Origin of the sequence: Pseudomonas brassicacearum (assembly GCF_000585995.1) — a bacterium.
GTDB lineage: Bacteria > Pseudomonadota > Gammaproteobacteria > Pseudomonadales > Pseudomonadaceae > Aquipseudomonas > Aquipseudomonas brassicacearum_A.
Genome location: NZ_CP007410.1, coordinates 5,151,657 through 5,264,712 on the forward strand (window position 1 = coordinate 5,151,657; position 113,056 = coordinate 5,264,712).

Genomic DNA, 113,056 nt, shown 5'->3' on the forward strand with positions numbered 1-113,056 from the left:
CGTGGCATGAACATCAAGGGCGCCACGCCGGACCCGATGGAGCGGCCAGACTACGCCATGATCGAATGATCGATACGTCGGGGGTCAGGCCATGTCGGGCTGGTCCTGATAAGCCGAGGGCTCCACGTCCAGCCACCAGGCCCGGCCACGTTGTGGCTGCGTCAGGGTGAATGTTTCGCCCATTTGCGGCGTGGCGATGCTGACGTTGCGCTCCCAGGCCAGGGCCAGGATGCGATCGAAGGGTTCGTACCAGGCATGCATCGCCAGGTCGAACGTGCCGTTGTGAATCGGCAGCAGCCAGCGGCCCTTTAGATCGATATGGGCCTGCAGGGTTTGCTCAGGTTGCATGTGCACATGGGGCCAATCGACGTTATAGGCGCCGGTCTCCATCAACGTCAGGTCGAAGGGGCCGTAATGCTCGCCGATGCGTTTGAAACCGTCGAAGTAACCGGTGTCGCCACTGAAGAAAATCCGGGTGGCGCCATCGATCATCACCCACGACGCCCACAAGGTGCTGTTGCTGTCGAACAAGCCGCGGCCGGAAAAGTGCTGGGATGGCGTGGCAATGAACTCGATACCGTCGACCTCGGTGCCTTGCCACCAGTCCAGTTGACGGACCTTGCTGGCGTCGACGCCCCATTTGACCAGGGTGTCGCCCACGCCAAGGGGGGCCAGGAAATGGCGAGTCTTGGCTGCAAGCTTGAGGATAGCCTGATGATCGAGATGGTCGTAATGATCATGGGAAAGGATCACCGCTTCAATCGGCGGCAGCTCTTCCAGGCTGATGGGCGGCTGATGAAAACGCTTCGGCCCGACCCATTGCACGGGTGAGGCGCGCTCGGAGAAAACTGGATCGGTCAGCCAAAACTTGTCCCGCAGCTTGAGCAGCACGGTGGAATGACCAAGGCGCCAGACACTGCTGTTCGGCGCAGCCAGCAAAGCAGCGCGCGTCAACGGTTGGACCTCAATGGCGCCCGCAGGCCGTGTGGCGCGCGGCTTGTGGAAGGTCATGTTCCAGATGATGCGCAAGGTGGTGCCGAACCCTTGCCGCGGAGTGAAGGTGTGATTGCGATACTTGCCCTGTTCATGCCGGGATGAAGGCTGGGCAGACGGGCTGTCGGTCGAAATAGAGGGAGTGGTCATGGTGCGATAACTCCAAGGACGTCGTCGCAATTGCGCTTCGCCTTTGTGGGACGCTGGATGGCCGTTGCATGCACGCTCAGCCGCTTGACGCATAAACTACACCGCTCGGTGTAGTTTCTAGATTGCATGAATCTTGTGAGCAAGTAAACTGCTGAGTGTAAGTCCTCCCCTCTCCACCCGACGAATGCACATGACCGTACCGCAGCGCCTTACCGAGCGAAAACGCGAAGCCATCCTTCAAGCCGCGATTGCCGAATTTCGCAGCAGCGGGTTCGAGATCACCAGCATGGACAAGATCGCGGCGACCGCCGGCGTATCAAAGCGCACGGTGTATAACCACTTCCCCAGCAAGGAAGCGCTGTTTGCCGAGATTTTGAATCGGTTATGGCACAGCATTACGGCAGAACAGGACGTGTCCTACAGCTGCGAAAAACCTCTGCGAGAGCAACTGCAGGCTTTGCTGCAAGCCAAGTTGCGCATGCTGGCGGACGAGAATTTCCTCGACCTGGCGCGCATCGCCATTGCCGCAACGATTCATTCCCCCGAGCGAGCCCAGGACATGGTTGGGCGCATGGGCGAGCGCGAAGAAGGCTTGACCGTCTGGATTCGCCTGGCCCAGGCCGATGGCCAGTTGAAGCCCGTGGAACCGGCCTTTGCAGCCCAGCAAATGCACGGACTGCTCAAGACGTTCGCCTTCTGGCCACAGATTTCCATGGGTCAGCCGAGCCTGACCGAGGATGAACAGATACACGTGATCGAATCGACCCTCGACATGTTTCTGAGCCGCTACCAGGCCTGAACCTCAGTCCCTCCTGAACAAAGCGCTCCCGCAGAATGAAGGTCTATTGCGCCGGCGGACTGCTCACGAATTTCTGGTGCATTTCGGTGGTCAGGCTATCGATACGCTCGGTCAAGGCCTTGGTCATTTCCGTCAGACGGGTGTTCTGTTCCAACAATTCAAGTAACTGCGCCGTGTTCTGCGCAGCCTGGGCCTGGCGTTCGCTGTTGGCGATGGCCAAGGCTTCGCGATGTTGAGCATCGGCTTCCGCTTGGGCCTTGTCCCGCGCAGCCTGGCGGGTTTGCGCCAGCAGGATCAGGGGGGCGGCATAAGCCGACTGCAGGCTGAACGCCAGGTTAAGCAAAATGAACGGGTAGGCATCGAAATGAAAGACCCCCATCAGGTTCAGGCTGATCCATAGCAGCACGATCAGGGTTTGCGCACCAAGGAACATCGGCGTCCCGAAAAAACGCGCGAAGGCCTCCGCCCGCAGCGCAAAGCGGTCATTGCCGAAAGTCGGTGCCAAATGCGCGTGAGGGCGATGAAAACGTAAGTGATCAACGGGAGCGGTGGCGGTGGGTTGGGATTTCGTCATCGTGATGTTCTCTGCCAGGACCGGGGCTTAAAGCACTATACGCGCTGCTGGTTAAGGTCAGCGTAAACGCAAGTTGCGCCCCAACTCATCGAACAATGTCACCACAGAACGCAGGGCGCGGCAGTCCGGGCGGGTCAGGAGCCAAAGCGCCGTATCATAGCCTGCCAGCGGCTCGCCCAAAGGCATCAGGCCCTGGTTCTCATCGATCAGAAAGTCCGGCAGCGCCGCTACCCCCAAGCCGGCCCGCACCAGCTCGGAGACCGAGAGCATGCTGTTACAGCGATAGGCAGGCACCACGCCAGGTAAATGTTGGCGGCGCCAGGCCACGGTGGGGTGATCAGGGAGGAAATCGTCCGGCGCAATCCAGGCCATGGCGGCCAAATCATCTGGATTCGTCGAGCGCAAATAGGTGGTGCCGGCACATACCCGGTAAGCCACATCGCCCAGGTTGCGACCGACCAGATGCTCCGGCGGTGTGCGGGTCAAGCGCAACGCGATGTCGGCATCACGACGACTCAGGTTGGCGAAATCGTTCGAGGTGCTCAACTCTAGGGTCAACGCCGGGTACGCGGGCATGAACCGCGCCAGCGCGGGCAGCAACAAGGCTTGCAGGACCGCGTCAGTGCACGTCAGGCGTACCGTGCCGCTGACGACCTCGCCACCCTGCTCCACACCGATACGCGCCGCCTCCAAGGCCTGCTCGGCGCGCTCGGCCTGTTCGGCCAGCGCCTGGGCCAGGCTCGTGGGCAAGTACCCGGCACGACTTTTTTCGAACAAGGGTTGGCCTAGCGCCGCCTCGAGCCGGCGTACCGAGCGGAATACCGTGGACACGTCCACATGCAGCAATCGCGCTGCCCGGGCCAGCGAGCCGCCACGGACCAGCGCCAGGATCAGGGAAAGATCGGGGTAATCCAGACGATAGTGCGTCGATGCATTGATCAATTGGGTAAACGCCAATATTGATTGCGTGAACGCCAATCTATAGTGGCAACCAGGAATCAACAAGCGGCGAGCCTCCCATGGAAAACCAACGTCCTTTGCACATCGCCCTGGTCGGCGATCACGACCCACACATCACCGCCCACCGAGCGATCCCCATCGCCCTGGAACTGACCGAAAAACAAACCGGCCAAGAGATTCGCTTCCAATGGCTGGCAACCGAGCTCATCACAGACAGCACGGTGCTGAAGGATTTCGATGGCGTCTGGTGCGTGCCCGGCAGTCCTTACCGAAACGAAGACGGCGCCTTGCAAGCCATTCGTTTTGCCCGCGAACAACGCCGCCCTTTCCTCGGCACCTGCGGCGGTTTTCAGCACGCGGTGTTGGAATATGCCCGCAATGTGATGGGCTGGGCCGACGCCGCCCATGGCGAAACCGCCCCTGAAGCGGAACGGGTATTGTTGACGCCGCTGAGCTGCGCCTTGGTCGAAACCATCGACAGCCTCCAACTCGAGGCGGATTCCTTGATTGCCAGGGCCTATGGTCGCCAGACGGTATTCGAGGGCTACCATTGCCGCTTCGGGGTCAATCCAGAATTTGAACACGACTTGCTGGGCGAACGCTTGCACGCCGTGGCCCGGGATTCAGCCGGTGACCTGCGAGCCGTGGAACTGCGCGATCATCCGTTCTTTGTCGCGACGCTGTTCCAGCCTGAGCGTGCAGCGCTGGAGGGTCGCGTGCCGCCGCTGGTCAGGGCGTTTGTCGAAGCCTGTGCCAGGACAATGCCATGAACCCCCATTATTACGCGGTGATCTTCACATCCCTGCGCACGGAGGGGGACCAAGGCTACGCCGAAGCCGCCGAGCGCATGCTGACCCTGGCCCGAGAGCAGCCGGGGTTTCTCGGCGTGGAATCGGCCCGTGGCGAAGAGGGTCTGGGGATTACGGTGTCATATTGGAGCGATGAAGCTGCGATCCTGGCCTGGAAACAGCATCCCGAACACAGCGCGATCCGCGAGCGCGGTCGTTCCACCTGGTATGCCCATTGCCATACGCGGGTGTGCAAGGTCGAACGGGAGTATGCCTTCCAACGCCCAATCTAATGCCAGGACACAAATCCTTGTGGGAGCTTACTCGCGATGGCGGTATGAGCAGTCACGGTGATATTGGCTGATCCACCGCTATCGCGAGCAAGCTCGCTCCCACAGGATTTTTATTCAACTCAAGATCGGGGGCTCAGCCTGCCACCAACTGTCGCACCGCCACGATCTCCGGCAAATCACTGCGGGCCATGTACACGCGCAAGGGTTCGGTGAGGTTGATCCGGTCGTCGATGTTCTGATCCAGCAACAACTGGATCCGCTCGCGCTTGAGGGCCATGGTGCCGTCTGTCACGGGAGTCCAGACAAATTCGCTGGTGGGGATGATGCCGTCGTCGGCCACGTCCATGCCGAAGGCGTCTTCGCTGAACCGCACGATGTATTGGCCGGTCTTGCGGTTCAGGCCGACAAAACCCTTGAGCTGGTCGGCGGCCTGGCAGATGAATGTCGAAGTGGTGCGCATGGTAAACCTCATGGATGCGTCCCTCAGGACGTCTGATCGATGGTTTACACACAAGGCAAGTGAACGCTGGCTTCAGGTTTCCCTCTGCCGGGGAAACTGGTGCGGCCAAGGGTACTGCAAAGCATCCTGAAAAGGCGTGGGAAAAATCTGCTTTGCACAAATTTATGTCGGTATAGCGATAGCGCCGGTAGCGTTCAGTTGTTAAAAGAGAGGTCTTTGCAAACCTACGAAAGGATCTCGAGCATGCCTGTCACCTTCACTCGCGGCGCCTTGATGCTGAGCCTGTTGCTCGGCTTCGGTCAGACCCAGGCCGCCGAGGCCCCGAGCCCCAAGGCCCTGGCGGCCCTTCAAGGCATTCCTCATCCAGCGGTCATCGCCCACCGCGGCGCCTCGTTCGACGCGCCGGAATCCACCGCCGCGGCCTACAAACTGGCTCGCGACCTGGGCGCCGATTACCTGGAGCTGGACCTGCAACGCAGCAAGGACGGCGTGCTGTTCGTCTTGCATGACGACAGCCTGCTGCGCACCACGGATGTCGCGACGAAATTCCCCGAGCGCAAGGACAGCACCGCCAACGCGTTCACCATGGCGGAACTCAAGACCCTTGATGCCGGCAGCTGGTTCAACGCCGCCTACCCGGACCGCGCCCGCCCGTCGTTCGTGGGCCTGAAAATCCTCACCCTTGATGAAGTGATCAACATCGCCGAGGGCAACCCGCAGCAAAAACCGGGGCTGTACATTGAAACCAAGGAGCCGAAGCTGTTCCCCGGCATCGAGCGCGACCTGAAGGATAAATTGCAGGACCGCGGCTGGCTGAGCCCGTCCGGATCCAAACTGGCCAAGCGCGCCACCGGGGTCGGCCAAGGCAAGGGCAAGGTGGTCTTGCAGACCTTCGAAAAGAGCAGCCTCGAACTGCTGCACAAGGAGATGCCGAAAGTGCCGAAGATCCTGCTGTTATGGGTCGGCGAAGGCAACATCGAGCCCAAGTCCAAGGTGCCGTTTGCCCAATCCGGTGAAACGGACAAAGCGGTTTATTACGCCAAGCAGGAACCCAAGGACAAGGCCGAATTCGAAAAGTGGATCCAGTACGCCAAGGCCCAGGGCGCCATCGGCACCGGACCGTCCGCAGCGTTGACCCATGGCGGTAGCCAGAGTTACTCGGACCTGGTGCAACCCTGGATGAACCGGTACACCCATGACCAGGGTCTGCTGGTGCATGTCTACACCGTGGATGAAGCCGTGGACTTCAAGAAAGTCATGGATGCCGGCGTCGATGGCATCTTCACCAACCGCGCCAGTGAACTGCTCAAATACTTCAAGCGTCCCGACACGGGCAGCGTGGCGCAGTTGTTGGAGAAGAACGGTTACTGACCCGAACACGCCCATGGAACAACGACGTTAGTCCCATGGGCTTTATCCTGCTTTTCAAAAGTTTTCCGAATTAAGGGTGAATTAAGTTGCCAGAGATAATCTGAACGCACTTAAACGACTCACCCCTTAATGACACCAAGGAAAGAACTTATGAAAACGTTGACTGCCCTGTTCACCGCTGCTGCATTGACCCTCACCGCTGGCCTGGCCCAGGCTGACGTTCGAATCGACCAGATCCCTGACCTGGTCAAAAGCGGCAAGATCAAGTCCCTGGAATCGATGAACGCAGAAGCCCTGAAGTTGCACCCAGGTGCCACCATCACCGACACCGACCTGGATAACCACTTCAACGGTTATGAGTATGAAGTCGAATTGAAAACCGCCGACGGCAAAGAGTTTGACGTTGACTTCGATGCGACCACTGGCAAAGTGCTGAGCAACAAGCAAGACACTTGATTCATCTGCAAAAAAGAGCCGCGCAACCTGAGGGTTGCGCGGCTCTTTTGCGTTTAGCGATAACTACCGCGAACTATCGTCAGGCACTCAATCGCGCGGTCACCTCATTCAACTGCCCCGACAAGCCGTGCAAATCCCGACTGGCGGCTTCGGTGCGCTGCACATTGTCCAGGTTAGTACTGGCAATGCAGGTGATCTCGGTAAGATTGCGCGAAATGTCTTCGGCCACGGACGTCTGCTCTTCCGCTGCGGTGGCGATCTGGCGGTTCATGTCGCGAATGGCTTCGACAGCCTGAGTGATGCGCTCGAGCATCACACCAGCCTGGGTCACCTGTTCCACACTTTCCTCACTACGGGACTGCCCACTCTCAATGGCGTGGGCCGCGTCCACCGCGCCGGTTTGTACCGTCTGGATGATCTGGTTGATCTCGATGATAGATGACGCCGTGCGCTGAGCCAGGCTGCGGACCTCATCGGCGACCACTGCGAAACCGCGCCCCGCCTCACCGGCCCGCGCAGCTTCAATAGCGGCGTTGAGGGCCAGCAGATTGGTCTGCTCAGCGATCCCGCGGATTACCTCCAGCACCTTGCCGATGCGCCCACTGTCGGTTTCCAACTGACGGATGACCGTGGCCGTGTTGGCGATCTCGCCGCGCATACGAGTAATGGTGTGAATGGTCCCTTGCATGACCTTCTCGCCCTGTTGCGCCGATTGATCGGCATCATCGGCCGCCCTTGCAGCGTCAGCGGCATGGCGGGCCACTTCCTGGGCCGTGGCGGACATTTCGTTCATCGCCGTCGCCACCTGATCGGTACGTTCGAATTGCTCGCTGGTGCCCTGGCTCATCAGGCTGGCGATGGCGCTGAGTTCACCGCTGGCACTGTCCAGCTCCGTGGCACTGCGTTGCAGGCGAGTAAAGGTTTCGGCAAGGAAATCACGCAGGGTGTTGGCCGCCACTGCCAAATTGCCCAGCTCGTCCTGACGGTTGCTCGTCACACGCTCGGCGAAACGCCCATGACTCAGTCGGGTCACGTATTCGATCAGGTGACGGATCGGCTGAACCAAGTTGCGATTGACCAGCCACAGGCTGAACAACCCAATCAGCACGCCCGACACCAGCATGACCAAGGTGCCCAGCATAATCGTGCGATCGGCACTGGCACTGATCAGCACCGATTGCTCGGTACCCAGCTTGCGCAACTCCACCACCAGCGCGCTCATTTGCTCACTGGCCGCACGGTCCACGCCCTTGACCGCCGCATCGCCCGCCGCGGAATCACCACCAGAGGCGACAAATGCATCACGGCCCTTTTGATAGGCCACGCCCAGTTGACGATGCTCCTCCCGCAGGACCTCAATACGCGTCTTGATTGCCGTCGGCACCCCTTCATGCCCGATCAAGTCGCCAAGGATGCCCTGGACATCATGCTGACGCGCCTCGAACTGCTTCCAGTATTTATCCAGTTCCGCTGGCTGCTTACCGCGTAGCAGGACATTTTTCCATTCCTGTACCTGCACCTTGAATTGCAGATTGGCTTCATCGATCAGTTGCGAGGCACGCAATGGGCCATCGATCAGGTTGCGATAATTCTGAACACCATCAGAAAGGAACTGAAAGGACGCCAGGGCGATCAACAGCATCGCCAGCAGGCTGCCGCTCAACAGAGCAAGAATCTGGGCTCTTAGGGATTTTTGTAGAAACATGAGGAAGGAATCTCTAGGCAAAAAACAACGGGAACAGCGCCCAGACCTCCATGTCCGCAAACGCACGACCTCGCAACCCGAATGCGGGGATATGACATGTCATCGACTCGCCAGTAGCCTTCTTGAACCTTGGCGACCGTCGGTAACGTCAGCATGGACGGCGCTACACACCTGTCACAAAACCATCAAGAAAGCTTGCGATGATGCCCCTCAAGTGAACCTGTAGCCGTCACAGGCACTTCCCGCCAGCGAGCCTTCATGAACCACAGCATCGATCAAAGCCACCGCGACCCGGACCTGTTCGGCCTGCTTTACGGGTTTCGTTTCCAACCCGGCGAACGTGGACAAGAAATCGATTCGGCCCAGGCCCTGCAAAGCCTGCAACACCCCCAAGGCACAGACGAGTTTCTCTGGCTGCACCTGAACCTGGCGCATGCCGCGTGCGAGCGCTGGATGAAAAGTCATCTGGCCTTGCCCCAGGAGTTTTTCGAAGCCTTGCACGAAGGTTCGCGCTCGACCCGCATCGAGCACGTCGACTCGGCGTTGCTGGCCGTGGTGAACGATGTCGTGTTCAACCTCAGCAACATGGTGTCCTCGGATGTCTCCACCTTGTGGGTTTGCGTCCACAGTCGATTGATTATCAGCGCGCGGTTGCAACCCCTGCACTCGGTCGACAAGCTGCGCTCATCGGTCAAGGCCGGCGAGCGCTTTCGCTCGCCGCTGGAGCTGCTCGTGCATTTGCTGCGCGACCAAGGTGAAGTGCTGACCCAGATCGTGCGCAAGACCAGCCTCAGCGTCGATCAGATCGAAGATCAGTTGCTGTCCTCGCGGCTGTCCACCAACCGCGCCGAGCTGGGCAGCAACCGCCGGGTGCTGGTGCGCCTGCAACGCCTGCTGGCCCTGGAACCGGGTTCGTTGCTGCGCCTGCTCAACCGCCCGCCGCAATGGCTGCAGAAAGAAGACGTCAAGGAGCTGCGCAAATCCACCGAGGAGTTCGCCCTGATCATCAACGACCTCACCGCGCTGGGCGAACGGATCAAGCTGCTGCAGGAAGAAATCGCCGCCAACCTCAACGAACAAAGCAACCGCACTTTGTTCACCCTGACAGTGGTCACGGTGTTGGCGTTGCCCATCAACATCATTGCCGGTTTCTTTGGCATGAACGTCGGCGGCGTGCCGCTTGCCAGCGATCCCGAGGGTTTCTGGATCCTGGTGGCGCTGGTAGCAACCTTCACGCTGATCGCTGGCCGCTGGGCGTTTCGCAAGCGCCGCGACTATTGAACATGACCTGTCCAGACAACCCCTTTTGTCGGCGCAGCAGGATTTAAAAGTCTTTTTGTCATTTCTCCTGGGGTATCCTGCCCACGCTTTGTAAAAGCGCGGATCTACCAGATCTATCCACAGACTTTGCGAGGAGCGCGATATGCACGAGATCCCTAATCTCCCCTTCCCAAGCCTGCACGACACTGAGCAGACGACCACGCTACAAGCCGGGGGGCAACCAGACGCCCAGCAACCCGAGCCGAAAGAAGCCACTGAACGCCGCCAGGCCGACAGCGAAGACTGATTCACCCGCACCACCAGACCGTGTGGAAAGCGCTAAGATGCGCTTTCCACACTGCCTGAATCCTGAGCCCGCACCATGACCGACAACACCCCGACCTTCAGCGAAACCCAGGCCAGCGTGCTGATCGGCACCGCCGAGAAAATGGTCGAAATCTGGACCCGTCTTTCTCCCGAGAAACAAGCTGCCCTGCTGGCGCGTTTTGGCACTGAAGAAAATGCCCTCGCCGCACTGGTCACCACGCACCTGGTCGCTGGGAAAGACGACCACTGAGTCACCATTCGGCAAATAGTTTTACTTTTCCACGCGCTGTCGCCACGCTCGCCGTTATCATAAGCAGCCTATCTATCCTGCTGCTCCGTGGACCTTTTCCCCATGTCAGATTCCCAGCGCCCCCTGGCGGTCACGCTGCAAGTCGTTTCCATCGTCCTGTTCACTTTCATTGGCTACCTGAATATCGGTATTCCCCTGGCCGTGTTGCCTGGGTACGTCCATGGCGAGCTGGGTTTCGGCGCGGTGATCGCCGGACTGGTGATCAGCGTGCAATACCTGGCCACCCTGCTCAGCCGTCCTTACTCCGGAAGGATCATCGACAACCTGGGGAGCAAGCGCGCGGTCATGTTCGGCCTCGCCGGCTGCGGGCTGAGCGGTGTGTTCATGCTGGTGTCTGCCTGGACGCCACACCTGCCGACTCTCAGCCTGATCAGCCTGTTGATCGGCCGCCTGGTGCTGGGCAGCGCGGAAAGCCTGGTGGGCTCGGGTTCAATTGGCTGGGGCATTGGCCGGGTCGGCGCGGCCAATACCGCCAAGGTGATTTCCTGGAACGGTATCGCCAGTTACGGCGCGCTGGCGATTGGTGCACCGCTGGGGGTGTGGCTGGTCAATCGCCTGGGGCTGTGGAGCATGGGCGTCAGCATTATCTTGCTGGGTTTGTTGGGGTTGGCACTGGCCTGGCGCAAGACCGCTGCGCCCATCGTCGTCGGCGAGCGCCTGCCGTTCATGCACGTGCTGGGGCGCGTCCTGCCGCACGGCTGTGGCCTGGCCCTGGGCTCCATTGGTTTCGGCACCATCGCTACGTTCATCACGCTGTATTACGCAACGCAGCATTGGGACAACGCGGTGCTGTGCCTGAGCCTGTTCGGCGCCAGCTTCATCGGCGCGCGTTTGCTGTTCGGCAACCTGATCAACCGCCTGGGCGGCTTCCGCGTGGCGATCGCCTGCCTGTCGGTAGAAACCCTCGGCCTGTTGCTGCTGTGGCTCGCACCGGATGCCCATTGGGCCTTGGCCGGCGCGGCGTTGAGCGGTTTCGGCTTTTCCCTGGTGTTTCCGGCGCTGGGCGTGGAGGCGGTCAATCTGGTGCCAGCCTCCAGCCGTGGCGCGGCGGTGGGCGCCTATTCGCTGTTCATCGACTTGTCGCTGGGGATCACCGGGCCACTGGCCGGTGCAGTAGCCGCAGGCTTCGGCTTTGCCTCGATCTTTTTGTTCGCCGCACTGGCGGCCCTCGGCGGATTGGCACTGAGCGTCTATCTGTACCGGCAGGCGCCGAGGTATCGCGAGGAACGGGAGAGAAGCTAAAAGTCTACCTTGCCGCGCCCGGCCTTGATCGAGCCGCGCTTGGTCTTGGATTCCAGGCGACGCTTTTTCGAGCCCAGGGTTGGTTTGGTCGGACGGCGCTTCTTTTCGACCTTGGTGGCGCTGAGGATCAGTTCGACCAGGCGCTCCAGGGCATCGGCTCGATTCTGTTCCTGGGTGCGGTATTGCTGGGCCTTGATGATCAATACGCCGTCGCTGGTAATGCGACTGTCGCGCAGGGCCAGCAAGCGCTCCTTATAGAACTCGGGCAAGGATGAGGCAGGAATGTCGAAGCGCAGGTGCACCGCGCTGGACACCTTGTTGACGTTCTGCCCTCCGGCACCCTGGGCGCGGATGGCCGTCAGCTCGATCTCGGCGTCCGGGATGTGCACAGTGTTGGAAATCGCCAGCATGGGAAAAGGGTCCGCTATCAGGACCCACAGAATACCCCGAATCTCCCAGACAACGCCTACTCCTGTGGGAGCGAGCTTGCTCGCGATTGCAGTGTGTCAGTCACCCTTGATATTGCTGACCCATCGCCATCGCGAGCAAGCTCGCTCCCACAGGGTTTCTTTCGTGTTTACTTGGCAGCCGCAGCCACAGCCAATTCCTGCCGGGCAGTGCGCTTGTTCTTGATCACGTAGCACACCCACATGAACACCAGCCACACCGGGATCGCATACACCGAGACCTGGATGCCGGGGATCAACAGCATCACGCCCAGGATGAACACCACGAACGCCAGGCAGACGTAGTTGCCGTACGGATACCAAAGCGCCTTGAACAGCGGCGTCTGGCGAGTCTGGTTCATGTGTTGGCGGAACTTGAAGTGCGAGTAGCTGATCATCGCCCAGTTGATCACCAGGGTCGCCACCACCAGCGACATCAGCAGTTCCAGCGCATGCTGCGGGATCAGGTAGTTCAGCAGCACCGCCACCAGAGTGACCGCAGCCGAAGCGAGGATCGAACGCACCGGCACGCCGCGCTTGTCGATCTTGGCCAGGACCTTGGGCGCATCGCCCTGCTCGGCCATGCCCAGCAGCATGCGGCTGTTGCAGTAGGTGCCGCTGTTGTACACCGACAATGCCGCGGTCAGCACCACGAAGTTGAGGATGTGCGCCGCCGTATTGCTGCCCAGCATCGAGAACACCTGCACGAACGGGCTACCGCTGTAGGCATCGCCGGAAGCATTGAGAGTGGCCAGCAGGCTGTCCCAAGGGGTCAGGGACAACAGCACCACGAGGGCGCCGATGTAGAAAATCAGGATCCGGTAGATCACCTGGTTAATGGCCTTGGGGATCACGGTTTTCGGTTTGTCCGCTTCAGCGGCGGTGAAGCCGAGCATCTCCAGGCCACCGAAGGAGAACATGATGATCGCCATGGCCATCACCAGGCCGCTGACGCCATTGGGGAAGAACCCACCGTGGGCCCACAGGTTGGTCACCGAGGCTTGTGGCCCGCCATGACCGCTGACCAGCAGGTAGCTGCCCAAGGCAATCATGCCGACAATCGCCACGACCTTGATGATCGCGAACCAGAACTCGGCCTCGCCGAAGACTTTGACGTTGGCCAGGTTGATGGCGTTGATCAGGATGAAAAACGCTGCCGCCGAGGCCCAGGTCGGAATCTCCGGCGCCCAGTAGTGGATGTACTTGCCCACTGCAGTCAGCTCGGACATGCCCACCAGGATGTAGAGAATCCAGCAGTTCCAACCGGACAGGAACCCGGCGAAACCGCCCCAGTACTTGTGGGCAAAGTGACTGAAGGAACCGGCCACCGGCTCTTCGACGATCATCTCGCCCAACTGGCGCATGATCATGAAGGCGATGAAGCCGCAAATGGCGTAGCCGAGGATCATCGACGGGCCGGCGGATTTCAGCACCCCCGCCGAACCGAGGAACAGGCCAGTGCCGATGGCGCCACCGAGGGCGATCAATTGAATATGGCGATTTTTCAGGCCGCGTTTCAGCTCGCCTGAATGCGAGTTTTGTCCACTCATGAAAAGGGTCTCACGCAAGGTTTGATGATGGTCGTTGGACGTTGCCGCTCGAATCGGATCTCAAGCAGCGCCGATCAAACCCCAGCGCAGGCACCAGGAGTTCAGCGTTTTTACAACGGTCATGCGTCACCTATTTGTTTTTATCTGTGACGAAATTGAACCCGACACGCTTGTGGCGTGGCGGAGTGAACAAGGCGGATAACCTTGAAAGTGCGTGGGTACGCGAAGGGTCACAGTAAAACGCGGCGCATTGTACACCGCCGTCCCCTTGCTGCCAGACACATGGGACGCATCTCACCCTTCCCGCAGCGTTGAAACAATCGGGCCAAAGCCTCGGTAAGCCCCTTGCGACGGGCGCGGCGGAAGCTTTTTCTTACAAGTTCTGAAATCGCGATTTCCAGCCAACTCAACTGGGGGAAATCGTCAGCATTTCTTTACAACCTGTAACGCATCATTTCCAAGTAGGAATTTTCCGTAAGCTGCCTGCAAATTGACGGTAGGTAGCTACCTAATAAAAAAAATCGCCAGACAGCTGTTTTTGAATGAGTAATTTCCTCACTGAAAATGGAATAAAAAATTCAAAAGAAAAAAATGAAATTATTTTTTTGCATTCCAAAATACCCTGGTCTAGGTTTCAGCGACTTGCCAACGCATCGTGTCGGCAAGTTTGGCGGTGTCGCTTCCGGTCAGTTTTCGCTCGCCGAACCGCTCCGCACTTTCCGTAAAAGTCATCTAGGAGATTCACTATGCAAGCACTGGACAAAGACTTGGAAACCGAACTGCAACTGGACGAATGGTTTGAAGCACCGACCCATGAAGCCGCCGTTGAAATGATGCAAGCCGACGCCGTCGTTCCGTTCGGCACGGCGATGTGGCCTCTGTAGACATGGCCCGGCGGAGGCGATCCGGCCGGTCGACTCCGCCGCTTTTTGCCGGTTGTCAGGAAAGCCCAATCTACTTGTCAGGGAAGAATAAGCATGGACACACAACGAGCCATCTCACATTTCCTTTACTACCTCGAACACCATCCCGCCCTGGCCGGCATCCAGCCCGCCAAGGTGCTGCTCGGCCATACCGCTGACTACGAAGCACTGACCGGCGCCATCGCCGAACAGGCTGGCAGCGGCTCCCCCTTCCGGTTCAGCGCCATGCGCCTGGACCTTGAGTCCACCGAGCGCCTGTCCAAGGCCATTGCCGACAGCGATCTCTATATTTTTTTCTACGACTCCTCCACCCTGCCCAACCCGCGCCCCGACGGCCCGGACTTTGTCCGCGCGCTGCAAGGCGTAATGGCAGACAACTGGAAGAAATCGCTGCTGTTCAAAGACTATGGCGATTATTTCTATGACACCTTCAGCGTCATTCCCCAGCGTATCGCGGGGCTCAACAGCCACCTGATCCAGCGGATGTCCCAAGCGACGACCTTGAGCTTCCAGGATGACCTGGGCTCGTATTTCGACACCGACCTCAACAGCGTCAAGAAATGGACCGACATCAACGGCCTGGGCAACTATGACCTGGCCCCCGGCGAAATCGCCACCCACAGCGACACCATCAATGGCCAGGTGAAATTCGTCGGTACGTTCCTGAGCACCATCCCGTTCGCCCGCAAGTACGGTGTGCTGCAATCGCCGCTGGAGTTGTGGATCGAAGACTCCACCATCCAGAAAATCGCCACAGACGTGCCAGGCCTGGAGCACGACTTCAACAAGTACCTGGACGCCAACCCATCCAACCGCCGTATCGAGGAGTTGGGGATCGGCACCAACGAGGGGGTCAAGAGTCTTTATGCCCGCAATGCCGGTTTCGAGGAGCGCCATTGCGGCCTGCACCTGGGGCTGGGTGGTGGGGCCAAGGGCAGCCATCACCTGGACCTGATTTTCGAGAGTGGCGTGTTGGCGCTGGATAATGAGCGGATGTTTGATGGGCGGTTTGTGCTTTAGGGGCAGCTTCAAGTTGCGAGCTTCAAGCGGCAAGAAGAGCAAGTAGCCTCTGGATGGTGGTGGAGCTGCTGGCCTCTTCGCGAGCAAGCCCGCTCCCACAATGAAGCGGCGCCGACCCAAATCTTCTATTCACTGGAGATCAAGTGTGGGAGCGGGCTTGCTCGCGAAGACGACTGCACCGGCACCGTATCAATAACGCCAGACACAAAAACGGCAACCCAGTGGTTGCCGTTTTTTCTTGCCGCTTGCAGCTAGAAACTCAAAGCTGCCTCACTCCGGCTTACGACGCCCAAACCCCGGACGCTGCCCGGAACCCGCCGGTGCACCACGGCGTTTACCCGATGGGGTGTCGCGATCGACCAACACAATACCCGGGCGCTTTTTCGGTGCCGGCTTGGCTGGGCGCTTGGTATCGGCCGGGCGATCGGCGACTGGCGTACCACGGCCAGCCGGGGCACCGCGACCTTCACCGCGCTCAGTCCGACCGTTGGCCGGGCGTGGCGTGCGTGGGCCGCGTTCGCCGTCCTGGCGTGGCGCCGGTTTACGGGCCGGGCGTTCGCCTTCGATCTGCGGTTCGCGCGAAGGACGTGGGCCGGTCGGCGCACCTTCAGCCGCCGGACGCAGCGTACGCACGCGCTCGGTCTTGCCCATCGGCCGCGAAGACTTACGCTGCATCCGCTCCAGCTTGTCCTTGCTCTTGGCGGTCATCTGCGGCATCGCCACAGGCTGCAGGCCGACTTCGGCCGCCAGGATGTCGACCTCGTACTGGCTCATTTCGCGCCAGCGGCCCATCGGCAGGTCGGAATTGAGGAACACCGGGCCGAAACGCACGCGCTTCAGGCGGCTGACCACCAACCCCTGGGATTCCCACAGCCGCCGCACTTCACGGTTACGGCCTTCCATCACCACGCAGTGGTACCAATGGTTGAAGCCTTCGCCACCCGGCGCCTGCTTGATGTCGGTGAACCGCGCCGGGCCGTCTTCCAGCACCACGCCGGCCTTCAGGCGCTCGATCATTTCGTCGTCGACTTCACCCCGTACGCGCACGGCGTATTCGCGGTCCATCTCGTAGGACGGGTGCATCAAACGGTTGGCCAGTTCACCGTCGGTGGTGAACATCAGCAGACCGGTGGTGTTGATGTCCAGGCGACCGATGTTGATCCAACGGCCTTCTTTAGGACGCGGCATCTTGTCGAACACGGTCGGACGGCCTTCCGGGTCGTCACGGGTGCAGATCTCGCCGTCGGGTTTGTTGTACATGATCACGCGGCGCACCGCTTCGGCGGCTTCTTCGCGCTTGATCACCTTGCCATCGATGGTGATGGCGTCATGCATGTCGACACGCAGGCCCAAGGTGGCATCTTTACCGTTGACCTTGATCCGGCCTTGGGTGATCCAGGCTTCCACGTCGCGGCGCGAGCCGACGCCGATCCGGGCGAGGACTTTTTGCAGCTTCTCGCCTGCTGGGCCGATTTCCTGGCTGTCGTTCTGGTCTTGGTCTTTCATTCTGGGCACCTCCCGGTGTGGTCGGGTCAGGCGCTTGGCCTGACGCTTTGAAAACGGGGTCTTCGGCGAAGGCTTCGCCAAAGGGTCGCGAATCATACGCCTGTTGAGGCGTTTGCGCATCAGAGACTAGCTGATCAGCACAGGCTCAGCGCTTTTTCCGCCGATCGGTGGCGTAATGCAGGCTCCTGGCGGAGTTCATGATGCACCGCATTCCCCCTGTGGGAGCGGGCTTGCTCGCGAAGAGGGAGTGTCAGACCAAACAATGTTATTGACCCACCGCTTTCGCGAGCAAGCCCGCTCCCACAGGGGACGGTGGTGTGTCAGACAGGTTTGCGCACAAGTTGGATCAGTCGTCGAGCTGGCGCCGTTCGTTTTCAATGGCTTCGGCCAAGGCCCGGGCTTCGCTTTCTTCGTCGCTGAGTTCGGGTTCGGGTTCGTGTGGCCCAAGGGCGGCGACAGCGGCCAGCAATTTTTCCCGGGCTTCGGCCACGCCGAGGATGTCTTCTTCGGGTTCAGGCTCGGCCTGACGTTCAACGTCGCGGTCGGCCTCGGGCGGTTCATCCGTCTCGTTTTCCGGGCCAGCACCTTCACGCAGCAAGTCGTCGAAGTCGGTCTTCAGGCCTTCTTCCATGGTGTCCAGCTCCAGCAACAACGAGTGGAAGCTGGTCTCCTCCTTGGGCTCCTCCGGTTCGGCGCTGGCGTCGGCCAGTTCCTGCAAGCCCTGGGGCACCGGCACGTCGTCGAACTCCAGCATCGGCTCAGGCTCCAGTTCCCGCAGCTCGGCCAGTGGCGGCAGGTCGTCCAGGTTCTTCAGGTTGAAGTGATCGAGGAAACCCTTGGTGGTGGCGAACATCGCCGGCTTGCCGGGCACGTCGCGATAGCCGACGACACGGATCCACTCGCGCTCCAGCAGCGTCTTGACGATATGGCTGTTGACCGCCACGCCACGCACGTCTTCGATCTCGCCCCGGGTGATCGGTTGGCGATAAGCAATCAGTGCCATGGTTTCGAGCATCGCGCGGGAATAGCGCTGCGGCCGCTCCTCCCAGAGGCGGCCGACCCAAGGCGCGAACTTTTCGCGGATCTGCAGGCGGTAACCGGAGGCCACTTCCTTGAGTTCGAAAGCCCGCCCCTCGCAGGATTTACCCAAGAGCGTCAGGGCTTTCTTGAACACGGCCGGCTCAGGCCGTTCGCCTTCTTCAAAGAGTTCGAACAGCCGTTCCATCGATTGCGGCTTTCCCGAGGCCAACAGGAAAGCTTCAAGCAAGGGCGCCAGCTCGCGGGGTTCAGTCAGATTCATTGATTTGCTCGTTATTCGGCTCGTGCCCGCACGTGGATCGCTGCGAACGGCTCATTCTGCACCAGCTCGACCAAGGATTCCTTGACCAATTCCAGGACCGCCATAAACGTCACCACCACCCCCAGGCGCCCCTCCTCGGCGGTGAACAGCTCGACGAAGGGTACAAAACCGCCGCCCTTGAGCCGCTCCAGCACATCACTCATGCGCTCGCGGGTGGACAGCGCTTCGCGGCTGACCTGGTGACTTTCAAACATATCGCCGCGGCGCAGGACCTCGGCCATGGACATCAGCAACTCTTCCAGGCTGACATCCGGCAGCAACTTGCGTGCCCGCGCCTCCGGCGCATCGAGCTTGGGCACCACCACATCGCGTCCGACCCGGTTCAAGCCATCGAGGCCTTCGGCGGCGACCTTGAAGCGCTCGTACTCCTGCAAGCGGCGGATCAACTCGGCACGCGGGTCGTCTTCTTCCGCTTCGACCTCCGCCGAGCGCGGCAGCAGCATCCGCGACTTGATCTCGGCCAGCATGGCCGCCATCACCAGGTATTCGGCCGCCAACTCCAGGCGCACCGACTGCATCAGCTCGACGTAGCCCATGTATTGGCGGGTGATTTCCGCCACCGGGATGTCGAGGATGTTGATGTTCTGTTTACGGATCAGGTACAGCAGCAGGTCGAGCGGGCCCTCGAAGGCCTCGAGGAACACTTCCAGCGCATCCGGCGGAATGTACAGGTCCAGGGGCATTTCCATGACCGCCTGGCCATAGACCATGGCAAACGGCAGCTCCTGTTGCGCGCCGGCCTGGCTGTCTGCGCCTTCCACGGCGGTTTCCACAGCGGACATTCAGGCCTCGACCAGGAACGGCGCCGGATCGCCACACCCGACCCGCACCACTTGCGGCTCGCCGTCGGCCAGGTTGATCACCGTGGACGCTGCCATGCCGCCGAAACCGCCGTCGATGATCAGGTCCACTTGATGTTCGAGCAACTGGCGCATTTCGTAAGGATCGGTCATCGGCTCGATCTCGCCAGGCATGATCAGCGTCACACTCATCAGCGGCTCACCCAGCTCCGCCAGCAGTGCAAGAGCAATGGGATGGCTCGGCACCCGCAGGCCGATGGTGCGTTTTTTCGGGTGCAGCAACAGCCGCGGGACTTCCCGGGTGGCGTTGAGAATAAAGGTGTACGGCCCCGGCAAATGCGCCTTGAGCAGGCGGAAGGTGCCGGTGTCGATCTTGGCGAACAGGCCCAGCTGCGACAAGTCGCTGCAGATCAAGGCGAAGTTGTGCTTGTCATCCAGCTGACGCAGGCGTCTCACCCGCTCCACGGCATTCTTGTCGCCGATCTGGCAGCCAATGGCGTAGGCGGAGTCGGTGGGATAAATCACCACACCACCGCCACGGATGATTTCAACCGCCTGTTTGATCAGGCGCGCTTGCGGGTTCTCCGGATGAATCTGGAAAAATTGACTCACATGTTCTACCTGTTCAGACGGCGGCGGTAACGGGATCATGTTTGAATCTACACCAAAGCGGTGGCAGATCTTCCGGCAACGGGCGGTATTCGCCAATCTCGGACCAGCCTCCAGGGCCATGGAAATCACTGCCGGCGGTGACCAGCAGGCCGAACTCTCGGGCCAGAATCGCCAGGCTGCCGACCTGCTCGGCCGGCTGATGGCCGTTAACTACCTCGATGGCATGGCCCCCTGCTTGAATATAGTCGGCGACGAGGCGGCGGCGTTTGCTACGGGTGAAATCATAGTGCCATGGATGCGCCAGGCTGACCCAGGCGCCGGCGGCCCGCAGGGTCTCGACGGTTTCCTCGAGCGTCGGCCAGTGCTGCTTGACGTCCCCCAGCTTGCCGGCGCCCAACCACTTGCGAAACGCTTCGGCGCGGTCCTTGACGAACCCTTCGCGCACCATCCAGTCGGCAAAGTGTGGCCGGGCCGGTGCGTTGCCGCTGTCCCCCAGTTCCTGCTGGATCTGCCGGGCGCCTTCCAGCGCCCCGGGCATGCCCTTGAGGGCCAGCTTGCGGCTGATCTCTTCGGAACGCAGCCAGCGGCCGTCGCGTAATTGGGCGATAGCCTGGACCAGCGCCGGTGCATTCACATCAAAACCGTAGCCCAGCACATGGATGGTCGCCCCGCCCCAGGTGCAGGACAACTCGACCCCATTGACCAGCTGCATGCCCAGCGCCGTGGCGGCGCTGCGGGCCTCGTCGAGGCCTTCGAGGGTGTCGTGATCGGTCAGGGCCAGGACTCGCACGCCGTGCTCGAACGCCCGCGCCACCAGAACCGCGGGCGCCAGGGCGCCATCGGAGGCCGTGCTATGGCAGTGCAAATCAACATTCACGAGAGTTTGTTACCTCAAATCAGCTGGCCCTATCGCGGCCAAGGATGTTTGTTATTATGCCGCCACATCCTGCTTCTGGCTGCCACTGTGAAACAATTCATCGACTTCATCCCGCTCCTGCTGTTTTTCATCGTCTACAAACTTGATCCACGGGCCGTCGATATCGCCGGTCATTCCTTGACTGTAGGCGGTATTTACAGCGCCACCGCGGTGCTGATCATCAGTTCCCTGGTGGTCTACGGCGCGCTGTTCGTGTCCCAGCGCAAGCTGGAGAAGAGCCAGTGGCTGACCCTGATCGCCTGCCTCGTGTTCGGCAGCCTGACCCTGGCGTTCCACAGCGAAACCTTCCTTAAATGGAAAGCCCCGGTGGTCAACTGGCTGTTCGCCCTGGCCTTTATCGGCAGCCACTTCATCGGTGATCGCCTGCTGATCAAGCGCATCATGGGCCACGCCCTGAACCTGCCCGATCTGATCTGGACCCGGCTGAACATCGCCTGGATCGCTTTCTTCCTGTTCTGTGGCGCCGCCAACCTGTTCGTCGCGTTCACGTTCCAGGAGTACTGGGTCGACTTCAAGGTCTTCGGCAGCCTGGGCATGACCCTGTTGTTCCTGATTGGCCAGGGCATCTACCTGTCCCGTCATCTGCATGATGCCGACCCCACCACGCCAAACACCGAGGACTGACATGCTCTACGCAATCATTGCCACCGACGTCGCCAACTCACTGGAAAAACGCCTGGCCAACCGCCCCGCGCACCTGGAGCGCCTGCAACAGCTCAAGGCCGAAGGCCGCATCGTGCTGGCCGGTCCACTCCCGGCGGTAGACAGCAATGACCCGGGCGCCGCAGGTTTTACCGGCAGCCTGATCGTGGCCGAGTTCGATTCCCTGGTCGCCGCCCAGGCGTGGGCCGAGGCCGACCCGTTCGTGGCCTGCGGCGTCTATGCCAATGTCGTGGTCAAGCCGTTCAAGCAAGTCCTGCCCTGAATCCCCAGGTGCAATGAGTCTTGATGGCTCATTGCACACGATTGCTCATTGTTCTCGTTGGCCTGCCGACAACCTGTCTAATCTCGATTGGAATTCAGGAGTTGCAATGCGCAAAGGTCCGTTGTGCCTGTTGTTGGTCACGTTGGCGATCGGGGCTCCCGCCCATGGTGAAGAGAGTACCGAGGGCAGTCATTCGGCGCCCTTGTCCCTGAGTGCCGGCAGCCATATCGCCGAACTGCAGCAACGCTTGAAAGACAGCGAACGCCAGCGCGAAGAGCTGAGCAAACAATTGCAAAACGCCGATGGCGAACGTGAGAGCGCTTTGCTGGCCCGGTTGCGCCAGGAGAACCAGCGCCTGAAGCTGCAACTCAAGGAAGCCCAGGCCAGCCCCCTGCCACGCCTGTTGACCGATCAACAGCAGTGGTTCGTCATTGGCGGCGGGGTAGCGCTATTGGCCCTGCTCTGCGGTATCTTTGCCAGCGGTGGACGTAGACAACGTCGGCAATGGCTAAATTGAGTGAGTCATGAGCGAGCTGTTACTGATTGATGATGACCAGGAGCTGTGTGAGCTCCTCGGCAGCTGGCTGGGCCAGGAAGGTTTCCAGGTCCGCGCCTGCCACGACGGCCAGAGTGCTCGCAAAGCCCTGGCCGAAACCGCCCCGGCGGCGGTCGTACTGGATGTGATGCTGCCCGACGGCAGCGGCCTGGAACTGCTCAAGCAGTTGCGCAACGATCACCCGGAACTGCCGGTGCTGATGCTCTCGGCACGTGGCGAACCGCTGGACCGCATCCTTGGCCTGGAACTGGGGGCCGACGATTACCTGGCCAAGCCCTGCGACCCACGGGAACTGACCGCCCGCCTGCGCGCCGTCTTGCGCCGCAGTCACCCGGCGGCGGTGTCCAGCCAGATCGAGTTGGGGGACCTGACCTTCAGCCCGGTGCGTGGCGTGGTCAGCATCGATGAACAGGAACAGACCCTCACCGTTTCCGAAAGCCGCTTGCTCGAAGCGCTGCTCAAGCAACCGGGCGAGCCGCTGGACAAGCAGGAGCTGGCGCAGATCGCCCTGGGCCGCAAACTCACCCTGTACGACCGCAGCCTGGATATGCACGTGAGCAACCTGCGCAAGAAAATCGGCCCCCACCCCGACGGCCGTCCACGCATCGTGGCCCTGCGCAGCCGGGGTTATTACTACAGTCTCTAGGGCCCACCAGTCCCCTGTGGCGAGGGAGCTTGCTCCCGCTCGGTTGCGCAGCGACCGCAAAATCATGGGGCCGCTTCGCAGCCCAGCGGGAGCAAGCTCCCTCGCCACCAGGTCACCCTATCTTCGGTACAACCGTTGTGCAGGCCTACTGGTTTGTAAGCACTCCACCAAACCGTCTTTACCCAAGCTTTACGCCCCGCTGACCGCCGCTGACCTTGATCTCCGTAATCTGCACACATCCGGAACTGACCGGGAATGAGACAAGGAGAGACCCCATGCGCAAGACCCTTATCGCTCTGATGTTCGCTGCCGCCCTGCCTACCGTCGCCATGGCCATGCCCGAAGGCCCCGGCCCGATGGGCCCGATGGACGGCCCGCGCCACGGTGGGATGATGCACGACAAAGGCCCCTTCAGCGAACTGGACCTGAGCCGCGAACAACGCCAGCAGATCCGCAAGATCATGGGCGAACAGCGCCACGAGCGCCGCGAACTGGTGGAGAAGTACCTGGCCAAATTGTCGCCAGCCGATCAGAAAGCCATGAAAGACGAAATGGAAGCCCGGCATGAGAAAGTCGATGCCCAGATCCGTGGCTTGCTGAAGCCTGAACAGCAAAAAGAGTTCGACGCGATCCAGAAGAAGCAGGCCGAGCGTCGGGCCGAATGGGCTGAGTTCAAGGCCTGGAAAGCGCAACAACCGCAAAAAGCGCAATAATGCATTGAAGGTACCCAGCCCAACGGCAAATCGCCGTTGGGCTTTCTTTGTTCTCGAGGATTCAACGTGCGTTCATTGTTCTGGCGCATCCTGGCCAGTTTCTGGCTGGCCATCGCCCTCGTCGGAGGGCTTTCGATTCTTATGGGCCACATGCTGAACCAGGACGCCTGGATCCTCAGTCGCCATCCGGGTCTCAACACCTTGCCCGAAGAGTGGACGCAAATCTATGAAAGCCAGGGCGAAGACGCGGCCCAGGACATCCTGCAGCAACGCAAGCACCAGTATCACATCGACGTCCAGGTGCTCAACGAAAGCGGCGACCCGGTGGTCCGCGGCACCTTCCCGCGTCGCGCCGCCGCCTTCGAGGCCCGGCAGAACAACGACGACCGGCGCCTGCCCTGGCGGCGACTGACCGACGAGTTCACCAGCGCCAAAACGGGTGACACTTACCTGTTCATCTACCGTATCCCCCATCCCGAACTGGACGCCTGGCACCGCGAAAGCTTGCTCTGGCCCCTCAGTGCATTGGGGATCGCCCTGGTGGTGCTGACCTTGTTCAGCCTGTTGGTGACCCTCTCCATTACCCGCCCGCTAAGTCGCCTGCGCGGTGCGGTGCATGATTTGGGACAGACCACGTACCAGCAGAACAGCCTCGCCAAACTGGCCAACCGTCGGGATGAATTCGGTGTGCTCGCCACCGATTTCAACCGCATGGGCGCGCGCCTGCAAAGCCTGATTGGCAGTCAACGACAGCTGTTGCGCGACGTGTCCCACGAACTGCGCTCGCCCTTGGCCCGCCTGCGCATCGCCCTGGCATTGGCTGAACGGGCCAGCCCCGAAGAGCGTGAAAAGCTCTGGCCGCGCCTGACCCGCGAATGTGATCGCCTGGAAGCGCTGATCAGCGAAATCCTGGTCTTGGCCCGGGTCGATGCCGACAACGCCAGCGCCGAGGAGGTGGACCTCAACGCTCTGCTCATCACCCTGCAAAAAGATGCGCAGTTGGCTTCACCTGAACAAAACGTGCGACTGGAAACGGAGCCGAACCTGACCCTCAAGGGCTGGCCGACCATGATCGAGCGAGCTGTGGACAATTTGCTGCGCAACGCCCAGCGCTTCAATCCCGCCGGGCAACCGATCGAAATGCGCGCGGTGCATCAGGGGGAACGGATCCTGATCAGTGTGCGTGACCATGGGCCGGGAGTGGAGCCCGAACATCTGGGTCAGTTGAGCGAGCCGTTTTACCGCGCCCCCGGCCAGACCGCCGCCGGCCACGGCCTGGGCCTGGCCATTGCGCGCCGTGCCGCCGAACGCCATGGTGGCGCGCTGGTGCTGGCCAACCATCCTGATGGTGGGTTCATCGCGACTCTGGAGTTGCCATTGGTGCCGGGGGCTGTTGTCCAGCCGTAACCTGCAAAGCACCGTTGATCTGTTGACTCCAGGGCAACGCTGCACCCTGTGGCGAGGGAGCTTGCTCCCGCTGGGCTGCGAAGCGGCCCCAAGATTTTGCGGTTGCTGCGCAACGAGCGGGAGCAAGCTCCCTCGCCACAGGGAATCGAGCAAGCCTAAGTGAGCGGTGTTGCCGAACCCAATAGCAAGAGCGCCCCCCTCAAACCAAACGATAATTCCTCTTATTCAAACTGCCCTGCCCTGTTAGACTTTGCGCCCTCGTTTCACTCGTCTTCCAGGAAGCCCGATGCCGTCGTTGCCTCTTCGTTTATGCGCTCTGCTCATGGCCCTGGGCCTGAGTGCCTGCGATGATGCCCCGCGTTTTACCCAGGCCGAACCCGGCGAAGCCCGGTCCGGTGGCGCCGCGACGGTACGCAAGACCGATCAGAATGCCTTCTCCCTGCCTTCGGCCAACCTGCCGCCCTCGCGGCGCGTGGACTTCAGCGTCGGCAACAGTTTCTTCCGCAGCCCCTGGGTGATCGCCCCCTCGACCACCACCGCCCGGGACGGCCTCGGACCATTGTTCAACACCAATGCCTGCCAGAACTGCCACATCAAGGACGGTCGCGGTCATCCGCCAGCGCCGGACGCTGCCAGCGCGGTGTCGATGCTGGTGCGCCTGTCGATTCCCGATGCGCCGCCCTACGCCAAGGTCATCGAACAACTGGGGGTCGTGCCGGAGCCGGTCTACGGCGGGCAGTTGCAGGACATGTCCGTCCCCGGTGTCGCTCCCGAAGGCAAGGTCCGGGTCGATTACAGCCCCGTCCCGGTGCGCTTCAAGGACGGCACCGTCGTGGAACTGCGCAAGCCAAACCTGCAAATCACCCAACTGGCCTATGGGCCGATGCATCCAGACACGCGTTTTTCCGCTCGCGTCGCCCCGCCGATGATCGGCCTGGGGTTGCTGGAGGCGATTCCCGACGAAGCCATCCTGGCCAACGCCGAGGCCCAGGCGCGGGAAAACAACGGCATTGCCGGTCGTCCCAACCAGGTCTGGGACGACGTTCAGCAAAAAACCGTGCTGGGGCGTTTTGGCTGGAAAGCCGGGCAGCCCAACCTCAACCAACAGAACGTCCATGCGTTCTCCGGCGACATGGGCCTGACCACCAGCCTGCGGCCGTTCGACGATTGCACCGAGACCCAGGTCGATTGCAAGCGCGCCCCCAGCGGCAACGGCCCGGACGGCGAGCCGGAAGTCAGCGACAACATCCTGCGATTGGTGCTGTTCTATAGCCGCAACCTCGCCGTACCGGCCCGTCGCGAGGTGAATTCACCCCAAGTGCTGGCCGGCAAGAATCTGTTTTTCGAGGCCGGTTGCCAGTCCTGCCACACACCGAAATACACCACGTCCGCCAACGCTGCCGAGCCGGAGCTGGCGAACCAGGTCATCCGCCCTTACACCGACCTGCTGCTGCACGATATGGGCGAAGGCCTGGCCGACAACCGCAGCGAATTCAAGGCCAGCGGCCGTGACTGGCGCACCCCGCCGCTGTGGGGCATCGGCCTGACCGAAACCGTCAACGGCCACACCCAGTTCCTGCACGACGGTCGCGCCCGCAACCTGCTCGAAGCCGTGCTGTGGCATGGCGGCGAAGCACAAGCGGCGCAGCGACAGGTTTTATCGTTCAATGCCGAGCAGCGTGCTGCGTTGCTGGCGTTCCTGAATTCCCTTTAAACGCATTTTCCGAAAAACGGGAGCCCGATATGTTCCGTCCCAAGCTGTTATTCACCAGCCTCGCCGCCCTTGCCCTCGGTGCCTGTTCGCCCCAGGACCCGCAAGCGGTCACCTCGGCCGCCATCGCCAAGCAAGTGATCCTGCCGACCTACAGTCGCTGGGTCGACGCCGACCGGCAGCTGGCGACCAGCGCCCTGGCGTTCTGCCAAGGCAAGGAGAACCTGGAAACCGCCCGCGCCGACTTCCTCAAGGCACAAAAAGCCTGGGCCGAGTTGCAGCCGCTGCTGATCGGTCCGCTGGCCGAGGGCAACCGCGCCTGGCAGGTGCAGTTCTGGCCGGACAAGAAAAACCTCGTGGGCCGTCAGGTCGAGCAATTGGTCAACAGCCAGCCGCAGATCGACGCCGCCGGCCTGGCCAAGTCCAGCGTCGTGGTCCAGGGCCTTTCGGCCTATGAGTACCTGCTGTTCGACGCCAAGATCGACATGGCCGACAGTGCGCAGAAAGCCAAGTACTGCCCACTGCTGAGCGCCATCGGTGAACGCCAGAAACAACTGGCCGAAGAGATCCTGGCGGGCTGGAACGCCAACGACGGCATGCTCGCCCAGATGAGCAAGTTCCCCAACCAGCGCTACGCCGATTCCCACGAAGCCATCGCCGATCTGCTGCGGGTCCAGGTCACCGCCCTCGACACCCTGAAGAAAAAACTCGGCACGCCGATGGGACGCCAGAGCAAGGGCGTGCCGCAACCGTTCCAGGCCGATGCCTGGCGCAGCCAGTCGTCCCTGCAAGGCCTGGAAGCGAGTCTGAGCGCGGCCAGGACCGTCTGGGCAGGCGTCGACAACAAGGGCCTGCGCGGCCTGCTGCCCGACGATCAGAAACCTCTGGCCGACAAGATCGACGCCGCCTACGACGCATCATTGAAACTTTTCGCCAGCAGCCAGCGCTCGCTGAGCGAGATGCTCAACGACGACGCCGGGCGCCAGCAACTCAACGATTTGTACGACAGCCTCAACGTCGTCCATCGCCTGCACGAAGGCGAACTGGCCAAGGCGCTGGGCATTCAACTGGGCTTCAACGCCAACGACGGTGACTGATCATGTTTCGACGTCAGGCCCTGGCACTGGGCAGTTTGCTGCTCGGCGCCGTTACCCTGGGCGGCTGGACGCTGTTCAAGCAACAGGACAAGCGTCCGCTATTGCTTTCGGCACGGGACGATGGCGACGGCAAGCATTACGCCGTCGGTTATCGGCTGGACGGCACCCGGGTGTTCGCCACCCAGGTCGGCCAGCGCTGCCATGACATCATCAACCATCCGACATCGCCCATTGCGCTGTTCGTCGCCCGTCGTCCCGGCACCGAAAGCTACCTGATCGACCTTCGCGACGGCGCGTTGCTGCAAACCATCACTTCGTTGCCGAACCGGCATTTCTACGGCCACGCGGTGATCCACAACAGCGGCGAATGGCTGTACGCCACCGAGAACGACACCACGGACCCGGGACGCGGCCTGCTCGGCGTGTACCGTTTCGAAGGCGAGCGGCTGGTGCACAGCGGGGAGATGTCCACCCATGGCATCGGCCCTCACCAGGTGTCCTGGATGCCCGATGGCGAGACGCTGGTGGTGGCCAACGGCGGCATTCGCACTGAGGCCGAAAGCCGGGTCGAAATGAACCTCGATGCCATGGAGCCGAGCCTGGTGCTGATGCAGCGCGATGGCACGCTGCTGAGCAAGGAAACCCTCGCCCAATCGATGAACAGCGTGCGCCACCTCGGCATCGCCAGTGACGGCACCATCGTCTCCGGCCAGCAGTTCATGGGCGCTGCCCACGAGTCTTCGCAGCTGTTGGCGATCAAACGGCCGGGCCAGCCGTTCCAGGCGTTCCCAGTGCCTGAAGAGCAATTGCAGGCCATGGGGCACTACACCGCCAGCGTCGCCGTACACAGCGACCTGCGCCTGGTGGCCCTGACCGCCCCTCGTGGCAACCGCTTCTTCATCTGGGACCTGGACAATGGCGAAGTACGTCTGGATGCGCCGCTGCCGGACTGTGCCGGCGTGGGCGCGGTGGCCGACGGTTTTGTCGTGACCTCGGGTCAAGGGCGTTGCCGTTATTACGATTGCCGGCAGACACAACTGGTTGCAAAACCACTGGATCTGCCGGCAGGGCTCTGGGACAACCATTTGCATCTGGCCTGAGCCAGGGAGCGAAGCCCATCGGCGCCGAGCTCCCTGATTTTTCGGAAAAATCCCACGCACCTCCAACCCGCCAGCATCTGGAATAGCCCGCGCACTCAGAGTAATGTGCCCGCCTATCTGTATTTTCTCTCAGCTCTTTTCCAAGGAAGTGGAACATGCTGCGACGCCGCATGCTGATCATGTTGGGTATTGTCCTGCTGGTGGTGCTGTTGCTCGCCGGCTACAAGGCCTTCTCCGTCTATCAGCAGATCCAGATGTTCTCTGCGCCGAAACCACCGATCAGCGTGGCCGTGGCCAAGGCCGTCGAGCAGCCCTGGCAGGCGCGCCTGCCCACCGTCGGTAGCCTCAAGGCCCTGCAAGGCGTGGACCTGAGCCTGGAAATCGCCGGGACCGTGCAGAAGGTGCAATTCCAGTCCGGGCAGAAGGTCAAGGCCGGCCAACCGCTCCTGCAACTGGACAGTGAAGTCGAAAGCGCCCTGCTGGAAACCGCCGAGGCCGACCTTGGCCTGGCGCAACTGGATTTCGGTCGCGGCCGACAACTGGTGGGCAGCCAGGCGATCTCCAAGGGCGAGTTCGACCGACTCTCGGCGCAGTTGAAAAAGAACCAGGCCACGGTCAATCAGCTCAGGGCATCGCTGGCCAAGAAACACATCCTGGCACCGTTCAGCGGCACCATCGGCATTCGCCAGGTGGACGTCGGCGACTACCTGGCCAGCGGCACGGTGATCGCCACCCTGCAGGACCTCAGCAGCCTTTATGTGGACTTCTACGTACCTGAGCAAACCGTGCCCAAGCTCGCGGTCGCCCAACCGGTCAACGTCAGTGTCTCAGCCTATCCCGGGCAGACTTTCGTCGGCACCATCAGCGCGATCAACCCCAAGGTCGAGGACAGCACCCGCAACGTGCTGGTGCGCGCCACCCTGGCCAACCCGGACGGCAAACTGTTGCCCGGTATGTTCGCCAACCTGCAGGTGATCCTGCCGGATGTGGCCGCCGGAATCGTCGTGCCGGAAAGCGCGGTGACCTACACCCTCTACGGCAACTCCATGTACGTGGTCACGCAGAAGAAAGGCGCCGACGGCACTGTCGAGAAAGACGACAAGGGCCAGCCGGTCCTGATCGCCGAGCGGCGTTTTGTCGAAACCGGCGAGCGACGCGACGGGCAAGTCCTGGTTTCCAAGGGCGTACAGAGCGGCGAACAAGTCGTGATTGGCGGCCAGATCAAGCTCGATAACGGTACGCCCATCGCCATCAGCGACGACAAGACCCTGACCGAACAGAACAGCCCGCCACGCGCGGACTGATCAAGGAACCCCCATGGCTTTTACCGATCCGTTCATCCGCCGCCCGGTGCTCGCCACCGTGGTCAGTCTGTTGATCGTACTCCTGGGCTTCCAGGCCTGGAGCAAGTTGCCCCTGCGTCAGTACCCGCAGATGGAGAACGCCCTGATCACGGTGACCACCGCCTACCCCGGGGCCAACGCCGAGACCATCCAGGGCTACATCACCCAACCGATGCAACAGAGCCTAGCCAGTGCCGAGGGCATCGACTACATGACCTCGGTCAGCCGCCAGAACTTCTCGGTGATATCGGTCTATGCCCGCATCGGCTCCAACAGCGACCGGCTTTTTACCGAACTGCTGGCCAAGGCCAACGAGGTCAAGAACCAACTGCCCCAGGATGCCGAAGACCCAGTGCTCAGCCGCGAGGCCGCCGATGCCTCGGCACTGATGTACATCAGCTTTTTCAGCAAGGAATTGAACAACCCGCAGATCACCGACTACCTGTCACGGGTGATCCAGCCCAAGCTGGCGACACTGCCGGGCATGGCCGAAGCGGAGATTCTCGGCAACCAGGTCTTCGCCATGCGCCTGTGGCTGGACCCGGTGAAACTCGCCGGTTTCGGCCTCACCGCCGCCGACGTGACCGACGCCGTGCGCCAGCACAACTTCCTCTCCGCCGCCGGTGAAGTGAAAGGCGAATATGTGGTCACCAGCATCAACGCCAACACCGAACTCAAGTCCGCCGAGGCCTTCGCCGCCATCCCGCTCAAGACCGAGGGCGACAGCCGCGTGTTGCTGCGGGACGTGGCCCGCGTGGAGATGGGCGCCGAGAACTACGACACCATCAGTTCCTTCGGCGGCACGCCCTCGGTGTACATCGGGATCAAGGCCACGCCCGGCGCGAACCCGCTGGATGTGATCAAGGAAGTGCGCAAGATCATGCCGGAGATGGAGGCCCAGCTGCCGACCAACCTCAAGGCCGAAATCGCCTACGACGCCACCCTGTTCATCCAGGCGTCCATCGACGAGGTGGTGAAAACCCTGTTCGAGGCGGTGCTGATCGTCATCGTCGTGGTGTTCCTGTTCCTCGGCGCCCTGCGCTCGGTGGTCATCCCGGTGGTGACCATCCCGCTGTCGATGATCGGCGTAATGTTCTTCATGCAGTTGATGGGCTACTCGATGAACCTCCTGACGCTGCTGGCCATGGTGCTTGCCATCGGCCTGGTGGTGGACGATGCCATCGTGGTGGTGGAGAACATTCACCGGCACATCGAGGAAGGCAAGACCCCCTTCGATGCCGCGATAGAAGGTGCCCGGGAAATCGCCATCCCGGTCGTCTCGATGACCATCACCCTGGCGGCGGTGTACGCGCCGATCGGCCTGCTCGAAGGCCTGACGGGGGCCTTGTTCAAGGAGTTCGCCTTGACCCTGGCCGGGGCGGTGGTGATTTCCGGGATCGTCGCCCTGACCCTGTCGCCCATGATGTGCGCCATGCTGCTGCGCCACGACGAGAACCCCTCGGGGCTGGCCCATCGGCTGGACATGGTCTTCGAACGCTTGAAGAGCCGTTACCAGCGCCTGCTTCACGGCACACTCAATGCCCGGCCGGTGGTGCTGGTGTTCGCCGGAATCATCCTGCTCCTGATTCCGGTGCTGATCATGTTCAGCAAGTCCGAGCTGGCGCCCGACGAGGACCAGGGCATCATCTTCATGATGGCCAATGCCCCGAAGACGACCAACCTCGACTACCTGAACGCCTACACCGATCACTTCATCACCATCTTCAAGGAGTTCCCCGAGTACTACTCCTCGTTCCAGATCAACGGCTACAACGGTGTGCAGTCCGGCATCGGCGGCTTCCTGCTCAAGCCGTGGAACGAGCGCAGCCGCACCCAGATGGAAATCCTGCCGGAGGTCCAGGCCAAGCTGGAGAGTATTCCCGGCTTGCAGATCTTCGGTTTCAACCTGCCTTCATTGCCAGGCACTGGCGAAGGTCTGCCATTTGCCTTTGTCATCAACTCGCCGAAGGATTACGCCACTCTGCTTGAAATCGCCGAACGCGTTAAAAAACACGCGTTGGAATCAGGCAAGTTCGCCTTCATGGACATTGACCTGGCGTTCGACAAACCCGAAGTGGTGGTCGACATCGACCGCGCCAAGGCGGCCCAGATGGGGGTTTCGATGCAGGACCTGGGCGGCACCCTGGCGACCATGCTGGGTGAGGCCGAGATCAATCGCTTCACCATTGAAGGACGCAGCTACAAGGTCATTGCCCAGGTCGAACGGTCGTTTCGGGACAACCCGGACTGGCTGAACAATTACTACGTGAAAAATACCCAGGGTGAGTTGCTGCCGCTGTCGACCCTGATCAAGGTCAGCGACCAGGCGCGGCCACGGCAATTGAACCAGTTCCAGCAGCTCAATGCGGTCACGATTTCCGGCTTTCCCATCGTGAGCATGGGCGAAGCCATCGAGACTGTCCGCCAGATCGCCCGGGAGGAAGCGCCGGTAGGCTTCGCCTTCGATTACGCAGGGGCTTCGCGGCAGTTCGTACAGGAAGGCAGCGCCCTGTGGGTCACCTTTGCCCTGGCCCTGGCGATTATCTTCCTGGTGCTGGCGGCCCAATTCGAAAGCTTCCGGGATCCGCTGGTGATTCTGGTGACGGTGCCACTGTCCATCTGCGGAGCGTTGATCCCACTGTTCCTCGGCTGGTCGAGCATGAACATCTACACCCAGGTGGGACTGGTGACGCTGATCGGCCTGATCAGCAAGCACGGGATCCTGATCGTCGAATTCGCCAACCAGTTGCGCAAGGATCAGGGGCTGACGCCAAGGGACGCCGTGGAGCAAGCGGCCTCGATTCGTCTGCGACCGGTGCTGATGACCACTGCGGCGATGGTGTTTGGCATGGTGCCGCTGATCCTCGCCACCGGTGCCGGTGCGGTGAGTCGCTTCGACATCGGCATGGTGATCGCTACCGGGATGTCGATTGGTACGTTGTTCACGCTGTTCGTGCTGCCCTGCGTCTACACATTGCTGGCCAAGCCCGACAAAGCCTGAGGCATTGGACCTTGACCACAGATTTAGTGGTTGGCTGGAGACTTGTGGCAGGTGGTAGAGAACCCAAAAATAAAAGCCCCGCGCATGCGAGGCTTTTATCTGGGCTTCATGATGTTCAACTCTGCGGCCTCATCCCTTGAGAAAGACTGAACATGAACAGCAACAGATCGTCATCCGGTCGGATCGCCTCGCTGGCCTTGGCCACCCTTGGTAAAGGGCAGTGGGCGCCAGTGTTGGAGGCACTGAGGATCTGCGAGCGTGGCTGTTCCCAGACAGCCACCGCCATCGATGCAACTGCCAGAGCTCCTACTAAAAACACACCTCTAGCAATTTCTAGTTTCATCGCTATAAACCTTTGATGGCGCTGCCAAACGCCGCCTCATAAAAGTAGACGAGTTTTTTCCAGTCAGCGCCGCTGAACGACGAATGGCGCCGCAGCTGCTTCATGTCATGGGAGGCCGCTTGCCGGGCAGTCAGGCGCTGGCGACACTTCTCGAAATCGAGCAAAGCCACTTCGACCTTGGCCGCCTCGCCCTCCCCGGTCACGCGCACAAAGACATGCTTGATATAGAGACAGCCATGCTGCCACCGCCCCTTGTGCATGCGAACCAGATTTTCAGCCAGCCCCAGGAGAATTTGATCATGCACGGCTTCGCCATGACGCTCGCGCCCACCACCGGCATACCAGTGCTCGATCTCTTCAAAACCTTCCAGCGCCTGGGTCACCAACAGCGCACGCCACTTATGAACCGGGTCCCGCTGGGCGCCACAGAAAATCAACTCGGGGACGCGAACATCAAGCCGAGTCAACGCCAGCAGTGCATCCTGCTCACGCAGTACGGTCGGCCGACCGAACGGGTGCAGCCAACTGCGATAAATGTGTCCGGTCTGACGCTTGGCATAAAGCAGCTTGCCGTCCTTGCTCCTGATCCGTTGCACACCGCTTTCACCGCCGCGACGCACATTGGGCTCTTCCACCCACTCACCCTGCTGACGCCAGAAATGCTCGAAGTCGTCGAGGAGAATCGTTGATGTCTCTGCTGCCTGTACACCCATGCCCTTACCTCTTGCGTAATACATAAACTCGCCACATGGCATAGAGCGGTAGAAAATCCAGTCGTTCCTGAATGCGAAACCCGGCCTGCCGAAACTCGTCTTCTACTGTAGCGACCGGTAACACAAATCGATTCTGGTAGTCTTTTCGCCCACGAGTGCGCTCCTGGCGCTTGCGTTTCCAGGCCTTGAAATTGCCATCGACCCACAGTGAAACGATTACGCTGTCACGGCTGACACGCTCGAATTCCTTCAAGATCGCCAGTCGATGCGCGGGTTCGCCGATGTGGTGCAGCAGGCGCATGCAAAAAATGCTGTCGACGGCGTTATCAGGCAAGGCAATGTCGAACGCAGAAGTGTGCAAGGGTTGTACCCGTTTCACGACATTGGCCGGTTGGGCATCAACGGCAGTCTTGATCATGGCCTCGGAATTGTCGGCGCCGATGATCACCCGGTTCGGTTTTTCGGCCAACAGCGGCCAGAAGCGCCCAGCCCCGCACGGCAGATCCAAGACCAGGCTAGGGTCGCTCGCAAGCGTCAATGCGCGCCGGGCCAGTTGTTGGTCTCGCAAGTTGGACAGACGGCGACTCAAGCTGCCCCGATGCTTATGAAAATATCTTTGGGCATGCTGCTCGTCATATTTCTCGGAAAAGTCGAGCTTGATGGGATCGGGCATTGATGGGGCGCCTCCATGATTGAATAGCCCCACCTTATGAATCGTCATGTCAGGGTCAGGTCATCTCTTTGTGAAAACTTTGTCATGTAAACGACCCAATGTTTACAAGATTTTTCCAAGCTACGGGATCAGACTGTCGGGTTCAACTCCACTTCGAAGTGACAACCGCTGGGTTCCATCGTACTGAGGCTCACCGTCCAGCCCTGGTTCTCGCAGATCCGCTGGACCAGCGACAACCCAAGCCCCAACCCCTCGCCGCGTTTTTCATTACCGCGTACGAACGGTTCGAACATCGCCTCACGCTTCTCCTCCGGGATGCCCACGCCACTGTCCTCGACCACAAATCCGGTGGCGGTCAATGAGAGACGAATGAATCCCTGGTCGGTGTAGTGCAAGGCGTTGCGCAGCAGGTTGCCCATGACGGCGGTCAGGAACGTGGCGTTATACAGCGTATCGGCGGTTTGCCCCGGTTCGAAGATCAGCGTCAGGCCTTTGGATTCGATTGGGCCGCGCCACACCCCGAGGAGGTTTTCAGCCACCGATGAGAGGGCCAGCCGCGGTGACATACCGTTGTCTTCACGCTGGGCCCTGGCGAGCATCAAGAAGGTTTGCACCAGCTCGCGCATCTCTTCACTGGCCCGGTTGATGCGCTCGACCTGGGTGCGACCGCGCTGATCCAGTGCCGTGTTTTCCAGCAGCAGTTCGCAGGAGGTCGCCAGAACCATCAACGGCGTGCGCAGCTCGTGGCTCACGTCGCTGGTAAACAACCGCTCGCGAGTCAGGGCCTGACGCAACCGCCCCAGTGTGGCGTCGAACGCCACGGCCAGTTCACCCACCTCATCGGCGGCATAATCCGGGGCCAGCGGTGGGGCGAGCCCGAGAAGCTGGTCGCGATGGCGCACTTGCCGGGCCAGGCGAACCACGGGAGCCATCACTCGGCGTGCCAGGACCCAGCCCAGGAATACCGCCAGCGCCAGGCTGAGCACGAAGCCCACCAGCACCACGGCGAACAACACCCGTTCGCGCTCTTCGAAGTCGCTCTGGTCTTGCAGCAACACGTAATGCCGACCATCAACGATCTCGACCATGGCGTGATACGACAATTGCTCGCGAAACACCTCGTGGAAACCACGCTCCAGATGGCGCAGGTCCTTGGGCAATTCAAAGTCGCCCGGGCCGCCGCTGAAATAAAACAGCTGGTCGGGTTCCGGCCGGTGATTCCAGTCCGAGACGCTGTCCATCAACAGCAAGCGTTGCAGGTCGCCCCCAAGCCCGGCGGAAATCAGCTTCTCTTCTACCAGATGGACCGTCGCCACGATGCCCATGGCAAATGCCCCAGCCACCAATGCACTCATCAGCGCAAAGGCGATAATGATCCGTTGGGCAAGGCTCTGCTTAAACTCCATCACGGCCCTCGGCCAGGCGATAACCCACGCCGTGCACGGTGTGCAACAGCGGCTTGTCGAACGGTTTGTCGATCACCTGGCGCAGTTGATGGACGTGGCTGCGCAGACTGTCGCTGTCCGGGCAATCATCGCCCCACAGCGCTTCTTCGAGGATTTCCCGGCGTAACACATGGGGGCTTTTCTGCATCAGGACCGCCAGCAGTTTCAGGCCTACGGGGTTGAGCTTGAGCAGCTTGCCTTCACGGGTCACTTCCAGGGTGTCGAGGTCGTAACTCAGGTCGCCCACCTGCAAGGCGCGGCGGCCACCACCCTGGGCGCGACGCATGACGGCCTCGATCCGCGCCGCCAGTTCCGACAGGGCAAAGGGTTTGATCAAGTAATCATCGGCCCCGGACTTGAAGCCCTGCAGACGATCGTCCAACTGATCCCGCGCGGTCAGCATGATCACCGGCGTATCGCGCCGGGCGTCTTCGCGCAGACGCTTGCACAAGGTGTAGCCGTCGATGCCCGGCAACATGATGTCGAGCACGATCAAGTCGTAGTGTTCGGTAGCGGCCAGGTGCAACCCCGACAAACCGTCCTGGGCACAATCGACGGTGTAGCCCTTGAGCCCCAGGTAATCGGCCAGATTGGCCAGGATGTCGCGGTTGTCTTCAACCAACAGAATTCGCATGGGCATCTCCTCTGCGCACGTAGACAGTCGTCGTGGCCCGCGCAGCTTAAGGCCAAGTGTGGCCCACGGCTAGGGTTGTATCTGCTCATGTCGTGCCGAGCAGGTGGACCAGACCGATGGAAAGCCCGACAGGCATTGACGAGTTTTTCACCCAACATTCACACCTCTCCAACGCCGTACAGACCAGACTGCGCGCAACGCGCTGCTTACGAAAATCCCATCAAAGGTATTGTCATGGTTTTCACCGCCATCCGCCCTGCCTCCAGGCCGTTGAACTTGCGAGTCGCCCTGGGTCTGCCCATCGTCGTCGCGGCCATCCTGGTGCTGTTGGAACTGACCACACTGGACATGGACGTGGCCAAGCTGTTTTACGACTCGGCCGCCAGGGACTTCATAGGCCGGCACAGTTTTTTTCTGGAAGACATCCTGCATGACCGCGCCAAAGAGGTGGTCATCGTATTTTCCGTGCTGGCGGTGCTCGAGTTTATCGGCACGTTTTTCATCGCCCGGCTCAAGCCATTCAAACGGGAACTGGGTTGCCTGGTGCTGTCCCTGGCACTGGCGACATCCTTCGTCACGCCGATGAAAGCGGTGACGGCCGTGCAATGCCCCTGGAGCCTGAAGGAATTCGGCGGCAAGGAGACCTACAGTGAACTGCTGAGCCCGCGCCCGGCCACCGACAAACCCGGCCGCTGCTGGCCCGGCGGACACGCCGCCACCGGGTTCACGCTGTTTGCGCTGTTCTTTGTGCTGCGCGACCGCCGCCCACGCCTGGCTCGTCGGGCCCTCATCTTCGCCTTCACGTTGGGCACCGTGTTCTCCGTGGGGCGGATGATGCAAGGAGCGCACTTCTTTTCCCACAATGTGTGGACGGCGGTGTTCTGTTGGCTGATCTGCCTGGGGTGTTACTACTACATCCTGTACCGACCGGCCGGCGTTGCTGAGCGTGTCGGTGCAACCAGTCCCGCCAATGCCTGAACTGAACCACATCCCAATGTGGGAGCGAGCTTGCTCGCGATAGCGGTGGGTCAGTGCCGGATATATGAACTGACACACCGTAATCGCGAGCAAGCTCGCTCCCACAGGGGTGTTGGCTGATTTGCCTAGGGTGTTACTACTACATCCTGTACCGACCGGCCGGCATTGCTGAGCGTGTCGCTGTAACCAGTCCCGCCAATGCCTGAACTGAAGCACATCCCAATGTGGGAGCGAGCTTGCTCGCGATAGCGGTGGCTCAGTGCCGGATATATGAGCTGACACACCGTAATCGCGAGCAAGCTCGCTCCCACAGGGGATTGGCGCCGTGTCATGAATCCAAGGCAATAAAAAACCCCGCCTGCTTGCGCAGACGGGGTTTTTCGCTACAGGGGTAAGGCTGGCTTACATCATGCCGCCCATGCCACCCATGCCGCCCATGTCTGGCATACCGCCGCCAGCTGGAGCGTCTTCCTTGATTTCAGCGATCATCGCCTCGGTGGTGATCATCAGGCTGGCAATCGACGAAGCCGCTTGCAGAGCCGAACGAGTCACTTTGGCCGGGTCAAGGATACCCATTTCGATCATGTCGCCGTATTCGCCGGTAGCAGCGTTGTAACCGTAGTTACCCGAACCCTGCTTGACCTTGTCGACCACAACGCTTGGCTCGTCGCCGGAGTTGGCAACGATCTGGCGCAGCGGTGCTTCTACAGCGCGACGCAGCAACTGGATGCCCACGTTCTGGTCATCGTTGTCGCCTTTGAGTTCGCTGATGGCTTGCAGGGCACGAACCAGTGCCACGCCGCCGCCAGGTACCACGCCTTCTTCAACAGCGGCACGGGTTGCGTGCAGCGCGTCTTCAACGCGGGCTTTCTTCTCTTTCATTTCAACTTCGGAACCGGCGCCAACCTTGATCACTGCAACGCCGCCGGACAGCTTGGCCAGGCGCTCTTGCAATTTTTCACGGTCGTAGTCGGACGAGGTCTCGGCCACTTGTGCACGGATCTGAGTGACGCGAGCCTGGATGTCAGTCTCAACGCCAGCACCGTCGATCACGGTGGTGTTTTCCTTGGACAGGATCACGCGCTTGGCGTTACCCAGGTGCTCCAGGGTGGTGCTTTCCAGGCTCAGGCCGATCTCTTCGGAGATAACGGTACCGCCGGTCAGTACGGCGATGTCCTGCAGCATGGCTTTGCGACGGTCGCCGAAGCCTGGTGCCTTGACGGCAGCCACTTTGACGATACCGCGCATGTTGTTCACAACCAAGGTCGCCAGGGCTTCGCCTTCAACGTCTTCAGCCACGATCAGCAGTGGGCGGCCGGCTTTGGCAACGGCTTCCAGCACTGGCAGCATTTCGCGGATGTTCGAGATCTTTTTGTCGACCAGCAGGATCAGCGGGCCGTCGAGCTCGGCGGTCATGGTGTCTGGCTTGTTGACGAAGTACGGGGACAGGTAGCCACGGTCGAACTGCATGCCTTCAACAACCGACAGTTCGTTTTCCAGGCCCGAGCCTTCTTCAACGGTGATCACGCCTTCTTTACCGACTTTTTCCATGGCTTCGGCAATGATGTCGCCGATGGAGTTGTCGGAGTTGGCCGAGATGGTACCGACCTGAGCGATCGCCTTGGTGTCGGCGCATGGCTTGGACAGGGCTTTGAGCTCTTTGACAATGGCGATGGTCGCCTTGTCGATGCCGCGCTTGAGGTCCATTGGGTTCATGCCGGCAGCGACGGCTTTCAGGCCTTCGTTGACGATCGATTGAGCCAGAACGGTAGCGGTGGTGGTGCCGTCACCGGCGTCATCGTTGGCACGGGAGGCAACGTCTTTGACCAGTTGCGCGCCCATGTTTTCGAAGCGGTCTTTCAGCTCGATTTCTTTGGCGACGGAAACGCCGTCCTTGGTGATGGTCGGAGCGCCGAAGCTCTTCTCGATGATCACGTTACGGCCTTTCGGGCCCAGGGTTGCTTTTACTGCGTCAGCCAGGACGTTGACACCGGCGAGCATTTTCTTACGGGCGGAATCGCCGAATTTAACTTCTTTAGCAGCCATGATCGATATTCCTTAAATACTTTGTAGTCGCGGGAAAATGAACGGGAAAATCAGCCTTCGACAACAGCGAGGATTTCGCTCTCGCCGATGACCAGCAGGTCTTCGCCATCGACTTTCACAGTGTTGCTACCGGAGTAAGGGCCGAATACAACCTTGTCACCCACTTTCACGGACAGCGCACGTACTTCACCGTTGTCCAGTGCTTTGCCTGGGCCTACAGCGAGGACTTCACCCTGGTTTGGCTTCTCGGCAGCCGAACCTGGCAGGACGATACCGCCAGCGGTTTTCTTTTCTTCTTCGCTGCGACGGACGACGACGCGGTCATGCAGAGGACGAAGCTTCATTGTCGATCTCTCCTAATTGTGGTTTTCATCGGCCGGTGTAGTCCCGGCGGGTTTAACGAATCCGGCTGTGCCGGGTGCGGTTCGTCAAGCGAACCGCGGAAGTCTGTCCAGTGTTGCCACCGGAAACCTTGCGGTGACCCATACATAAGGGCGCACAAGCCGATTACAAGGGCCGGGGATGAAATTTTTTACTTCTCGGAGCCAAAAACGAACACGGCACCTTAAGGTGCCGTGCCGCTGTTTTTTACTTAGGGTCGCGATGTTCGAATTCGCCTTCGATCACGTTGGGCTCGCGGCCCAGGGGCTCTCGCGGAGCCGGCCCGCCACGGGGCTGCAGGTCATCGGCGAAGGCCCGCTGGCGGATCGCCTGTTCTTCGGCGCGCTGGCGCATTTTATTGGCCAGCAACCGCCGGGTGAATGGCAACAGCATGACCAGGCCCAGCACGTCGCTGATAAAGCCAGGCAGGATCAGCAGACCGCCACCCAGGGCCAGCATCAGGCCTTCAAGCATGGTCTGGGCAGGCAGCTCGCCACGGTTCAGGCTTTCACGGGCACGCAATGCCGTGGCGAGGCCGGCAATGCGCAGCACGAACACGCCGAGCATCGTGCCGAGAATGACCAGCAGCAGCGCCGGGAAAAACCCGATCGCACCGCTGACCTTGACGAATACGAACAGCTCCAACACCGGGAACAGCAGAAAGAGCAATAAAAAAGGGCGCATCAAATGGTTCCTCAACGCAAGAATGCCTTGCTATGAAACCCTAAATGACGTCGTCCTTTCGTGAATTCAAGCGTTGGCCTCTGCATTTTTTGGCCATTGCTCGGCGTGAGCCAGATAAACCAGGGCTTCGCGCACTTGTGTCGGCGTGTTGCAAGCCCCCTGAAACGCCAGCCAATGCAGGCCCTGGCCAATCCGCAGGTGCATGCCTTCGCTGTCGATGCCCACCAGCTGTGCCGGTTCGGTTTTCGGCAGGCCGGCCAGTTCCACGTAATGGGCGATGGCCTTGGCGTGATCGCTGTTCATGTGCTCGATCATGCTCGCCTCAGCCTTGCCGGCGAAGGGGTTGGCCAGGGTGATCTGGTCGATCCAGTGAATGGCACCAAAACCGCCGATGTAGCGATGGCGCACCGGATTGAGCACCCAGAAATCAAAATCATGGGCCTTGTGATAGTTCTGCGAGTCTGGGAAATAGCGGTAATAACGCTCAGCCGCGGCGTCGATGGCGGCGCCGTCCTCCAGTTTCCGCGCCTCGGCCAGGTAAGTCAGGCGCCCGACCGCCTGCACGTCTTCAGCGCCCCGCTCGCCCACGAGCATCGAGCACTTCGGGTCTTTTTGCAGGTTGTGGGTGTGTTGAGCAATGCGACTGATCAAGATCAATGGCCGGCCCTGCTCGTCCAGGCAATAAGGCACCACGGAGCCGAACGGGAAACCGGGCATGGACTTGGAATGGGTGGAGAGCATTCCACGGTATTCCTTGAGCAGTAATTCTCGGGCATGCTTGGCAGCTTCAACGCTCAATTTATGACTCCTTTGATGAAAGCCGTTTTAAAAACGGTCAGGCAGCTGGGCTATGTCCCAGTGCACCGTCGGGCAGTTCTCGTGCAGCCGGGCTATGGCGGCGCAGATCGAGAGGCCTTCAAAAAGGACATCCTTCACCGCTCTGCCATCGGGACATGAGAATGCAACTCACCGACAAAGTAATCATTATCACCGGCGGTTGCCAGGGTTTGGGCCGCTCCATGGCCGAGTATTTTGCGGGTAAAGGCGCAAAGCTGGCGCTGGTCGATCTCAACCAGGAAAAACTCGATCAAACGGTTGCCGCGTGCGTGGCCAAGGGTGTCGAGGCCCGGGCTTACCTGTGCAACGTGGCCAATGAAGAACAGGTGAGCGACATGGTCGCTCGGGTAGCCGAGGATTTCGGCGCGATCCATGGCTTGATCAACAATGCCGGGATCCTGCGCGACGGCCTGCTGCTCAAGGTCAAGGACGGCGAAATGACCAAGATGAGCCTGGCCCAGTGGCAGGCGGTGATCGACGTCAACCTGACCGGTGTATTCCTGTGCACCCGTGAAGTGGCGGCAAAAATGGTCGAGCTGAAGAACAGCGGCGCGATCATCAACATTTCGTCGATCTCCCGGGCCGGCAACGTCGGCCAGACCAACTATTCGGCCGCCAAGGCCGGCGTGGCGGCCGCCACCGTAACCTGGGCCAAGGAACTGGCGCGCTATGGCATCCGGGTCGCCGGCATCGCCCCCGGCTTCATCGAAACCGAGATGACCCTGGGCATGAAGCCCGAAGCCCTGGAAAAAATGACCTCGGGAATTCCGCTCAAGCGCATGGGCAAACCCGAGGAGATTGCCCACTCGGCGGCGTACATCTTCGAGAACGACTATTACACCGGTCGGATCCTGGAGATGGATGGCGGGTTGCGGATCTGAAGTCACCCTGAACAAATGTGGGAGCGGGCTTGCTCGCGAATGCGGTGTGTCATTCAACAGATAAGTTGACTGATCTACCGCATTCGCGAGCAAGCCCGCTCCCACAGGGCCTGCGTGCGATCAATCGTCACTGACGGTGATGTTCGGCATCACCGGTGATGCAGCCTCTTGCAACACAATCCGCGCGCCCACGTGACGGGCCAATTCCTGATAGACCATGGCGATCGGGCTGTCCGGCTCGGCGATGACCGTGGGTTTGCCACCGTCGGCCTGCTCGCGGATGTCCATCGACAGCGGCAGCGATGCCAGCAGTTCGACGCCGTACTGGGTCGCCAGTTTTTCCCCGCCTCCCTCGCCGAACAAGTGCTCGGCATGTCCGCAGTTCGAGCAGATGTGCACGGCCATGTTTTCCACCACGCCCAGCACCGGAATGTTCACCTTGCGGAACATTTCCACGCCCTTGCGTGCGTCCAACAGGGCCAGGTCCTGGGGCGTGGTGACGATCACCGCGCCGGCCACCGGGACTTTCTGCGCCAGGGTCAGCTGGATATCGCCAGTGCCGGGTGGCATGTCGATTACCAGGTAATCCAGGTCGCCCCAGGCGGTTTGCGTCACCAGCTGCAGCAAGGCACCGGAAACCATCGGGCCGCGCCAGACCATCGGTGTGTTGTCGTCGGTAAGGAAGGCCATGGACATGACTTCCACACCATGGGACTGGATGGGCACGAACCACTTCTGGTCCTTGATCTGCGGCCGAGTACCCTCGGCAACGCCGAACATGATGCCCTGGCTCGGACCGTAGATGTCCGCGTCGAGAATCCCGACCTTCGCCCCTTCACGGGCCAGGGCCAGGGCCAGGTTGGCGGCGGTGGTGGACTTGCCCACCCCACCCTTGCCCGAGGCCACGGCAATGACGTTCTTGACGTTCGCCAACCCCGGCACCTGTGCCTGGGCCTTGTGGGCGGCGATCACACTGGTGATTTCGACCTTGGCGCCCGCTACACCTTCCAGGGACTCGATGGCCATCTGGAGCATCTGCGCCCAACCGCTCTTGAACAGATCGGCGGCATAGCCGATTTCCAGCTGGACGCTGACGCGATCGCCCTGGATGTCGATGGCGCGCACGCATCCGGCGCTGACCGGATCCTGGTTCAGATAGGGGTCGGTGTACTGGCGAAGGACGGCTTCCACCGCTGCGCGATTGACGGCGCTCATGGGCAACTCCGATAACAAGACTTGAAAACAGGCCGCTATCCTACGCCCCACCTGCCTGTGTGGCGAGGGAGCTTGCTCCCGCTCGACTGCGCAGCAGTCGCAATGAGGCCATGAGAGGTCGGGTTGAGCGTTTGTGGGCGGCCTCGCCACCCAGCGGGAGCAAGCTCCCTCGCCACAGAAGTCCTGCCAGCATCCGGAAACAGGCTCACAGGGTGAAAAAAAGCCGCCAGCGCTTTATAGTGGCCGACCTCCGTTTCATCAAGTAGCCGAGCCCCATGTCCGAGCCACGCAAGATCCTCGTCACCAGCGCCCTGCCCTATGCCAATGGTTCGATTCACCTCGGCCATATGCTGGAATACATCCAGACCGATATGTGGACGCGCTTCCAGAAACATCGCGGCAACCAGTGCATCTATGTCTGCGCCGACGACGCCCACGGTTCGGCCATCATGCTGCGCGCGGAAAAGGAAGGCATCACCCCGGAACAACTGATCGCCAACGTCCAGGCTGAACACAGCGCCGACTTTGCCGATTTCCTGGTGGACTTCGACAACTTCCACTCCACCCACTCCGAAGAAAACCGTGAGCTGTCGAGCCAGATCTACCTGAAGCTGCGTGACGCCGGGCACATCGCCACCCGTTCGGTCACCCAGTATTTCGACCCGGAAAAGAACATGTTCCTGGCCGACCGTTTCATCAAGGGCACCTGCCCGAAATGCGGCACCGAAGACCAGTACGGCGACAACTGCGAAAAATGCGGTGCCACCTACGCACCGACCGACCTGAAAGACCCGAAATCGGCGATTTCCGGCGCCACCCCGGTGCTCAGGGACTCCCAGCACTTCTTCTTCAAGCTGCCGGATTTCCAGGAGATGCTGCAAACCTGGACCCGCAGCGGCACGTTGCACGACGCGGTGGCCAACAAGCTCGCCGAATGGCTCGACTCCGGCCTGCAAGAGTGGGACATTTCCCGCGATGCGCCGTACTTCGGCTTCGAAATCCCGGGCGAGCCCGGCAAGTATTTCTATGTGTGGCTGGACGCGCCCATCGGCTACATGGCGAGCTTCAAGAACCTTTGCGACCGCACGCCTGAGCTGGACTTCGACGCGTTCTGGGGCAAGGATTCCACGGCCGAGGTGTATCACTTCATCGGCAAGGACATCGTCAACTTCCACGCGCTGTTCTGGCCCGCCATGCTCGAAGGCGCCGGTTTCCGCAAGCCGACCGGCATCAACGTCCACGGCTACCTGACCGTCAACGGCCAGAAGATGTCCAAGTCCCGCGGCACCTTCATCAAGGCCCGGACCTACCTGGACCACCTGTCGCCGGAATACCTGCGGTACTACTACGCGGCCAAACTCGGCCGTGGCGTCGACGACCTGGACCTGAACCTCGAAGACTTCGTGCAAAAGGTCAACTCCGACCTGGTGGGCAAGGTGGTCAACATCGCCAGCCGTTGCGCCGGTTTCATCCACAAAGGCAATGCCGGTGTGCTGGTCGCCGGCAATGCCGCGCCGGAACTGACCGACGCCTTCCTGGCGGCGGCGCCCAGCATCGCCGAAGCCTACGAAGCCCGCGACTTTGCCCGGGCCATGCGCGAAATCATGGCCCTGGCCGACCGCGCCAATGCCTGGATCGCCGACAAGGCACCCTGGTCGCTGAACAAACAGGAAGGCAAGCAGGACGAAGTCCAGGCGATCTGCGCCCTGGGCATCAACCTGTTCCGCCAATTGGTGATTTTCCTCAAGCCGGTGCTGCCGCTGCTGGCCGCCGATGCCGAGGCATTCCTCAACGTCGCACCGCTGACCTGGAACGATCACCAGACCCTGCTGAGCAACCATCAGTTGAACGAGTTCAAACCGTTGATGACCCGTATCGACGCCGTCAAGGTGCAAGCGATGACCGACGCCTCCAAGGAAGACCTGACCGCCAGCCAGACCGATACCGGCGGCCCGACCGGCAACGGTGAGTTGGCCAAGGATCCGCTGTCGCCGGAAATCGACTTCGACGCGTTTGCCGCCGTTGACCTGCGCGTGGCGCTGATCGTCAAGGCCGAGGCCGTCGAGGGTGCCGACAAGCTGCTGCGCCTGACCCTGGACATCGGCGATGAGCAACGCAACGTGTTCTCCGGGATCAAGAGTGCTTATCCGGACCCGGCCAAGCTCGAAGGCCGGCTGACGATGATGATCGCCAACCTCAAGCCACGCAAAATGCGCTTCGGTGTGTCTGAAGGCATGGTGATGGCGGCGGGCCCCGGCGGTGAAGAAATCTACCTGCTGAGCCCCGACAGCGGCGCCAAGCCGGGTCAGCGGATCAAGTAACGCGACCGAACGCTGCACCGATCCCACAGTCGCTTGGCAAAGCGGCTGTGGGATTTTCATATCTGGCCCACCCTCCCCGCGTGCCGGATAATGCCTAATCTTGTAACAGGCCCTTTATTGCCGGCACGCCCATGACCGAAATTGCTTTCACACTGTTCAGCGCCGCCCTGATCAACAACCTCGTGTTGCATTGGCCGCTGGGTGTCGATCCGCTGCTGGCGGCTGAGGGTAGAAGGCAAGTTCACGCCCTGGGCCTGGCGACGGTGTGTCTGATGTTGATTGTCGGCACCCTGGGTTACTTGATGGACCATTGGCTGCTGGCCCCGGCCAACCTGACATCGCTGCGCCTGTTTGCCTGGCTGCCCTTGAGCGTGCTGCTGATCGGGCCATTGCTGCGCCTGCTGGCGCGCTGGCTGCCGGCATGGCCATTCGAAGGGTTGTGGCCGCTGTTGCTCGGCAATGCCGGCATACTGGGCGTCACGCTGCTCAACAGCCAGGATGACCGGAGCCTGGGCCACGCCGTCGCCTTGAGCCTGGGGGCCGGGCTGGGATTCTGGCTGGTGCTGAGCCTGTTCGAGGATCTGCGCCAGCGCACCTTCAATAACGATATTCCCGTGCCCTTTCGGGGCCTGCCGATTCAGTTGATCAGCGCCGGACTGATGGCGGTGGCCTTTCTCGGATTGCGCGGGCTGGTCAAAACATGAGCCTGATTCAACGTATCGACGCCCTGTTGCCGCAGACCCAATGCGGCAAGTGCGGCCATCCCGGGTGCAAACCCTACGCCGAAGGCATCTCCCAGGGCGAGCCGATCAACAAATGCCCGCCCGGTGGGCACGAAACCATCGCAGCCCTGGCCGAGCTGATGAAAGTGCCGGTGCTGGAGCTCGATGACAGTCGCGGCTCAGCCCCAGCGCAAATTGCCTTTATCCGCGAAGCCGAATGCATCGGTTGCACCAAGTGCATCCAGGCCTGTCCGGTGGACGCGATTGTCGGCGCGGCCAAGCTGATGCACACCGTCCTCGTCGACGAATGCACAGGCTGCGACCTTTGCGTGGCACCCTGCCCGGTCGACTGCATCGAGATGCGGCCACTGCCCATGGCGACCGTACTGCCGATCGTTGGCGGCCTGGCCTTCAGCGTTGAAGAACAGCAGGCACGAACCGCCAAGCGCAATCACGCCCGGCGGCGTTTCGAACAGCGCAACGCGCGTCTGCATCGTGAGGAAGAGCAGCGCCAGGCCGAACGTCTGGCCCGTACCCAGCGCGCTGCCCAGCCTCAGATCCAAACCCTCGATCCGGTACAAGCCGCGCTGGAACGCGTGCGCGCGCAAAAAGCCGCCAACGCCGATGCGGCGCTGAAGAAAGCCAAGGTCGACCTGGCCATGAGCCGGGCACAGTTGAACAAATCCTTGAAAGCCTTCGGCCATCCACCCACCTTTGAGCAGCAGTTGCAATTGATCCTGCTGCAGCGCCAGTTCGAAGCGGCGGAGCAGGCCTTGGCCCAACTGGAAAACGCCGCGCCGCCGGTCGCGCCAGCCCCGGCTTCGTCACCGGCACCGGCACCGGCACAAAACGCCGAGCTGAAGCGGGCCAAGATTCAACTGGCGATGCGCCGCGCCGAACTCAGCAAGGCCCGGATCGCCGGGGCACCGGATGAACACCTGCAAGCGCTGGTGCAAGCGGTGAACGACGCCGAACGCCAGGTGGACGCCCATGGCGCTTCCTGAACCCGTGGACGAACGGCTGCGCCTGGCGATGAGGCGGGTGCTGCTGGCGACGCTGCCCGGCGCGCTGACGCTGCTGTGGTTCTATGGCTGGGGCGCGGCGCTCAACCTGCTGTTGTCCGGCCTCACCGCCCTGGCGGTCGAGGCACTGGTGTTGCGGGTGCGTCGTAGGCCTCTCACACCCGACTTGAACGATGGCAGCGCGCTGGTCAGCGCCACCCTGTTGGCCCTGGCCTTGCCGGCGTATTGCCCTTGGTGGCTGACCGTCACGGCGGCGGCCAGCGCCCTGTTGTTCGGCAAGCACCTGTGGGGGGGCGTCGGCACTAACCCGTTCAACCCGGCGATGCTCGGATACGCGGTGGTGCTGGTGGCGTTTCCTTCACAGATGAGTCAATGGCCGGCGCTCCACGGCATGGGGTTGCTCGACGGCCTGCAACAAGTGTTCGGCATGCACCCGGCGCCCGACGCGTGGACTGGCGCGACGGCGCTGGACAGTTTGCGAATCAACCGAAGCCTGACCGTCGATGAGCTGTTCGCCAACGACCCAGCGTTCGGGCGTATTGGTGGCCGCGGTGTCGAATGGGTCAACCTGGCGTTCCTGGCGGGGGCCTGTTTCTCCTGCAACAACGGGTGTTCAGTTGGCATGCGCCGGTGGGCATGCTATCCAGCCTGTTCCTTATCAGCCTGTTGTGCTGGAACGGTTCGGGCTCCGACTCCAATGGCTCGCCGCTGTTTCATCTGTTCACTGGCGCGACCATGCTTGGCGCGTTTTTCATCGTGACCGAGCCGGTCTCGGGCGCCAAAACCGCGCTCGCTCGGTGGCTGTTTGGCGCGGGCGTGGGACTGTTGGTTTACCTGATCCGTACCTGGGGTGGTTACCCGGATGGCGTGGCGTTTGCGGTGCTGCTGATGAACCTCGGGGTACCGGCGCTGGATCGCTGTGTCGAGGCACGACAAAGGCGACAGCTGACATGAACAATCCCGGCGGCATTGCGATCCTGGTTATTCTGGCCTGCCTCGGCGTTGGCGCCACTTACATCACGCAAACCGGCACTGCCGGACGCATCGAAGCCCAGCAACGGGCCATCGCGAACAGAACCTTGCTCGACGTGCTGCCAGCCGACCACTATGACAACCAGCCGTTGGCACGGCCTGTCGTGGCGACTCCAGTGGCTCTGCCCCACAGCACGCTGCTGAGCGGTTACCTCGCGACCCGCAGCGACCAGCCCAGCGCCGTGTTGTTGCGCAGCCAGGCGTTGGGCTATGAAGGCAGCATCGAACTGTTGGTCGCCATCGACCCGCAGGGCCGGTTGCTGGGCGTGAAAACCCTGCGTCAGTCCGAAACGCCCGGCCTGGGCGCGGCGATTGCCGGTTGGCCGAATGCCTGGATGCAAACCTTCAACGGTAAATCGCGCCAAGCCCCTGACGATAACGGTTGGGCCTTGAAAAAGGATCAGGGGCAGTTCGATCAACTGGCAGGCGCAACGGTCACGTCCCGGGCGGTTATCCAGGCGGTTCACGATGCCCTGCGTTATTTCGACGAGCACAAGGCTCACCTGATCGGAGGGGCTACCGATGAATAAGCCATGGGGACTGGCCCGAGGTCTGCTGCTCGTGCCTCTGGTCGGCGCCAGTGACTCGCTGATCAACGCCCTGGGGTTGTGGCTGGCCTGGGCTTTGATCAGCCTCGGCCATGGCTTGGCCATGGGCCTTTTACGGCTGCGCCTGACAGCGCCTCAGCGGCTGCTCGCCTCGATCATGCTGGCCGCCACCCTGACCGCATGCGCAGGCCTCGCCGCGCAGGCCTGGGCGCTGGAACTGTATCGGCCGCTGAGTCTTTACATCGGCTGGATCGCCTTGAGCTGCGTGGTATTGGCACACGACGCTGACCTCATCGAGTCCCGCTGGCCTGGACACCTCAGGCTGGTTGGGCTGTTCGGCCTCTGGATGATTGGCCTGGGCGCCCTGCGCGAGCTGATCGGCAGCGGCATCCCCTTGGCCCAGCTCGCCCCCGGCGGGTTCATACTGCTCGGACTGCTGCTCGCGGTCTACCAGGCCTGGACGGTCGCCAAGCCCCATTCATCCCTTGAGGAAACGCCGCGCCCATGAACGCCGCAAAACGCCTGGAAATATTTCGTCGCTTTCACGAAGACAATCCCGAACCGAAAACAGAACTGGCCTATACGTCGCCGTTCGAGTTGTTGATCGCGGTGATCTTGTCGGCCCAGTCCACCGACGTCGGTGTCAACAAAGCCACCGCCAAGCTCTTTCCGGTGGCCAATACACCGGAGGCGATCTACGCCCTGGGCGTCGAAGGGTTGTCCGAATACATCAAGACCATCGGCCTGTTCAACAGCAAGGCAAAAAACGTGATCGAAACCTGCCGCCTGCTGATCGAGCGCCACGGCAGTGAAATCCCGCAGACTCGCGAAGCGCTGGAAGCCCTTCCAGGCGTGGGCCGCAAAACCGCCAACGTCGTACTCAATACCGCTTTTCGTCAGCTGACCATGGCGGTCGACACCCATATTTTCCGCGTCAGCAACCGGACAGGGCTGGCTCCCGGTAAAAACGTGGTGGAAGTGGAAAAGAAACTGATGAAGTTCGTGCCCAAGGAATTTCTCCTGGACTCCCATCATTGGCTCATCCTTCACGGGCGCTACGTTTGCCTGGCGCGCAAGCCCCGCTGTGGCAGCTGCCGGATCGAAGATTTATGCGAATACAAGCACAAGACCTCTGACGATTGAGGCGCTATTGCTTTTATTGATCCATCGATTGAAAAAATCTTTTTTACCCGCCCGTGGTTTATCGATATAAGGAGCGCCAATGGCAGTCTTAGCCTGGAGTCGAACCCATGAGTGCTGGCAAAGAACAACTGGATGTAGAAGACGAATTCATCGCCGTTGAGGCCGACGACGCAGAACCTGTGGTCGTGGAGGTGGCGAAAACCAATCTGAGCAAACGCCGCACCATTGACAACCTGCTGGAAGAGCGTCGCTTGCAGAAGCAGCTGGCCGATTACGACTTTGACCTCTGACACGTAAAAGCCTCCCTAGTGGAGGCTTTTTACTGAGTACGCGTGACAAAAAGCTCACACCAACCCATTGCGCTGCGCCAACTCGATCAGATCCACCAGCGAGCGGGCATTGAGCTTCAACAACAAGCGCGTCTTGTAAGTACTGACCGTCTTGTTGCTCAAAAACATCCCATCGGCAATTTCCTTGTTGGTCTTTCCGCGAGCCAGTTGCTGCAAGACCATCATCTCCCGCCCAGACAAACGATCCACCATATCGGATTCGCTGGCATTACCAAGACTCGAACGCACCGTATGCAGCGCCTGGTTGGGGAAGTAGCTATAACCGGACAGTACCGCCTTTATCGCACTCAATAACTCCGTGAGGTCCTGTTGCTTGCATACATAACCGGCCGCCCCCGTTTGCATGCAGCGCATTGAGAAATGTCCAGGTGCCTGGGAGGTCAGCACCAATACCTTCATTGACGAAGGAATTGCAGTCAGACGGGCGATAACCTCCAAGCCGTCCAATTTCGGAATACCGATATCAAGGATGACAATATCGGGCGTAAGTTCTCGGGCCAATTGCAGCGCATCGACACCATTATCTGTTTCGGCAACAACTTCATAACCATGACGCTCCATCAGCAAACGTACAGCAAGACGAATGACGGGATGATCATCCACGATCAGCACTTTATTCATGGGCAAATCCAACTTCGCTGTTCGAATTTTTAGAGCACGCACAATAGCCTAGTCATTTCTACCTTGGCATGCCGCCCCCCCCTGAGTGCTCGCACCGAGAGACGCAACCTACAAGCAATACAGAAAAATCCTACAAATTCCCCGGGAAATAATGTGCCATAAATTTTTTAACAGGGACCGACCACTCCTCCTTAACGACCTGTTCCCCCTCGGATAACGCGATTTTATCCGGCTGCGCGCCTCGCCGCAGAGAGATAAAAGTCATTCCTTTCATAAAAAGTAACTGAATTATCTGCCGATAAAACAGCCACAGTTTCGCCATTCAAGCTAAACCTTATATAAAAAGCGGCATTCAACCCGACAATTAAAACAGGTTATTATCAGCCCTTAGCATAATACCCACACCCCATTAACAGTCACTGCCCCATTCAATCACGAGTCCAAATAACCATGAGCATTCACCATGAACAAACCTTTGAAAACCATCACCAACCCCATGACCCTTATTGCTATATTTGCAACTTTATCCGAAACATCCGCGGCTATTTCCCTGCCTTTTCTGGATGACGATGATCGCGAATATTATCTCTGGTTCCTGATCAGCTTCCCGTTCTATTTACTGCTGCTTTTTTTCATCACGCTCAACTTCAACTATCGCTCATTATATTCACCGTCCGATTTTCGCAAGAGCAAACACTTTATAAAGACCATGGATGAGTCGTCCTCCCGGCGTCGACGAGTATTACGGCGAGCGGGCAAGGCAAAAAGATTATTAATGCACCATCATCGGCACAAACAGGAGGGTCCGCAACGGGTCATTTTTCTTGTGTACAGCCAACCGGAAGACCTGGTTGAGGCCTATCGGGCAGACCATTTAAAACAGGCCACTGGACTCACTGAAATCGTCCTGTACGTCATCTACAGCCGCGACAGCACTGATGTGATACCAGACAGGCAGGAGGGATGAGCGATCAAGCATTAGCGCTGAAGGGTAGGAAGAGCCGCAAAAAAAAACGGCCTGCTCAAGGCAGGCCGTTTTCATATCACCAGGATCAGAACAGCTTGCGACCCTTGTTCGCCGCGATACGCATGCGCAGGGCGTTGAGCTTGATGAAACCGGCTGCGTCGGCCTGGTTGTAAGCGCCACCGTCTTCTTCGAAGGTTGCGATGTTGGCATCGAACAGTGACTCGTCAGACTTGCGCCCGGTGACGATCACGTTGCCTTTATACAGTTTCAGGCGTACGACGCCGTTCACGTGGGCTTGGGATGCGTCGATCATCTGCTGCAACATCAGGCGCTCAGGGCTCCACCAGTAGCCGGTGTAGATCAGGCTGGCGTACTTGGGCATCAGCTCGTCCTTGAGGTGAGCCACTTCGCGGTCCAGGGTGATCGATTCGATCGCCCGGTGAGCGCGCAGCATGATGGTGCCGCCGGGGGTTTCGTAGCAACCACGGGACTTCATGCCGACATAGCGGTTCTCGACGATGTCCAGGCGACCGATGCCGTGTTCGCCACCGATGCGGTTCAGGGTCGCCAGCACGGTGGCCGGACTCATTTCCACGCCGTCCAGTGCGACGATATCGCCGTTGCGATAGGTCAGCTCCAGGTATTGCGGGGTGTCAGGAGCCTTCTCCGGGGAGACGGTCCAGCGCCACATGTCTTCTTCGTGCTCGGTCCAGGTGTCTTCCAGCACGCCGCCTTCATAGGAGATGTGCAGCAGGTTGGCATCCATCGAGTACGGGGATTTCTTCTTGCCGTGACGCTCGATCGGGATCGCGTGTTTCTCGGCGTAGTCCATCAGTTTTTCACGGGACAGCAAGTCCCATTCACGCCACGGAGCGATGACTTTCACGCCCGGCTTGAGGGCATAGGCACCCAGTTCGAAACGCACCTGGTCGTTGCCTTTGCCGGTGGCGCCGTGGGAAATGGCGTCGGCGCCGGTTTCGTTGGCGATTTCAATCAGGCGCTTGGCGATCAACGGACGGGCAATGGACGTACCCAGCAGGTACTCGCCTTCGTAAACGGTGTTGGCACGGAACATCGGGAACACGAAGTCGCGGACGAACTCTTCGCGCAGGTCATCGATGTAGATCTCTTTGACGCCCATGGCCTGAGCCTTGGCGCGTGCAGGCTCGACTTCTTCGCCCTGCCCCAGGTCAGCGGTGAAGGTCACCACTTCGCAGTTATAAGTGTCCTGCAGCCACTTGAGGATCACCGAAGTGTCCAGGCCGCCGGAATACGCCAGAACGACCTTGTTTACGTCCGCCATGCCATCACTCCACGGGTTGTACGGAAAGCCGGGAAGTCTAACGTCCAATGCGGATAATTTACAGAGGCGCGACAGCTTATGACGACGAAGCGACAGATTATGTCGAGTGAGCGACGGTCATCGCCGAATCAGGACGTGCGCGCAGTCGCCGGGGCGGGAGTCGGTGCCGAGGTCTTGGCCGGGGCAGCGGCCGGCGCCGGAACCTTGGCCGGGGCCGCAGTAGGTGCTGGCTGCGGCGCTGGCGCTTCGGTTGGCGCCACGCGCTCCAAGAGCACGACCACGCGGCGGTTCTTGGCCCGGTTGGCGGCGTTGGTATTGGGTGCCAGGGGATAACGCTCACCATGGAAACGCAGGGTAATCTGCGACTCCTGGAAGCCATTGGCCTTGAAGAAGTCCTGGACCGCCAGGGCCCGGCGACGCGACAGCTCACGGTTGGTCAAGCGGTTGCCACTGTTATCGGAGTGACCATCGAGTTCGACATGATTGACGCTCGGGTCGGCCTTGATGAAATCGAGCATCACCTGCAACTGAGCCTTGGCCCGCGCATCAAGCTCGACTTCCTCACCGGGGAAACTGATTTGGGTTTGCTTAATCTGTTCGAAATTCTTCGGCAGCAATTTCGCTACACAGCCCTGATAGTCGCTAAAGGCTTTGTTGAAGCGCACGGGCAGCAAACGAACTTCCGATACCCGCCCGTCCTCGGTGTTGCGCCGCACCACTGGGCTGCGACCGTCCATCAGCCCACTGATCAAGCGACCAGCCTGGAGCTGGGAGCTGTTGAACAATACATCGCCACTGCCGATCCTGACCGAGCCCAGGTTGATGTCGCCCCTCCCCGGCTGCCACGGCGCCGCAGCCGCCAACAAGGTCGCGGAGCCGCCACCGAGCATCGGGTTGTAGGCCTTGAGCCGAAAGATGGCCTGCTCACCCGCCCGACGCACGAACTCGCCGCTGCCGAAGTCGGTGATCGGCTGGCTCAACCGGCACTCGAACTTGTCGCCTTCGACCGTCCACTCAATGCTCTCCAGACGGGTCTGGAAAGTGAGCGCCATGGCGGGAAGGCTGGCAAACACACTGAGCAAGGCTAGATAACGCTGGCGCACGGGAGGCTCCACTGGCTTTTATACAAAGATCGACACACGCTGAAGGCATGACACCTGTCCGGGGCACTGCACGGATTCGTGGCACACCTGTAGGAGCTATCGGTAAGTTGCGGCAGAACTTGATAGCGGGTGCCTGAATCGGTCTTTTCCGGTAGCATTCCCCAGAGTTTGACCCGCCTGGAAGCCCCCCAATGTCCGACCGCCTGACCCTGCTGCGTCCCGACGACTGGCATATTCATCTTCGCGATGGTGCTGTGTTGACCCATACCGTCGCCGATGTCGCGCGCACCTTTGGGCGCGCAATCATCATGCCTAACCTGGTTCCGCCAGTGCGCAACGCCGCCGAGGCCGAGGGCTATCGCCAGCGCATCCTGGCCGCACGCCCAGTCGGCAGCCGCTTCGAACCGCTGATGGTGCTTTACCTCACCGACCGCACCCAACCCGAAGAAATACGCGACGCCAAGGCCAGCGGTTTTGTCCATGCCGCCAAGCTGTACCCCGCCGGCGCGACCACCAACTCCGACTCCGGCGTCACCAGCATCGACAAGATCTTCCCCGCACTGGAGGCCATGGCCGAAGTCGGGATGCCTTTGTTGATCCATGGTGAAGTCACCCGGGGTGACGTCGACGTGTTCGACCGCGAGAAAATCTTCATCGACGAGCACATGCGTCGCGTCGTGGAGCGGTTCCCAACGCTCAAGGTGGTGTTCGAACACATCACCACCGGCGATGCCGTGCAGTTCGTCAACGAGGCCCCGGCCAACGTTGGCGCGACCATCACCGCGCATCACCTGCTGTACAACCGCAACCACATGCTGGTGGGTGGGATCCGGCCACATTTCTATTGCCTGCCGATCCTCAAGCGCAACACCCATCAGGAAGCCTTGCTCGACGCCGCCACCAGTGGCAGCGCCAAGTTTTTCCTCGGCACGGACTCGGCGCCCCACGCCCGTCACGCCAAGGAAGCGGCCTGCGGTTGCGCCGGCTGCTACACCGCCTATGCCGCCATCGAGATGTATGCCGAAGCGTTCGAACAGCGCAACGCGCTGGACAAGCTCGAAGGCTTCGCCAGCCTGCACGGCCCGCGTTTCTATGGCCTGCCGACGAACACCGATCGTATTACCCTGGTCCGCGACGAGTGGACCGCCCCCGCCAGCCTGCCCTTCGGCGAGCTGACTGTCATCCCGCTGCGCGCCGGTGAAAAACTGCGCTGGCGCCTGCTGGAGGAAAACGCGTGAGTGAAGATCATTTCGACGATGAACAGGACGGCAATGGCGGTTCGGGCGGCGCCCGTCACCCCATGGCAGCCCGGTTTCGCGGCTACCTGCCGGTCGTCGTCGACGTAGAAACCGGCGGTTTCAACTCGGCCACCGATGCGCTGCTGGAAATCGCCGCGACCACCATCGGCATGGACGAAAAAGGCTTTGTGTTCCCCGACCACACCTATTTTTTCCGCGTCGAACCGTTCGAAGGCGCCAACATCGAAGCGGCGGCCCTGGAATTCACCGGGATCAAGCTCGATCACCCACTGCGCATGGCGGTGAGTGAAGAGACGGCCCTGACCGACATTTTCCGTGGCGTGCGCAAGGCGCTGAAGGCCAACGGTTGCAAGCGCGCGATCCTGGTCGGCCATAACAGCAGCTTCGACTTGGGCTTCCTCAACGCCGCCGTCGCGCGCCTGGACATGAAGCGCAACCCGTTTCACCCGTTCTCCAGCTTCGACACGGCAACCCTGGCTGGCCTGGCGTATGGCCAGACTGTCCTGGCCAAGGCCTGCCAGGCGGCCGACATCGATTTTGATGGCCGTGAAGCCCACTCGGCCCGCTATGACACCGAGAAAACCGCCGAGCTGTTCTGCGGCATCGTCAATCGGTGGAAGCAGATGGGTGGCTGGCAGGATTTCGACGACTGACATCGGCCTGGCTCTTTGTGTGGCGAGGGAGCTTGCTCCCGCTTGAGTGCGCAGCGCTCACAAGATCTTGGGGCGGCTGCGCCACCCAGCGGGAGCAAGCTCCCTCGCCACAGGACTGTGTTGTGCTTTAACACCCCATAAAAAAACCGGCCTGTCGAGGGCCGGTTTTTTTATGCCTGGATGCGCTTACAGCTTGCCACCGTGCTCGGTCAGGTAAGCGGCCACGCCTTCAGGCGATGCGTCCATGCCCTTGTCGCCTTTTTTCCAGTTGGCCGGGCAAACTTCGCCGTGCTCTTCGTGGAATTGCAGAGCGTCGACCAGACGGATCAGCTCTTCCATGTTACGGCCCAGCGGCAGGTCGTTGATGATCTGCGAACGGACAACGCCTTTATCGTCGATCAGGAACGCGCCACGGAAGGCCACGCCGCCTTCGGACTCAACGTCATAAGCCTTGGCGATTTCGTGCTTCATGTCGGCAGCCATGGTGTATTTCACCTGGCCGATGCCGCCATTGTTGATTGGGGTGTTGCGCCAGGCGTTGTGGGTGAAGTGCGAGTCGATCGAAACGGCGACCACTTCAACGTTACGGGCCTTGAAGTCGTCCATGCGGTGATCCAGTGCGATCAGCTCGGATGGGCAGACGAAGGTGAAGTCCAGCGGATAGAAGAACACCAGGCCGTATTTGCCTTTGATGGCCGAGGACAGGGTGAAGCTGTCGACGATTTCGCCGTTGCCGAGGACGGCTGGAACGGTGAAGTCAGGGGCTTGTTTGCCTACGAGTACGCTCATTGGATATCTCCTGGTGTAATAACGTGAAAAACAAGGTCCGTGCCAGCCTGCCACCTCCAGGCGACAGCCCTGTGACACGAACCCGCTTCGCAAGGACCGACCATCATACACTGCGGGTTTGGGCTGTCTTCAACGGTTTTTCGACGGCATTGAAAAATCGCCGCTTGCCCCTGCCGTAACAAATAAAACCGTTCGTCAGCCAGGCGGCGCTCTGGGGCAAAGGTTTCAGAAACCACTTTGACAATCATTCTCGTTAACATTAAGATCCGTCCCAATTGAGTCACAACCAGCGACGGTTCTTACTTATGTATGTATGCCTCTGCACTGGCGTCACCGACGGGCAAATCCGCGAAGCGATCTATGAAGGTTGCTGCAGCTACCGCGAAGTCCGCCAGGCCACCGGCGTAGCCAGCCAATGCGGTAAATGTGCGTGCCTGGCCAAGGAAGTGGTTCGTGAAACCCTCGCCAAAGTGCAAACGGCCCAGGCGTCGATTCCCTATCCGGTAGAATTTACTGCCGCTTGAAACCAGCTTTTTGAAGAACCGGACTTAATGTCCGGTTTTTTTATGCCTGTAAATCAATCGCTTAGCCTTCAGACGCGGAACACAAACATTCTTATTCCGATTAATTTTCATTTATTATTCAATAACTTAGGTTTGACACTCGGAAATACGCGGCTCAAACTCTGCCTTATACACAGCTATTACAGGGCAGGCCTCACCATGAAAGGCGACATTACAGTCATCCAGCATCTCAACAAGATCCTTGCCAATGAGCTGGTCGCGATCAATCAATACTTCCTGCATGCGCGCATGTACGAGGATTGGGGCCTGAACAAGCTGGGCAAGCACGAGTACCACGAATCCATCGACGAGATGAAGCACGCGGACAAGCTGATCAAGCGCATCCTGTTTCTCGAAGGCCTGCCGAACGTACAGGACCTGGGCAAGCTGCACATCGGCGAGCACACCCGGGAAATGCTCGAGTGCGACCTGCGTATCGAACGCACCGGCCATGCCGACCTGAAAGCCGCCATCGCCCATTGCGAGACCGTTGGCGACTTCGGCAGCCGTGAACTGCTGGAAGACATCCTCGAGTCCGAAGAAGAACACATCGACTGGCTGGAAACCCAATTGGGCCTGATCGACAAGGTGGGTCTTGAGAACTACCTGCAATCGCAGATGGGTGAAGAGTAACCTTCCCCGAAGGTGAGCCACTAAAAAGCCCCGCCCTCTTACGAGAGGCGGGGCTTTTTATTACCTGTGTTTCAGGCATACCGCAATCCACTGTGGGAGCGAGCTTGCTCGCGATAGCGGTGGATCAGGTAAAGAAATGTGACTGACACATCGCTATCGCGAGCAAGCTCGCTCCCACAAGACTCTGCTCACCACAACCTGTGTGGTGAACAGAACCCTCATGAATCAGGCTTCAGCCTTGTTCGCCGCCGCTTTCTCGGCCGCATCCTTGATCAGCGCCTGCAGAGAACCGTCGGCAGACATCTCGGTCATGATGTCGCTACCGCCGACCAGCTCACCGGCCACCCACAGCTGTGGGAAAGTCGGCCAGTTGGCGTACTTGGGCAGGTTGGCGCGGATTTCCGGGTTCTGCAGGATGTCCACGTAGGCAAACTTCTCGCCACACGCCATCACAGCCTGAGCAGCCTTGGCCGAGAAGCCGCACTGTGGCGCGTTCGGCGAGCCTTTCATGTAAAGCAGGATAGTGTTGTTGGCAATCTGGTCTTTAATCGTTTCGATGATATCCATGGAGCACCTCGGCTTAAACTTTCGCGACTTAGTTTGTCGACACGGTGGCGCATTGTAACGGAAAGCCAAGCACGCTGCTCGGTCTGGCCAAGAGACAAATTTACGCAGCCGCCACCTTCACCGGTACGCCATTGAGCGCCGCATTGCCGGACAGCTCATCGAGCTGACAATCATCGGTCAGGTCATTGGCGCTGGAGCCAGGCTGGCCACTGGCAATGGTCATCTGCACACCCGGCCGGGCATGACCCCAACCGTGGGGCAAGCTGACCACGCCTTTCATCATGTCCAGGCTGCCCTGCACCTCCACTTCGATCATACCCACCCGCGAACTGACCTTCACCCGCTGCCCGTCGATAAGTCCGCGACTGGCGAGGTCATCCGGGTGCATCAGCAACTGATGACGCGGCTTGCCCTTCACCAGCCGGTGGAAGTTGTGCATCCAGGAATTATTGCTGCGCACATGGCGCCGGCCAATCATCAGCAACTCATCGGGTGCTGGAGCCTGCAACGCGGCAAAACGCTCCAGGTCGGCGAGTATCACGGCCGGCGCGGCCTGTACCCGTTGGTTTTCGGTTTTCAGGCGCTGGGCCAGGTTGGGTTTCAGAGCGCCAAGGTCAATGCCGTGGGGATGGTCGAACAAGGTCGCCAGGGACAATTTGTGTGGCGAGGCATCGCCGTACGCTCCATTGCGCAGGCCGAAATCGATCATTTGCGCCGGTGGCATGGTTGGCTTCAGTTCCTTGCCGGTCCGGGCCGCGAAGGCCTTGGCCAGGCCGACGAAGATTTCCCAGTCGTGCAACGCCCCTTCGGGCTTGGGCAGGATCGCCCGGTTGAAACGGGTCACGTTGCGCACCGCGAACAGGTTGAACGTGGTGTCGTAGTGGTCGTTTTCCAGCGCCGAAGTAGAGGGCAGGATCAGGTCGGCGTAGCGCGTGGTTTCGTTGATGTACAAATCGATGCTGACCATGAACTCCAGCCCGTCCAGCGCCTGCTCCAGCTGTCGGCCGTTGGGTGTGGACAGCGCCGGGTTACCCGCCACGGTGACCAATGCACGAATCTGGCCCTCACCCTCGGTGAGCATTTCTTCGGCCAGGGCCGACACCGGCAACTCCCCGGCGTACTCGGGACGCCCGGACACCCGGCTTTGCCACCGGTTGAAATGCCCTCCCGAGGTGGTGGCCACCAGATCCACCGCCGGCTCGGTGCACAGCGCCCCGCCCACCCGGTCGAGATTGCCGGTCACCAGATTGATCACTTGGATCAGCCAATGGCACAGCGTGCCAAACGCCTGGGTCGAGACGCCCATGCGTCCATAGCAAACGGCTGACGGCGCGGCGGCAAAGTCCCGGGCCAATTGACGGATCTGGGTGGCCGGCACTGCACAGAGCGGGCTCATCGCTTCCGCCGTGAAGGATGCGACAGACTCGCGCACCTCTTCCAGGCCGTCCACCGGCAAGTGGCTGTCACGGGTCAAGCCCTCGTCGAACAATGTATTGAGCAAGCCAAACAGCAGCGCAGCATCGCCACCAGGGCGCACGAAGACATGTTGGTCCGCAATGGCGGCCGTTTCGCTGCGACGCGGATCGACCACCACCACTTTGCCGCCACGGGCCTGGATCGCCTTGAGGCGTTTTTCCACATCCGGCACGGTCATGATGCTGCCGTTGGACGCCAGCGGGTTACCGCCCAGGATCAGCATGAAGTCGGTGTGGTCGATGTCCGGAATCGGCAGCAGCAGGCCGTGGCCGTACATCAGGTGGCTGGTCAGGTGATGGGGCAGTTGATCCACCGAGGTTGCCGAGAAACGGCTACGGGTTTTCAACAGGCCCAGGAAATAGTTACTGTGGGTCATCAGCCCGTAGTTATGCACGCTGGGGTTGCCCTGGTAGACCGCCACCGCATTCTGGCCGTGGCGCGCCTGGATGTCCGCCAGACGCTCGGCCACCAGCGCAAAGGCATCGTCCCAGGCAATCGGCTGCCACTCGTTGCCGACCCGCTGCATGGGTTGGCGCAGGCGGTCCGGATCGTTCTGGATATCTTGCAGGGCCACGGCCTTGGGGCAGATATGCCCCCGGCTGAAACTGTCCAGCGCATCGCCCTTGATCGAGGTGATCGCCGGGCCTTGGCCGTCGGTTTCGGTGGTTTCGAGGGTCAAGCCGCAGATGGCTTCACACAGATGGCACGCACGGTGGTGGAGAGTCTTGGTCATGGCCAGTCTCTGTTTTATTCGTGGCGGGCGCTTTCGGCCGCGGGAAGAAAACTATGGCGCGTGACCGGCCCCTTTGCCAGCGACGTTCGTCCTGTGAATTGCCGGGCATCAGGCCCGCCGATGAAGTGGCGTCAAGGCTGCTCGGAAGGCGGCGCCAACAGCTGGATTTCTTCGACGGTTTCCACCTGCTCCTGGGCGATGGGCACGCCCGTCAGCTCCCCGATGAGGCGCCAATGCTCGTCGAGCCCGTTGCTGATAGTGGCCATGCGATCGATCATCCGGCGGCCGGCGGCCTTGGTCACCTCGTCGTCGCTGCGCAACAACTCGAATGACATGGACGTCACCGATGCGGTCAGATGAGTCAGGGAACGTGCCGTCAGCCCCAGTAGTTCCATCAATTGTTGCTCTTTCGAATCCATTTCGGGGGCTCCTGCGTCTAGAAGCTCATTTATAACCCAGCCCCTTGCAATAGGAAATGTTTCACGTCTGACAACAGACCGGCGAAGCCCCGGAATATGGGCTCACAAACGACCTTCAACCACGTCGAGCCCGCCTTGCTTGATTGCCAAGCCAAGCAACGCCAGTGTACAAATGGGGTGCTGCTGTCAGGAAACCGGCTTCATACATGCCATCACAGACCTGTGATGGCCTCGCTGAAATCCCCAAAAACCGTAGCCCTATTGGTAAGACGCGACATTTCCTTATAAGATCGCGCCTTCCCCTATTTCGTCGCCCCGTGCGGCTTTTGCCGCAGGTCTCGCCCGTTTTTTGAATAAACAAGGCTTTGAGTATCTGCGGTCAGTTACAAAAGGTAGTCAATCATGAGCGCAAGGCACTTTCTCTCCCTGATGGATTTCACGCCCGATGAGTTGCTCGGCGTGATCCGTCGAGGCGTGGAGCTCAAGGACCTGCGTAACCGCGGCGTACTGTTCGAGCCCTTGAAAAACCGCGTGCTGGGGATGATCTTCGAGAAGTCATCGACCCGCACCCGTATCTCTTTCGAAGCCGGCATGATCCAGCTCGGCGGCCAGGCGATCTTCCTGTCGCCGCGCGACACCCAACTGGGCCGTGGCGAACCGATCGGCGATTGCGCCATCGTCATGTCGAGCATGCTCGACGCCGTGATGATCCGTACCTTCGCCCACAGCACCCTGACCGAGTTCGCGGCCCATTCCCGCGTGCCGGTGATCAACGGCCTGTCCGATGACCTGCACCCCTGCCAGTTGCTGGCCGACATGCAGACCTTCCTCGAACACCGCGGCTCGATCCAGGGCAAGACCGTGACCTGGATCGGCGATGGCAACAACATGTGCAATAGCTACATAGAAGCCTCGATACAATTCGACTTCCAACTGCGCATCGCCTGCCCCGAAGGCTACGACCCGAACGCCGAGCTGGTTGCCAGGGCCGGGGATCGGGTGACCATCGTGCGCGACCCGAAACAAGCCATGGCCGGCGCACACCTGGTGAGCACCGACGTCTGGACCTCCATGGGCCAGGAAGAAGAAACCGCCAAGCGCCTCAAGCTGTTCGCGCCATTCCAGGTCAACCGGGCCCTGCTCGACCTGGCGGATGCCGAAGTGCTGTTCATGCACTGCCTGCCAGCCCACCGTGGCGAGGAAATCAGCGTCGATCTGCTGGACGACCCACGTTCGGTGGCATGGGACCAGGCAGAAAATCGTCTGCATGCGCAAAAGGCCCTGCTCGAGTTCCTGGTCGAGCCGGCGTACCACCACGCATGAGCCATCCGCTGCTACTGAATCTGCACAACCTGGCCTGCGGTTACCAGAACCAGCGGGTCGTCCAGAACCTCAACCTGCACCTCAATGCCGGCGATATCGGCTGCTTGCTCGGGTCGTCCGGGTGCGGCAAGACCACGACGTTGCGCGCCATCGCCGGCTTCGAGCCGGTGCACGAAGGTGAGATTCAACTGGCCGGGGAAACCATCTCCCGCCCAGGCTTCACCCTCGCCCCGGAAAAACGCCGCATCGGCATGGTGTTCCAGGACTATGCGCTGTTCCCCCACCTGAGCGTGGCCGAGAACATTGCCTTCGGCATCCGCAAGCATCCACACAAGGATCGCGTCGTCGAAGAGCTGCTGGACCTGGTCAATCTGAAAAACCTGGGCAAGCGCTTTCCCCATGAACTGTCCGGTGGCCAGCAACAGCGCGTGGCACTGGCCCGCGCACTGGCGCCAGAGCCACAATTGCTGTTGCTTGACGAGCCATTCTCCAATCTCGACGGCGAGCTGCGACGCAAGCTCAGCCATGAGGTGCGAGACATTCTCAAGGCCCGCGGCACCAGCGCGATCCTGGTCACCCACGATCAGGAAGAAGCCTTCGCCGTGAGTGATCATGTCGGTGTGTTCAAGGAAGGTCGACTGGAACAGTGGGATACGCCCTACAACCTGTATCACGAACCGCTGACACCCTTCGTCGCCAGTTTCATTGGCCAGGGTTACTTCATTCGTGGCCAATTGGACAGCCCGGAATCGGTGCAGACCGAGCTGGGTATCCTGCGGGGCAACCGAGCCTATACCTGGCCGATTGGCGGCGCGGTGGATGTGTTGTTGCGGCCGGACGATATCGTCTATGCACCGGACAGCCCGCTCACGGCCCACATCGTCGGCAAGACGTTCCTGGGCGCCTCGACCTTGTATCGCCTGCAACTGCCGACGGGCGCGCAACTGGAATCGATCTTCCCCAGCCATGCCGACCATCAGGTCGGGGCCCAGGTCGGCATCCGGGTAGCGGCTGAACACCTAGTGCTGTTCCAGGCCTCGGGCAGCACGGCGGCGCACCTACCGCCGGTGGAAAGCGGAGTGCGGCGCTACAGCACCGCCAGCTAGCGCTTGGATACTCGCTTTTGTGGCGAGGGAGCTTGCTCCCTCGCCACAGGGTGCATGTGCACCGGGACTGGTGTCAGCCCAGCATCAACGTCCCACTGGCCACCAACGTCGCATCCCCGCCGATCTTCACCCGCTCACCTTCCAACCGACAGAACAGCGCGCCGCCCCTGGCCGAGCACTGATAAGCCGTCAGCCCATGTTTACCCAAGCGCTTGGACCAGTACGGAATCAGGCTGCAATGGGTCGAGCCGGTCACCGGGTCTTCGTTGATGCCAATCGCCGGGGCAAAATAGCGCGAGACAAAATCATGCTTGCTCCCCGGCGCGGTCACGATAGCGCCCGGCCACGGCAGTTTCGCCAGGGCCGCCATGTCGGGTTTGCAGTCGAGCACCGCCTGCTCCGACTCCAGCACCACGAACAATACGTTCGAACTCAATACGTCCACCGCCTCGACCCCCAGGGCACTCTGCACGGCCAGGGACGCACCCAACTCGCTAGGCACCACGGTGGGAAAGTCCAACCACAACCTACCGCCTTCGCGACTGACGCTCAAAGGACCAGACCGGCAAGTGAAATCCAGGCGCTCGGCGGTTTCGTGGTAGACCTCGAACAGCACATAGGCACTGGCCAACGTGGCATGCCCACATAACGGAACTTCAGTGGTGGGAGTGAACCAGCGGATATGCCAATACTGGCCTTCGCGTACCAGAAAGGCGGTTTCCGCCAGGTTGTGTTCGGCGGCGATTTTTTGCATCAAGTCATCGGCCAGCCAGGCGTCGAGCCGATAGACCATGGCTGAATTACCGCCAAACGGTCTATCACTGAACGCATCGACTTGATGAAACGCGAGCTGCATGGCACTTCTCCTTTTTATTGATGTGCGAGCATGAGGCGCCAAGACACTGATTTTCCAGTGACAGATCCACTGAATTTTCACCCGACAGCCCTGGGCGAAAGTTCGGATACCCACTAAAGCTCAAGCCCTGCATCGGTGTGGCGAGGGAGCTTGTTCCCGAGTGCCTGCGAAGCCGCCACCCGACTCTTTCAAGCACGCCCGATGTTAGCAAACGTCGCCCCGGTATGCTCCGCCAGGACCGAAGGCGCCAGCTCTACCTCCAACCCACGCCGTCCTGCACTGACAAACATGCTGGCCAGCGGCAGCGCGCAACTGTCGATAAACGTGCGCAGACGCTTCTTCTGCCCCAGTGGGCTGATACCGCCGAGCAAGTAACCGGTCGAGCGTTGCGCGGCGGCCGGGTCAGCCATCTCGACCTTCTTCACACCAGCGGCATGGGCCAGGCCTTTCAAATCCAGGCTCCCGGCCACGGGCACCACCGCCACCAACAACTCACCTTTTTCGCTGGCCGCCAGCAGCGTCTTGAATACCTGCGCCGGATCCAACCCGAGCTTTTCGGCCGCTTCCAGTCCATAGGAGGCTGCCTTGGGATCGTGTTCGTAACTGTGGATGCGATGTTCGGCACGCACTTTCTTAAGCAGATCCAACGCGGGTGTCATGACTGCTCCTGTTAAGGAAATCAAAAAGAGTGAGCCCGATTCTAAGCGATCGGCAGGCAAAAAGGCCCGGACTGCGCTGTCAGCACTGCCGAGCCGATATCGCCGAAAGCGTCATTCATGCCACGAATAGTAGAAATGTGACCGATGGTTCACTTTCGACCTTTGACACCAGCGTTTCTTGTCTATATTTTTTCGAAACTGAAAGCAAAAACTCATGTCTCAAACAACACCCCGAGCTCAGGATGAGGATCCTGCCTCGGCGAAAACGCGCTATCGAGCTGTTTATCGAACGCGCCAGACAACAACAAAAACCGAGGTTTGAATGACCATTGCTTTACAACAGCCCTCTCTTTCCAGCCAATGCCTGGCCGAGTTCCTCGGCACGGCCCTGCTGATTTTTTTCGGCACTGGTTGCGTTGCGGCGCTCAAGGTCGCGGGTGCGAGTTTCGGCCTATGGGAAATCAGCATCATCTGGGGCGTCGGCGTCAGCATGGCGATCTATCTCAGCGCGGGTATTTCCGGCGCCCACCTGAATCCCGCCGTCAGCATCGCCCTGTGCATGTTCACCGACTTCGAGAAGCGCAAACTACCGTTCTATATGCTCAGCCAAGTGGCCGGCGCCTTCTGCGGTGCGCTGCTGGTCTACACGCTGTATAGCAATCTATTCTTCGATTTCGAACAGTCCCGGCACATGATTCGTGGCACCGAAGCCAGCCTCGAACTGGCCTCGGTGTTCTCGACCTATCCGCACGCGGCACTGTCCACCGGTCAGGCTTTCGTGGTGGAGACGATCATCACCGCGATTCTGATGGGCGTGATCATGTCGTTGACCGATGACAACAATGGCCTGCCTCGCGGCCCCCTGGCGCCGCTGCTGATCGGCTTGCTGATTGCAGTGATCGGCAGCTCCATGGGGCCACTGACAGGCTTCGCGATGAACCCGGCACGGGACTTCGGCCCTAAACTGATGACTTTCTTCGCTGGCTGGGGTGAAATTTCCCTCACGGGTGGACGCGACATTCCGTACTTCCTGGTTCCGATTTTTGCACCGATCTTGGGTGCGTGCCTCGGTGCTGCCGCCTATCGCGGGCTGATTGCCCGTCATCTGCCCAGCGCCATAACGGTTACAAAGGATGCAAAACCGGCCATTGACGGCAAGCCCAGAACGTCCTGAAACAGTCGGCGCAGGTTCCTGCCATTAGAGCCTGCGCCGTGGCTTCTTTCCTATTTACGTCTCCCTTTATGAAAGACCCGAGGCAATCGACATGACCGACATCCAGAACAAGAACTACATCATTGCCCTCGACCAGGGTACGACCAGCTCACGCGCGATCATTTTCGACCGTGACGCCAACGTGGTCTGCACTGCCCAACGCGAATTCGCCCAACATTATCCGCAGGCCGGCTGGGTCGAACACGACCCGATGGAAATTTTCGCCACCCAAAGCGCCGTGATGGTCGAAGCCCTGGCCCAGGCCGGGCTGCACCATGATCAGGTCGCCGCCATCGGCATCACCAACCAGCGTGAAACCACCGTGGTCTGGGACAAGACCACCGGCCGGCCGATCTACAACGCTATCGTCTGGCAATGCCGGCGCAGCACTGAGATCTGCCAGCAGCTCAAGCGCGACGGCCACGAGCAGTACATCAGCGCAACCACAGGCCTGGTCACCGACCCGTACTTCTCCGGCACCAAGCTCAAGTGGATCCTGGACAACGTCGAAGGCAGCCGCGAACGGGCCCGCAACGGTGAACTGCTGTTCGGCACCGTCGACAGCTGGCTGATCTGGAAATTTACCGGCGGCAAGGTCCACGTCACCGACTACACCAACGCCTCGCGCACCATGCTCTTCAACATCCACTCGCTGGAGTGGGACGCGAAGATGCTCGACATTCTCGACATCCCCCGGGAAATGTTGCCGGAAGTGAAATCTTCCTCGGAAATCTATGGCCGGACCAAAAGCGGTATTGCCATCGGCGGGATTGCCGGCGACCAGCAGGCCGCCCTTTTCGGCCAGATGTGCGTGGAGCCCGGCCAGGCGAAGAACACCTACGGCACCGGCTGCTTCCTGTTGATGAACACCGGCGACAAGGCGGTCAAATCCAATCACGGCATGCTCACCACCATCGCCTGCGGCCCGCGTGGCGAAGTGGCCTACGCCCTGGAGGGCGCGGTGTTCAATGGCGGCTCCACGGTGCAGTGGTTGCGCGATGAACTGAAAATCATCAACGACGCACTGGATACCGAATACTTCGCCAACAAGGTCAAGGACAGCAACGGCGTCTACCTGGTGCCCGCCTTCACCGGTCTGGGCGCGCCGTACTGGGATCCCTACGCCCGTGGCGCGTTGTTTGGCCTGACCCGCGGCGTTCGTGTCGATCACATCATTCGCGCAGCGCTGGAGTCGATTGCCTACCAGACTCGCGACGTACTCGACGCCATGCAGCAGGATTCGGGGGAACGCCTCAAGTCGCTGCGCGTCGACGGCGGCGCGGTGGCGAACAACTTTCTGATGCAGTTCCAGGCCGACATCCTGGGCACCCAGGTCGAACGTCCGAAAATGCGTGAAACCACGGCTTTGGGTGCTGCCTACTTGGCCGGTTTGGCGTGCGGCTTCTGGGGTAGCCTGGAGGAACTGCGCGGCAAAGCGGTGATCGAGCGCGAATTCGAACCGCAACTGGACGAACAGGCGAAGGAAAAACTCTACGCCGGTTGGAAAAAAGCGGTCAGTCGCACCCGCGATTGGGAACCCCACGAAGACGCTGAATAACACACCGTAAGGGTCTGAAACTGGTCGGGAGTGGATTCCTGCGGCATCATGGGCAAATTTTGTATGGCAGCCCAAAGGAAGCCCCATGAATCTGCCTCCCCGTCAGCAGCAAATCCTCGAGCTGGTCCGTGAACGCGGCTATGTCAGCATCGAGGAAATGGCGCAGTTATTCGTCGTCACCCCGCAAACCATCCGCCGTGACATCAATCAACTGGCGGAAGTGAACCTGCTGCGCCGCTACCATGGCGGCGCCGCCTACGACTCAAGCGTGGAAAACACTGCCTACGCCATGCGCGCCGACCAGATGCGCGACGAGAAGCAACGCATCGCCGAAGCCATCGCCGCCCAGATCCCCGATCACGCCTCGCTGTTCATCAACATCGGCACCACCACCGAATCCATCGCCCGGGCGCTGCTCAACCACAACCATCTCAAGGTCATCACCAATAACCTGCACGTGGCTTCGATCCTCAGCGCCAAGGACGACTTCGAAGTGCTGATCGCCGGTGGCAACGTACGCCGTGACGGCGGAGTGGTGGGCCAGGCCAGCGTCGACTTCATCAACCAGTTCAAGGTTGACTTCGCCCTGGTGGGCATTAGCGGTATCGATGAGGACGGCAGCCTGCTGGATTTCGACTACCAGGAAGTGCGCGTCTCCCAGGCGATCATCACCAACGCCCGGCAAGTACTGCTGGCGGCGGACTCCAGCAAATTCGGACGCAACGCCATGGTTCGCCTGGGCCCTATCAGCCTGATCGACTGCCTGGTGACCGACCAGCAACCGGTGCCAGCCCTGGCGCAGCTACTGAGCCAGCACAAAATTCGGCTGGAAGTGGTCTGACTGCATCCAAGCCCCTGTGGCGGGGAGCTTGCTCCCGCTGGGTGGCGAAGCCGCCCCAAATGAGCTGCCGCGATGTTTCAGGCACACGCCCCAGCCGGTTTACGACTGCTTCGCAGCCGAGCGGGAGCAAGCTCCCTCGCCACAAACGCACTCGCCAATAACTTTTTTGTTCGAAAATTTTCCTTTCAGCTTCCTTTGATCAGTATTTTCAATCGAAGTTAGCTGGCTGTTGCTGTGCTTATGGGCTAGTATTTTCGCAAATGAACATTTATGTTCGAATTCAAATATTACGAAAAGAACCCGAGGCCAGCCGATGCCCACTTCTACCTTGCCTACGCCCCCTCTTGCCGAGATCTATGACGTCGCCGTCATTGGCGGCGGTATCAATGGCGTGGGGATTGCCGCGGACGCTGCCGGTCGCGGTCTTTCGGTGTTCCTTTGCGAAAAGGACGACTTGGCCAGCCATACGTCGTCGGCCAGCAGCAAGCTGATCCACGGCGGCCTGCGCTACCTCGAACATTACGAATTCCGCTGGTGCGCGAAGCGCTGGCCGAGCGTGAAGTGCTGCTGACCAAGGCCCCGCACATCGTCAAGCAGATGCGCTTCGTGTTGCCCCACCGCCCGCACCTGCGTCCGGCCTGGATGATTCGCGCGGGTCTGTTCCTCTACGATCACTTGGGCAAACGCGAGCAGCTCGCAGGCTCCAAAAGTTTGAAGTTCGGTGCTGACAGCGCGCTGAAAAGCGAGATCACCAAGGGCTTCGAATACTCCGACTGCTGGGTCGATGACGCACGGCTGGTGGTGCTCAACGCCATGGCGGCCCGGGAAAAAGGCGCTCATGTCCACACCCGTACGCGCTGCGTGAACGCCCGCCGCAGCAAAGGCTTGTGGCATTTGCACCTGGAACGTGCCGACGGCAGCCTGTTTTCGATCCGCGCCAAAGCGCTGGTGAACGCCGCTGGCCCGTGGGTTGCCAAGTTCATTCGCGATGACCTGAAGATGGAGTCGCCTTACGGCATCCGCTTGATCCAGGGCAGCCACCTGATCGTGCCGAAAACTCTACGAAGGCGAGCACGCGCGCACATTCTTCAGAATGAAGACCAGCGCATCGTGTTCACTATTCCGTACCTGAACCAGTTCACCCTGATCGGCACAACCGATCGGGAATACACCGGTGACCCGGCCAAGGTGTCGATTACCGAAGGTGAAACTGATTACCTGTTGAAAGTGGTCAACGCGCACTTCAAGAAGCAGATCAGCCGCGAAGACATCCTGCACAGCTATTCCGGTGTGCGTCCGCTGTGCAACGACGAATCCGACAACCCGTCTGCCGTCACCCGGGACTACACCCTGGCGCTTTCGGGCGGCGGCGAAGAAGCGCCCTTGCTGTCGGTGTTCGGCGGCAAGCTGACCACCTACCGCAAACTGGCCGAATCGGCGATGGCGCAACTGGCTCCCTACTTCACGCAGATGCGCGGAAGCTGGACAGCCGTAGAGGCCCTCCCCGGCGGCGAAAACATGACCACCCCGCAAGCGCTGTGCTCGGCGTTGCGTGACAAGTTCGACTGGCTGCCCACCGACATCGCCCGCCGTTGGGCCACCACCTACGGTAGCCGCACCTGGCGCATGCTTGAAGGCGTGCACAACCTCGGCGACCTGGGCGAACACCTCGGTGCAGGCCTGTACACTCGGGAAGTCGACTACCTGTGCAGCGACGAATGGGCCATCGACGCCCAGGACATCCTATGGCGCCGCAGTAAGCTGGGCCTGTTCACTACCCCAGCCGAACAGGAAAAGCTGCAGCAGTACCTGAACAAGGTTGAGCACAACCGGCGCAAGATCGAAGCAGCCTGACGGATATCCCGCAAACTCAAAGCCCCTGAATCCAGCGATTCAGGGGCTTTTTGCTATCTGGCGTCCACCGATGCCCCCTGTGGGAGCGAGCTTGCTCGCGATGAGACCGGCACATCCAACATCTATGGCGACTGACACACCGCTATCGCGAGCAAGCTCGCTCCCACAATAGCTCGGGGCAGGTTCAAGGCATTCGGTTTTCCGAACGCGACCCACCAGTCAATTCGGCTAACCGGATGATCAGGTCGCCAAAAACCCTGAAACAAAACATTAATTTCCTTTAAAAACAATTGATTAACTAGATAGCCCTGGCCTGGCACGAGTCATGCTCTACACTCCTGGAGACGAATGCCCTGTACGCCAACACAACAGGAGCTGCAGGCATTTGAAGCACTCAAGGGCCGACGAACCGGCTAAATAAGAAAAACAATGTCGAGGAAATATAGATGCGCATCGTTCCCCATCTCCTGGGCGCAGCCATTGCTGCCGCTCTGATCAGCACTCCGGTTTTCGCAGCCGAACTGACCGGCACGTTGAAAAAGATCAAAGAGTCCGGCGTTATCACGCTTGGGCATCGCGACGCTTCCATTCCGTTTTCCTATATCGCGGACGCTTCCGGCAAGCCGGTCGGCTACTCCCACGATATCCAGCTGAAAGTCGTCGAAGCGATCAAGAAAGACCTGGACATGCCGAACCTGCAGGTCAAATACAACCTGGTCACCTCGCAAACCCGTATCCCGCTGGTGCAGAACGGCACCGTCGACCTGGAATGCGGCTCCACCACCAACAACGTCGAGCGTCAGCAGCAAGTTGACTTCTCCGTTGGCATCTTCGAGATCGGCACCAAGCTGCTGACCAAGAAAGATTCCAAGTACAAGGATTTCGATGACCTCAAAGGCAAGAACGTCGTGACCACCGCTGGCACCACGTCCGAACGCCTGCTCAAGTCCATGAACGCCGACAAGCAAATGGGCATGAACGTCATCTCCGCCAAAGACCACGGCGAATCCTTCCAGATGCTCGAAGGCGGCCGCGCGGTTGCCTTCATGATGGACGACGCCCTGCTGGCCGGTGAAGCCGCCAAGGCCAAGAAAGCCGACGACTGGGCCGTGACCGGTACTCCACAGTCGTATGAAATCTACGGCTGCATGATGCGCAAGGGCGACGAGCCGTTCAAAAAGGCTGTGGATGACGCCATCAAGGCCACCTACGCTTCGGGCGAGATCAACAAGATCTACGAAAAATGGTTCATGCAGCCAATCCCGCCGAAAGGCCTGAACCTGAACTTCCCGATGAGCGAAGAGCTCAAGGCACTGATCGCCAAACCGACCGACAAAGCGGCTGACGACAAGAAATCCTGATTTCTGACTAACCTTATCTCCTGAAGGGGCCCGGCCCTTTCAGGGGATGGTCACTCCCTGCTGGCAAATTTGGAAACACTCGAACCGGTGGCAGTCGAGCCGATCGTGTGTGCCTGACCTCCAAGTCGGGCGGGAACGGAGCTTCCCCAGGCGGGCATTTGTATATCGATCGATCTGAGGGGAGACCCTAATGAATTACAACTGGGACTGGGGCGTGTTCTTCAAGTCCACCGGCGTGGGCAGCGAGATTTATCTCGACTGGTACGTAGCCGGCCTGGGCTGGACCATCGCCATCGCCGTCGTGGCCTGGATCATCGCCCTGCTGCTGGGCTCGATTCTGGGTGTGATGCGCACCGTGCCGAACCGGCTGGTATCGGGTATCGCCACGTGCTACGTGGAACTCTTCCGTAACGTGCCGCTGCTGGTTCAGCTGTTCATCTGGTACTTCCTGGTGCCCGATCTGCTGCCTCCAGATTTGCAGGAGTGGTACAAACAAGACCTGAACCCGACCACCTCTGCTTATCTGAGCGTCGTCGTGTGCCTGGGCCTGTTCACCGCCGCCCGCGTCTGCGAACAGGTACGCACCGGTATCCAGGCGCTGCCACGCGGCCAGGAATCCGCCGCCCGCGCCATGGGTTTCAAGCTGCCGCAGATCTACTGGAACGTGCTGCTGCCCCAGGCTTACCGGATTATTATTCCGCCGCTTACCTCGGAATTCCTCAACGTCTTCAAGAACTCCTCCGTGGCCTCGCTGATCGGCCTGATGGAGCTGCTCGCGCAGACCAAACAGACCGCCGAGTTCTCCGCCAACCTGTTCGAAGCCTTTACCCTGGCGACGTTGATCTACTTCACCCTGAACATGAGCCTGATGCTGCTGATGCGCATGGTCGAGAAGAAAGTCGCGGTGCCCGGCCTGATCTCCGTGGGGGGTAAATAATGGAATTCGATTTCACTGGCATCATCCCGGCCATTCCCGGCTTGTGGAACGGCATGCTGATGACCCTTCAGCTGATGGTGCTCGGCGTCGTCGGCGGGGTCATCCTGGGGACGATCCTGGCCCTCATGCGCCTGTCCCATAACAAGCTGATCTCCAACATCGCCGGCGCCTACGTCAATTACTTCCGCTCGATCCCACTGCTGCTGGTGATCACCTGGTTCTACCTGGCGGTGCCGTTCGTGCTGCGCTGGATCACTGGCGAAGACACCCCCATCGGCGCGTTCGGCTCTTGCGTCGTGGCGTTCATGATGTTCGAAGCGGCGTACTTCTGCGAAATCGTGCGAGCCGGCGTGCAGTCGATCGCCAAGGGCCAGATGGGTGCCGCCCAGGCACTGGGCATGAATTATGGCCAGACCATGCGCCTGATCATCCTGCCCCAAGCGTTTCGCAAGATGACCCCGCTGCTGCTGCAGCAGAGCATCATCCTGTTTCAGGACACCTCGCTGGTCTACACCGTCGGCCTGGTGGACTTCCTCAATGCTTCGCGGGCCAATGGCGACATCATCGGCCGCTCCAATGAGTTCCTGATCATCGCAGGTCTCGTGTACTTCACAATCAGCTTTGCCGCCTCGCTGCTGGTCAAGCGTCTGCAAAAAAGGTTCGCCGTATGATCTCTATCAAGAATATCAACAAGTGGTATGGGGACTTCCAGGTACTGACCAATTGCAGCACCGAGGTCAGCAAGGGTGAAGTCGTGGTGGTGTGCGGCCCGTCCGGTTCGGGCAAGTCCACGCTGATCAAGTGCGTGAACGCCCTGGAGCCGTTCCAGAAAGGCGACGTGATCGTCGATGGCACCTCCATCGCCGACCCGAAGACCAACCTGCCGAAACTGCGCTCGCGCGTGGGCATGGTGTTCCAGCACTTCGAACTGTTCCCGCACCTGACCATCACCGAAAACCTGACCATCGCGCAGATCAAGGTGCTGGGCCGCAGCAAGGAAGAAGCCACCAAGAAAGGCCTGCAACTGCTTGAGCGGGTCGGCCTCTCGGCCCATGCCCACAAGCACCCGGGCCAACTCTCCGGCGGCCAGCAACAGCGCGTGGCGATTGCCCGGGCCCTGGCGATGGACCCGGTGGTGATGCTGTTCGACGAACCGACCTCGGCCCTTGACCCGGAAATGGTCAACGAAGTGCTCGACGTGATGGTGCAACTGGCCCACGAGGGCATGACCATGATGTGCGTGACCCACGAAATGGGCTTCGCCCGCAAAGTGGCGAACCGGGTGATCTTCATGGACCAGGGCCAGATCATCGAAGACTGCAAGAAGGAAGAGTTCTTCGGCGACATCAGCGCCCGCTCCGAACGTGCGCAGCATTTCCTTGAGAAAATCCTGCAGCACTAAACAACACCGTTCCAATCCTGTGGGAGCGAGCTTGCTCGCGATAGCAGACTGTCAGTCAACATTATTGTCGGCCGGTAAGCAGTCATCGCGAGCAAGCTCGCTCCCACAAGGATCCAGTGTTGGCTTGTAGATTTGTGTTGTGGTTGACCCAAGGCTTCTGTGATGAAATGCGACCCCACCCTCTATCGCGCCGCGCCGCCATCACTTGCCGTGAAGCCTCGTCTGATCCGCCATCTGTTCCTGCCACCGCTGGTCATTGCCCTGATGATCGGCCTGGGTTATCTCGGCTTCTGGATCAGTGAGCACTACGGCGTTCGCGGCCTCGCCGAAAACGGCGAGCGTCAGTTGGAGCTGCATGCCCGCGCGGTCGAAAGCGAGATCAGCAAGTACACCTACCTACCCAGCCTGCTGGAGCTTGAATCCAGCGTCTCGCAATTGCTCGACGACCCGACGCCCGAGCATCGCAGGACCGTCAACGAATACCTCGAAGGCCTGAACCGGCGCAGCCGCAGCCGGGCCATCTATGTCATGGACACCACCGGTCGGGTCATGGCCACCAGCAACTGGCGCGACGTCGACAGTTACCTGGGTGAAGACCTGTCCTTCCGCGCCTACTTCCAGAACGCCGTACGTGGCCAGCCGGGGCGCTTCTACGGCATCGGCAGCACCAACGGCGAACCCGGCTACTACCTGGCCCATGGCCTGGAACAACAGGGCAAGATCATCGGCGTCGCCGTGGTCAAGGTGCGCCTCGAAGCCATGGAAGAACGCTGGCAGCGCGCGCGCCTGGAAGCCTTCGTCAGCGACGAGAACGGCATCATCATTTTGTCCAGCGACCCGGCGCGACGGCTCAAGTCCGTGCGCCCCCTGAGCGACGAAACCAAGGAACGCCTGGCCCGTAGCCTGCAGTATTATTGGTTCCCGCTGAATGAACTGGTGCCCCTGGCGCGGGAACGGCTGGCCGAAGGCATGGAGAAGCTGACCTTTCCGGCCAACACCGAGCTGGCGTCCGACGAGCGCGCCATCAGCTACTTGTCACAGACCCGGCCGTTGAGCGACACGCCGTGGAATTTCACCCTGCTGACCCCACTTGAAGACCTGCGCCGCCAAGCGATCAACCAAGGCATCCTGGTGGCCGTGGCCTTTGCCCTGGTGGCGTTCCTGCTGATCGCCTGGAACGAGCGGCGCAAGGTCATCGCCACCCGCCTCGCCGCCCGCGAAGCCTTGCAGCAAGCCAACAATCAACTCGAGCGTCGGATTACCGAACGCACCACCGACCTGCGGGCCAGCAACGAACGGCTCAAGGGCCAGATCCGCGAACGACGGCAGGCCGAAGAGACCTTGCGCCGGGCCCAGGACGAACTGGTACAGGCCGGGAAACTGGCCGCCATCGGCCAGATGTCCACCAGCATCGCCCATGAACTCAACCAGCCGCTGGCGGCGCTGCGCACCTTGTCCGGCAATACCGTGCGCTTCATGGAGCGCGGCCAGCTGGATATCGCCAGCACCAACCTCAAGACCATCAACGAATTGATCGACCGCATGGGCCGGATCACCGCCAGCCTGCGCTCCTTTGCCCGACGTGGGGACGACCAGGGCCAGGCCAGCCTCGGCAAGGGCGTCGAGGCCGCGCTGCAACTGCTGGGCGCTCGCCTTGAAAGCCTGAATATCCAGGTTCATGCCAGTTTCAACGACGTCCAGGTACAAATCGACCAGACACGCCTGGAGCAGATCCTGGTGAACCTGATCGGCAACGCCCTGGACGCCATGCAGAGCCAACCCGAGCCGCAGCTGTGGCTCGAAGGCCAGGCCGGCGACGGCAAATATCGCCTGCGCGTGCGGGATAACGGCCATGGCATTGATCCGGAAGCACGCAAGCATCTGTTCGAGCCCTTCTTCACCACCAAACCCGGCGAACAGGGCCTGGGCCTGGGCCTGACGCTCTCCGCCAGCCTGGCCGCCGCCACGGGTGGATACCTGGGCGTCGAGCACCCGGTTGAGGGCGGTGGGACCACGTTTGTCCTCAGTTTACCGTTGGTAAGCCTTTTACCTGCCGAGCCGCTATGAACAACGACCTGAGTGTACTGATCGTCGAAGACGACCCCCATGTCCTGCTGGGCTGCCAGCAGGCCTTGAGCCTGGAAGACATTCCCTGCATCGGCGTGGGCAGCGCCGAAGAAGCCCTGGAGCGCGTCGACGATAACTTCGCCGGCATCGTCATCAGCGACATTCGCCTGCCGGGCATCGATGGCCTGGAGCTGCTGACCCGCCTCAAGGCGCGGGACCGCAGCCTGCCGGTGGTGTTGATCACCGGGCATGGCGACATCTCCATGGCCGTCGGCGCCATGCAAAAAGGCGCGTATGACTTCATGGAGAAACCCTTCTCCCCCGAACGCCTGGTAGACGTCGCCCGCCGCGCCCTGGAACAGCGCAGCCTGGCCCGTGAGGTTTTCTCGCTGCGTCGGCAACTGGCCGAACGCGATTCCCTGGAAGGCCGGATCATTGGCCGCTCACCGGCCATGCAGCACCTGCGCGCGCTGATCGCCAACGTCGCCGACACCTCGGCCAACGTGCTGATCGAAGGCGAAACCGGCACCGGCAAGGAATTGGTCGCCCGCTGCCTGCATGACTTCAGTCGACGCCACGACAAGCAATTCGTCGCGCTGAACTGCGGCGGCCTGCCGGAGAACCTGTTCGAAAGCGAGATTTTCGGCCACGAGGCCAATGCCTTTACCGGCGCCGGCAAACGCCGGATCGGCAAGATCGAACACGCCGATGGCGGCACGCTGTTCCTCGATGAAGTGGAAAGCATGCCCCTGCCCTTGCAGATCAAGTTGCTGCGCGTGTTGCAGGAACGCACCCTCGAACGCCTGGGCTCGAACCAGAGCGTGGCCGTGGACTGCCGGGTCATCGCCGCCACCAAATACGACCTGGACGAAATGGGCCGGGCCGGGCAGTTCCGCAGCGACTTGTATTACCGCCTCAACGTGGTGACCCTGGAACTGCCGCCGCTGCGCGAACGCCGCGAAGACATCCTGCAGCTGTTCGAGCACTTCCTCCAGCAATCGTCCCTGCGCTTCGACCGCACGGTGCCGGAGCTGGACAACCAGACCCTGTCGAACCTGATGAGCCACGACTGGCCGGGCAACGTGCGCGAACTGCGCAACGTCGCCGAGCGCTATGCCCTGGGCCTGCCGGCTTTCAAGCGGTCTGGCGCCAGCAGCGGCAGCCAGGGCCTGACCTTCGCCGAAGCAGTGGAGGCCTTCGAACGCAACCTGCTGGTGGATGCCCTGCAACGTAGCGGTGGCAACCTGACCCAGGCCAGCCTGGAGCTGGGGATGGCCAAGACCACGCTGTTCGACAAAGTCAAAAAATATGGCCTGAGCCATTAATCGTTGCTGGAAGTGGCGAGGTTGATAGCGACGACGGTGCTGGTCAGCGCTTGGGCGAGGGCCCCCGGCCAAGCCCGGAAAAGTGTGGGAGCGGGCTTGCTCGCGAAAGCGCCGGATCAGCTTGCATCGATGCAGGATAAGACGGCCCCTTCGCGAGCAAGTCCGCTCCCCCAGGGGCTCGCGAGGTGCCGGATCAATACCCGACGGTGAACCGCGTGCGGGAAAACTGTGGCGTCTCCACTTCATCGATCATCGCGATGGCGTAATCGGCAAAGCTGATCCAGCTGCGTCCAGCGTCATCGAACAGCAGGTGATTCTTGCCAAGACGGAACTGGCCGGTGCGCTCGGTTTCGACGAACTCCGCCGAGGGCGAGAGGAAAGTCCAGTCCAGGTCCTGTTCCTTGCGCAGCACATCCAGGAACAATGCACCGGCGCTGGCTTCGGCGAGGTATTCCTCTGGAAAGCCCTCGCTGTCGATCACACGGGTGCTGTCTGGGAGCAGCAACGAACCGGCTCCGCCCACCACCAGCAAGCGCTTGACCCCAGCGGCTTTCACCGGCGCGATGACCTTGTCGGCCGGCACGGTGGCAAAGTGAGCGGCACTGATCACCACGTCATGCCCGGTGATGGCGGCGGTCAACGCCTCGCTGTCCAATACATCCAGTTGCTTGCTGACCACCCCGGCCCTTTCGCCGATTTTTGCCGTATTGCGGGCAATGGCCGTCACGCTGTGTCCACGACGCAGGGCCTCCTCCAACAATTGGCTGCCGGCCCGGCCAGTGGCGCCGATGATTGCGATCTTGCTCATGATGTTCTCCAGTGATTACACATAAATGCTATCGAAGGTGTGCTCGAAACGGACACGACAAATCTTTGTGGCGTTACATCGTTGTGGCGAGGGAGCTTGCTCCCGCTCGGCTGCGAAGCAGTCGCAAAACGGCTCATGCGGTGTGTCAGGTACACTCCATTTAATGACATTGGGGCCGCTGCGCAGCCCAGCGGGAGCAAGCTCCCTCGCCACAAAAGCTCATCCGCCATAACATCAGGGATTCACCACTTCATCTCCCCCTTGGCCACCTTGGCACTGAGTTCCAGGGAGCTGTCTTCGCCCAGGTTCGGGTAGCGCTTTTTCATGGCGGCAATCAGCGCGGTGGAATCCTTGGCCCGGGCGGTTTCCTCGTCGAAGGCCTTGATGTAATCGGCGGTGAATTTCACCGGGGCCAGGGACCGGGCGCTTTCACCCAGGTAATGGCCCGGAATCACGGTCTTCGGTTGCAGCTTTTCAATGCCCGCCAGCGTCCCCAGCCAATCCTTGTGGGACTGCGGCGTCTGGGTATCGGCCATCCAGACGTGAATGTTCTCGGCCACCACCACACCGCCGACCACCGCCTTGATCGACGGAATCCACACGAAACTGCGGTCCGGCTGCGGGCCATCAAGACCGACGACCTGCAAGCGCTGGCCTTCCAGGGTCAGGCTGTCGCCCTTGAGGACCTGGGGCACGATGGTTTTGGCCGGTGCGTCGGCCTTCAGGATCGGCCCCCAATATTTCAGCTTGCCGTCCATGGTGTGCTTGATGTGCTCGACCGTCGGCGCGGACGCCAGGACCTTGGCCCCGGGGAACGCGGCTGTCAGGGTTTCCAGACCAAAATAGTAGTCGGGATCGCCGTGGCTGATGTAAATCGTGGTCAGTTGTTTGCCGCTGGCGCGGATTTTTTCCACGAGCTGTTCGGCCTGGGCCTTGCCGAACTGGGCGTCCACCAGGATCGCCTCCTTCTCGCCGCTGACCAATACCGAGGTCACCGGAAAAATGGCCGCCGCGCCCGGATTGTAGACATCCAGCGTCAGGTCGGCGGCCCAGGTGTGGGCGGCAAAAGCCATCGATGCGGTCGCCAGCAACAGGCGCTTGAGTGGGGTGAATACGGTCATGGTGTGCTCCGTTGTCCAAAAGCCCGAAAAGGGAATGAAACGGAGCTTAATGACCTGGTTCATTTCAAAAAATGCGATGATCCAACATAGTTTGTTTCTGAAATCGGGCAAATCATGGATCGTCTACAAGCAATGCGGGTGTTCGTCACAGTGGTGGACCTGGGCAGCCAGTCGGCGACGGCTGAGCACCTGGACCTGTCGCGGCCAGTGGTGTCGCGGTATCTGGCGGAGCTGGAAGACTGGGTCGGCGCCCGGTTGATGCACCGAACCACGCGCAAACTTAGCCTGACGGCCGCAGGCTCCGAGATCCTGCCGCGCTGCCGGCAGATGCTGGAACTGTCCGGCGACATGCAAGCGGCGGTCAGCACGCCGGACGACGCGCCACGGGGCCTGCTGCGCATCAGTGCCAGCACCTCGTTCGGCCAGGCCCAGCTGGCAAGCGCCATGGCCGACTACGTCAAGCGATACCCTGGGGTGAGTGTCGACCTGCAAATGCTCGATCGCACCGTGAACCTGGTGGACGAGCGCATCGACCTGGCGATCCGCATGAGCAATGACCTGGACCCGAACCTGATCGCCCGGCGCCTCACGGTCTGCCGCTCGGTGATCTGCGCCTCGCCCGGTTACCTGCGCGAACACCCGACACCGCAGCGGGTCGAGGACTTGAGCCAGCACAACTGCCTGACCCACTCCTACGTCGGCAAAAGCCTGTGGCACTTCGAGCAGGACGGCGAGCAGATTTCGGTGCCGGTGCAGGGCACTATCAGCGCCAACGAAGCCAGCACGCTGCTGCGGGCCACCATGGCCGGCGCCGGGGTAGCGATGCTGCCCAGCTATCAGGCCGGCGCCCACATCAAGAACGGCGAACTGATCCGCCTGCTGGCCCACGCCGAGCCCCGCCAGATGAACATGTACGCGGTATACGCCTCACGCAAGCACATGCCTTCGGCGCTGCGCAGCATGCTGGATTTCCTGGTGCTGCGATTTCCCGAGGTCCCGGAGTGGGATGTGGGGTTGTAGCCAGTATTGGCCTCACCGAGCCCCCTTGTGGGAGCGGGCTTGCTCGCGAAGACGTAGTGTCAGCAAAGCAGATGTCGATTGATACACCGCTTTCGCGAGCAAGCCCGCTCCCACAGGGAGTTCGGTGTGTTTCTCAAGAGTTGCACCAGGATTTCACCAATAGCCCGCCCCAAGGCATACTTGCCACCCTTCGCACTCCAGAACCCAAAACCGCCCCATGCGTATCCACGTCAGCTTCATCGACCGCGTCGGCATCACCCAGGAAGTCCTGGCGTTGCTCGGTGGACGCAATCTCAATCTGGATGCGGTGGAGATGGTGCCCCCCAACGTTTACATCGACGCGCCGACCCTCAGCCCGCAAGTGCTGGATGAGTTGCGCGAAGCGCTGTTCAGCGTGCGCGGCGTGCAGGCGGTGACCGTGGTGGACATCCTGCCGGGCCAGCGTCGGCACTTGCAACTCGACGCGCTGCTGGCGGCCATGACCGACCCGGTGCTGGCCCTGGACAGCGCCGGCAAGGTGTTGCTGGCCAACCCGGCGCTGATCGCCCTGTACGGTCGTGAACCGGCCGGGGAAAGCGTCGCCGAGCTGTTCGGTGACGAAGCGCTGTTGGGCGCGCTGCTGGAAAATGGTTTCCGCCTGCCGCTGCGGGAAATCACCCTCAACGGCCAGACCTTGCTGCTGGACGCGACGCCCATCACCGACGCCGGCGCCCTGCTGACGCTCTACCAGCCGAACCGCATCGGCGAACGCCTGTCGGCCCTGCACCACGACCACGCCGAAGGCTTCGACGCACTGCTGGGCGAATCCCCGGCGATCCGCACCCTCAAGGCCCGGGCCCAGCGGGTCGCGACCCTGGATGCACCGCTGCTGATCCAGGGCGAAACCGGCACCGGCAAGGAACTGGTGGCCCGGGCCTGCCACGCCATCAGCGCCCGCTACAGTGCGCCGTTCCTGGCCCTGAACTGCGCCGCCTTGCCGGAGAACCTGGCTGAAAGCGAACTGTTCGGCTATGCCCCTGGCGCCTTCACTGGCGCGCAACGGGGTGGCAAGCCCGGGCTCATGGAACTGGCGAACCAGGGCACGGTGTTTCTCGATGAAATCGGCGAGATGTCGCCGTATCTGCAAGCCAAGCTGCTGCGCTTCCTGAACGATGGCAGCTTTCGCCGGGTCGGCGGCGACCGGGAAATCAAGGTCAACGTGCGGATCCTCAGCGCCACCCACCGCAACCTGGAGAAAATGGTCAGCGAAGGCTCGTTCCGCGAAGATCTGTTCTATCGCCTGAACGTGCTCAACGTCGAGGTCCCGCCCCTGCGCGAGCGCGGCCAGGACATCCTGCTGCTGGCGCGCTACTTCATGCAGCAGGCCTGTGCACAGATCCAACGCCCGGTCTGCCGCCTCGCCCCCGGTACTTATCCGGCACTGCTGGGGAATCGCTGGCCGGGCAACGTGCGGCAATTGCAAAACGTGATCTTCCGCGCCGCCGCCATCTGTGAAAGCAGCCTGGTGGACATCGGCGACCTGGACATCGCCGGCACCTCCGTCGCGCGTCAAGGCGATGTGGACGTCGAAAGCCTGGAACAGGCCGTGGAAACCTTCGAGAAGCACCTGCTCGAAAGCCTCTACGTCAATTACCCCTCCACCCGCCAGCTCGCCAGCCGCCTGCAAACCTCCCACACCGCGATTGCCCATCGGTTGCGCAAGTATGGGATTTCCAACAAACCATAGCCTTACTCGGTCCCCTGTGGGAGCGGGCTTGCCCGCGAAAGCAGTGTGTCAGTCAACACCCAATTAGCTGACACACCGTCTTCGCGAGCAAGTCCGCTCCCACAGGGGGTTCTGTGCCGTGGTCGAAATCGCCTCAAAAACGACCTCCATCTGTACTGAAAGCGCTACAGCGGAACGATATCGATACACTTACCGCTAGCCGGCACTGTACAAGGCTTTGATCCCACAACGATTTTTTCCAGGCTTACGACTGTAGCGATTTCGCTACAGTCGAATTGAATCGAGCCTCGAAAAAATCTATCAAGTCATTGATTTATAAACACTTACAAACATTGGCCGTATTCTTGCTATGGGTATAGCCATTCGGCCGAGCCAAGCCTCGCGCCTTTCTTCGCGTCCACCAGACGAATCTGGCCCCAGGAGTTTCCATGAGCGAGTTGCGTTTCACTGAAGATCACGAATGGCTGCGCACCGAAGCCGACGGCACCGTTACAGTCGGCATCACCGCGTTTGCCCAGAATGCCTTGGGCGATGTGGTCTACGTTCAGTTACCGGAACTGCAAAGCTACGACAAGGGCGCCGAAGCCTCCACCGTGGAATCAGTGAAAGCCGCCAGCGGTGTCTACATGCCACTGGACGGTGAAGTGCTCGAAACCAACCCGGCCCTGGAAAGCAATCCGGAACTGGTGAACGAAGATCCGCTGGGCGAAGGCTGGTTCTTCCGCTTTAAACCGACCGATGCCGACGCAGTGGCTAAGCTGTTGGATCAGGATGCGTACGACCGTCTGATCAAAGCCAACGCCGAAGCCTGAGGAGCGCCACATGACCGTTAATCTCGGCACCGCCAACGAATTCATCGCCCGCCACATCGGCCCGCGTTCCAGCGACGAGCAAGCCATGCTCGAGCGCCTGGGTTACGACTCCCTGGAAGCGTTGAGCGCCAGTGTCATCCCCGAAAGCATCAAGGGCACCAGCGTGCTGGACATGGGCGACGGCCAGAGCGAAGCCGATGCACTGGCCTCGATCAAGGCGATCGCCGCCAAGAACCAGCTGTTCAAGACCTACATCGGCCAGGGCTACTACAACTGCCACACGCCGGCACCGATCCTGCGCAACCTGCTGGAAAACCCGGCCTGGTACACCGCCTACACGCCGTACCAGCCAGAGATCTCCCAGGGCCGTCTTGAAGCGCTGCTGAACTTCCAGACCCTGATCAGCGACCTCACCGGCCTGCCGATCGCCAACGCCTCCCTGCTGGACGAAGCCACCGCCGCCGCCGAAGCCATGACCTTCTGCAAGCGCCTGAGCAAGAACAAGGGCAGCAATGCCTTCTTCGCCTCTGTGCACAGCCACCCGCAAACCCTCGACGTGCTGCGCACCCGTGCCGAGCCCCTGGGCATCGACGTGGTGGTCGGCGATGAGCGCGAACTGAGCGATGTCAGCCGCTTCTTCGGCGCGCTGCTGCAATACCCGGCCAGCAACGGTGACCTGTTCGACTACCGCGAACTGACCGAACGCTTCCACGCCGCCAACGCCCTGGTGGCGGTCGCAGCCGATCTGCTGGCCCTGACCCTGCTGACCCCGCCGGGTGAATTCGGCGCTGACGTGGCCATCGGCAGCGCCCAGCGCTTTGGCGTGCCGCTGGGTTTCGGCGGCCCGCACGCGGCGTACTTCTCCACCAAGGACGCCTTCAAGCGCGACATGCCCGGCCGTCTGGTGGGGGTTTCCGTGGACCGTTTCGGCAAGCCGGCCCTGCGCCTGGCGATGCAGACCCGCGAGCAGCACATCCGCCGCGAGAAAGCCACGAGCAACATCTGCACCGCCCAAGTGCTGCTGGCCAACATCGCCAGCATGTACGCCGTGTATCACGGCCCCAAGGGCCTGACGCAAATCGCCAACCGCATCCATCACTTGACCGCAATCCTGGCCAAGGGCTTGGGCGCGCTGGGCCTGAGCGTGGAGCAAGAGAGCTTCTTCGACACCGTGACCCTGCACACCGGCGCGCAGACCGCCGCCCTGCACGACAAGGCTCGCACCCTGCGCATCAACCTGCGCGTGGTGGATGCGCAACGCCTGGGCCTGTCCCTGGACGAGACCACCAGTCAGGCAGACGTCGAGGCCCTGTGGAGCCTGTTGGCCGACGGCAAGGCCCTGCCGGACTTCGCAGCGTTGGCCGCCACCGTGCAAAGCCGCATCCCGGCCGAACTGGTGCGCCAATCGGCGATCCTCAGCCACCCGGTGTTCAACCGCTACCATTCCGAAACCGAGCTGATGCGCTACCTGCGCAAGCTCGCCGACAAGGACCTGGCCCTGGATCGCACCATGATCCCGCTGGGTTCCTGCACCATGAAACTCAACGCCGCCAGCGAAATGATCCCGGTGACCTGGGCCGAATTCGGCGCCCTGCACCCGTTCGCCCCGGCCGAGCAAAGCGCCGGCTACCAGCAACTGACCGACGAGCTGGAAGCCATGCTCTGCGCCGCAACCGGCTATGACGCGGTGTCGCTGCAACCCAACGCCGGTTCCCAGGGTGAATACGCTGGCCTGCTGGCGATCCGCGCTTATCACCAGAGCCGTGGCGAAGAACGTCGCGACATCTGCCTGATCCCGTCGTCGGCCCACGGCACCAACCCAGCCACCGCGAACATGGCCGGTATGCGCGTGGTCGTGACCGCCTGCGACGCCCGCGGCAACGTCGACATCGAAGACCTGCGGGCCAAGGCCATCGAGCACCGCGAACACCTCGCCGCGCTGATGATCACCTACCCGTCCACCCACGGCGTGTTCGAAGAAGGCATCCGCGAAATCTGCGGCATCATTCATGACAACGGCGGCCAGGTGTACATCGACGGCGCCAACATGAACGCCATGGTCGGCCTCTGCGCGCCAGGCAAGTTCGGCGGCGACGTGTCGCACTTGAACCTGCACAAGACCTTCTGCATTCCCCACGGCGGTGGCGGCCCAGGCGTCGGCCCGATTGGCGTCAAGTCCCACCTGGCACCGTTCCTGCCGGGCCATGCCAACATGGCACGCAAGGAAGGCGCTGTCTGTGCGGCGCCGTTCGGCAGCGCGAGCATCCTGCCGATCACCTGGATGTACATCCGCATGATGGGTGGCGCCGGTCTCAAGCGTGCCTCGCAACTGGCGATCCTCAATGCCAACTACATCGCCCGGCGCCTGGAAGAGCATTACCCCGTGCTCTACTCCGGCAGCAACGGCCTGGTGGCCCACGAATGCATCCTCGACCTGCGCCCGCTCAAGGACAGCAGCGGCATCAGCGTCGATGACGTGGCCAAGCGCCTGATCGACTTCGGCTTCCACGCGCCGACCATGTCGTTCCCGGTGGCCGGCACGTTGATGATCGAGCCGACCGAAAGCGAATCCAAGGAAGAACTGGACCGCTTCTGCGACGCCATGATCTGCATCCGCGAAGAAATCCGCGCGGTGGAAAACGGCAGCCTGGACAAAGACGACAATCCGCTGAAAAACGCCCCGCACACCGCAGCGGAACTCGTCGGCGAGTGGACCCACCCCTACAGCCGCGAACAGGCGGTGTATCCGGTGGCGTCGTTGATCGAAGGCAAATACTGGCCGCCGGTCGGTCGGGTCGACAACGTCTTCGGCGACCGCAACCTGGTCTGCGCCTGCCCGTCGATCGAAAGCTACGCTTGACCTGTGGGGGGAGAAGTAACTTCTCCCCCCACAATCGCCGCATTTCCCCTTGTGGGAGCGGGCTTGCTCGCGAAGGCGTAGTGTCAGCCAATCAAATGTTGACTGACACTACGCCTTCGCGAGCAAGCCCGCTCCCACAGGAGATCTACACCAATCTCTTCAACCGTCGATCCTCATAAAAAGAAACCGGAGAAACACCATGTCGTTAAGCGTGTTCGACCTGTTCAAGATCGGCATCGGCCCTTCCAGTTCCCATACGGTCGGCCCGATGCGTGCCGCTGCCCGTTTCGCCGAAGGGCTGCGTCGTGATGACCTGCTTGAAACCACCACCAGCGTCAAGGTCGAGCTCTACGGCTCGCTTGGCGCCACCGGCAAGGGCCATGGCAGTGACAAGGCCGTGCTGTTGGGCCTGGAAGGTGAACACCCCGATACCGTTGACACCGAAACGGTCGATACCCGCCTGCAGCAGATCCGCAGCAACGGTCGCCTGAACCTGCTCGGCCAACACTCCATCGAATTCAACGAAAAACTGCACCTGGCAATGATCCGCAAACCGCTGGCCTTTCACCCCAACGGCATGATCTTCCGCGCCTTCGATGCCGCGGGCCTGCAAGTGCGCAGCCGCGAGTACTACTCGGTGGGTGGTGGTTTTGTGGTTGACGAAGACGCCGCCGGCGCTGACCGTATCGTCGAAGATGCCACGCCCCTGACCTTCCCGTTCAAAAGCGCCAAGGACTTGCTGGGCCATTGCACCACCTACGGCTTGTCCATCAGCCAGGTGATGCTGACCAACGAAAGCGCCTGGCGCCCCGAAGCCGAAACCCGCGCCGGCCTGCTGAAGATCTGGCAGGTGATGCAAGATTGCGTGGCGGCCGGGTGCCGTAACGAAGGGATTCTGCCGGGTGGACTGAAGGTCAAGCGCCGGGCCGCGGCGTTGCACCGCCAATTGTGCAAGAACCCCGAAGCCGCCCTGCGCGATCCGCTGTCGGTGCTGGACTGGGTCAACCTGTACGCCTTGGCCGTCAACGAAGAGAACGCCTACGGCGGACGCGTCGTCACCGCTCCAACGAACGGGGCGGCGGGGATCGTCCCGGCCGTGCTGCATTACTACATGCGCTTCATCCCCGGGGCCAACGAGGATGGTGTGGTGCGGTTCCTGCTGACCGCCGCCGCCATCGGCATCCTGTACAAGGAAAACGCCTCCATCTCCGGCGCCGAAGTCGGCTGCCAGGGTGAAGTCGGCGTAGCCTGTTCCATGGCCGCCGGCGCCCTGTGCGAAGTGCTCGGCGGTACGGTGCAACAGGTGGAAAACGCCGCCGAGATCGGCATGGAACACAACCTCGGCCTGACCTGCGACCCCATCGGCGGCCTGGTCCAAGTGCCATGCATCGAACGCAATGCCATGGGTTCGGTGAAAGCTATCAACGCGGTGCGCATGGCCATGCGCGGCGACGGGCATCATTTCGTCTCCCTCGACAAAGTCATCCGCACCATGCGCCAGACCGGCGCCGACATGAAAAGCAAATACAAGGAGACCGCCCGCGGCGGTCTGGCGGTCAACATCATCGAATGCTGACGCGCTTGCCTCACTTCTACATTTTTTCCAGGAGCTGATATGTCCACCGAACAACTGCTGAAGACCCCGCTGCACGCGCTGCACCTCGAACTTGGCGCGCGCATGGTGCCGTTCGCCGGCTATGACATGCCGGTGCAATACCCATTGGGCGTGATGAAAGAACACCAGCACACCCGCGATCAAGCCGGGCTGTTCGACGTTTCCCACATGGGCCAGATCCGCCTGAGCGGCGCAGGCGCCGCCCAGGCCCTGGAAACCCTGGTGCCGGTGGACATCATCGACCTGCCGGTGGGCATGCAGCGCTACGCCATGTTCACCAACGACAACGGCGGCATCCTCGACGACCTGATGGTCGCCAACCTGGGCAACGACGAGCTGTTCCTGGTGGTCAACGCAGCGTGCAAGGACCAGGACCTGGCCCACCTGCGAGCGCACATTGGCGACCAGTGCAGTATCGAGCCGCTGTTCGAGGCCCGCGCCCTGCTCGCCCTGCAAGGCCCCGCCGCCGTCACCGTGCTCGCGCGCCTGGCGCCCGCGGTGGCAACGATGACCTTCATGCAGTTCCAGCGCGTCACGCTGCTGGGCGTGGACTGTTTTGTCAGCCGCTCCGGCTACACCGGCGAAGACGGTTTCGAAATCTCGGTACCCGCCGCCGACGCGGAAAAACTGGCCCGCGCGCTGCTGGCCGAACCGGAAGTCGCCGCCATCGGCCTCGGCGCCCGTGACTCCCTGCGCCTGGAAGCCGGCCTGTGCCTCTACGGCCATGACATGAACACCGAGACGACGCCAATCGAAGCCAGCCTGCTGTGGGCCATTTCCAAAGCACGCCGTGCCGACGGCGCCCGCGCGGGTGGTTTCCCTGGGGCTGAAACCGTGTTCGCCCAGCAACAGGGCGGCGTGAAGCGTAAACGCGTGGGTTTGCTGCCCCAGGAACGCACACCGGTGCGCGAAGGCGCGGAGATCGTCAACGAAGCGGGCGACATTATTGGGGCGGTGTGCAGCGGCGGTTTCGGCCCGACCCTGGGCGGGCCGTTGGCGATGGGTTATCTGGACAGTGCCTATGTCGCACTGGATACGCCAGTCTGGGCCATTGTTCGTGGGAAAAAGGTGCCTTTACTTGTAAGCAAATTGCCATTCGTCCCGCAACGCTACTACCGCGGCTGATTGACTGTTTCTATAAGTAACGCAGTTGCGTTATACGTGCACTAATGTGTAACGCAACCGCCATAAAAGGGTGCATCTTTCTGCCATTGAACTGCCTTTATAACGATCGCCAAGAATTGAACTAGCCTATCGAATAAGCCCAGGCCAGCGCAGCGTGTAATTGCCGGCAAGCTGAGTAAATACGGGCTCTTCAGGGGGGTTGTTTTTTCGCTCATAGTTGGCGTAGAGTTTGGTCACTGTGTTTGCATGGGTCGCTTGGAATCGTGACCTGGGCAGTAGCTTATGAAGTTCGCTACATCCCGTTCGACGTCTCTTACTTTCCTGCAACCCAGCCCCAGTACTCTTTCATGCGAAAGAGGCTGTCATCAATTTTAGCGTCAAAGGAAATAAGAAAATGTCTCAACGTCAGAGCGGTACCGTCAAGTGGTTCAATGACGAAAAGGGTTTTGGTTTTATCACGCCAGAAAGCGGTCCGGATCTGTTCGTGCATTTCCGCGCCATCCAGGGCAACGGCTTCAAGAGCCTGAAAGAAGGCCAGAAAGTCACTTTCGTTGCTGTGCAGGGCCAGAAAGGCATGCAGGCTGACGAGGTTCAAGCCGAAGGCTAAGGCTTTCGCGAACTAAAAAGCCCCTGATTGATATCAGGGGCTTTTTTATGGGCGTAAATCCGTAAAATGGCTTCTTTTTTCGTCCGAGGCCGTCATGCCGAAACACCTGCTCACCCCCCAGGGCGACTTTCCCCCCGTCGGCCTGGGCCGTCGCCTGGCCGCGATGTTCTATGACTTTTTGCTGTGCACGGCACTGCTGATCGTCACCAGTGGCGCCTACAAGATGATCCAGATGGCGATCATCGGCGAAGAAAAAATGCGCGCACTCACCGAAGCCGGCGCGCTGGACGGCGACCCGTTGCTGTCCACCGTGCTGCTGTTCGTACTGTTCGGCTTCTTCGCCAAGTTCTGGACCCACAACGGCCAGACCCTCGGCATGCAGGTGTGGTGCATCCGCGTACAAAACGCCGATGGCACGGCCATCAGCCTGTGGCAGGCGCTGTTGCGGTTCGTGGTGTCGATTGCGTCATTGCTGCTGGTGGGACTGGGCTTTATCTGGGCGCTGTTCGACAAGCGCAAGCGCAGCTGGCATGACATCTACTCGGATACGCAGTTGGTGCGGATTCCCAAGAAGACCAAGTAAAGCCACCTGATCAGAAAAGTTGAAATATATTTGTGGCGAGGGGATTTATCCCCGCTGGGTCGCGAAGCGGCCCTAAAACCTGACACCGTGCAATGTCAGGAAAAACAGAGGGGGCTGCTTCGCAGCCCAACGGGGATAAATCCCCTCGCCACAAAAAAGCCTCGCAAGTCTCAAAATCTTCTTCAGTCTCAAGCATTCCCCGCCAACTTCATCCGCGCCGCCTGGGTGAAGTCCAGCATGCGCTTGAGCGGACGAATTGCCTGGGGGATCAGCGCCGGGTCGACGAAGATCTCGTTGGTGCCTTCCTGCAGGCTCTTGAGCGTACGCTCCAGGGTGTTCATCGCCATCCATGGGCAGTGTGCGCAACTGCGGCACGCCGCGCCGTTACCGGCGGTAGGGGCTTCGATGAAGACTTTGTCCGGGCACAGCTGCTGCATCTTGTAGAAAATGCCGCGGTCGGTGGCGACGATCAACGTCTTGTTCGGCAGGCTTTGGGCCGCGGCGATCAACTGGCTGGTAGAGCCCACGGCGTCCGCCAGTTCGATGACCGAGGTCGGCGACTCCGGATGCACCAGGATCGCGGCATCCGGGTACAGCGCCTTCATGTCCTCCAACTGCTTGGACTTGAACTCTTCATGGACAATACAGGCACCGTCCCAAAGCAGCATGTCGGCGCCGGTCTTACGCTGGATATAAGTCCCCAGGTGCTTGTCCGGGCCCCAGATGATGGTCTCGCCGTTGTCCATCAGGCTCTCGACGATCTCCAGCGCACAGCTGGACGTCACCACCCAGTCGGCCCGGGCCTTGACCGCCGCCGAGGTGTTGGCATACACCACCACGGTGCGTTCCGGATGCTGGTCGCAGAACGCCGAGAACTCATCCACCGGGCACCCCAGGTCCAAGGAACAGGTGGCTTCCAGGGTCGGCATCAGCACGCGTTTTTCGGGGTTGAGGATCTTGGCGGTCTCGCCCATGAACTTGACCCCGGCCACCACCACGGTCTTGGCCGGATGGGCATTGCCGAAGCGGGCCATTTCCAGGGAGTCGGATACACAGCCGCCGGTCTCTTCGGCCAGGGCCTGGATGACCGGGTCGCAATAGAAGTGCGCGACCAGCACCGCGTCCTGAGCCTTGAGCTCGGCGGCGATGGCGGCGCGGTACCAGGCTTCCTGCTCGGCGGTCAGCGGCTTGGGCTGCTTGGCGTCGAGGTGGGCCTGGACCAGAAGGCGTTCGGAAATTTGCGTCATGTTCGCAAGACCTGCAAGCGCGTTTAGCGCGAAAGTCGAGTATACACCCGGCTCCGGACCACTCGGGTACCGCCGGGAAAGTGGGGTATCAATCAGGCACGGGACTGCGTGAAGCCGGCAAGGCTACAGAATATCCCACCGTTGCAAAAGATCATTCTGACCTGTGCCCTGCCCCAGCACCGAACACGGTCCACCGTGGCGAGGGAGCTTGCTCCCGCTGGGTTGCGAAGCAGCCCCCAAAAGGCTGGGTACAACGCACCTTGCACAGCAAAATCATGGATTTTGGGGCCGCTACGCGCCCCAGCGGGAGCAAGCTCCCTCGCCACAAAAGCGTGTTCACGCCAATGGATAAGCGCCTGCCTCAAGCTGACTGAAATGTAATCACCCGCCGCGTCGGCTTATGTCATCTTCTTTTCAAACCTGCACCGGGCAATGCCCCTGTGCGCGCTGCGGATCGACTGACGGACTTCCATCGCATGCAATCAAAAACTTCCCGGCGAACCTTCGTCAAAGGCCTGAGCGCCGCCAGTATCCTGGGCGGGCTGGGGTTGTGGCGCCCGCCCGTCTGGGCGGTCACCAGCCCTGGCCAGCCCAACGTACTGACGGGCACCGAGTTCGACCTGTTCATCGGCGAAAGCCCGGTCAATTTTACCGGCCATCCGCGCACGGCCCAGACCATCAACGGTGGCATTCCCGGCCCGCTGCTGCGCTGGCGTGAAGGCGACACCGTGACCCTGCGGGTGCGCAATCGCTTGAAAGACAGCACGTCCATCCACTGGCACGGAATCTTGTTGCCGGCCAACATGGACGGCGTCCCGGGGCTGAGCTTCAAAGGCATCGAGCCCGATGGCATGTACGTCTACCAATTCAAGGTTCGACAGAACGGCACCTACTGGTATCACAGCCACTCAGGCTTCCAGGAGCAGTCCGGGGTCTACGGCCCGTTGGTGATCGACGCCAAGGAACCCGAGCCCTTCCACTACGAGCGGGACTACGTGGTGATGCTCACCGACTGGACCGACGAAGACCCCGGCGACATCCTGCGCAAGCTCAAGAAACAGTCGGATTACTACAACTACAACAAGCGCACCGTTGGCGACTTTATCGACGACGTGAGCAAGAACGGTTGGGCCGCCACCGTGGCGGATCGCAAGATGTGGGCCGAGATGAAGATGAACCCCACGGACCTGGCCGACGTCAGCGGCGCCACCTACACCTACCTGATGAACGGCCAGGCCCCCGACATGAACTGGACCGGCCTGTTCAAACCCGGTGAGCGCCTGCGCCTGCGCTTGATCAACGGTTCGTCCATGACCTACTTCGATGTGCGCATTCCCGGTTTGAAGATGACCGTCGTCGCCTCCGACGGCCAATACGTCAACCCCGTAAGCGTCGATGAGTTGCGCGTCGCCGTGGCCGAAACCTACGACGTCATCATCGAGCCCACCGCAGAAGCCTACACCGTGTTTGCCCAGTCAATGGACCGCACCGGATACGCCCGCGGCACCCTCGCGGCACGGGCCGGCCTGTCGGCACCGGTGCCACCACTGGATCCACGGCCGCTGGTGACCATGGACGACATGGGCATGGGCGGCATGGACCATGGGACGATGCAGGGTATGTCGGGTATGGATGACGACCCGGTGCCAGGCATGGACCACAGCCAGATGCAAGGCATGAGCGATATGGCCGGTATGGATCACAGCACCATGCAAGGCATGGGCGCCATGCAATCCCATCCAGACACCGAGAACGACAACCCCCTGGTGGACATGCAGGCCATGAGCGTCAAGCCCAAGCTCGACGACCCGGGCATGGGCCTGCGCAACAACGGGCGCAGGGTGCTGACCTACGCCGACCTGCGCAGTACCTTCCCCGACCCCGACGGCCGCGAACCGGGCCGTACTATCGAGCTACACCTGACCGGGCACATGGAGAAATTCGCCTGGTCGTTCAACGGCGTAAAGTTCTCCGACGCCGCGCCGCTGCTGCTCAAATACGGCGAGCGGCTGCGCATCGTGCTGATCAACGACACCATGATGACCCACCCCATTCACCTGCACGGCATGTGGAGCGACCTGGAGGACGAAAACGGCCAGTTCATGGTGCGCAAACACACCATCGACGTCCCGCCCGGCGCCCGGCGCAGTTACCGGGTCACCGCCGATGCCCTCGGGCGCTGGGCGTATCACTGTCACCTACTGTTTCATATGGAGATGGGAATGTTCCGTGAAGTTCGGGTGCAGGAATGAGGAGTCGGACCATGACCACTGTTTTTCAATACCCCATGGCCGTCATTGCCAGCCTTACCCTCGGCGCCACGGCCTCGGCCTGGGCGGCGGGCAACGACATGCAAGGCATGGATCACAGCCAGATGCCGGGCATGGACCACGGCCAGATGCAAGGCATGGACTCGATGCAGGGCATGGAACCCATGCAATCGGCGCCGACCACCAGCCGCACGCCGATCCCCGAGCTGACCGCCGCCGACCGTGCCGCCGTCTACGATGAGCATGGCGGACACGCAGTGCATGACAGCGCCCTTAACTCGTTCTGGCTGATTGACCAACTGGAGTGGCAAGACGCCGACGCCGGCAGCGCCCTGAGCTGGGACGCCTCGGGTTGGATCGGCGGCGATATCGACCGTTTGTGGTTGCGCTCCGAAGGTGAACGCCTCAACGGCAAGACCGAGGAAGCCGAACTTCAGGCCCTATGGGGTCATGCCATCAGCCCTTGGTGGGACGTCGTGGCCGGCGTGCGCCAGGACTTCAAGCCAGGCGATTCGCAAACCTGGGCCGCTTTCGGGTTGCAAGGCATGGCGCTGTACAACTTCGAAGCCGAGGCCACGGCGTTCATCGGTGAAGGCGGCCAAAGCGCGGTGCGCCTGGAAGGCGACTACGACATCCTGCTGACTAACCGGTTGATCCTGCAGCCCACCGCCGAAGCCAATTTCCATGGCAAGAACGATCCCGCCCGCGGCGTCGGCTCAGGGCTTTCGGACACGGAAGTCGGCCTGCGGCTGCGCTATGAAATCCGCCGCGAATTCGCCCCATACATCGGCGTCACCTGGAACCGGGCCTATGGCAACACCGCCGACTACGCCCGTGACGAAGGTGATGATCGCAGCGAAGCACGCCTGGTATTGGGCCTGCGCATGTGGTTCTGACCCGTTGAGCTGTTTCACTAAAACTAAAAACCAGAGCTGTAGGAGTCCTTGCATGTCATTCATCAAAACCGCTGTTGCTGTTGTCGCCCTGTCCACTGGCCTGTTGATCAGCGGCTTGGCCCAGGCCCATCCGAAGCTGCTGTCCTCTACCCCCGCCGAAGGTGCGGAGGGGACGGCGCCGGCAAAAATCGAGCTGCATTTTTCCGAAAACCTGATGACCAAATTCTCCGGTGCCAAGCTGCTGATGACCGAGATGCCCGGCATGGCGGCCCACTCGCCGATGCCCATGCCGGCCAAGGTGTCGGGCAGCGATGATCCCAAGACCATGCTCATCATCCCCAACGCTCCACTCACCGCCGGTACTTACCAGGTCCAGTGGCGCGCGGTGTCATCCGACACTCACCCGATCACCGGCAACGTCACGTTCAAGGTGAAGTGAGTTGATGAGCGACTCGATCAACATTGCCCTGCGTTTTGCCCTGTACCTGGATCTGATGTTGCTGTTCGGCCTGGCCGCTTTTGGTCTCTATAGCCTGCGTGGCCAGGAACGACAGTCTGGCGTAGCGTTGAACTTCAAGGGGTTGCTGCTGGCCACGGCGGCGCTCGGCGTGTTGCTGTCCGCAGCCGCCATGCTGTGCATGGCCCAGGCCATGAGCGGCGTTTCGGACTGGGCCGAGCTGTGGCCGCACATTGAAATGATGATGTTCGAGACCGATGTGGGCTTGAGCTGGAACCTGCGAATCGCGGCGCTGGTGCTGGCCGGCTTCGCCGTGACGCTCAATACACGTTGGCCGACCGCAAGCTTGTGGCTGGTCACGCTGGGCGGCGCCGTGGCGCTGGCGACGCTGGCCTGGGCCGGGCACGGCGCCATGGACGAAGGTGAGCGCCGCAATTGGCACTTCATCACCGACTTTTTGCATTTATGGACAGCGGGCGGCTGGGTCGGCGCCTTGGCCGCGTTTGCCCTGCTGCTGCGCCAGGCCGAACCTCGATTGTCGGTACTGGCGCGGACACTGACCGGGTTTGAAACGGCCGGGGCGGTGATCGTGGTGGTCATCAGCGTGACGGGGGTGGTGAACTATCTGTTTATCGTCGGCCCGAGTGTCGAAGGGCTGTTGGACAGCACCTATGGCCAATTGCTGACGCTCAAACTGCTTTTCTTCGCGGCCATGTTGGTGTTTGCCGCGCTGAATCGCTTTCATCTGAGCCCGCTGTTGGAGCAGGCCCGACAGACCGGCGAGCATGGCGTTGCGGTGAATGCTCTGCGGCGCAGCATGGTGCTGGAGTTCTGTGTGGCGGTGGTCATCCTGGGGTTGGTGGCGTGGCTGGGGACGCTGAGCCCGGTGATGGAATAAGCGGCTGTGAACTAACACTGTGGCGAGGGAGCTTGCTCCCGCTGGGGCGCGTAGCGGCCCCCTGCAGTGTGTCAGGCAAAACCAGGGGGCTGCTGCGCAGCCCAGCGGGAGCAAGCTCCCTCGCCACCGAAAGCCCTCCGAACCTTCTGATTGGGTGGCGAATTTAATTATTCAATAACCCCCGCCAGTTTTCAGTTTGCCCATGACAGGCCGCCCCAGCCTAAATGACGCTTTGTTAAACCAAGGCGCTGTCATGGAAAACGTTCGAACCTCAAGCACCCACGCCGTCTGGCTGATGGTCAGCATCGTGTTGGTGGCGCTGAACCTGCGGCCCTCGATGGCTGCCGTCGGGCCCTTGTTGTCTGCCATTCGCGGTGAGGTGCCGTTGAGCTTCAGCACCGCCTCGCTGCTGACCATGCTGCCCGTCATGGCGATGGGCCTGGCGATGTTCCTGGGCATGCGTATCGCCCTGCGCATCGGCGAACACCGCACCATTGTCCTCTCGCTGCTGATCATCGGCATCGCCACGGCGTCGCGCCTGTACCTGGACAGCGCCGTCGAGCTAATCATCAGCGCGGTGTTGGCCGGGCTCGGCATCGCCCTCATCCAGGCAGTGATGCCGGCGCTGATCAAGTCGCGCTACGCCGACAACGTCTCGCTGTTCATGGGCTTGTATGTCACCTCGATCATGGGCGGGGCGGCGATTGCGGCGTCGTTCTCACCTTTCGTGCTATCGCAGACCGGCAGCTGGCGCATCGGCCTGGCGATCTGGGCACTGTTGGCGCTGGTCGCCCTGGGTTGCTGGTACGCCCAGCGCTCGGCCGTCACGCCATTGCCCGAAGCCCCCGCCCAAGCGAAAGAGTCGTTCTTTAGCAACTCACGGGCTTGGTTGCTGGCAATTTTCTTCGGCTTGGGCACCGCCTCCTACACCTGCGTGCTGGCCTGGCTGGCGCCGTACTACGTGGAAAAAGGCTGGAGCGAACAACACGCGGGCCTGTTGCTGGGGTTCCTCACGGCCATGGAAGTGTTGTCCGGCCTCGTCACCCCGGCGATCGCCAACCGCAGCCAGGATAAACGCCTGGTCCTCGCCGTGCTGCTGGCCCTGATCATCGCCGGTTTCTGCGGCCTGATCCTCAGCCCGGAACGCTTCAGCCTGTTGTGGCCTTGTCTGTTGGGACTGGGCATCGGCGGCCTGTTCCCGATGAGCCTGATCGTATCTCTCGATCACCTGGACAATCCACGCCGGGCCGGTGGCCTGACGGCGTTCGTGCAAGGCATTGGCTACCTGATCGCCGGGCTCTCGCCGTTGATTGCCGGGATGATTCGCGATCAGTTGGGCAGCTTCGAATGGGCCTGGTGGTCGCTCGCAGCAGTCATGGCTTTGATGCTCTTGATGGTCCTGCGCTTCAATCCCAAGCACTACGCGCGGCATATCAGCTAGTCGCCGGGGACCGGCCACGGCTGCATCAAATGCAGCCGCACATTTTTGAAACACAGGAATCAGACCTTGATGAAACACGTCGGCTTTGCAGCCGCTCACTGGGGCATGCTCATTTGGGCGATGCTGATCGCCTCATCATTCCTTGCCGCGGCGCAGGTTAGCCAGACCATCGATCCGATCTTGCTCACCGGCCTGCGACTGCTGTTTTCCGCCCTGATGTTTCTGCCGCTGCTGCTCCTGAACAACACCTCGCCCATCTCCATCAGGGGCCTGCTGGCCCATGCCGTGCTCGGCCTGCTGTTGGCGACTTACTTCGGTTCATTGTTCGAGGCGCTGCGCTACACCTCGGCAGTCAACACCGCGACGCTGTACACGCTGGTGCCCTTGATGACCTTGTTTTTCGAAGCGTTCCTGCTGCCCAGCCCAAGCCTGAAGACCCGCTTGCTGCCCATGTTGGTCGCGGCAATCGGTGCGCTGTTGCTGACGCTCAAAGGCTCTGTTCCGGGACAATTGCCCACGCTCTATCCGGTATTGGTCTTCGGCGCCGGTTGCCTGGCGATGGCGTTCTATTCGCCCCTCAGCCAACGCTTCAAAACCTCGGCATTGCAGGGACGGGATCCAGTGGCGATGACGTTCTGGAACATGTTGTTCGGCGCACTGTTCCTGCTGGTGTTCTGCCTGTTCAGCGGCGGGTGGCGCAGTGGCCTGCAATTGTCGATGCTGGACCTCGGCTGGCTGGTGTACCTGGCCTTGTTCGGCACCCTCGCCACGTTCTGGCTGCTGCACCGGGCCATTGGGGTGATCGCGCCGTCCACAGTGATTTCCTACGTTTACCTCAACACTTTGTTCGTCACGGTGCTCCATTGGTTCTGGCTCCGGCAGCACCCCATGGCGAGCGAAATCATCGGCGCCACCCTGGTGGGTGTCGGCATGCTGGCGCTGGTGGTAAGCAGCCGTAGCGGCAAGACCGCTACGGCTTGAGATCCTTTAGCACGTCGACGCCTCGCCAGGCGCAACCGCGCTCCAACGTTCCAGTTCCCGCTCAAGGAAACCCGCCACCGCCAACAACCGCTCCTCTTGCCAGTGAGGCCCGACAATCTGGATGCCGATGGGCATCCCGGTGGCGGGATCGAACCCGGCACGGATAACCACTGCGGGGGAGCCGCTGAGACTGAACGGGAACACGAAGGCATACCGATCACGATCCACCAGGGATTGCCCATGATGAAAGGCAACGTCAGGGAAGACCGGGCAGATGAACAGATCATGCTGCTGGAAGAACTTCGCCAGCTGATAGCGGAAGGTATCGATCATGATCCAGTCGCGCTTGACGTCATCCACGCTCAATTTCACGCTTTCGCTCATGTCCAGCAACTGAGCGATCGGCGCCGTGAAGTCCCGCTTGTCCATGGCGTCGAACAACTGCCGCCAACCACGCCCGGCATCCGCGCCGGTAATGAACACCCGCCACAGTACATCGCAGGCCTCGCCGAGCATCGGCGGCTCGACCGTACTGACCTGCGCCACCACCGGGCCCAAGCACCGTTCGACCTGCTGCAACACCTGGCTCACCGCCGCGCTGACGGGGGTTCGGCTCGACCCCGAGAACAGCGCGACACGCAGCTCGGCCAGCGGCTCGCTGGCGGCGAACGGGACATCGACGGTGTCCGGGTCATGGCCGTCGGCACCGCTGATCAGTTGACCGAGCAGCGCCAGGTCATCGACGTAGCGCCCCAACACACCAAAGGCCGAGGTCATATGAAACAGCCCGGAACGGTCATGGGGAAACTGGCCGGTCAACGGTACCCGGCCCTGGGTCAGTTTCAGGCCACAGATGCCATTGAAATGCGCCGGAATCCGCACACTGCCGCAGGCATCGGACGCCAGCCCGGCCGGTGAGCATCCGGCGGCAATCGCTGCCGCTTCACCGCCACTGCTGCCGCCGGCGGAGCGCCGCAGGTCGTGGGGGTTGAGGGTGCGACCGTAGATCAGGTTCTCGGTCTCGAAGGCCATGCACAGTTCGGACACATTACTGATGCCCATGATGATCGCGCCGGCCTGCCGAAGCCGGGCGACGGTCGTCGCGTCCTCCTGGCTGACATCGCCCATCAGTTCCCCCACTCCGCGGGACATCTTGAATCCGCGCACATGGAGGACGTCCTTGATGGTGATGGGAATGCCGTGCAGCGGACCGCTGATTTGGCCGACGCGCGCCATCTCGTCGGCCTCACGGGCCTGACGGCGCAACGCCTCGACCGGCGCCAGTTGGATCAAGGCGTTGATCTGCTGGTTACGCTCGGCGATGCGTTGCAGGTAGAACTCCAGCAATGTAACGCTGGTCAGCGCGCCACGGCGCAGCAGACCGGCCATTTCCCGCAGGGTCAGCGTGTCAGGATTGAACATGCTCATGAGGCCCTCTTGCTGCGCAGCCATTTGTTGGGCAACTGGTACATGTTGCGCACCACCAGGGAAAACGCCTTCACCGCCAGGGCCGGACGCCGGTCGATGGCCTCCAGGGCCTCTTCGATCATCGTCAGGACATGGCGCAACGCTTCAGGGGTGATGTTCAGCGGCGGATAGAAGCGCAACACCGGGCGCTTGGCCTTTTCATTCATCGAATGCCCGGCATGCACGCCACGCTTGCCCAGTTCCATGCTCATCAAGGCCTCATAGACCGAGCCGCGCAGGCGCAGGCCGGTCATCAAGCCGACGCCCGGCACGTCCTCGACAATGTGCGGATAACGCAGGGCCAGCCGTTGCAGACCGTGACGCAGCAACCCGCCGTTGACCCGCGACTGCTCCACCAGGTTGTGTTGCTCGATGTAGTCGATGGCTGCGAGCGCCGACGCGCAGGCCACCGGATGCCCGCCATTGGTTCGCGTGTCAGGCTCGATTTCGCTGAGGGGGTACTGGGTGGCCAGGCGCTGGCTGTACAGGGCGCAGGCAAACGAGGTGTAACCGCCGGTCAAGCCCTTGGAGAGGATCATGATGTCGGGGACCACTTCATCATATTGCACGGCGAACCATTTGCCGCAACGACCGAAACCGGTCTGGATTTCATCGGCCACCATCAGGGTGCCAGTGGCATCGCACAACGCCCGGATGTTGGCCATGTAGCCCACCGGGGGCACCTGCAAATGAGCGCCGCCCAGAATCGGTTCGACGTACACCGCACACACACCCTCGCCCACGGCCTTTTGCAGGGCGGCGAAATCGCCGTAGGGTACGCAGGTCACTTCGGGAGGATCGATACCATAGCTGCCATGGTTCTGTTGCTGGCCCAGAATGCTCATCGCCGCCAGGGTCTTGCCATGGTAGGAGCCGCTCATCACCACGATGCCACGCCGGCGAGGCTGGATCCGCAGCACATAGCGCAGGCTCTGTTCGACGGCTTCGGCGCCCGAGACCATGAATTGCACATCGCCCCACTCCCCCGGCACCAACTGGCACAGCCGCTCGGACAGCGTGTCCTGAAGCGGGTGCCGGCGGCCTTCCGGGACCCAGGCGATCCGGTTCAATTGCGCCTGCAGCCGCTCACGCACCGTCGGATTGCGATGCCCGACGATAAACACCCCGTAGCTGCACGCGCAGTCAATGAAGCGCTTGCCGGTGTGGTCGGTGACATGGATGCCATCGGCCTGTTGCTCGACGCTGGTCTTGCCCAGGCGATACAGCTTGGCCGCCGACGCGCTCCAGTGCCGCTCGCAGTCATCCAGCAGTTGTTCATGCGGCCTGAGTAAGGACATGGCTTAACGTTTCCTTGATGAGTTGGGCGGCACGTTGAATGTGTTCGGGACGCGCGGTGATCGGGCAGCGCAAAATCAATTCGCGGCCACGAGGCACGCTGGCATAGACGCCTTGCCGGTAAAGCGCCTCGCACAGCGCGGCCGGCTGCAGCCCGTCGGCCAGCGGCAGGCTGACCCAGGCGCCCACGGCCACCGCGCCGAAGCAAGCCAGGGTTTGTGCCAGGCGCTGGCCGTTTTCCTGGCAGTGCCGGGGCGAGTCGTTGGCTTGCACGTAATCCAGCGCAGCCAGGGCCGCCACGCAGGCCATTGGATTACCGGCGGTGGTGCTGCCATGTTTGGCCGGGCTGCTGCGCCCATAGACCTGCCAGGCCATGCGCTCGCTGCAGGTATAGGTGCCGATGGGAATCGCACTGCCGCCCAAAGGCCCGCCGAGCACGACAATGTCGGGGACGGGACGATAACGCTGGAAACCGAACAGCGAACCCAGGCTGCCGAGGCAGCTGTGGGTATCGACCGCGATGACCGGTGCCGACGCTTGTGCCGCACGAGCATGCAGCTGCTCGATCAAGGCCGGTTCAAGCCATTGCAGTCGGCCGTTTGCATCCGTGCGGGTGTTGCTGTGGCACACCGCAAAGCAATCGCTCCAGTCCACCGTATCCAGGTCAGCGAGATGCCGGATCGCCGCCCGCTTGAACCCCAGGAAACTTTGCACGCCAAGATCGCCTTGCGTCGCATTGAGACAACGCCCGTAGGTCAGCGAGCCGTAATCGCCTCCCTGGATAAACACAATGGTGTTGCCCTTGGGCTTGAGCCCCTTGCACAACTTCAAGGCCCCCTCAAAAGCCTCGTCGCCAGAGCTGCACACATAGGAGCTGACCAGTGGCGCCGGCAGCAACTCGGCCAAGCGTCGGCACAAGGCAATCAACGGTTCGGACATCAGCACCCGATTGGACAAGCCCATGATCTCGGCTTGGCGACTGACCGCCTCGATCACGGCCGGCACCTGAAAGCCGAACCCGCCGGTCAGGTCGATGATCGGCCGACCATCGCCGTCGGAGTAGGTCTCGTACTGTCCGCCGATAATGTAGTTGTCGTGTTTCATGAGACCTCTCAGCGGTAGCTCAAGGCGTTGAAAATGCGTCGACGCTCATCGACGATGGTTTCCCGACCGTGCATGACCCGACGGTTGTCGATCATCACCATGTCGTGGTCGCGCCAACCCACCGGGCAGGTGTATTGAGCCGACACCTCGGCGATCTCAGCCAGGTACTCGGCGGGAATCGGTTGCCCGGCCAGCGTATCGATTACCGGTGCCTCGTAATTGAAGGACGGTCCCAGGATGCTGTTGGCAAACGCGGGACGCTGGCTGAAGGCGGACGTCAGGATCGCCGACGTACTGAAGGCGTAATGGATCGAATCATCGGCCGGATTGAAAGAGATCAGGGTTTGCGGATCATCACCGATGATGTGCAACAGATCCTCGATAGCGACCGCTGCCGGGTCCGACAGCGTCGGCGAGTAGTGACACACCAGCCGGCGCCATTTTTCCCCTGCCACGGTCCGGCTGTAGCGAATGGGGTTTTCTTCAAAAAAACTGCGGCAGCCCGGGGAGAGTTTCGCCAGCACCCGTTCGCCGTCGCACAAGGTGGTTTGCGACCCCTTGCGCGGCGCTTCCTGGCAATAGAACCAGGTCATGTCCGGCCAGAACGGTGAGTTGCCATTCTCACAATGCAGGCCGACCGCCTGGCGTCCGGCATCGACCAGCTGCGCCGCGCCGCCGATCATGATCCGCGCCGGATCCAGGCTCAGCCGCGAACTGTTTTGCTTCACATACGCACTGAAATCCTCGGCAGTGTGAATACAGTTGCGAAACAGCACGACGCCGTAATGCCCCAGCAGCTCATACAACTCGGCCTTGCCCAGGCTGGCGAAGTGGTGCGACTCGACGATGGAGACGTCCGGGTTCTCAAAGTGAAAGGCAGGTGTGCTCATGGGATGCAGTCCTTTGCAGAGTGGAAAAAACACTGGCGATGTCGGCGCGCTTCGGCCGGCCGGTGACGGTATACAACTGCTCGATCAACGGGTCGTCACGGGTCAACAACCAGAGTCGGTTCGGGCGTTCGATGTCAGAGAAACGCCCCGCCGACCAGGCAAGCAGTTCCTCGCGCGCCGGTGTCGACTCGACACACAGCAATGCCACCAAACCGTGACGCTCATCGAAAAACACCGCGGCGTCGTTCACGCCCGGGTATTTGCGATACTCCAACTCCACCTGCTCGGGGCTGACGTTGCGGCCATTGGGCAGGCAGATCACGTTCTTCTTGCGCCCATGTACGTAGAGGTAGCCATCGGCATCCAGCGACCCCAGGTCACCGGTGTCCATCCAGCCGTCGTCGGACATGGAGCAGGCGCTGGGGTCGGTACCCGAATAGCCGCTGAACAGCGAGCTGCTCTTGACCTCGATGGTCTGGTCGGCGCCGATCCGCACCTGGACATGGGCCAACGGCTGGCCGACGCTGCCCAGGCGCTGCTGCCCGACAGTGTTCATGCTGACCACCGACGCGTTTTCAGAAAGCCCGTAGCCCTGGTACACCTCGATGCCTTGCTCAGCCAGGCCGCGCAGCACATCGATACTCACTGCCGCACCGCCGCAGGTGATGTGGGCGCCGGATTTCAGGTAACTCCCCAGGCGCTCGCCCGCCTCGCCCCCTTCGTTCAGTTGCTCCAGGAAGCGATTGACCATGACCGGCGGAACCGTCAGGGCCGTTGGCCGGACCTGCAGGATCCAGTCGACCAGGCGCTGCGCAGAGGCCCCCGGCTCGCCGAGCAAGGGTTCTTCCGGCGGTAAAAAATGCACGGTCCCACCTGCCAGCAGCGGCAGATAGGCGGCGGTTACCTGTTCAAGCAACAAACTCAAAGGCACCAGCGACAGGTAACGCCGATGAGCATCGGCTGGCATACCTTGGCGCAGCGACGCCAGCACGGTGCCGACCGCCCGGGTACTCAGGCGCACGCCCTTTGGCCGGCTGGTGGTGCCCGAGGTGTGAATGATTTTGCAGATCCAGTCGCCCTCACCGTCCGGCGTGTGGAGCAGTGGCTGCTCGATCAGCGGTTCGTTGATGCGTTGCAGGCGGCTGTCGGGGAAATTCAGTTTCCAGCGTTGCGCCAGCGTTCGCTGCCCTGCCGCATCCACCAGAAACCCGTCGCAACACCCGGCCAGGTGCTCGGCTTGGGATTGGCTGAACGCCAGCGGCAATGGCAGCGCAGTGATCCCGGCGAACAGGCATGCCAGGTCGGCCACCAGCCAGTCACTGCTGTTGCGCGTCGCAATACCCATCACCACATGAGCGCCATGGGTCGGCCTTGGGAAACGCCGCTGCAGTGTTGCTGCCAGATTAAGCGCGCGGTTTTCCAGCTCGCCATAGGTCAAATCCACCGACTCATTGCCCGAGTCCGACCAATCAACCGCACAGACGGCCTGGCGATTGTCTTGCAACGCACGTTGCAACTGGCTGATGAACCCAGCGCTCATGGCTGTGCCCTCGCCAGAGAATCGCTGGGCAATTGAGTGAATGAGGTATTGAGGGTCATGGCGGCGAAACGTGAACGTTGCGGGTCTACCCGGATGAACCCCGTGACGGGCAACTTGGCGTAATAGCTCCCCCATTTCTTGCCGTCGCCGTCGGCCAGGCGCGTGGGGTCTGCGGTCAACAGCGGCTCGAAATCGATCTGGCAACTTTCCATCATCTGCCGGACGCGAGGAGTCACTGTGCACAACAGGTAATGCCCACCCATGCACCAGGACAACAAGGGAATCATGTTGACCAGAATCATTCCGGCCGTCAGGTGATGGGAGATCAGGTTGCCGATCTCGACAATGTTCGAACGATCGATATTTTTTTCAAAACGCTGGGACAATATCTCGTTTATCGGTTGCGTCAGGTATTGTTCGGAAAAAAGTGTGCGATGGTCGGCAAACGTAATACCGGCGCAGGCAAGAATGCGATCTGCCGGATCCTGAGTGACCGCAAAGTATTGCGGATTCGGTTCCACCGCAGCTGAATAAGAACTGCGAAACTTCTCTTTCACTACTTCTGTGGCTTGTACCCATAACGGCGTCTTAGTTTCAGCGACACGTATTTGCATTTCGTCCTCCTCCGTCCTTGTGCAGGATTCCTATAAAAAGCGAGGCGAGCATATTGGGGAAAACTCCTACAGACCATTTAAAAAATAAATTGCTTCCGCTAATATATAAATAAACGTCTTTGTCATAAAAACAAAGGACGCTAGCCCATGGACTGCGCCAAGAAGGATCTTATGCTCAATAGTAATTTGCTTAGAAAGCTGGACATGCAGGACCTGATGGTGTTTGTCGCGGTCTACGAGCAGAGCAGCGTCACAGAGGTATCCGAGGCCCTTTGTGTCAGCCAGTCGACCGTGAGCTACTGCTTGAAGAAGCTGCGAACGAGCTTCGAAGATGAACTTTTCGTTAATACCCGGAGTGGCATGCGGCCTACAGGCAAAGCCACCGCCATGTACAGCCACATACTTAAAATTCTCAAGACAATCAATATATGCCACTCCGGCATTCAGACATTCGACCCCACCCAGAAAGAAATAACATTCAATATTTGCGCACCCGAATACTTCGAGCTTCTTATACTGCCGGCCTTAGTCAAGCGTTTTATCGGCAGCCGCTTCCCGGTCATCATTAACATAACGAAATTCCACAGAGACATTCCCACCGAGGAACTGGTGGATGGCCGCTTTGACTTGGTCATTTGTTTTGGCCCCAACTTCCATCGCGGTGCCAAAGGGTTGCGCTCGCAAGTATTGCTGGAAGATGAATTGGTCTGTGTCGTCGATAAAAACTTCACCGGGCCCGAAGAAAACTTCGACCTGGAGACATTTGCCGCAGGCCAGCATGTTTTTCCGACGCCTTGGACATCCGACACCAACATGGTAGATGGATGGCTCGCCCGACACGGCCATAACCGACAGATTGTCGCTCGGGCCAACAGCTATGTGGCGGCACTCAACATGATCACCGGAACCGACTTCATCCTGACCCTGCCTCGACGCATCCAGGCGTTGACCTGCAGCGAAGACAGGTACAGCCAACGCCAACCACCGACGGGTCTGCCGAACTTTACGCTGGATATGATGTGGAGCGAGAAACCGAGTCAGGACAGCGCCAACACCTGGTTTCGCGAACAGATCGTAAAAGTATGTGCCGAGGACGGCCTGCTTTAATCGGCCCGGGAACCACTCGACTCATCGAGTGGTTCAAGCTTTGTATCGGCGACTTTTTTCAGGCAAAAAAAAATCCGGAAATCCTCACTTTCGTGGGCCTTCCAGACTTTTAAAACTGCTAAAAATGGTGGGTCGTGTGGGATTCGAACCTACGACCAATTGGTTAAAAGCCAACTGCTCTACCAACTGAGCTAACGACCCGCTGTGTGGTGGCGCGTATAATACTGATTTCTAAGGACTATTCAACACTTAATTTGAAATAATTCAAAAATAAGGGGTTGGATCGCTCACGCCCGCCGTCGCAAAGCCTTCCGCACGCAGGCGGCAGCTGTCGCATTTGCCGCAAGCGCGGCCCTGATCGTCGGCCTGATAGCATGAAACGGTGAGTCCGTAGTCCACGCCAAGCTTCACACCGGCCCTGACGATGTCGGCCTTGCTGAGATTCTGCAACGGCGCCTGGATGCGGAAACCCTGCCCTTCAACACCCGCCTTGGTCGCCAGATTGGCCATGCGCTCGAAGGCTTCGACAAACTCCGGACGGCAATCCGGATAGCCGGAATAATCCACGGCGTTGACGCCAATGAAAATGTCACGGGCGCCCAGCACTTCGGCCCAACCCAACGCCAGCGACAGGAACACGGTGTTGCGGGCCGGCACATACGTTACCGGAATGCCTTCGCTCGGCGCTTCGGGTACGTCGATGGAGCTGTCGGTCAGGGCCGAGCCGCCGATGCCGTTGAGGTTCAGGCCGATCACCTTGTGTTCCACCACCCCCAGATCCCGGGCAACCCGCTCAGCGGCCTGCAGTTCGACACGGTGGCGCTGGCCGTAATCGAAACTCATGGTGTAGCAGCGGTAGCCTTCGGCGCGGGCCATGGCCACGACAGTCGCTGAGTCCAGGCCACCGGACAGCAGGATAACCGCACGTTTTTCGGCAATGTTCGAGTGTTCAGTCATATCAGCGCCCCGGCTCGTCGTTCCAAAGATATTTATGCAGCTGCAATTGCAGGCGCACCGGCAGGTTATCCGCCACCACCCAGTCCGCCAGGTCCCGGGCGCTCAAGTCGTGATGGCTCGGCGATAACAACACCTCGCCAGCCCGCTGGTCGAGCCCGTACTGGATCAGCTTGGACACGGCCCAGTCGTAGTCTTCCCGCGAACAGATAACGAACTTGACCTGATCGTTGGGCGTCAGCAGCTCAATGTTCTCATAACGGTTGCGGTGCGCTTCCTTGGAGCCTGGGGTTTTCAGGTCCACGACGCGGCTGACGCGCGGGTCGACGGCCGAGATATCCAGGGCGCCGCTGGTTTCCAGGGAAACCTCATAACCGGCATCACACAACTGCTTGAGCAAGGGAATGGCGTTGGGTTGCGCCAGTGGCTCGCCGCCCGTGACACAAACGTAGCGCGGGCGATAGCCGGCCACTTGCTCAAGGATATCGTCGAGGGTTCGCAGGGTGCCGCCGCTGAACGCGTAGGCACTGTCGCAGTATTGGCAACGCAACGGACAACCGGTGAGGCGCACAAAAACCGTGGGCAGCCCAGCCGTTCGCGTTTCACCCTGCAACGAGTAAAAAACTTCGGTGATTCTCAATGTGTCTTGCATAGTCGCCACGGGCGTAACAGCTAAACAGGCTGTCCGCCTCCGTCAGGCACTTCAAGGAACCCCGCCAACGCGCAGATCCCAAAAAGCGTGTTTCATAAAAAGGGCGTGAATTCTAACGAAAAAACCCGCGACAAGCGCGGGTTTCTTCAAAGCAGGTCAAACCAGCTTACATGCGTTGCAGATCACGCTGGGCCAACTGAGCGGCGGATGTGCCCGGAAATTGGGCCACCACCTGTTGCAGAATGCCCTTGACCTTGTCGGTGTGACCGAGGCGGCGTTCTACGTCAGCCAGCTTGTACAACGAATCCGGCACCTTGGCGTGCTTGGGATACAGCTGCGAGACCTTGGCAAACGCCTGGCCGGCGCCTTGCAAGTCGCCCTTGGCCAGGTTGACTTCGCCCAGCCAGTATTGGGCGTTGCCCGCGTACTGGCTGTTTGGGTATTTGCGCAGGAAAGCGGCAAAGGCTTGGCTGGCCTTGTCGAAATCCTTGGCCTTGATCAGGTCGAAGGCAGCGTCGTAATAGAGCTTTTCCTTCGCCGGATCAGCCGGCTCGCCGCCGGACGCAGGGGCTGGAGCGGTTGCTCCAGCAGCTGCCCCAGCGCCTGCGGCCGCACCGGGGGCGTTCAAATCGCCACCGGCAGGAGAATTCTCAGGAGTCGCGGCAGGAGCAACACCGCTTCCTATGCGCCGATCAAGATCCTGGTATCGCTCCAGGTTTTCTTGCTTCATGCGCGAAATATCATTTTGCAGTTCTTCGATCACACCCTGTTGGCGCGAGATCTGATCCTGCATTTGCTGCAGTTGGTTGAACAGCTGGCCCTGTGCCGAGACAGGGGCCGAAACCCCTCCCCCGGCATAGGCGCCGTTCGTACCGTAACCTGCAGGCGGATAACTGCTCCCGCTATTGTCATAGCCGGTTTGGTTATCGACCACAGGAACCGCAGCCCACGCCGCAAGCGGCGCGAGGCTGAGAGCCAGAACAGTTACAGCACGACGGCACGTTCGCATGACGAATTACTTACGCAGTTCGACGCGACGGTTTTGAGCCCAGGACTGCTCGTCGTTGCCGGTAGCAACTGGACGCTCTTCGCCGTAGGAAACCAGTTCCAGCTGAGCTGGGGAAACACCTTGCAGTACCAGGTAGCGTTGAACGGCTTTCGCACGACGCTCGCCCAGTGCCATGTTGTACTCACGAGTACCACGTTCGTCGGTGTTGCCTTCCAGAACAACGCGAGCGCCGTTTGCTTTCAGGTCTTTGGCGTGAACGTCCAGAGCGCGCATGGCTTCTGGCTTCAGGTCCGAGCTGTCGTATTCGAAGTAGAAGGTGGTGATTGCGCGCAGAGCAGCTTCTTCGCTCAGGGAGCCATCAACGGCACCAGTGTTAGCGCCGTAACCAGCGTTTGGATCAACAGCGCCTTCACCGGCGTTGTCGCCGCCTTTGGACGAGCAACCTACAGCTACAGCCATGGCCAGAGCCAGCGCAGCAAATTTACCAAACTTCAGCATTTCCATCGTGAAACTCCTAATGAACCCCAGTGTGTTAAGTAAAACGTATTGCGCCGCGTCAGTTCAGGTAAGGGGACCAGGACGGTTCTCTGACTTCGCCTTGTGCGGTAGGAAGCGGGAGCCTCACGCGTCCATTAATGGACACGAGCATCAAGACTCCCCGGCCCTGCTGGCGGGTGGCGTAGATTACCATGGTGCCGTTGGGCGCAACAGTAGGTGACTCGTCCAGAGTGCTATCAGTGAGGATTTTTACACTTCCGCGCTGCAAATCCTGGGCCGCCACCTTGAAATTAGTGAAACCGTCCTGGCGATGGATCATCACCAGGGTCTTTTCGTCCGCCGACAGTTTAGGGTTGGCGTTGTAGTTACCGACGAACGTCACGCGTTCCGCACCGCCACCGCCCGCGCTGGTCTTGTAGATCTGCGGCTTGCCGCCACGGTCGGAGGTGAAGTAGATGGTCGAGCCATCCTTGCCCCAGAACGGTTCGGTGTTGATGCCCGGGCCGTTGGTCACGCGGGAGATCGAACGCGAAGCCAGGTTCATCACGTAGATGTCCGGGTTACCGTCCTTGGACAGTACGAACGCCAGGCGAGTACCGTCCGGCGACCAGGCTGGCGCGCCGTTGAGGCCTTCGAAGTTGGTGATCTGCTCGCGGCGACCGGTGTCGATGTGCTGCATGAAGATGCGCGGACGCTTCTGCTCGAACGAGACATAGGCGATGCGCTTGCCATCGGGGGCGAAACGCGGCGACAGGATCGGCTCGCGCGATTGCAGCAAGGTCACTGCACGGGCGCCGTCATAGTCGGAGCGCTGCAGGGTGTAGCGGGTGTTGTTCTCGGAGAAGCGCTCGGCCGTCACGTAGAGCATTCGGGTAGAGAACGCACCCTTGATACCGGTGAGTTTCTCGAACGACTGGTCGGCGATGTAGTGCGACATGTCGCGCAACTGATCAACGCTGCCCGACACGCTGCCGGTCAGCACTTGCTGCTCGGTGGCGACGTTGAACAGGGCGTATTGCACCTGCAGGCGACCGCCGGCCGGAACGATGCTGCCGACCATGATGTACTGGGCGCCCAGGGCCTTCCAGTCACGGTAGATGACTTCGCTGGCCTGGGTCGGCAGGCTGATCATGTTCTGCTTCGGAATCGGCGCGTAGTAACCCGAGTTGCGCAGGTCGTTGCCGATGATTTCCGCCATGTCGTCCGGCAGGACGCTACCGCCCTGCCAGCCGAACGGCACGACGGCGATCGGGGTGGCCCGGTCGCTGCCGCTGGTGACAAGAATGTTCTTTTCCTCTGCTACCGCTATCCCTGCCAGGCAGCAGATAACGACAAGCATTCCTCGAAGAAGGTTTCTCACAAGGCTAGATCCTCAGGTGTGAATGTCATCTTGAATGAACGATAGGGAGCAAAGTCGCTCGGTTTCATCCCTTGCATTTCCGTCAATCGTCCAATGTTCTTGACCGCTGCGACTGCCGAAGCGTCGAACGGACCGTCACCGCTGGACTTGGCCACACTGACCGAGGTAACCGTACCGTCGGGCAACATGCCGATTTGCAATACTACTGTCATGCCTTTACGCGCCGAAGGTGGACGAGCCCAACCTTCCGCCGCTCGCGCGCGAATCAAATCATCGTAGCTGCCGGCGACTTCATCGCCCTGCTCATCAGCCAATGCCTGCTGGCGCTCAGGCGTATCGGAAAGCAAATCTGCCAAGGCCTGGGCCTTTTTGTCTTCGGCGGACTTACGCGCTGCGTCCTGGGCCTTTTTCTTGGCGGCGTCGGCGGCGGCTTTCTTCTTCGCGTCTTCGGCGACTTTCTTTTTCGCCTCGTCAGCTTCAGCTTTTTTCTTGGCGTCTTCGGCCGCTTTTTTCTTCGCGTCCTCGACGATCTTTTTCTTCGCCTCTTCAGCGGCCGCTTTCTTGGCCTCTTCTTCAGCGGCTTTCTTGGCTTCTTCTTCGGCCTTCTTCTTGGCTATATCAGCCAATTGTTTCTCTTCAGCCTTTTTGGCCTCGGCGGTTTTCTTCGCTTCGTCGGCTTTCTTGGCTTCATCAGCCTTTTTCGCCTCGTCCGCTTTCTTCGCCTCATCGGCCTTCTTGGCTTCCTCGGCCTTTTGAGCCGACTCTTCTTTCTTTTGTTCCGCGGCCTTTATCGCCTCCTGCTCGACCTTCTTCTGCTCCATCTGCTCGACTTCAGTCTGGCGCGCAGCAGATTTCTTCGCCTCACCCGCAAGCTTTTGGTTGGTCTGGGTGGTCGCCTGGCTCTTGGACTTGAGCTGGTACAACGTCGCCTGCACGATCGGCTTGGCCGGCGGCAGCTCCGGGGTCATGGCAAAACTGACGAACAGCATGCCGAACACCAGCACATGCAGGCCGATTGCCAGGACGCTAGGCCAGAAGAAGCTTTCCGAGGCGGACGGCTCTCGCTGTTGCTGCATCAGGGCGCCTCGGTAATCAAGCCAACATTACCGACCCCGGCTTTCTGCAGACCGCCCATGGCGCCCATCACGGCACCGTAGTCGACGGTCTTGTCGCCGCGAATGAAGACCTGGGTGCGCTTGCC

The 113,056-nt window shown here is 60.7% G+C and carries 110 protein-coding genes, 1 tRNA gene and 3 pseudogenes (2 of these 114 only partly in view); 66 read left to right on the plus strand and 48 right to left on the minus strand.

All coding sequences use genetic code 11. The annotated features are described in order from the left end of the window. On the plus strand, positions 1 to 69 hold the final stretch of the coding sequence (locus tag CD58_RS22045; RefSeq protein WP_025215121.1) for a helix-turn-helix domain-containing protein. Its footprint begins 249 nt before the window's first position; the window shows 69 of its 318 coding nt (coding positions 250-318); the start codon falls outside the window, past its left edge; it ends in the stop codon at positions 67 to 69. Between the two features lie 15 nt (positions 70 to 84). Here the strand turns inward: CD58_RS22045 and CD58_RS22050 are convergent, their stop codons facing one another. Then, positions 85 to 1,143 carry an MBL fold metallo-hydrolase gene (locus CD58_RS22050; protein ID WP_025215122.1) on the minus strand — a complete coding sequence of 353 codons (1,059 nt, stop codon included), beginning with the start codon at positions 1,141 to 1,143 and terminating at the stop codon, positions 85 to 87. Positions 1,144 to 1,333: 190 nt separating this feature from the next. Here CD58_RS22050 and CD58_RS22055 point away from each other — a divergent pair, with 190 nt between their 5' ends. After that, positions 1,334 to 1,942, plus strand: coding sequence for a TetR/AcrR family transcriptional regulator (locus tag CD58_RS22055; protein ID WP_025215123.1), 609 nt, complete (start codon positions 1,334 to 1,336; stop codon positions 1,940 to 1,942). A 43-nt stretch (positions 1,943 to 1,985) separates the two neighbouring features. On the opposite strand, the gene CD58_RS22060 is transcribed toward CD58_RS22055, so the two are convergent. Further along, positions 1,986 to 2,516 carry a DUF1003 domain-containing protein gene (locus CD58_RS22060; RefSeq protein ID WP_025215124.1) on the minus strand — a complete coding sequence of 177 codons (531 nt, stop codon included), beginning with the start codon at positions 2,514 to 2,516 and terminating at the stop codon, positions 1,986 to 1,988. Between the two features lie 57 nt (positions 2,517 to 2,573). After that, positions 2,574 to 3,521, minus strand: a complete 948-nt coding sequence (locus CD58_RS22065; RefSeq protein WP_038436709.1) for a LysR family transcriptional regulator — start codon at positions 3,519 to 3,521, stop codon at positions 2,574 to 2,576. 14 nt (positions 3,522 to 3,535) lie between these two features. Between CD58_RS22065 and CD58_RS22070 the strand changes: the two genes are divergently transcribed. Then, entirely contained in the window at positions 3,536 to 4,246 is a 711-nt protein-coding gene (locus CD58_RS22070; protein ID WP_025215126.1) for a CTP synthase, read from the plus strand. Next, positions 4,243 to 4,557 (plus strand): antibiotic biosynthesis monooxygenase family protein, encoded by a 315-nt coding sequence (locus tag CD58_RS22075; protein WP_025215127.1) that lies wholly within the window; start codon positions 4,243 to 4,245, stop codon positions 4,555 to 4,557. The genes CD58_RS22070 and CD58_RS22075 overlap by 4 nt, the downstream gene beginning before the upstream one ends. A 133-nt stretch (positions 4,558 to 4,690) precedes the next feature. On the opposite strand, the gene CD58_RS22080 is transcribed toward CD58_RS22075, so the two are convergent. After that, complete coding sequence (locus CD58_RS22080) at positions 4,691 to 5,017, minus strand: DUF2025 family protein (RefSeq protein WP_025215128.1); 327 nt, start codon at positions 5,015 to 5,017, stop codon at positions 4,691 to 4,693. 243 nt (positions 5,018 to 5,260) lie between these two features. Between CD58_RS22080 and CD58_RS22085 the strand changes: the two genes are divergently transcribed. Beyond that, on the plus strand, positions 5,261 to 6,388 hold the full coding sequence (locus CD58_RS22085; protein WP_025215129.1) for a glycerophosphodiester phosphodiesterase: 1,128 nt from the start codon (positions 5,261 to 5,263) through the stop codon (positions 6,386 to 6,388). A 150-nt stretch (positions 6,389 to 6,538) separates the two neighbouring features. Then, the gene (locus CD58_RS22090) at positions 6,539 to 6,844 is read left to right on the plus strand and encodes a PepSY domain-containing protein (protein WP_025215130.1); all 306 of its coding nucleotides are present in this window, start codon (positions 6,539 to 6,541) and stop codon (positions 6,842 to 6,844) included. Positions 6,845 to 6,923: 79 nt separating this feature from the next. Here the strand turns inward: CD58_RS22090 and CD58_RS22095 are convergent, their stop codons facing one another. Beyond that, positions 6,924 to 8,549: a methyl-accepting chemotaxis protein gene (locus CD58_RS22095; protein WP_025215131.1), complete on the minus strand. Its 1,626-nt coding sequence runs from the start codon at positions 8,547 to 8,549 to the stop codon at positions 6,924 to 6,926. Between the two features lie 258 nt (positions 8,550 to 8,807). Between CD58_RS22095 and CD58_RS22100 the strand changes: the two genes are divergently transcribed. The 4 genes from CD58_RS22100 to CD58_RS22110 all read left to right on the plus strand — a co-directional run bounded on the left by CD58_RS22100 (position 8,808) and on the right by CD58_RS22110 (position 11,688). Next, the gene (locus CD58_RS22100) at positions 8,808 to 9,830 is read left to right on the plus strand and encodes a transporter (RefSeq protein WP_025215132.1); all 1,023 of its coding nucleotides are present in this window, start codon (positions 8,808 to 8,810) and stop codon (positions 9,828 to 9,830) included. A 142-nt stretch (positions 9,831 to 9,972) separates the two neighbouring features. Further along, positions 9,973 to 10,116, plus strand: a complete 144-nt coding sequence (locus tag CD58_RS31285) for a hypothetical protein (protein ID WP_162893862.1) — start codon at positions 9,973 to 9,975, stop codon at positions 10,114 to 10,116. 75 nt (positions 10,117 to 10,191) lie between these two features. Next, entirely contained in the window at positions 10,192 to 10,386 is a 195-nt protein-coding gene (locus CD58_RS22105; protein ID WP_025215133.1) for a hypothetical protein, read from the plus strand. Between the two features lie 102 nt (positions 10,387 to 10,488). Continuing rightward, a complete protein-coding gene (locus CD58_RS22110; RefSeq protein WP_025215134.1) occupies positions 10,489 to 11,688 on the plus strand; it encodes an MFS transporter in 1,200 nt (399 codons plus the stop codon). On the opposite strand, the gene arfB is transcribed toward CD58_RS22110, so the two are convergent. Next, on the minus strand, positions 11,685 to 12,098 hold the full coding sequence (arfB, locus tag CD58_RS22115; RefSeq protein ID WP_025215135.1) for an alternative ribosome rescue aminoacyl-tRNA hydrolase ArfB: 414 nt from the start codon (positions 12,096 to 12,098) through the stop codon (positions 11,685 to 11,687). The two genes, CD58_RS22110 and arfB, sit on opposite strands and share 4 nt — an antisense overlap. Before the next feature lie 167 nt (positions 12,099 to 12,265). Beyond that, on the minus strand, positions 12,266 to 13,684 hold the full coding sequence (locus CD58_RS22120) for an amino acid permease (RefSeq protein ID WP_025215136.1): 1,419 nt from the start codon (positions 13,682 to 13,684) through the stop codon (positions 12,266 to 12,268). A 746-nt stretch (positions 13,685 to 14,430) separates the two neighbouring features. On the opposite strand from CD58_RS22120, the gene CD58_RS31290 reads away from it, so the two are divergent. Beyond that, the gene (locus CD58_RS31290) at positions 14,431 to 14,568 is read left to right on the plus strand and encodes a hypothetical protein (protein WP_003178782.1); all 138 of its coding nucleotides are present in this window, start codon (positions 14,431 to 14,433) and stop codon (positions 14,566 to 14,568) included. A 93-nt stretch (positions 14,569 to 14,661) separates the two neighbouring features. Next, complete coding sequence (locus CD58_RS22130) at positions 14,662 to 15,627, plus strand: leucyl aminopeptidase (aminopeptidase T) (protein ID WP_025215137.1); 966 nt, start codon at positions 14,662 to 14,664, stop codon at positions 15,625 to 15,627. A 270-nt stretch (positions 15,628 to 15,897) separates the two neighbouring features. Here CD58_RS22130 and rluB read toward each other — a convergent pair whose 3' ends face one another. The 5 genes from rluB to CD58_RS22155 form a co-directional block, all read right to left on the minus strand. Next, a complete protein-coding gene (gene rluB, locus CD58_RS22135; RefSeq protein WP_025215138.1) occupies positions 15,898 to 17,133 on the minus strand; it encodes a 23S rRNA pseudouridine(2605) synthase RluB in 1,236 nt (411 codons plus the stop codon). 346 nt (positions 17,134 to 17,479) lie between these two features. After that, positions 17,480 to 18,433: an SMC-Scp complex subunit ScpB gene (gene scpB / locus CD58_RS22140; RefSeq protein ID WP_025215139.1), complete on the minus strand. Its 954-nt coding sequence runs from the start codon at positions 18,431 to 18,433 to the stop codon at positions 17,480 to 17,482. Between the two features lie 11 nt (positions 18,434 to 18,444). After that, positions 18,445 to 19,143, minus strand: coding sequence for a segregation and condensation protein A (locus tag CD58_RS22145; RefSeq protein ID WP_165826070.1), 699 nt, complete (start codon positions 19,141 to 19,143; stop codon positions 18,445 to 18,447). 132 nt (positions 19,144 to 19,275) lie between these two features. Continuing rightward, the gene (locus tag CD58_RS22150; protein WP_038436929.1) at positions 19,276 to 19,905 is read right to left on the minus strand and encodes an L-threonylcarbamoyladenylate synthase; all 630 of its coding nucleotides are present in this window, start codon (positions 19,903 to 19,905) and stop codon (positions 19,276 to 19,278) included. Positions 19,906 to 19,918: 13 nt separating this feature from the next. Further along, the gene (locus CD58_RS22155) at positions 19,919 to 20,782 is read right to left on the minus strand and encodes a PHP domain-containing protein (protein ID WP_025215142.1); all 864 of its coding nucleotides are present in this window, start codon (positions 20,780 to 20,782) and stop codon (positions 19,919 to 19,921) included. An 87-nt stretch (positions 20,783 to 20,869) separates the two neighbouring features. On the opposite strand from CD58_RS22155, the gene CD58_RS22160 reads away from it, so the two are divergent. From CD58_RS22160 to CD58_RS22210, 11 genes are all read left to right on the plus strand, one after another. After that, entirely contained in the window at positions 20,870 to 21,466 is a 597-nt protein-coding gene (locus CD58_RS22160) for a septation protein A (protein ID WP_025215143.1), read from the plus strand. A gap of 1 nt (position 21,467) precedes the next feature. Then, positions 21,468 to 21,767 carry a YciI family protein gene (locus CD58_RS22165; RefSeq protein WP_025215144.1) on the plus strand — a complete coding sequence of 100 codons (300 nt, stop codon included), beginning with the start codon at positions 21,468 to 21,470 and terminating at the stop codon, positions 21,765 to 21,767. Between the two features lie 106 nt (positions 21,768 to 21,873). After that, complete coding sequence (locus CD58_RS22170; protein ID WP_025215145.1) at positions 21,874 to 22,284, plus strand: translation initiation factor 2; 411 nt, start codon at positions 21,874 to 21,876, stop codon at positions 22,282 to 22,284. Positions 22,285 to 22,291: 7 nt separating this feature from the next. Next, positions 22,292 to 22,969, plus strand: coding sequence for a response regulator transcription factor (locus CD58_RS22175; RefSeq protein WP_025215146.1), 678 nt, complete (start codon positions 22,292 to 22,294; stop codon positions 22,967 to 22,969). A 275-nt stretch (positions 22,970 to 23,244) separates the two neighbouring features. Beyond that, positions 23,245 to 23,682 (plus strand): Spy/CpxP family protein refolding chaperone, encoded by a 438-nt coding sequence (locus CD58_RS22180; protein ID WP_025215147.1) that lies wholly within the window; start codon positions 23,245 to 23,247, stop codon positions 23,680 to 23,682. Between the two features lie 66 nt (positions 23,683 to 23,748). Next, complete coding sequence (locus CD58_RS22185; protein WP_025215148.1) at positions 23,749 to 25,089, plus strand: sensor histidine kinase; 1,341 nt, start codon at positions 23,749 to 23,751, stop codon at positions 25,087 to 25,089. A gap of 286 nt (positions 25,090 to 25,375) precedes the next feature. After that, positions 25,376 to 26,803, plus strand: a complete 1,428-nt coding sequence (locus CD58_RS22190; RefSeq protein ID WP_025215149.1) for a di-heme oxidoredictase family protein — start codon at positions 25,376 to 25,378, stop codon at positions 26,801 to 26,803. Between the two features lie 29 nt (positions 26,804 to 26,832). Beyond that, positions 26,833 to 27,897, plus strand: coding sequence for an imelysin family protein (locus CD58_RS22195; protein WP_025215150.1), 1,065 nt, complete (start codon positions 26,833 to 26,835; stop codon positions 27,895 to 27,897). A 2-nt stretch (positions 27,898 to 27,899) separates the two neighbouring features. Then, entirely contained in the window at positions 27,900 to 28,997 is a 1,098-nt protein-coding gene (locus tag CD58_RS22200; protein WP_025215151.1) for a DUF1513 domain-containing protein, read from the plus strand. Between the two features lie 155 nt (positions 28,998 to 29,152). Then, on the plus strand, positions 29,153 to 30,301 hold the full coding sequence (locus CD58_RS22205) for an efflux RND transporter periplasmic adaptor subunit (protein WP_025215152.1): 1,149 nt from the start codon (positions 29,153 to 29,155) through the stop codon (positions 30,299 to 30,301). Between the two features lie 13 nt (positions 30,302 to 30,314). Next, positions 30,315 to 33,341, plus strand: coding sequence for a multidrug efflux RND transporter permease subunit (locus CD58_RS22210; RefSeq protein ID WP_025215153.1), 3,027 nt, complete (start codon positions 30,315 to 30,317; stop codon positions 33,339 to 33,341). Between the two features lie 115 nt (positions 33,342 to 33,456). On the opposite strand, the gene CD58_RS22215 is transcribed toward CD58_RS22210, so the two are convergent. From CD58_RS22215 to colR, 5 genes are all read right to left on the minus strand, one after another. Next, positions 33,457 to 33,684 carry a hypothetical protein gene (locus CD58_RS22215; RefSeq protein WP_025215154.1) on the minus strand — a complete coding sequence of 76 codons (228 nt, stop codon included), beginning with the start codon at positions 33,682 to 33,684 and terminating at the stop codon, positions 33,457 to 33,459. 2 nt (positions 33,685 to 33,686) lie between these two features. Then, the gene (locus tag CD58_RS22220; protein ID WP_025215155.1) at positions 33,687 to 34,397 is read right to left on the minus strand and encodes a lipopolysaccharide kinase InaA family protein; all 711 of its coding nucleotides are present in this window, start codon (positions 34,395 to 34,397) and stop codon (positions 33,687 to 33,689) included. A 4-nt stretch (positions 34,398 to 34,401) separates the two neighbouring features. Continuing rightward, entirely contained in the window at positions 34,402 to 35,070 is a 669-nt protein-coding gene (locus CD58_RS22225; RefSeq protein ID WP_025215156.1) for a class I SAM-dependent methyltransferase, read from the minus strand. Positions 35,071 to 35,198: 128 nt separating this feature from the next. Next, the gene (locus CD58_RS22230; protein WP_025215157.1) at positions 35,199 to 36,476 is read right to left on the minus strand and encodes a sensor histidine kinase; all 1,278 of its coding nucleotides are present in this window, start codon (positions 36,474 to 36,476) and stop codon (positions 35,199 to 35,201) included. Next, positions 36,466 to 37,149 (minus strand): two-component system response regulator ColR, encoded by a 684-nt coding sequence (colR, locus tag CD58_RS22235; RefSeq protein ID WP_025215158.1) that lies wholly within the window; start codon positions 37,147 to 37,149, stop codon positions 36,466 to 36,468. The genes CD58_RS22230 and colR overlap by 11 nt, the downstream gene beginning before the upstream one ends. 234 nt (positions 37,150 to 37,383) lie before the next feature. Here colR and CD58_RS22240 point away from each other — a divergent pair, with 234 nt between their 5' ends. Both CD58_RS22240 and CD58_RS31990 read left to right on the plus strand, forming a co-directional pair. After that, positions 37,384 to 38,127: a phosphatase PAP2 family protein gene (locus CD58_RS22240; protein WP_025215159.1), complete on the plus strand. Its 744-nt coding sequence runs from the start codon at positions 37,384 to 37,386 to the stop codon at positions 38,125 to 38,127. Between the two features lie 110 nt (positions 38,128 to 38,237). Continuing rightward, positions 38,238 to 38,333 (plus strand): annotated as a pseudogene (locus CD58_RS31990) (phosphoesterase); the annotation flags it as partial. A 196-nt stretch (positions 38,334 to 38,529) separates the two neighbouring features. Here the strand turns inward: CD58_RS31990 and groL are convergent. The 4 genes from groL to CD58_RS22260 form a co-directional block, all read right to left on the minus strand. After that, positions 38,530 to 40,173 carry a chaperonin GroEL gene (gene groL / locus CD58_RS22245; RefSeq protein ID WP_025215160.1) on the minus strand — a complete coding sequence of 548 codons (1,644 nt, stop codon included), beginning with the start codon at positions 40,171 to 40,173 and terminating at the stop codon, positions 38,530 to 38,532. A 50-nt stretch (positions 40,174 to 40,223) separates the two neighbouring features. Continuing rightward, a complete protein-coding gene (locus tag CD58_RS22250) occupies positions 40,224 to 40,517 on the minus strand; it encodes a co-chaperone GroES (protein WP_025215161.1) in 294 nt (97 codons plus the stop codon). Positions 40,518 to 40,761: 244 nt separating this feature from the next. Further along, positions 40,762 to 41,238: an FxsA family protein gene (locus CD58_RS22255; protein WP_025215162.1), complete on the minus strand. Its 477-nt coding sequence runs from the start codon at positions 41,236 to 41,238 to the stop codon at positions 40,762 to 40,764. A 66-nt stretch (positions 41,239 to 41,304) separates the two neighbouring features. Then, complete coding sequence (locus CD58_RS22260; protein WP_025215163.1) at positions 41,305 to 42,036, minus strand: HugZ family protein; 732 nt, start codon at positions 42,034 to 42,036, stop codon at positions 41,305 to 41,307. A 161-nt stretch (positions 42,037 to 42,197) separates the two neighbouring features. Here CD58_RS22260 and CD58_RS22265 point away from each other — a divergent pair, with 161 nt between their 5' ends. Further along, positions 42,198 to 42,956 carry an SDR family oxidoreductase gene (locus CD58_RS22265; protein ID WP_025215164.1) on the plus strand — a complete coding sequence of 253 codons (759 nt, stop codon included), beginning with the start codon at positions 42,198 to 42,200 and terminating at the stop codon, positions 42,954 to 42,956. A 120-nt stretch (positions 42,957 to 43,076) separates the two neighbouring features. Here CD58_RS22265 and apbC read toward each other — a convergent pair whose 3' ends face one another. After that, on the minus strand, positions 43,077 to 44,171 hold the full coding sequence (gene apbC / locus CD58_RS22270) for an iron-sulfur cluster carrier protein ApbC (protein ID WP_025215165.1): 1,095 nt from the start codon (positions 44,169 to 44,171) through the stop codon (positions 43,077 to 43,079). Between the two features lie 275 nt (positions 44,172 to 44,446). Here apbC and metG point away from each other — a divergent pair, with 275 nt between their 5' ends. From metG to CD58_RS22310, 8 genes and pseudogenes are all read left to right on the plus strand, one after another. Continuing rightward, complete coding sequence (metG, locus tag CD58_RS22275; RefSeq protein ID WP_025215166.1) at positions 44,447 to 46,492, plus strand: methionine--tRNA ligase; 2,046 nt, start codon at positions 44,447 to 44,449, stop codon at positions 46,490 to 46,492. Between the two features lie 131 nt (positions 46,493 to 46,623). After that, positions 46,624 to 47,196, plus strand: coding sequence for an Rnf-Nqr domain containing protein (locus CD58_RS22280; protein WP_025215167.1), 573 nt, complete (start codon positions 46,624 to 46,626; stop codon positions 47,194 to 47,196). Continuing rightward, a complete protein-coding gene (rsxB, locus tag CD58_RS22285; RefSeq protein ID WP_025215168.1) occupies positions 47,193 to 48,218 on the plus strand; it encodes an electron transport complex subunit RsxB in 1,026 nt (341 codons plus the stop codon). The genes CD58_RS22280 and rsxB overlap by 4 nt, the downstream gene beginning before the upstream one ends. After that, a pseudogene (locus tag CD58_RS22290) lies at positions 48,205 to 49,190 on the plus strand (RnfABCDGE type electron transport complex subunit D). The gene rsxB and the pseudogene CD58_RS22290 overlap by 14 nt, the downstream one beginning before the upstream one ends. Continuing rightward, complete coding sequence (locus CD58_RS22295) at positions 49,187 to 49,798, plus strand: RnfABCDGE type electron transport complex subunit G (protein ID WP_025215169.1); 612 nt, start codon at positions 49,187 to 49,189, stop codon at positions 49,796 to 49,798. Before CD58_RS22290 ends, CD58_RS22295 begins: the two are co-directional and overlap by 4 nt. After that, a complete protein-coding gene (locus tag CD58_RS22300) occupies positions 49,791 to 50,324 on the plus strand; it encodes an Rnf-Nqr domain containing protein (RefSeq protein WP_025215170.1) in 534 nt (177 codons plus the stop codon). Before CD58_RS22295 ends, CD58_RS22300 begins: the two co-directional genes overlap by 8 nt. Continuing rightward, positions 50,321 to 50,959, plus strand: coding sequence for an endonuclease III (gene nth / locus CD58_RS22305; protein WP_025215171.1), 639 nt, complete (start codon positions 50,321 to 50,323; stop codon positions 50,957 to 50,959). The genes CD58_RS22300 and nth overlap by 4 nt, the downstream gene beginning before the upstream one ends. Positions 50,960 to 51,066: 107 nt before the next feature. Continuing rightward, positions 51,067 to 51,249: a PA3496 family putative envelope integrity protein gene (locus CD58_RS22310; protein WP_025215172.1), complete on the plus strand. Its 183-nt coding sequence runs from the start codon at positions 51,067 to 51,069 to the stop codon at positions 51,247 to 51,249. A 54-nt stretch (positions 51,250 to 51,303) separates the two neighbouring features. On the opposite strand, the gene CD58_RS22315 is transcribed toward CD58_RS22310, so the two are convergent. After that, positions 51,304 to 51,930 carry a response regulator transcription factor gene (locus tag CD58_RS22315; protein ID WP_025215173.1) on the minus strand — a complete coding sequence of 209 codons (627 nt, stop codon included), beginning with the start codon at positions 51,928 to 51,930 and terminating at the stop codon, positions 51,304 to 51,306. A 463-nt stretch (positions 51,931 to 52,393) separates the two neighbouring features. Here CD58_RS22315 and CD58_RS31535 point away from each other — a divergent pair, with 463 nt between their 5' ends. After that, on the plus strand, positions 52,394 to 52,897 hold the full coding sequence (locus CD58_RS31535) for a hypothetical protein (RefSeq protein ID WP_025215175.1): 504 nt from the start codon (positions 52,394 to 52,396) through the stop codon (positions 52,895 to 52,897). An 85-nt stretch (positions 52,898 to 52,982) separates the two neighbouring features. On the opposite strand, the gene CD58_RS22330 is transcribed toward CD58_RS31535, so the two are convergent. After that, positions 52,983 to 54,200: an argininosuccinate synthase gene (locus CD58_RS22330; RefSeq protein ID WP_003204943.1), complete on the minus strand. Its 1,218-nt coding sequence runs from the start codon at positions 54,198 to 54,200 to the stop codon at positions 52,983 to 52,985. 128 nt (positions 54,201 to 54,328) lie between these two features. Next, positions 54,329 to 55,303: a flagellar protein MotY gene (locus CD58_RS22335; RefSeq protein ID WP_025215176.1), complete on the minus strand. Its 975-nt coding sequence runs from the start codon at positions 55,301 to 55,303 to the stop codon at positions 54,329 to 54,331. A 191-nt stretch (positions 55,304 to 55,494) separates the two neighbouring features. Here CD58_RS22335 and pyrC point away from each other — a divergent pair, with 191 nt between their 5' ends. Both pyrC and rnt read left to right on the plus strand, forming a co-directional pair. Beyond that, complete coding sequence (pyrC, locus tag CD58_RS22340) at positions 55,495 to 56,541, plus strand: dihydroorotase (protein WP_025215177.1); 1,047 nt, start codon at positions 55,495 to 55,497, stop codon at positions 56,539 to 56,541. Then, positions 56,538 to 57,215: a ribonuclease T gene (gene rnt, locus CD58_RS22345; protein ID WP_025215178.1), complete on the plus strand. Its 678-nt coding sequence runs from the start codon at positions 56,538 to 56,540 to the stop codon at positions 57,213 to 57,215. Before pyrC ends, rnt begins: the two co-directional genes overlap by 4 nt. 186 nt (positions 57,216 to 57,401) lie before the next feature. Here the strand turns inward: rnt and CD58_RS22350 are convergent, their stop codons facing one another. Then, positions 57,402 to 58,004 carry a peroxiredoxin gene (locus tag CD58_RS22350; RefSeq protein WP_025215179.1) on the minus strand — a complete coding sequence of 201 codons (603 nt, stop codon included), beginning with the start codon at positions 58,002 to 58,004 and terminating at the stop codon, positions 57,402 to 57,404. 305 nt (positions 58,005 to 58,309) lie between these two features. Between CD58_RS22350 and CD58_RS22355 the strand changes: the two genes are divergently transcribed. Then, positions 58,310 to 58,528 carry a bacterioferritin-associated ferredoxin gene (locus CD58_RS22355; protein WP_003178704.1) on the plus strand — a complete coding sequence of 73 codons (219 nt, stop codon included), beginning with the start codon at positions 58,310 to 58,312 and terminating at the stop codon, positions 58,526 to 58,528. Between the two features lie 198 nt (positions 58,529 to 58,726). Further along, positions 58,727 to 59,200 (plus strand): bacterioferritin, encoded by a 474-nt coding sequence (gene bfr / locus CD58_RS22360; RefSeq protein WP_025215180.1) that lies wholly within the window; start codon positions 58,727 to 58,729, stop codon positions 59,198 to 59,200. 225 nt (positions 59,201 to 59,425) lie between these two features. Here the strand turns inward: bfr and grxD are convergent, their stop codons facing one another. From grxD to CD58_RS22375, 3 genes are all read right to left on the minus strand, one after another. Then, positions 59,426 to 59,767: a Grx4 family monothiol glutaredoxin gene (gene grxD, locus CD58_RS22365; RefSeq protein ID WP_025215181.1), complete on the minus strand. Its 342-nt coding sequence runs from the start codon at positions 59,765 to 59,767 to the stop codon at positions 59,426 to 59,428. A gap of 100 nt (positions 59,768 to 59,867) precedes the next feature. Beyond that, on the minus strand, positions 59,868 to 61,976 hold the full coding sequence (locus tag CD58_RS22370; RefSeq protein WP_025215182.1) for a molybdopterin oxidoreductase family protein: 2,109 nt from the start codon (positions 61,974 to 61,976) through the stop codon (positions 59,868 to 59,870). Positions 61,977 to 62,107: 131 nt separating this feature from the next. Then, positions 62,108 to 62,395, minus strand: a complete 288-nt coding sequence (locus tag CD58_RS22375; protein WP_025215183.1) for a hypothetical protein — start codon at positions 62,393 to 62,395, stop codon at positions 62,108 to 62,110. 402 nt (positions 62,396 to 62,797) lie between these two features. On the opposite strand from CD58_RS22375, the gene argF reads away from it, so the two are divergent. After that, the gene (gene argF / locus CD58_RS22380; RefSeq protein WP_025215184.1) at positions 62,798 to 63,718 is read left to right on the plus strand and encodes an ornithine carbamoyltransferase; all 921 of its coding nucleotides are present in this window, start codon (positions 62,798 to 62,800) and stop codon (positions 63,716 to 63,718) included. Beyond that, positions 63,715 to 64,824 (plus strand): ABC transporter ATP-binding protein, encoded by a 1,110-nt coding sequence (locus tag CD58_RS22385; RefSeq protein ID WP_025215185.1) that lies wholly within the window; start codon positions 63,715 to 63,717, stop codon positions 64,822 to 64,824. The genes argF and CD58_RS22385 overlap by 4 nt, the downstream gene beginning before the upstream one ends. Positions 64,825 to 64,897: 73 nt before the next feature. On the opposite strand, the gene CD58_RS22390 is transcribed toward CD58_RS22385, so the two are convergent. Together CD58_RS22390 and ybaK are read right to left on the minus strand one after the other, a co-directional pair. Further along, positions 64,898 to 65,680, minus strand: a complete 783-nt coding sequence (locus CD58_RS22390; protein ID WP_025215186.1) for a PhzF family phenazine biosynthesis protein — start codon at positions 65,678 to 65,680, stop codon at positions 64,898 to 64,900. A gap of 188 nt (positions 65,681 to 65,868) precedes the next feature. Beyond that, positions 65,869 to 66,339 carry a Cys-tRNA(Pro) deacylase gene (ybaK, locus tag CD58_RS22395; protein WP_025215187.1) on the minus strand — a complete coding sequence of 157 codons (471 nt, stop codon included), beginning with the start codon at positions 66,337 to 66,339 and terminating at the stop codon, positions 65,869 to 65,871. Between the two features lie 322 nt (positions 66,340 to 66,661). Between ybaK and CD58_RS22400 the strand changes: the two genes are divergently transcribed. From CD58_RS22400 to CD58_RS22445, 10 genes and pseudogenes are all read left to right on the plus strand, one after another. Then, entirely contained in the window at positions 66,662 to 67,513 is an 852-nt protein-coding gene (locus CD58_RS22400; protein WP_025215188.1) for an MIP/aquaporin family protein, read from the plus strand. A gap of 91 nt (positions 67,514 to 67,604) precedes the next feature. After that, the gene (gene glpK / locus CD58_RS22405) at positions 67,605 to 69,110 is read left to right on the plus strand and encodes a glycerol kinase GlpK (RefSeq protein WP_025215189.1); all 1,506 of its coding nucleotides are present in this window, start codon (positions 67,605 to 67,607) and stop codon (positions 69,108 to 69,110) included. A gap of 85 nt (positions 69,111 to 69,195) precedes the next feature. Then, complete coding sequence (locus tag CD58_RS22410; protein WP_025215190.1) at positions 69,196 to 69,951, plus strand: DeoR/GlpR family transcriptional regulator; 756 nt, start codon at positions 69,196 to 69,198, stop codon at positions 69,949 to 69,951. A gap of 313 nt (positions 69,952 to 70,264) precedes the next feature. After that, positions 70,265 to 71,805, plus strand: a pseudogene (gene glpD, locus CD58_RS22415) (glycerol-3-phosphate dehydrogenase). Positions 71,806 to 72,251: 446 nt separating this feature from the next. Continuing rightward, on the plus strand, positions 72,252 to 73,166 hold the full coding sequence (locus CD58_RS22420; protein WP_025215191.1) for a glutamate/aspartate ABC transporter substrate-binding protein: 915 nt from the start codon (positions 72,252 to 72,254) through the stop codon (positions 73,164 to 73,166). Between the two features lie 190 nt (positions 73,167 to 73,356). Next, on the plus strand, positions 73,357 to 74,103 hold the full coding sequence (locus CD58_RS22425; protein ID WP_025215192.1) for an amino acid ABC transporter permease: 747 nt from the start codon (positions 73,357 to 73,359) through the stop codon (positions 74,101 to 74,103). Beyond that, positions 74,103 to 74,774 carry an amino acid ABC transporter permease gene (locus CD58_RS22430; protein WP_025215193.1) on the plus strand — a complete coding sequence of 224 codons (672 nt, stop codon included), beginning with the start codon at positions 74,103 to 74,105 and terminating at the stop codon, positions 74,772 to 74,774. The genes CD58_RS22425 and CD58_RS22430 overlap by 1 nt, the downstream gene beginning before the upstream one ends. Next, the gene (locus CD58_RS22435; protein WP_025215194.1) at positions 74,771 to 75,505 is read left to right on the plus strand and encodes an amino acid ABC transporter ATP-binding protein; all 735 of its coding nucleotides are present in this window, start codon (positions 74,771 to 74,773) and stop codon (positions 75,503 to 75,505) included. Before CD58_RS22430 ends, CD58_RS22435 begins: the two co-directional genes overlap by 4 nt. 162 nt (positions 75,506 to 75,667) lie before the next feature. Further along, the gene (locus CD58_RS22440) at positions 75,668 to 77,572 is read left to right on the plus strand and encodes a sensor histidine kinase (protein WP_025215195.1); all 1,905 of its coding nucleotides are present in this window, start codon (positions 75,668 to 75,670) and stop codon (positions 77,570 to 77,572) included. After that, complete coding sequence (locus CD58_RS22445; RefSeq protein ID WP_025215196.1) at positions 77,569 to 78,897, plus strand: sigma-54-dependent transcriptional regulator; 1,329 nt, start codon at positions 77,569 to 77,571, stop codon at positions 78,895 to 78,897. The genes CD58_RS22440 and CD58_RS22445 overlap by 4 nt, the downstream gene beginning before the upstream one ends. 193 nt (positions 78,898 to 79,090) lie before the next feature. Here the strand turns inward: CD58_RS22445 and CD58_RS22450 are convergent, their stop codons facing one another. Beyond that, the gene (locus tag CD58_RS22450; RefSeq protein ID WP_025215197.1) at positions 79,091 to 79,705 is read right to left on the minus strand and encodes an NAD(P)-dependent oxidoreductase; all 615 of its coding nucleotides are present in this window, start codon (positions 79,703 to 79,705) and stop codon (positions 79,091 to 79,093) included. A gap of 242 nt (positions 79,706 to 79,947) precedes the next feature. Beyond that, positions 79,948 to 80,826, minus strand: a complete 879-nt coding sequence (locus CD58_RS22455; RefSeq protein ID WP_025215198.1) for an MBL fold metallo-hydrolase — start codon at positions 80,824 to 80,826, stop codon at positions 79,948 to 79,950. 114 nt (positions 80,827 to 80,940) lie between these two features. Here CD58_RS22455 and CD58_RS22460 point away from each other — a divergent pair, with 114 nt between their 5' ends. The 8 genes from CD58_RS22460 to CD58_RS22495 all read left to right on the plus strand — a co-directional run bounded on the left by CD58_RS22460 (position 80,941) and on the right by CD58_RS22495 (position 91,174). Continuing rightward, positions 80,941 to 81,846: a LysR family transcriptional regulator gene (locus CD58_RS22460; protein WP_038436710.1), complete on the plus strand. Its 906-nt coding sequence runs from the start codon at positions 80,941 to 80,943 to the stop codon at positions 81,844 to 81,846. Positions 81,847 to 82,063: 217 nt separating this feature from the next. After that, positions 82,064 to 83,572: a sigma-54-dependent transcriptional regulator gene (locus CD58_RS22465; RefSeq protein WP_025215200.1), complete on the plus strand. Its 1,509-nt coding sequence runs from the start codon at positions 82,064 to 82,066 to the stop codon at positions 83,570 to 83,572. A 428-nt stretch (positions 83,573 to 84,000) separates the two neighbouring features. Next, positions 84,001 to 84,384, plus strand: coding sequence for a glycine cleavage system protein GcvH (gene gcvH, locus CD58_RS22470; RefSeq protein ID WP_025215201.1), 384 nt, complete (start codon positions 84,001 to 84,003; stop codon positions 84,382 to 84,384). A gap of 10 nt (positions 84,385 to 84,394) precedes the next feature. Continuing rightward, entirely contained in the window at positions 84,395 to 87,244 is a 2,850-nt protein-coding gene (gene gcvP, locus CD58_RS22475) for an aminomethyl-transferring glycine dehydrogenase (RefSeq protein ID WP_025215202.1), read from the plus strand. A 199-nt stretch (positions 87,245 to 87,443) separates the two neighbouring features. Then, positions 87,444 to 88,820 (plus strand): L-serine ammonia-lyase, encoded by a 1,377-nt coding sequence (locus CD58_RS22480; protein WP_025215203.1) that lies wholly within the window; start codon positions 87,444 to 87,446, stop codon positions 88,818 to 88,820. 39 nt (positions 88,821 to 88,859) lie between these two features. Further along, a complete protein-coding gene (gene gcvT / locus CD58_RS22485; protein ID WP_025215204.1) occupies positions 88,860 to 89,984 on the plus strand; it encodes a glycine cleavage system aminomethyltransferase GcvT in 1,125 nt (374 codons plus the stop codon). 394 nt (positions 89,985 to 90,378) lie between these two features. Continuing rightward, a complete protein-coding gene (locus tag CD58_RS22490) occupies positions 90,379 to 90,591 on the plus strand; it encodes a cold-shock protein (RefSeq protein WP_007934683.1) in 213 nt (70 codons plus the stop codon). A gap of 94 nt (positions 90,592 to 90,685) precedes the next feature. Next, on the plus strand, positions 90,686 to 91,174 hold the full coding sequence (locus CD58_RS22495; RefSeq protein WP_025215205.1) for an RDD family protein: 489 nt from the start codon (positions 90,686 to 90,688) through the stop codon (positions 91,172 to 91,174). A 188-nt stretch (positions 91,175 to 91,362) separates the two neighbouring features. Here CD58_RS22495 and nadA read toward each other — a convergent pair whose 3' ends face one another. Beyond that, complete coding sequence (gene nadA, locus CD58_RS22500) at positions 91,363 to 92,421, minus strand: quinolinate synthase NadA (protein WP_025215206.1); 1,059 nt, start codon at positions 92,419 to 92,421, stop codon at positions 91,363 to 91,365. Positions 92,422 to 92,897: 476 nt separating this feature from the next. On the opposite strand from nadA, the gene CD58_RS22505 reads away from it, so the two are divergent. The 6 genes from CD58_RS22505 (at position 92,898) to CD58_RS22530 (ending at position 99,364) form a co-directional block, all read left to right on the plus strand. Continuing rightward, positions 92,898 to 94,673, plus strand: coding sequence for a copper resistance system multicopper oxidase (locus tag CD58_RS22505; RefSeq protein ID WP_025215207.1), 1,776 nt, complete (start codon positions 92,898 to 92,900; stop codon positions 94,671 to 94,673). Positions 94,674 to 94,684: 11 nt separating this feature from the next. Next, positions 94,685 to 95,587 (plus strand): copper resistance protein B, encoded by a 903-nt coding sequence (locus tag CD58_RS22510; protein ID WP_025215208.1) that lies wholly within the window; start codon positions 94,685 to 94,687, stop codon positions 95,585 to 95,587. A 52-nt stretch (positions 95,588 to 95,639) separates the two neighbouring features. Further along, on the plus strand, positions 95,640 to 96,026 hold the full coding sequence (gene copC, locus CD58_RS22515; RefSeq protein ID WP_025215209.1) for a copper homeostasis periplasmic binding protein CopC: 387 nt from the start codon (positions 95,640 to 95,642) through the stop codon (positions 96,024 to 96,026). 4 nt (positions 96,027 to 96,030) lie between these two features. Next, positions 96,031 to 96,942 carry a copper homeostasis membrane protein CopD gene (gene copD, locus CD58_RS22520; RefSeq protein WP_025215210.1) on the plus strand — a complete coding sequence of 304 codons (912 nt, stop codon included), beginning with the start codon at positions 96,031 to 96,033 and terminating at the stop codon, positions 96,940 to 96,942. Between the two features lie 253 nt (positions 96,943 to 97,195). Next, the gene (locus CD58_RS22525; RefSeq protein WP_025215211.1) at positions 97,196 to 98,383 is read left to right on the plus strand and encodes a cyanate transporter; all 1,188 of its coding nucleotides are present in this window, start codon (positions 97,196 to 97,198) and stop codon (positions 98,381 to 98,383) included. A 69-nt stretch (positions 98,384 to 98,452) separates the two neighbouring features. Further along, entirely contained in the window at positions 98,453 to 99,364 is a 912-nt protein-coding gene (locus tag CD58_RS22530) for a DMT family transporter (protein WP_025215212.1), read from the plus strand. A gap of 6 nt (positions 99,365 to 99,370) precedes the next feature. On the opposite strand, the gene CD58_RS22535 is transcribed toward CD58_RS22530, so the two are convergent. Genes CD58_RS22535 through CD58_RS22560 form a run of 6 tightly spaced genes read right to left on the minus strand, consistent with a single transcriptional unit; the run spans position 99,371 to position 106,275 of the window. Continuing rightward, positions 99,371 to 100,786, minus strand: a complete 1,416-nt coding sequence (locus CD58_RS22535; protein ID WP_025215213.1) for an amidase — start codon at positions 100,784 to 100,786, stop codon at positions 99,371 to 99,373. 2 nt (positions 100,787 to 100,788) lie between these two features. Further along, positions 100,789 to 102,129: an aspartate aminotransferase family protein gene (locus CD58_RS22540; RefSeq protein ID WP_025215214.1), complete on the minus strand. Its 1,341-nt coding sequence runs from the start codon at positions 102,127 to 102,129 to the stop codon at positions 100,789 to 100,791. Further along, positions 102,107 to 103,231: an aminotransferase class III-fold pyridoxal phosphate-dependent enzyme gene (locus CD58_RS22545; protein WP_025215215.1), complete on the minus strand. Its 1,125-nt coding sequence runs from the start codon at positions 103,229 to 103,231 to the stop codon at positions 102,107 to 102,109. Before CD58_RS22545 ends, CD58_RS22540 begins: the two co-directional genes overlap by 23 nt. 8 nt (positions 103,232 to 103,239) lie before the next feature. Beyond that, a complete protein-coding gene (locus tag CD58_RS22550; RefSeq protein WP_025215216.1) occupies positions 103,240 to 104,121 on the minus strand; it encodes a TauD/TfdA family dioxygenase in 882 nt (293 codons plus the stop codon). Further along, positions 104,096 to 105,661 (minus strand): AMP-binding protein, encoded by a 1,566-nt coding sequence (locus CD58_RS22555; protein WP_025215217.1) that lies wholly within the window; start codon positions 105,659 to 105,661, stop codon positions 104,096 to 104,098. Before CD58_RS22555 ends, CD58_RS22550 begins: the two co-directional genes overlap by 26 nt. Continuing rightward, complete coding sequence (locus tag CD58_RS22560) at positions 105,658 to 106,275, minus strand: thermostable hemolysin (protein WP_025215218.1); 618 nt, start codon at positions 106,273 to 106,275, stop codon at positions 105,658 to 105,660. Before CD58_RS22560 ends, CD58_RS22555 begins: the two co-directional genes overlap by 4 nt. A gap of 171 nt (positions 106,276 to 106,446) precedes the next feature. Here CD58_RS22560 and CD58_RS22565 point away from each other — a divergent pair, with 171 nt between their 5' ends. Then, on the plus strand, positions 106,447 to 107,382 hold the full coding sequence (locus CD58_RS22565; RefSeq protein WP_025215219.1) for a LysR family transcriptional regulator: 936 nt from the start codon (positions 106,447 to 106,449) through the stop codon (positions 107,380 to 107,382). 125 nt (positions 107,383 to 107,507) lie between these two features. On the opposite strand, the gene CD58_RS22570 is transcribed toward CD58_RS22565, so the two are convergent. The 8 genes from CD58_RS22570 to tolR form a co-directional block, all read right to left on the minus strand. Continuing rightward, positions 107,508 to 107,583 (minus strand) — tRNA-Lys (locus CD58_RS22570). 63 nt (positions 107,584 to 107,646) lie between these two features. Then, entirely contained in the window at positions 107,647 to 108,321 is a 675-nt protein-coding gene (gene queC, locus CD58_RS22575) for a 7-cyano-7-deazaguanine synthase QueC (RefSeq protein WP_162178172.1), read from the minus strand. A gap of 19 nt (positions 108,322 to 108,340) precedes the next feature. After that, positions 108,341 to 108,988 (minus strand): 7-carboxy-7-deazaguanine synthase QueE, encoded by a 648-nt coding sequence (gene queE / locus CD58_RS22580; protein WP_025215221.1) that lies wholly within the window; start codon positions 108,986 to 108,988, stop codon positions 108,341 to 108,343. A gap of 166 nt (positions 108,989 to 109,154) precedes the next feature. Further along, a complete protein-coding gene (ybgF, locus tag CD58_RS22585; protein WP_025215222.1) occupies positions 109,155 to 109,997 on the minus strand; it encodes a tol-pal system protein YbgF in 843 nt (280 codons plus the stop codon). Between the two features lie 6 nt (positions 109,998 to 110,003). After that, positions 110,004 to 110,501 carry a peptidoglycan-associated lipoprotein Pal gene (pal, locus tag CD58_RS22590; protein ID WP_003178634.1) on the minus strand — a complete coding sequence of 166 codons (498 nt, stop codon included), beginning with the start codon at positions 110,499 to 110,501 and terminating at the stop codon, positions 110,004 to 110,006. 52 nt (positions 110,502 to 110,553) lie between these two features. After that, positions 110,554 to 111,855: a Tol-Pal system beta propeller repeat protein TolB gene (gene tolB, locus CD58_RS22595; RefSeq protein WP_025215223.1), complete on the minus strand. Its 1,302-nt coding sequence runs from the start codon at positions 111,853 to 111,855 to the stop codon at positions 110,554 to 110,556. Then, positions 111,852 to 112,931: a cell envelope integrity protein TolA gene (tolA, locus tag CD58_RS22600; RefSeq protein ID WP_025215224.1), complete on the minus strand. Its 1,080-nt coding sequence runs from the start codon at positions 112,929 to 112,931 to the stop codon at positions 111,852 to 111,854. The genes tolB and tolA overlap by 4 nt, the downstream gene beginning before the upstream one ends. Beyond that, on the minus strand, positions 112,931 to 113,056 hold the end of the coding sequence (tolR, locus tag CD58_RS22605) for a protein TolR (RefSeq protein ID WP_162178173.1). It continues 327 nt past the right edge of the window; the window shows 126 of its 453 coding nt (coding positions 328-453); its start codon lies beyond the right edge, outside the window; its stop codon occupies positions 112,931 to 112,933. Before tolR ends, tolA begins: the two co-directional genes overlap by 1 nt.

Excerpts from the sequence above, each read along its gene's own strand:
- CD58_RS22565 (WP_025215219.1), top strand. The coding sequence starts at position 106,447 with ATGCTCAATAGTAATTTGCTTAGAAAGCTGGACATGCAGGACCTGATG.
- CD58_RS22545 (WP_025215215.1), bottom strand. The coding sequence starts at position 103,231 with ATGAAACACGACAACTACATTATCGGCGGACAGTACGAGACCTACTCC.
- CD58_RS22510 (WP_025215208.1), top strand. The coding sequence starts at position 94,685 with ATGACCACTGTTTTTCAATACCCCATGGCCGTCATTGCCAGCCTTACC.
- CD58_RS22420 (WP_025215191.1), top strand. The coding sequence starts at position 72,252 with ATGCGCATCGTTCCCCATCTCCTGGGCGCAGCCATTGCTGCCGCTCTG.
- pyrC (WP_025215177.1), top strand. The coding sequence starts at position 55,495 with ATGTCCGACCGCCTGACCCTGCTGCGTCCCGACGACTGGCATATTCAT.
- CD58_RS22200 (WP_025215151.1), top strand. The coding sequence starts at position 27,900 with ATGTTTCGACGTCAGGCCCTGGCACTGGGCAGTTTGCTGCTCGGCGCC.
- CD58_RS22055 (WP_025215123.1), top strand. The coding sequence starts at position 1,334 with ATGACCGTACCGCAGCGCCTTACCGAGCGAAAACGCGAAGCCATCCTT.
- colR (WP_025215158.1), bottom strand. The coding sequence starts at position 37,149 with ATGCGAATTCTGTTGGTTGAAGACAACCGCGACATCCTGGCCAATCTG.
- CD58_RS22215 (WP_025215154.1), bottom strand. The coding sequence starts at position 33,684 with ATGAAACTAGAAATTGCTAGAGGTGTGTTTTTAGTAGGAGCTCTGGCA.
- CD58_RS22220 (WP_025215155.1), bottom strand. The coding sequence starts at position 34,397 with ATGGGTGTACAGGCAGCAGAGACATCAACGATTCTCCTCGACGACTTC.
- apbC (WP_025215165.1), bottom strand. The coding sequence starts at position 44,171 with ATGAGCGCCGTCAATCGCGCAGCGGTGGAAGCCGTCCTTCGCCAGTAC.
- CD58_RS31285 (WP_162893862.1), top strand. The coding sequence starts at position 9,973 with ATGCACGAGATCCCTAATCTCCCCTTCCCAAGCCTGCACGACACTGAG.
- CD58_RS22295 (WP_025215169.1), top strand. The coding sequence starts at position 49,187 with ATGAACAATCCCGGCGGCATTGCGATCCTGGTTATTCTGGCCTGCCTC.
- CD58_RS22540 (WP_025215214.1), bottom strand. The coding sequence starts at position 102,129 with ATGTCCTTACTCAGGCCGCATGAACAACTGCTGGATGACTGCGAGCGG.
- CD58_RS22230 (WP_025215157.1), bottom strand. The coding sequence starts at position 36,476 with ATGGAGTTTAAGCAGAGCCTTGCCCAACGGATCATTATCGCCTTTGCG.
- CD58_RS22350 (WP_025215179.1), bottom strand. The coding sequence starts at position 58,004 with ATGAGCGTACTCGTAGGCAAACAAGCCCCTGACTTCACCGTTCCAGCC.
- CD58_RS22310 (WP_025215172.1), top strand. The coding sequence starts at position 51,067 with ATGAGTGCTGGCAAAGAACAACTGGATGTAGAAGACGAATTCATCGCC.
- tolA (WP_025215224.1), bottom strand. The coding sequence starts at position 112,931 with ATGCAGCAACAGCGAGAGCCGTCCGCCTCGGAAAGCTTCTTCTGGCCT.
- CD58_RS22080 (WP_025215128.1), bottom strand. The coding sequence starts at position 5,017 with ATGCGCACCACTTCGACATTCATCTGCCAGGCCGCCGACCAGCTCAAG.
- CD58_RS22440 (WP_025215195.1), top strand. The coding sequence starts at position 75,668 with ATGAAATGCGACCCCACCCTCTATCGCGCCGCGCCGCCATCACTTGCC.
- CD58_RS22170 (WP_025215145.1), top strand. The coding sequence starts at position 21,874 with ATGCGCAAAGGTCCGTTGTGCCTGTTGTTGGTCACGTTGGCGATCGGG.
- CD58_RS22205 (WP_025215152.1), top strand. The coding sequence starts at position 29,153 with ATGCTGCGACGCCGCATGCTGATCATGTTGGGTATTGTCCTGCTGGTG.
- CD58_RS22175 (WP_025215146.1), top strand. The coding sequence starts at position 22,292 with ATGAGCGAGCTGTTACTGATTGATGATGACCAGGAGCTGTGTGAGCTC.
- CD58_RS31290 (WP_003178782.1), top strand. The coding sequence starts at position 14,431 with ATGCAAGCACTGGACAAAGACTTGGAAACCGAACTGCAACTGGACGAA.
- CD58_RS22265 (WP_025215164.1), top strand. The coding sequence starts at position 42,198 with ATGCAACTCACCGACAAAGTAATCATTATCACCGGCGGTTGCCAGGGT.
- queE (WP_025215221.1), bottom strand. The coding sequence starts at position 108,988 with ATGCAAGACACATTGAGAATCACCGAAGTTTTTTACTCGTTGCAGGGT.
- scpB (WP_025215139.1), bottom strand. The coding sequence starts at position 18,433 with ATGAATCTGACTGAACCCCGCGAGCTGGCGCCCTTGCTTGAAGCTTTC.
- ybaK (WP_025215187.1), bottom strand. The coding sequence starts at position 66,339 with ATGACACCCGCGTTGGATCTGCTTAAGAAAGTGCGTGCCGAACATCGC.
- glpK (WP_025215189.1), top strand. The coding sequence starts at position 67,605 with ATGACCGACATCCAGAACAAGAACTACATCATTGCCCTCGACCAGGGT.
- CD58_RS22085 (WP_025215129.1), top strand. The coding sequence starts at position 5,261 with ATGCCTGTCACCTTCACTCGCGGCGCCTTGATGCTGAGCCTGTTGCTC.
- CD58_RS22315 (WP_025215173.1), bottom strand. The coding sequence starts at position 51,930 with ATGAATAAAGTGCTGATCGTGGATGATCATCCCGTCATTCGTCTTGCT.
- CD58_RS22550 (WP_025215216.1), bottom strand. The coding sequence starts at position 104,121 with ATGAGCACACCTGCCTTTCACTTTGAGAACCCGGACGTCTCCATCGTC.
- CD58_RS22100 (WP_025215132.1), top strand. The coding sequence starts at position 8,808 with ATGAACCACAGCATCGATCAAAGCCACCGCGACCCGGACCTGTTCGGC.
- CD58_RS22535 (WP_025215213.1), bottom strand. The coding sequence starts at position 100,786 with ATGTTCAATCCTGACACGCTGACCCTGCGGGAAATGGCCGGTCTGCTG.
- argF (WP_025215184.1), top strand. The coding sequence starts at position 62,798 with ATGAGCGCAAGGCACTTTCTCTCCCTGATGGATTTCACGCCCGATGAG.
- CD58_RS22110 (WP_025215134.1), top strand. The coding sequence starts at position 10,489 with ATGTCAGATTCCCAGCGCCCCCTGGCGGTCACGCTGCAAGTCGTTTCC.
- CD58_RS22075 (WP_025215127.1), top strand. The coding sequence starts at position 4,243 with ATGAACCCCCATTATTACGCGGTGATCTTCACATCCCTGCGCACGGAG.
- CD58_RS22105 (WP_025215133.1), top strand. The coding sequence starts at position 10,192 with ATGACCGACAACACCCCGACCTTCAGCGAAACCCAGGCCAGCGTGCTG.
- CD58_RS22375 (WP_025215183.1), bottom strand. The coding sequence starts at position 62,395 with ATGGATTCGAAAGAGCAACAATTGATGGAACTACTGGGGCTGACGGCA.
- CD58_RS22400 (WP_025215188.1), top strand. The coding sequence starts at position 66,662 with ATGACCATTGCTTTACAACAGCCCTCTCTTTCCAGCCAATGCCTGGCC.
- CD58_RS22050 (WP_025215122.1), bottom strand. The coding sequence starts at position 1,143 with ATGACCACTCCCTCTATTTCGACCGACAGCCCGTCTGCCCAGCCTTCA.
- CD58_RS22195 (WP_025215150.1), top strand. The coding sequence starts at position 26,833 with ATGTTCCGTCCCAAGCTGTTATTCACCAGCCTCGCCGCCCTTGCCCTC.
- CD58_RS22555 (WP_025215217.1), bottom strand. The coding sequence starts at position 105,661 with ATGAGCGCTGGGTTCATCAGCCAGTTGCAACGTGCGTTGCAAGACAAT.
- metG (WP_025215166.1), top strand. The coding sequence starts at position 44,447 with ATGTCCGAGCCACGCAAGATCCTCGTCACCAGCGCCCTGCCCTATGCC.
- CD58_RS22130 (WP_025215137.1), top strand. The coding sequence starts at position 14,662 with ATGGACACACAACGAGCCATCTCACATTTCCTTTACTACCTCGAACAC.
- bfr (WP_025215180.1), top strand. The coding sequence starts at position 58,727 with ATGAAAGGCGACATTACAGTCATCCAGCATCTCAACAAGATCCTTGCC.
- CD58_RS22120 (WP_025215136.1), bottom strand. The coding sequence starts at position 13,684 with ATGAGTGGACAAAACTCGCATTCAGGCGAGCTGAAACGCGGCCTGAAA.
- CD58_RS22495 (WP_025215205.1), top strand. The coding sequence starts at position 90,686 with ATGCCGAAACACCTGCTCACCCCCCAGGGCGACTTTCCCCCCGTCGGC.
- CD58_RS22095 (WP_025215131.1), bottom strand. The coding sequence starts at position 8,549 with ATGTTTCTACAAAAATCCCTAAGAGCCCAGATTCTTGCTCTGTTGAGC.
- gcvH (WP_025215201.1), top strand. The coding sequence starts at position 84,001 with ATGAGCGAGTTGCGTTTCACTGAAGATCACGAATGGCTGCGCACCGAA.
- CD58_RS22070 (WP_025215126.1), top strand. The coding sequence starts at position 3,536 with ATGGAAAACCAACGTCCTTTGCACATCGCCCTGGTCGGCGATCACGAC.
- CD58_RS22390 (WP_025215186.1), bottom strand. The coding sequence starts at position 65,680 with ATGCAGCTCGCGTTTCATCAAGTCGATGCGTTCAGTGATAGACCGTTT.
- rluB (WP_025215138.1), bottom strand. The coding sequence starts at position 17,133 with ATGAAAGACCAAGACCAGAACGACAGCCAGGAAATCGGCCCAGCAGGC.
- CD58_RS22445 (WP_025215196.1), top strand. The coding sequence starts at position 77,569 with ATGAACAACGACCTGAGTGTACTGATCGTCGAAGACGACCCCCATGTC.
- grxD (WP_025215181.1), bottom strand. The coding sequence starts at position 59,767 with ATGGATATCATCGAAACGATTAAAGACCAGATTGCCAACAACACTATC.
- CD58_RS22465 (WP_025215200.1), top strand. The coding sequence starts at position 82,064 with ATGCGTATCCACGTCAGCTTCATCGACCGCGTCGGCATCACCCAGGAA.
- CD58_RS22180 (WP_025215147.1), top strand. The coding sequence starts at position 23,245 with ATGCGCAAGACCCTTATCGCTCTGATGTTCGCTGCCGCCCTGCCTACC.
- CD58_RS22450 (WP_025215197.1), bottom strand. The coding sequence starts at position 79,705 with ATGAGCAAGATCGCAATCATCGGCGCCACTGGCCGGGCCGGCAGCCAA.
- CD58_RS22330 (WP_003204943.1), bottom strand. The coding sequence starts at position 54,200 with ATGGCGGACGTAAACAAGGTCGTTCTGGCGTATTCCGGCGGCCTGGAC.
- CD58_RS22165 (WP_025215144.1), top strand. The coding sequence starts at position 21,468 with ATGCTCTACGCAATCATTGCCACCGACGTCGCCAACTCACTGGAAAAA.
- CD58_RS22240 (WP_025215159.1), top strand. The coding sequence starts at position 37,384 with ATGGTTTTCACCGCCATCCGCCCTGCCTCCAGGCCGTTGAACTTGCGA.
- CD58_RS22455 (WP_025215198.1), bottom strand. The coding sequence starts at position 80,826 with ATGACCGTATTCACCCCACTCAAGCGCCTGTTGCTGGCGACCGCATCG.
- CD58_RS22090 (WP_025215130.1), top strand. The coding sequence starts at position 6,539 with ATGAAAACGTTGACTGCCCTGTTCACCGCTGCTGCATTGACCCTCACC.
- nth (WP_025215171.1), top strand. The coding sequence starts at position 50,321 with ATGAACGCCGCAAAACGCCTGGAAATATTTCGTCGCTTTCACGAAGAC.
- CD58_RS22370 (WP_025215182.1), bottom strand. The coding sequence starts at position 61,976 with ATGACCAAGACTCTCCACCACCGTGCGTGCCATCTGTGTGAAGCCATC.
- CD58_RS22060 (WP_025215124.1), bottom strand. The coding sequence starts at position 2,516 with ATGACGAAATCCCAACCCACCGCCACCGCTCCCGTTGATCACTTACGT.
- CD58_RS22300 (WP_025215170.1), top strand. The coding sequence starts at position 49,791 with ATGAATAAGCCATGGGGACTGGCCCGAGGTCTGCTGCTCGTGCCTCTG.
- CD58_RS22530 (WP_025215212.1), top strand. The coding sequence starts at position 98,453 with ATGAAACACGTCGGCTTTGCAGCCGCTCACTGGGGCATGCTCATTTGG.
- CD58_RS22210 (WP_025215153.1), top strand. The coding sequence starts at position 30,315 with ATGGCTTTTACCGATCCGTTCATCCGCCGCCCGGTGCTCGCCACCGTG.
- gcvT (WP_025215204.1), top strand. The coding sequence starts at position 88,860 with ATGTCCACCGAACAACTGCTGAAGACCCCGCTGCACGCGCTGCACCTC.
- CD58_RS22385 (WP_025215185.1), top strand. The coding sequence starts at position 63,715 with ATGAGCCATCCGCTGCTACTGAATCTGCACAACCTGGCCTGCGGTTAC.
- CD58_RS22490 (WP_007934683.1), top strand. The coding sequence starts at position 90,379 with ATGTCTCAACGTCAGAGCGGTACCGTCAAGTGGTTCAATGACGAAAAG.
- CD58_RS22410 (WP_025215190.1), top strand. The coding sequence starts at position 69,196 with ATGAATCTGCCTCCCCGTCAGCAGCAAATCCTCGAGCTGGTCCGTGAA.
- CD58_RS22480 (WP_025215203.1), top strand. The coding sequence starts at position 87,444 with ATGTCGTTAAGCGTGTTCGACCTGTTCAAGATCGGCATCGGCCCTTCC.
- pal (WP_003178634.1), bottom strand. The coding sequence starts at position 110,501 with ATGGAAATGCTGAAGTTTGGTAAATTTGCTGCGCTGGCTCTGGCCATG.
- CD58_RS22355 (WP_003178704.1), top strand. The coding sequence starts at position 58,310 with ATGTATGTATGCCTCTGCACTGGCGTCACCGACGGGCAAATCCGCGAA.
- CD58_RS22255 (WP_025215162.1), bottom strand. The coding sequence starts at position 41,238 with ATGCGCCCTTTTTTATTGCTCTTTCTGCTGTTCCCGGTGTTGGAGCTG.
- CD58_RS22425 (WP_025215192.1), top strand. The coding sequence starts at position 73,357 with ATGAATTACAACTGGGACTGGGGCGTGTTCTTCAAGTCCACCGGCGTG.
- CD58_RS22435 (WP_025215194.1), top strand. The coding sequence starts at position 74,771 with ATGATCTCTATCAAGAATATCAACAAGTGGTATGGGGACTTCCAGGTA.
- nadA (WP_025215206.1), bottom strand. The coding sequence starts at position 92,421 with ATGACGCAAATTTCCGAACGCCTTCTGGTCCAGGCCCACCTCGACGCC.
- CD58_RS22250 (WP_025215161.1), bottom strand. The coding sequence starts at position 40,517 with ATGAAGCTTCGTCCTCTGCATGACCGCGTCGTCGTCCGTCGCAGCGAA.
- groL (WP_025215160.1), bottom strand. The coding sequence starts at position 40,173 with ATGGCTGCTAAAGAAGTTAAATTCGGCGATTCCGCCCGTAAGAAAATG.
- CD58_RS22430 (WP_025215193.1), top strand. The coding sequence starts at position 74,103 with ATGGAATTCGATTTCACTGGCATCATCCCGGCCATTCCCGGCTTGTGG.
- CD58_RS22225 (WP_025215156.1), bottom strand. The coding sequence starts at position 35,070 with ATGCCCGATCCCATCAAGCTCGACTTTTCCGAGAAATATGACGAGCAG.
- rsxB (WP_025215168.1), top strand. The coding sequence starts at position 47,193 with ATGAGCCTGATTCAACGTATCGACGCCCTGTTGCCGCAGACCCAATGC.
- CD58_RS22525 (WP_025215211.1), top strand. The coding sequence starts at position 97,196 with ATGGAAAACGTTCGAACCTCAAGCACCCACGCCGTCTGGCTGATGGTC.
- CD58_RS22505 (WP_025215207.1), top strand. The coding sequence starts at position 92,898 with ATGCAATCAAAAACTTCCCGGCGAACCTTCGTCAAAGGCCTGAGCGCC.
- CD58_RS22560 (WP_025215218.1), bottom strand. The coding sequence starts at position 106,275 with ATGCAAATACGTGTCGCTGAAACTAAGACGCCGTTATGGGTACAAGCC.
- copC (WP_025215209.1), top strand. The coding sequence starts at position 95,640 with ATGTCATTCATCAAAACCGCTGTTGCTGTTGTCGCCCTGTCCACTGGC.
- copD (WP_025215210.1), top strand. The coding sequence starts at position 96,031 with ATGAGCGACTCGATCAACATTGCCCTGCGTTTTGCCCTGTACCTGGAT.
- CD58_RS31535 (WP_025215175.1), top strand. The coding sequence starts at position 52,394 with ATGAACAAACCTTTGAAAACCATCACCAACCCCATGACCCTTATTGCT.
- CD58_RS22460 (WP_038436710.1), top strand. The coding sequence starts at position 80,941 with ATGGATCGTCTACAAGCAATGCGGGTGTTCGTCACAGTGGTGGACCTG.
- gcvP (WP_025215202.1), top strand. The coding sequence starts at position 84,395 with ATGACCGTTAATCTCGGCACCGCCAACGAATTCATCGCCCGCCACATC.
- arfB (WP_025215135.1), bottom strand. The coding sequence starts at position 12,098 with ATGCTGGCGATTTCCAACACTGTGCACATCCCGGACGCCGAGATCGAG.
- ybgF (WP_025215222.1), bottom strand. The coding sequence starts at position 109,997 with ATGCGAACGTGCCGTCGTGCTGTAACTGTTCTGGCTCTCAGCCTCGCG.
- CD58_RS22280 (WP_025215167.1), top strand. The coding sequence starts at position 46,624 with ATGACCGAAATTGCTTTCACACTGTTCAGCGCCGCCCTGATCAACAAC.
- CD58_RS22190 (WP_025215149.1), top strand. The coding sequence starts at position 25,376 with ATGCCGTCGTTGCCTCTTCGTTTATGCGCTCTGCTCATGGCCCTGGGC.